101 protein-coding genes (1 of these 101 running past the window's edge) are annotated in these 115,343 nt (G+C 35.2%); 50 read left to right on the top strand and 51 right to left on the bottom strand.

What is annotated here, in order from left to right:
• From KO527_RS19980 to KO527_RS19950, 7 genes are all read right to left on the bottom strand, one after another.
• On the bottom strand, window positions 1–666 hold the 5' portion of the coding sequence (locus KO527_RS19980) for a hypothetical protein (protein WP_216042022.1). The gene continues 516 nt to the left of window position 1, outside the view; 666 of the gene's 1,182 nt are visible here — the first part of the coding sequence; its start codon is at window positions 664–666; its stop codon lies off the left edge, out of view.
• 257 nt (window positions 667–923) lie between these two features.
• Window positions 924–1,580: a phosphatase PAP2 family protein gene (locus KO527_RS19975; protein ID WP_216042021.1), complete on the bottom strand. Its 657-nt coding sequence runs from the start codon at window positions 1,578–1,580 to the stop codon at window positions 924–926.
• A gap of 71 nt (window positions 1,581–1,651) precedes the next feature.
• Window positions 1,652–2,350, bottom strand: coding sequence for a CatA-like O-acetyltransferase (locus tag KO527_RS19970; protein ID WP_216042020.1), 699 nt, complete (start codon window positions 2,348–2,350; stop codon window positions 1,652–1,654).
• Window positions 2,351–2,370: 20 nt separating this feature from the next.
• Complete coding sequence (locus KO527_RS19965; protein ID WP_216042019.1) at window positions 2,371–3,489, bottom strand: FAD-dependent monooxygenase; 1,119 nt, start codon at window positions 3,487–3,489, stop codon at window positions 2,371–2,373.
• A 70-nt stretch (window positions 3,490–3,559) separates the two neighbouring features.
• On the bottom strand, window positions 3,560–3,763 hold the full coding sequence (locus KO527_RS19960; RefSeq protein WP_216042018.1) for a hypothetical protein: 204 nt from the start codon (window positions 3,761–3,763) through the stop codon (window positions 3,560–3,562).
• A gap of 10 nt (window positions 3,764–3,773) precedes the next feature.
• The gene (locus KO527_RS19955; protein ID WP_216042017.1) at window positions 3,774–3,968 is read right to left on the bottom strand and encodes a hypothetical protein; all 195 of its coding nucleotides are present in this window, start codon (window positions 3,966–3,968) and stop codon (window positions 3,774–3,776) included.
• Between the two features lie 11 nt (window positions 3,969–3,979).
• Window positions 3,980–4,273 carry a hypothetical protein gene (locus KO527_RS19950; RefSeq protein WP_216042016.1) on the bottom strand — a complete coding sequence of 98 codons (294 nt, stop codon included), beginning with the start codon at window positions 4,271–4,273 and terminating at the stop codon, window positions 3,980–3,982.
• 1,071 nt (window positions 4,274–5,344) lie between these two features.
• Here KO527_RS19950 and KO527_RS19945 point away from each other — a divergent pair.
• The 6 genes from KO527_RS19945 (at window position 5,345) to vioE (ending at window position 14,604) form a co-directional block, all read left to right on the top strand.
• A complete protein-coding gene (locus KO527_RS19945) occupies window positions 5,345–6,736 on the top strand; it encodes an MATE family efflux transporter (RefSeq protein ID WP_216042015.1) in 1,392 nt (463 codons plus the stop codon).
• 485 nt (window positions 6,737–7,221) lie between these two features.
• Window positions 7,222–8,508: an FAD-dependent oxidoreductase gene (locus KO527_RS19940; protein WP_216042014.1), complete on the top strand. Its 1,287-nt coding sequence runs from the start codon at window positions 7,222–7,224 to the stop codon at window positions 8,506–8,508.
• A gap of 38 nt (window positions 8,509–8,546) precedes the next feature.
• The gene (gene vioB / locus KO527_RS19935; RefSeq protein ID WP_216042013.1) at window positions 8,547–11,579 is read left to right on the top strand and encodes an iminophenyl-pyruvate dimer synthase VioB; all 3,033 of its coding nucleotides are present in this window, start codon (window positions 8,547–8,549) and stop codon (window positions 11,577–11,579) included.
• A 2-nt stretch (window positions 11,580–11,581) separates the two neighbouring features.
• Window positions 11,582–12,871, top strand: a complete 1,290-nt coding sequence (locus KO527_RS19930; protein ID WP_216042012.1) for an NAD(P)/FAD-dependent oxidoreductase — start codon at window positions 11,582–11,584, stop codon at window positions 12,869–12,871.
• Window positions 12,871–14,004, top strand: coding sequence for a tryptophan hydroxylase (locus KO527_RS19925; RefSeq protein WP_216042011.1), 1,134 nt, complete (start codon window positions 12,871–12,873; stop codon window positions 14,002–14,004). The genes KO527_RS19930 and KO527_RS19925 overlap by 1 nt, the downstream gene beginning before the upstream one ends.
• Window positions 14,005–14,604 (top strand): violacein biosynthesis enzyme VioE, encoded by a 600-nt coding sequence (gene vioE / locus KO527_RS19920; protein WP_216042010.1) that lies wholly within the window; start codon window positions 14,005–14,007, stop codon window positions 14,602–14,604.
• A gap of 82 nt (window positions 14,605–14,686) precedes the next feature.
• Here vioE and trpS read toward each other — a convergent pair whose 3' ends face one another.
• Entirely contained in the window at window positions 14,687–15,685 is a 999-nt protein-coding gene (gene trpS, locus KO527_RS19915; RefSeq protein WP_216042009.1) for a tryptophan--tRNA ligase, read from the bottom strand.
• Between the two features lie 244 nt (window positions 15,686–15,929).
• Window positions 15,930–16,829 carry a LysR family transcriptional regulator gene (locus KO527_RS19910; RefSeq protein ID WP_216042008.1) on the bottom strand — a complete coding sequence of 300 codons (900 nt, stop codon included), beginning with the start codon at window positions 16,827–16,829 and terminating at the stop codon, window positions 15,930–15,932.
• Between the two features lie 122 nt (window positions 16,830–16,951).
• On the opposite strand from KO527_RS19910, the gene KO527_RS19905 reads away from it, so the two are divergent.
• The 10 genes from KO527_RS19905 to KO527_RS19860 all read left to right on the top strand — a co-directional run bounded on the left by KO527_RS19905 (window position 16,952) and on the right by KO527_RS19860 (window position 25,754).
• Window positions 16,952–17,437: a VOC family protein gene (locus KO527_RS19905; RefSeq protein WP_042149054.1), complete on the top strand. Its 486-nt coding sequence runs from the start codon at window positions 16,952–16,954 to the stop codon at window positions 17,435–17,437.
• A gap of 899 nt (window positions 17,438–18,336) precedes the next feature.
• Complete coding sequence (locus tag KO527_RS19900; protein ID WP_216042007.1) at window positions 18,337–18,807, top strand: Na+/H+ antiporter subunit E; 471 nt, start codon at window positions 18,337–18,339, stop codon at window positions 18,805–18,807.
• Window positions 18,807–19,100, top strand: a complete 294-nt coding sequence (locus KO527_RS19895) for a monovalent cation/H+ antiporter complex subunit F (RefSeq protein WP_216042006.1) — start codon at window positions 18,807–18,809, stop codon at window positions 19,098–19,100. Before KO527_RS19900 ends, KO527_RS19895 begins: the two co-directional genes overlap by 1 nt.
• The gene (mnhG, locus tag KO527_RS19890) at window positions 19,101–19,451 is read left to right on the top strand and encodes a monovalent cation/H(+) antiporter subunit G (RefSeq protein ID WP_216042005.1); all 351 of its coding nucleotides are present in this window, start codon (window positions 19,101–19,103) and stop codon (window positions 19,449–19,451) included. It abuts the gene before it with no gap.
• The gene (locus tag KO527_RS19885) at window positions 19,448–20,467 is read left to right on the top strand and encodes a DUF4040 domain-containing protein (RefSeq protein WP_252733902.1); all 1,020 of its coding nucleotides are present in this window, start codon (window positions 19,448–19,450) and stop codon (window positions 20,465–20,467) included. The genes mnhG and KO527_RS19885 overlap by 4 nt, the downstream gene beginning before the upstream one ends.
• Window positions 20,461–20,844 carry a cation:proton antiporter subunit C gene (locus KO527_RS19880; protein ID WP_216042004.1) on the top strand — a complete coding sequence of 128 codons (384 nt, stop codon included), beginning with the start codon at window positions 20,461–20,463 and terminating at the stop codon, window positions 20,842–20,844. Before KO527_RS19885 ends, KO527_RS19880 begins: the two co-directional genes overlap by 7 nt.
• On the top strand, window positions 20,841–22,319 hold the full coding sequence (locus tag KO527_RS19875) for a monovalent cation/H+ antiporter subunit D family protein (protein ID WP_216042003.1): 1,479 nt from the start codon (window positions 20,841–20,843) through the stop codon (window positions 22,317–22,319). The genes KO527_RS19880 and KO527_RS19875 overlap by 4 nt, the downstream gene beginning before the upstream one ends.
• On the top strand, window positions 22,316–23,815 hold the full coding sequence (locus tag KO527_RS19870) for a monovalent cation/H+ antiporter subunit D family protein (protein ID WP_216042002.1): 1,500 nt from the start codon (window positions 22,316–22,318) through the stop codon (window positions 23,813–23,815). The genes KO527_RS19875 and KO527_RS19870 overlap by 4 nt, the downstream gene beginning before the upstream one ends.
• 3 nt (window positions 23,816–23,818) lie before the next feature.
• Entirely contained in the window at window positions 23,819–24,079 is a 261-nt protein-coding gene (locus KO527_RS19865) for a hypothetical protein (RefSeq protein WP_216042001.1), read from the top strand.
• Window positions 24,066–25,754, top strand: coding sequence for a Na(+)/H(+) antiporter subunit D (locus KO527_RS19860; protein WP_216042000.1), 1,689 nt, complete (start codon window positions 24,066–24,068; stop codon window positions 25,752–25,754). Before KO527_RS19865 ends, KO527_RS19860 begins: the two co-directional genes overlap by 14 nt.
• Before the next feature lie 151 nt (window positions 25,755–25,905).
• Here the strand turns inward: KO527_RS19860 and glmS are convergent, their stop codons facing one another.
• The 4 genes from glmS to KO527_RS19840 all read right to left on the bottom strand — a co-directional run bounded on the left by glmS (window position 25,906) and on the right by KO527_RS19840 (window position 31,850).
• Window positions 25,906–27,738: a glutamine--fructose-6-phosphate transaminase (isomerizing) gene (gene glmS, locus KO527_RS19855; protein ID WP_216041999.1), complete on the bottom strand. Its 1,833-nt coding sequence runs from the start codon at window positions 27,736–27,738 to the stop codon at window positions 25,906–25,908.
• 63 nt (window positions 27,739–27,801) lie between these two features.
• The gene (locus KO527_RS19850; RefSeq protein WP_216041998.1) at window positions 27,802–28,572 is read right to left on the bottom strand and encodes a DeoR family transcriptional regulator; all 771 of its coding nucleotides are present in this window, start codon (window positions 28,570–28,572) and stop codon (window positions 27,802–27,804) included.
• A gap of 265 nt (window positions 28,573–28,837) precedes the next feature.
• On the bottom strand, window positions 28,838–29,497 hold the full coding sequence (locus tag KO527_RS19845; protein WP_216041997.1) for a helix-turn-helix transcriptional regulator: 660 nt from the start codon (window positions 29,495–29,497) through the stop codon (window positions 28,838–28,840).
• Window positions 29,498–29,783: 286 nt separating this feature from the next.
• Window positions 29,784–31,850: a winged helix-turn-helix domain-containing protein gene (locus tag KO527_RS19840; protein WP_216041996.1), complete on the bottom strand. Its 2,067-nt coding sequence runs from the start codon at window positions 31,848–31,850 to the stop codon at window positions 29,784–29,786.
• A 227-nt stretch (window positions 31,851–32,077) separates the two neighbouring features.
• Here KO527_RS19840 and KO527_RS19835 point away from each other — a divergent pair, with 227 nt between their 5' ends.
• The 11 genes from KO527_RS19835 (at window position 32,078) to KO527_RS19785 (ending at window position 45,490) form a co-directional block, all read left to right on the top strand.
• Window positions 32,078–32,269, top strand: coding sequence for a hypothetical protein (locus KO527_RS19835; protein ID WP_216041995.1), 192 nt, complete (start codon window positions 32,078–32,080; stop codon window positions 32,267–32,269).
• A gap of 102 nt (window positions 32,270–32,371) precedes the next feature.
• On the top strand, window positions 32,372–32,554 hold the full coding sequence (locus KO527_RS19830) for a hypothetical protein (protein ID WP_216041994.1): 183 nt from the start codon (window positions 32,372–32,374) through the stop codon (window positions 32,552–32,554).
• Between the two features lie 57 nt (window positions 32,555–32,611).
• Window positions 32,612–33,640 (top strand): radical SAM protein, encoded by a 1,029-nt coding sequence (locus KO527_RS19825; protein WP_354668642.1) that lies wholly within the window; start codon window positions 32,612–32,614, stop codon window positions 33,638–33,640.
• 5 nt (window positions 33,641–33,645) lie between these two features.
• Complete coding sequence (locus tag KO527_RS19820; RefSeq protein WP_216041993.1) at window positions 33,646–34,341, top strand: hypothetical protein; 696 nt, start codon at window positions 33,646–33,648, stop codon at window positions 34,339–34,341.
• A 12-nt stretch (window positions 34,342–34,353) separates the two neighbouring features.
• Entirely contained in the window at window positions 34,354–36,468 is a 2,115-nt protein-coding gene (locus KO527_RS19815; RefSeq protein ID WP_216041992.1) for a peptidase domain-containing ABC transporter, read from the top strand.
• A 28-nt stretch (window positions 36,469–36,496) separates the two neighbouring features.
• Window positions 36,497–37,723: an HlyD family efflux transporter periplasmic adaptor subunit gene (locus KO527_RS19810; protein WP_216041991.1), complete on the top strand. Its 1,227-nt coding sequence runs from the start codon at window positions 36,497–36,499 to the stop codon at window positions 37,721–37,723.
• A gap of 20 nt (window positions 37,724–37,743) precedes the next feature.
• Window positions 37,744–38,448, top strand: a complete 705-nt coding sequence (locus KO527_RS19805; RefSeq protein ID WP_216041990.1) for an ABC transporter ATP-binding protein — start codon at window positions 37,744–37,746, stop codon at window positions 38,446–38,448.
• Window positions 38,442–40,835 carry an ABC transporter permease gene (locus KO527_RS19800; RefSeq protein WP_216041989.1) on the top strand — a complete coding sequence of 798 codons (2,394 nt, stop codon included), beginning with the start codon at window positions 38,442–38,444 and terminating at the stop codon, window positions 40,833–40,835. The genes KO527_RS19805 and KO527_RS19800 overlap by 7 nt, the downstream gene beginning before the upstream one ends.
• Complete coding sequence (locus KO527_RS19795) at window positions 40,828–43,185, top strand: prolyl oligopeptidase family serine peptidase (RefSeq protein ID WP_216041988.1); 2,358 nt, start codon at window positions 40,828–40,830, stop codon at window positions 43,183–43,185. The genes KO527_RS19800 and KO527_RS19795 overlap by 8 nt, the downstream gene beginning before the upstream one ends.
• Before the next feature lie 224 nt (window positions 43,186–43,409).
• Complete coding sequence (locus tag KO527_RS19790) at window positions 43,410–44,819, top strand: TIGR00366 family protein (RefSeq protein ID WP_216041987.1); 1,410 nt, start codon at window positions 43,410–43,412, stop codon at window positions 44,817–44,819.
• A 458-nt stretch (window positions 44,820–45,277) separates the two neighbouring features.
• Window positions 45,278–45,490, top strand: a complete 213-nt coding sequence (locus KO527_RS19785) for a hypothetical protein (protein ID WP_216041986.1) — start codon at window positions 45,278–45,280, stop codon at window positions 45,488–45,490.
• Between the two features lie 353 nt (window positions 45,491–45,843).
• On the opposite strand, the gene KO527_RS19780 is transcribed toward KO527_RS19785, so the two are convergent.
• Window positions 45,844–46,713, bottom strand: coding sequence for a LysR substrate-binding domain-containing protein (locus tag KO527_RS19780; protein ID WP_216041985.1), 870 nt, complete (start codon window positions 46,711–46,713; stop codon window positions 45,844–45,846).
• A gap of 215 nt (window positions 46,714–46,928) precedes the next feature.
• On the opposite strand from KO527_RS19780, the gene KO527_RS19775 reads away from it, so the two are divergent.
• Both KO527_RS19775 and fghA read left to right on the top strand, forming a co-directional pair.
• Window positions 46,929–48,059: an S-(hydroxymethyl)glutathione dehydrogenase/class III alcohol dehydrogenase gene (locus KO527_RS19775; RefSeq protein WP_216041984.1), complete on the top strand. Its 1,131-nt coding sequence runs from the start codon at window positions 46,929–46,931 to the stop codon at window positions 48,057–48,059.
• Between the two features lie 157 nt (window positions 48,060–48,216).
• Window positions 48,217–49,062 (top strand): S-formylglutathione hydrolase, encoded by an 846-nt coding sequence (fghA, locus tag KO527_RS19770; protein ID WP_216041983.1) that lies wholly within the window; start codon window positions 48,217–48,219, stop codon window positions 49,060–49,062.
• Window positions 49,063–49,136: 74 nt separating this feature from the next.
• On the opposite strand, the gene KO527_RS19765 is transcribed toward fghA, so the two are convergent.
• The 21 genes from KO527_RS19765 to mioC form a co-directional block, all read right to left on the bottom strand.
• The gene (locus KO527_RS19765; protein ID WP_216041982.1) at window positions 49,137–51,236 is read right to left on the bottom strand and encodes a hypothetical protein; all 2,100 of its coding nucleotides are present in this window, start codon (window positions 51,234–51,236) and stop codon (window positions 49,137–49,139) included.
• 149 nt (window positions 51,237–51,385) lie between these two features.
• Complete coding sequence (locus KO527_RS19760) at window positions 51,386–54,442, bottom strand: PilC/PilY family type IV pilus protein (protein WP_216041981.1); 3,057 nt, start codon at window positions 54,440–54,442, stop codon at window positions 51,386–51,388.
• Entirely contained in the window at window positions 54,439–54,927 is a 489-nt protein-coding gene (locus KO527_RS19755) for a pilus assembly PilX N-terminal domain-containing protein (protein ID WP_216041980.1), read from the bottom strand. Before KO527_RS19755 ends, KO527_RS19760 begins: the two co-directional genes overlap by 4 nt.
• The gene (locus KO527_RS19750; protein ID WP_216041979.1) at window positions 54,915–55,910 is read right to left on the bottom strand and encodes a PilW family protein; all 996 of its coding nucleotides are present in this window, start codon (window positions 55,908–55,910) and stop codon (window positions 54,915–54,917) included. The genes KO527_RS19755 and KO527_RS19750 overlap by 13 nt, the downstream gene beginning before the upstream one ends.
• 2 nt (window positions 55,911–55,912) lie before the next feature.
• Complete coding sequence (gene pilV / locus KO527_RS19745; protein ID WP_216041978.1) at window positions 55,913–56,464, bottom strand: type IV pilus modification protein PilV; 552 nt, start codon at window positions 56,462–56,464, stop codon at window positions 55,913–55,915.
• 194 nt (window positions 56,465–56,658) lie between these two features.
• The gene (gene glmU, locus KO527_RS19740) at window positions 56,659–58,017 is read right to left on the bottom strand and encodes a bifunctional UDP-N-acetylglucosamine diphosphorylase/glucosamine-1-phosphate N-acetyltransferase GlmU (RefSeq protein WP_216041977.1); all 1,359 of its coding nucleotides are present in this window, start codon (window positions 58,015–58,017) and stop codon (window positions 56,659–56,661) included.
• Between the two features lie 257 nt (window positions 58,018–58,274).
• A complete protein-coding gene (locus KO527_RS19735; RefSeq protein WP_216041976.1) occupies window positions 58,275–60,593 on the bottom strand; it encodes a methyl-accepting chemotaxis protein in 2,319 nt (772 codons plus the stop codon).
• Between the two features lie 268 nt (window positions 60,594–60,861).
• On the bottom strand, window positions 60,862–61,275 hold the full coding sequence (locus tag KO527_RS19730) for a F0F1 ATP synthase subunit epsilon (protein ID WP_216041975.1): 414 nt from the start codon (window positions 61,273–61,275) through the stop codon (window positions 60,862–60,864).
• Window positions 61,276–61,288: 13 nt separating this feature from the next.
• Window positions 61,289–62,674 carry a F0F1 ATP synthase subunit beta gene (atpD, locus tag KO527_RS19725; RefSeq protein ID WP_216041974.1) on the bottom strand — a complete coding sequence of 462 codons (1,386 nt, stop codon included), beginning with the start codon at window positions 62,672–62,674 and terminating at the stop codon, window positions 61,289–61,291.
• 32 nt (window positions 62,675–62,706) lie between these two features.
• A complete protein-coding gene (atpG, locus tag KO527_RS19720; RefSeq protein ID WP_216041973.1) occupies window positions 62,707–63,567 on the bottom strand; it encodes a F0F1 ATP synthase subunit gamma in 861 nt (286 codons plus the stop codon).
• A gap of 56 nt (window positions 63,568–63,623) precedes the next feature.
• A complete protein-coding gene (gene atpA / locus KO527_RS19715; protein WP_042147747.1) occupies window positions 63,624–65,165 on the bottom strand; it encodes a F0F1 ATP synthase subunit alpha in 1,542 nt (513 codons plus the stop codon).
• A 15-nt stretch (window positions 65,166–65,180) separates the two neighbouring features.
• Window positions 65,181–65,711 carry a F0F1 ATP synthase subunit delta gene (gene atpH, locus KO527_RS19710; RefSeq protein WP_042147744.1) on the bottom strand — a complete coding sequence of 177 codons (531 nt, stop codon included), beginning with the start codon at window positions 65,709–65,711 and terminating at the stop codon, window positions 65,181–65,183.
• A 14-nt stretch (window positions 65,712–65,725) separates the two neighbouring features.
• Entirely contained in the window at window positions 65,726–66,196 is a 471-nt protein-coding gene (atpF, locus tag KO527_RS19705) for a F0F1 ATP synthase subunit B (RefSeq protein WP_042147741.1), read from the bottom strand.
• 41 nt (window positions 66,197–66,237) lie between these two features.
• The gene (atpE, locus tag KO527_RS19700) at window positions 66,238–66,471 is read right to left on the bottom strand and encodes a F0F1 ATP synthase subunit C (RefSeq protein ID WP_042147739.1); all 234 of its coding nucleotides are present in this window, start codon (window positions 66,469–66,471) and stop codon (window positions 66,238–66,240) included.
• Window positions 66,472–66,537: 66 nt separating this feature from the next.
• Window positions 66,538–67,395, bottom strand: coding sequence for a F0F1 ATP synthase subunit A (gene atpB / locus KO527_RS19695; RefSeq protein WP_216041972.1), 858 nt, complete (start codon window positions 67,393–67,395; stop codon window positions 66,538–66,540).
• 15 nt (window positions 67,396–67,410) lie between these two features.
• The gene (locus KO527_RS19690) at window positions 67,411–67,791 is read right to left on the bottom strand and encodes an ATP synthase subunit I (RefSeq protein ID WP_216041971.1); all 381 of its coding nucleotides are present in this window, start codon (window positions 67,789–67,791) and stop codon (window positions 67,411–67,413) included.
• Window positions 67,792–68,060: 269 nt separating this feature from the next.
• Window positions 68,061–68,969 (bottom strand): ParB/RepB/Spo0J family partition protein, encoded by a 909-nt coding sequence (locus KO527_RS19685; RefSeq protein ID WP_216041970.1) that lies wholly within the window; start codon window positions 68,967–68,969, stop codon window positions 68,061–68,063.
• Window positions 68,970–68,991: 22 nt separating this feature from the next.
• The gene (locus KO527_RS19680; protein WP_042147726.1) at window positions 68,992–69,771 is read right to left on the bottom strand and encodes a ParA family protein; all 780 of its coding nucleotides are present in this window, start codon (window positions 69,769–69,771) and stop codon (window positions 68,992–68,994) included.
• Between the two features lie 20 nt (window positions 69,772–69,791).
• Entirely contained in the window at window positions 69,792–70,415 is a 624-nt protein-coding gene (gene rsmG, locus KO527_RS19675) for a 16S rRNA (guanine(527)-N(7))-methyltransferase RsmG (protein ID WP_216041969.1), read from the bottom strand.
• A 129-nt stretch (window positions 70,416–70,544) separates the two neighbouring features.
• The gene (gene mnmG / locus KO527_RS19670; protein WP_216041968.1) at window positions 70,545–72,434 is read right to left on the bottom strand and encodes a tRNA uridine-5-carboxymethylaminomethyl(34) synthesis enzyme MnmG; all 1,890 of its coding nucleotides are present in this window, start codon (window positions 72,432–72,434) and stop codon (window positions 70,545–70,547) included.
• Window positions 72,435–72,845: 411 nt separating this feature from the next.
• A complete protein-coding gene (gene mioC / locus KO527_RS19665; protein ID WP_216041967.1) occupies window positions 72,846–73,307 on the bottom strand; it encodes an FMN-binding protein MioC in 462 nt (153 codons plus the stop codon).
• Between the two features lie 578 nt (window positions 73,308–73,885).
• On the opposite strand from mioC, the gene KO527_RS19660 reads away from it, so the two are divergent.
• The gene (locus KO527_RS19660) at window positions 73,886–74,146 is read left to right on the top strand and encodes a hypothetical protein (RefSeq protein WP_216041966.1); all 261 of its coding nucleotides are present in this window, start codon (window positions 73,886–73,888) and stop codon (window positions 74,144–74,146) included.
• Window positions 74,147–74,365: 219 nt separating this feature from the next.
• On the opposite strand, the gene mnmE is transcribed toward KO527_RS19660, so the two are convergent.
• The 5 genes from mnmE to rpmH all read right to left on the bottom strand — a co-directional run bounded on the left by mnmE (window position 74,366) and on the right by rpmH (window position 78,616).
• Window positions 74,366–75,730 carry a tRNA uridine-5-carboxymethylaminomethyl(34) synthesis GTPase MnmE gene (gene mnmE / locus KO527_RS19655; protein WP_216041965.1) on the bottom strand — a complete coding sequence of 455 codons (1,365 nt, stop codon included), beginning with the start codon at window positions 75,728–75,730 and terminating at the stop codon, window positions 74,366–74,368.
• Between the two features lie 256 nt (window positions 75,731–75,986).
• On the bottom strand, window positions 75,987–77,636 hold the full coding sequence (yidC, locus tag KO527_RS19650) for a membrane protein insertase YidC (RefSeq protein ID WP_216041964.1): 1,650 nt from the start codon (window positions 77,634–77,636) through the stop codon (window positions 75,987–75,989).
• An 8-nt stretch (window positions 77,637–77,644) separates the two neighbouring features.
• On the bottom strand, window positions 77,645–77,905 hold the full coding sequence (yidD, locus tag KO527_RS19645; protein ID WP_042147709.1) for a membrane protein insertion efficiency factor YidD: 261 nt from the start codon (window positions 77,903–77,905) through the stop codon (window positions 77,645–77,647).
• Window positions 77,906–78,051: 146 nt separating this feature from the next.
• Window positions 78,052–78,477, bottom strand: coding sequence for a ribonuclease P protein component (gene rnpA / locus KO527_RS19640; protein WP_216041963.1), 426 nt, complete (start codon window positions 78,475–78,477; stop codon window positions 78,052–78,054).
• A gap of 4 nt (window positions 78,478–78,481) precedes the next feature.
• Entirely contained in the window at window positions 78,482–78,616 is a 135-nt protein-coding gene (gene rpmH, locus KO527_RS19635) for a 50S ribosomal protein L34 (RefSeq protein WP_042147707.1), read from the bottom strand.
• Window positions 78,617–79,314: 698 nt separating this feature from the next.
• Here rpmH and dnaA point away from each other — a divergent pair.
• From dnaA to KO527_RS19600, 7 genes are all read left to right on the top strand, one after another.
• The gene (gene dnaA, locus KO527_RS19630) at window positions 79,315–80,709 is read left to right on the top strand and encodes a chromosomal replication initiator protein DnaA (protein WP_042147703.1); all 1,395 of its coding nucleotides are present in this window, start codon (window positions 79,315–79,317) and stop codon (window positions 80,707–80,709) included.
• 13 nt (window positions 80,710–80,722) lie between these two features.
• Window positions 80,723–81,826, top strand: coding sequence for a DNA polymerase III subunit beta (gene dnaN / locus KO527_RS19625; protein ID WP_216041962.1), 1,104 nt, complete (start codon window positions 80,723–80,725; stop codon window positions 81,824–81,826).
• Between the two features lie 53 nt (window positions 81,827–81,879).
• Window positions 81,880–82,974 carry a DNA replication/repair protein RecF gene (gene recF, locus KO527_RS19620; RefSeq protein ID WP_216041961.1) on the top strand — a complete coding sequence of 365 codons (1,095 nt, stop codon included), beginning with the start codon at window positions 81,880–81,882 and terminating at the stop codon, window positions 82,972–82,974.
• Between the two features lie 13 nt (window positions 82,975–82,987).
• Window positions 82,988–85,414, top strand: coding sequence for a DNA topoisomerase (ATP-hydrolyzing) subunit B (gyrB, locus tag KO527_RS19615; RefSeq protein WP_216041960.1), 2,427 nt, complete (start codon window positions 82,988–82,990; stop codon window positions 85,412–85,414).
• 278 nt (window positions 85,415–85,692) lie between these two features.
• A complete protein-coding gene (glyQ, locus tag KO527_RS19610; protein ID WP_216041959.1) occupies window positions 85,693–86,622 on the top strand; it encodes a glycine--tRNA ligase subunit alpha in 930 nt (309 codons plus the stop codon).
• Between the two features lie 4 nt (window positions 86,623–86,626).
• Window positions 86,627–88,690, top strand: coding sequence for a glycine--tRNA ligase subunit beta (glyS, locus tag KO527_RS19605; RefSeq protein WP_216041958.1), 2,064 nt, complete (start codon window positions 86,627–86,629; stop codon window positions 88,688–88,690).
• Between the two features lie 121 nt (window positions 88,691–88,811).
• Window positions 88,812–89,261, top strand: a complete 450-nt coding sequence (locus tag KO527_RS19600) for a hypothetical protein (RefSeq protein ID WP_216041957.1) — start codon at window positions 88,812–88,814, stop codon at window positions 89,259–89,261.
• Between the two features lie 22 nt (window positions 89,262–89,283).
• Here the strand turns inward: KO527_RS19600 and tusA are convergent, their stop codons facing one another.
• The gene (gene tusA / locus KO527_RS19595; protein WP_216041956.1) at window positions 89,284–89,541 is read right to left on the bottom strand and encodes a sulfurtransferase TusA; all 258 of its coding nucleotides are present in this window, start codon (window positions 89,539–89,541) and stop codon (window positions 89,284–89,286) included.
• 64 nt (window positions 89,542–89,605) lie between these two features.
• Window positions 89,606–90,922 (bottom strand): HD domain-containing phosphohydrolase, encoded by a 1,317-nt coding sequence (locus KO527_RS19590; protein ID WP_216041955.1) that lies wholly within the window; start codon window positions 90,920–90,922, stop codon window positions 89,606–89,608.
• A gap of 118 nt (window positions 90,923–91,040) precedes the next feature.
• On the opposite strand from KO527_RS19590, the gene KO527_RS19585 reads away from it, so the two are divergent.
• Complete coding sequence (locus KO527_RS19585) at window positions 91,041–92,519, top strand: ATP-binding protein (RefSeq protein WP_216041954.1); 1,479 nt, start codon at window positions 91,041–91,043, stop codon at window positions 92,517–92,519.
• Window positions 92,520–92,605: 86 nt separating this feature from the next.
• Here the strand turns inward: KO527_RS19585 and fadA are convergent, their stop codons facing one another.
• Entirely contained in the window at window positions 92,606–93,772 is a 1,167-nt protein-coding gene (gene fadA, locus KO527_RS19580) for an acetyl-CoA C-acyltransferase FadA (protein WP_216041953.1), read from the bottom strand.
• 1 nt (window position 93,773) lies between these two features.
• A complete protein-coding gene (gene fadB / locus KO527_RS19575) occupies window positions 93,774–95,951 on the bottom strand; it encodes a fatty acid oxidation complex subunit alpha FadB (protein ID WP_216041952.1) in 2,178 nt (725 codons plus the stop codon).
• Between the two features lie 302 nt (window positions 95,952–96,253).
• Here fadB and KO527_RS19570 point away from each other — a divergent pair, with 302 nt between their 5' ends.
• The 4 genes from KO527_RS19570 (at window position 96,254) to KO527_RS19555 (ending at window position 101,775) form a co-directional block, all read left to right on the top strand.
• Window positions 96,254–98,107, top strand: a complete 1,854-nt coding sequence (locus KO527_RS19570; RefSeq protein WP_354668645.1) for a transglycosylase SLT domain-containing protein — start codon at window positions 96,254–96,256, stop codon at window positions 98,105–98,107.
• 81 nt (window positions 98,108–98,188) lie between these two features.
• Window positions 98,189–99,511, top strand: a complete 1,323-nt coding sequence (gene pepQ / locus KO527_RS19565; protein WP_216041951.1) for a Xaa-Pro dipeptidase — start codon at window positions 98,189–98,191, stop codon at window positions 99,509–99,511.
• A 104-nt stretch (window positions 99,512–99,615) separates the two neighbouring features.
• Complete coding sequence (locus KO527_RS19560) at window positions 99,616–100,230, top strand: YigZ family protein (RefSeq protein ID WP_216041950.1); 615 nt, start codon at window positions 99,616–99,618, stop codon at window positions 100,228–100,230.
• A 93-nt stretch (window positions 100,231–100,323) separates the two neighbouring features.
• Complete coding sequence (locus tag KO527_RS19555) at window positions 100,324–101,775, top strand: TrkH family potassium uptake protein (RefSeq protein ID WP_042147661.1); 1,452 nt, start codon at window positions 100,324–100,326, stop codon at window positions 101,773–101,775.
• A gap of 55 nt (window positions 101,776–101,830) precedes the next feature.
• Here KO527_RS19555 and trkA read toward each other — a convergent pair whose 3' ends face one another.
• From trkA to def, 4 genes are all read right to left on the bottom strand, one after another.
• A complete protein-coding gene (gene trkA / locus KO527_RS19550) occupies window positions 101,831–103,207 on the bottom strand; it encodes a Trk system potassium transporter TrkA (RefSeq protein ID WP_042147657.1) in 1,377 nt (458 codons plus the stop codon).
• A gap of 26 nt (window positions 103,208–103,233) precedes the next feature.
• Window positions 103,234–104,523: a 16S rRNA (cytosine(967)-C(5))-methyltransferase RsmB gene (gene rsmB / locus KO527_RS19545; protein WP_216041949.1), complete on the bottom strand. Its 1,290-nt coding sequence runs from the start codon at window positions 104,521–104,523 to the stop codon at window positions 103,234–103,236.
• Window positions 104,520–105,479 (bottom strand): methionyl-tRNA formyltransferase, encoded by a 960-nt coding sequence (fmt, locus tag KO527_RS19540; protein ID WP_216041948.1) that lies wholly within the window; start codon window positions 105,477–105,479, stop codon window positions 104,520–104,522. Before fmt ends, rsmB begins: the two co-directional genes overlap by 4 nt.
• 83 nt (window positions 105,480–105,562) lie before the next feature.
• On the bottom strand, window positions 105,563–106,084 hold the full coding sequence (gene def, locus KO527_RS19535; protein ID WP_216041947.1) for a peptide deformylase: 522 nt from the start codon (window positions 106,082–106,084) through the stop codon (window positions 105,563–105,565).
• Window positions 106,085–106,208: 124 nt separating this feature from the next.
• Between def and KO527_RS19530 the strand changes: the two genes are divergently transcribed.
• From KO527_RS19530 to hemF, 6 genes are all read left to right on the top strand, one after another.
• Window positions 106,209–107,330 (top strand): LysM domain-containing protein, encoded by a 1,122-nt coding sequence (locus tag KO527_RS19530; RefSeq protein ID WP_216041946.1) that lies wholly within the window; start codon window positions 106,209–106,211, stop codon window positions 107,328–107,330.
• 25 nt (window positions 107,331–107,355) lie between these two features.
• A complete protein-coding gene (gene dprA / locus KO527_RS19525) occupies window positions 107,356–108,447 on the top strand; it encodes a DNA-processing protein DprA (RefSeq protein ID WP_216041945.1) in 1,092 nt (363 codons plus the stop codon).
• A gap of 1 nt (window position 108,448) precedes the next feature.
• A complete protein-coding gene (locus tag KO527_RS19520; protein ID WP_216041944.1) occupies window positions 108,449–108,922 on the top strand; it encodes a DUF494 family protein in 474 nt (157 codons plus the stop codon).
• A gap of 165 nt (window positions 108,923–109,087) precedes the next feature.
• A complete protein-coding gene (locus KO527_RS19515; protein ID WP_216041943.1) occupies window positions 109,088–109,654 on the top strand; it encodes a topoisomerase DNA-binding C4 zinc finger domain-containing protein in 567 nt (188 codons plus the stop codon).
• Between the two features lie 20 nt (window positions 109,655–109,674).
• Window positions 109,675–110,238, top strand: coding sequence for a Sua5/YciO/YrdC/YwlC family protein (locus KO527_RS19510; protein ID WP_216041942.1), 564 nt, complete (start codon window positions 109,675–109,677; stop codon window positions 110,236–110,238).
• Between the two features lie 11 nt (window positions 110,239–110,249).
• On the top strand, window positions 110,250–111,164 hold the full coding sequence (gene hemF, locus KO527_RS19505) for an oxygen-dependent coproporphyrinogen oxidase (RefSeq protein ID WP_216041941.1): 915 nt from the start codon (window positions 110,250–110,252) through the stop codon (window positions 111,162–111,164).
• Between the two features lie 54 nt (window positions 111,165–111,218).
• Here hemF and KO527_RS19500 read toward each other — a convergent pair whose 3' ends face one another.
• Both KO527_RS19500 and KO527_RS19495 read right to left on the bottom strand, forming a co-directional pair.
• Window positions 111,219–112,829: a methyl-accepting chemotaxis protein gene (locus KO527_RS19500; RefSeq protein ID WP_216041940.1), complete on the bottom strand. Its 1,611-nt coding sequence runs from the start codon at window positions 112,827–112,829 to the stop codon at window positions 111,219–111,221.
• Between the two features lie 71 nt (window positions 112,830–112,900).
• Window positions 112,901–113,347, bottom strand: coding sequence for a group II truncated hemoglobin (locus KO527_RS19495; protein WP_216041939.1), 447 nt, complete (start codon window positions 113,345–113,347; stop codon window positions 112,901–112,903).
• Window positions 113,348–113,387: 40 nt separating this feature from the next.
• Between KO527_RS19495 and aroE the strand changes: the two genes are divergently transcribed.
• Both aroE and KO527_RS19485 read left to right on the top strand, forming a co-directional pair.
• Window positions 113,388–114,221 (top strand): shikimate dehydrogenase, encoded by an 834-nt coding sequence (gene aroE, locus KO527_RS19490; RefSeq protein WP_216041938.1) that lies wholly within the window; start codon window positions 113,388–113,390, stop codon window positions 114,219–114,221.
• 3 nt (window positions 114,222–114,224) lie between these two features.
• Window positions 114,225–114,452, top strand: coding sequence for a DUF1488 domain-containing protein (locus tag KO527_RS19485; RefSeq protein WP_216041937.1), 228 nt, complete (start codon window positions 114,225–114,227; stop codon window positions 114,450–114,452).
• 8 nt (window positions 114,453–114,460) lie between these two features.
• Here KO527_RS19485 and KO527_RS19480 read toward each other — a convergent pair whose 3' ends face one another.
• Window positions 114,461–114,994 (bottom strand): gamma carbonic anhydrase family protein, encoded by a 534-nt coding sequence (locus KO527_RS19480; protein WP_216041936.1) that lies wholly within the window; start codon window positions 114,992–114,994, stop codon window positions 114,461–114,463.
• Window positions 114,995–115,343 lie beyond the last annotated feature (349 nt).

Here is a 115,343-nt window from a genome sequence, read left to right as displayed (position 1 = left end):
GATGCTCTCTTCAGGAAAGCCTTTTAATAACTCCATTAACATAAGCTGTAACGATACTAATTCATCAGTAAGAGGGTAAGTATCGAATTTATCAAAAGCTAACTGTTCGTAATGAGTTGGACTTTTAAAGTTTTTGCCTTGGTATGCATGAAAAACTTCATGCACAGCCAAAGAAAATGCACTCGTAATCATCGGGTTTTTAATGTCGACACTATTTTTAGTGTAAGCTTGAATGTAATATTCTTTGCCATCGATCTTAAAATCATAATCATATAAATCGTTACCGGCCTTTAGTTTATCAACTGCGTTAATCATGCTTTCTTCTAGTTGTACTACATTTAGTCCATGTGATTCATTATCACCAAGTTTTATTGCATGCTCGATATTAGATTGTGGGTTAATTACAAATGCAGTAACTGGGTTATTGTTTTCTCTACGAATAAAATATTGTGGTACTGATTTATAGTCATATCCTTGCCATAACTTATCTGCTTCAACCAAATCCATGGTTTTTTTAATTTGTTTTAGCAGTGTTTCATCTAACTCAGTCGCTAACTCTGTAGGCCCTGGGTTAGTTGGCGTAATCGCTGTAGTGCTCTCATCTTTTTTATCATTACATGCTGTTAAACAAACAATAAAGGAAGTTACTAATAGTTTTTTTTTCATTTTTGTATCCATCAAGAAAGAATCAGCGCCTATTACATTTGACATGAATGAAAAAATTTCAAATATGCTCAGGTAATAATGTTTGTTTTTAATAGGCCTTAATTATCCATAATTAAGCTGTATTTAGGGTAAGCGTTTGTAAGTGCGTGTAAGTACGGGTAAGTAATAAACTGTAGGTTATGCTTGAAATCGTAATAAAAAGAGCCAATACAAAAAACTGCATAAATGCAGCCTATCCAATTTTTAATGTCATCAATTTAAGGTCTTAATTTAAAGTTACTTGGTATGAAACTTAAATAACCAAAAACAATCCCCATAACAGCACCTATTAATATATCTAGCGGCCAATGCATTCCTATTAATAATCTAGAATAAGAAACCAATACAGCCCATGAAAATAAACCAAGAGTTAATATTTTATATCCGTTCTTATAAAGTAATAAGCTAAAGAAAGTGGTGATAAAAAAAGTGAATGCGGCATGACCTGATGGCAATGAAAATCGTGATTCATTCTCCCAGTGTGATTTTTGCCAATTTGCTATATTAATTGGCTTAACGCATTTAACAGCTTCCACTTTACTGCAACTCATACTTTGCTCTGATAATAAAACCTGAAAAGGGCGCTTCACCTCAACTGAACTTTTTAAGCTCAATACACAAACAATCAGTATTAAAATAAAACAGAGGAATCTAGCTAAAGTTTTAAAATAATGTTTTTTATTTTGGGTATATAAACCCGTTAATACTAAAGCCAAACAGGCAATCACCATTAGCGAACCACTGCCTGATGTTAAGTTAATAACCCAACTAAAATCACTTAAATTCGCACCTAGTTCTAACCAAGTAAAATCAAATATGTATGAAGTGAAAGAGACAAAAACGGTCAATAAAGCAATTGATACAACATTATTCATAAATAACCAAAAACATAATAAAAATAGAGTGCTGCTAATAGTTTACAGCACCCTAGGGAGGGGAACTGTATTTAATGGATATTATTACAAAGGTAACTTTGAAAACTAGATATTAATCTATCTAAAACAAAAGGATCAGCATTTGCGTGGTCAATACTAATACTCAAAGGAACAAATAATGAATCAGCTGTTTGCACTCTTTTTCCAAAATAAAATAAAGGGCGCCCAGTTTTAAGTCTATTTCGATGCACTTGAAAAGATGTAAAGTTCATATTAGGTAAGTTGCCAATGAATGGACATAAAGCCCACACTTTTTGAGGCAAAATTTCTAACTGCGCATTTTCATTATTTATTTCATTTCTATATGCCTGAGCAAACTCTTGCCAAGAAAGCTCTGTTGAATTTTCAATAATGACATCTTTAAAACGTAAATCACCACCAACTGCGATAGGTGTAAAAATAGGTAGGTTAGTAAATAAGTACCAAGTGCCATCAATATTTCGCGTACTAAAAGTCCACTCTTTCTGTAAAGCTCTAGAGAGATTCCATACTAAATAAGCTTGAAATGAAGCGCCCTCAACAGCTTTATAACTATTTTCATATACACTTCTCGCTTGAGTTAAATCTAAATTAAGCGTCATTGTAAGATAAGGATCTGTTACGTGATTTTCATCATGAAAATAATCCATAGCCCAATTAACATAATGACTTAGCTCTTCTTCTTTAAGTGTGCGGCCTTTATATTTTGATAATATTTGGGTTAACTCCACCCTAAACTCCTAAGTACATATTAAATAACTTTATTTTTAAGTAGCTTACGCCAGCCAATCACATTCTGTGGGCCGGTAAGTTTGATAATCATATTTCGGATAAATCGGCCAGATACAGACTTACCCATTTCTGCTAAACGAATGATTTTATTTGATGTATCGATGACCCAGCTAATGCGCTCTATTCGGCGTGCTTTAAATTTATTGAGCACATCAAACAGCTGTTTTTCTTTTTCTATTAAATCGCCTAAAATAATGACATCTTCTAATGCGAGCGCGACTCCTTGTTGTAAAGATGGAGGGCAACCATGCATAGCGTCACCGATCAAAACGACATTATTTTTATAAATCTCTCTAGATTTAACTGACTTTAAACGTCCAAAGATGATCTTTTCGGCATCATTTATCGCATTAATCACACTTGGGTGATAATTTAAAAACACATCTTTAAGTGCTGATTTACTATCAATATTCTTATATTTATTTTCTGAATCGGATATTTGCCCATAACAATAAATTTTATTATCTGCGATGGGATAAAACATAAATGCATCTGACTTACCCACCAAATAACTGGGTACTTCAGTATGATCTTTGGCATCAATACAAAACCGCCAATTACTCACGCCTAAATCGAGTAAATCCGTTTGATTAAAAACCATATTCCTAACAGAAGAATTAATGCCATCTGCACCTATAACTAAGTCATATACTTTTTGTGAACCATCACTAAAAGTCACATGCGCTAATTCATAAGCTGATATTATTTTCTCTACGCTGGTATTAAACTGAATTTTTCTTTCAATGCCTGACATTAAAACTTTGCTAAGCGTCACTTTAGGCAGCGCAAAAAAAGATTCACAATCAAAAGGAGGCTGTAATAAACTTGATTTACTTAAAAGCTTACGCTGTGATGTTTCATAACGAATTTGTGTCACTTTATAAGCATGATTAACTATGGCTGATTTCAAACCTAATTTATCAAGTGCCTGTATAGCATTGGCAGGTAAACATATCCCTGCCCCTTCATTTTTTACTGATTCTCTACTTTCCACCAAGTCCACTATATGATCTGTATTTAATAGCTTTCTATACATAGTCAAACCAGCTATTCCAGCACCAACAATCAATATTTTCATAACAACTCCTTGTAAATAAAAAACCTCTTTACAGAGGTTTGGACGGGAAATCTACACAGTAAAAGTTAATTTATTCACTAATTAATTCATAAATATCATCAAAATTACTTGTATTTCGTTGGTTGCTATTAATAGCGTTTACCTTCATCAAACTTATTAATTGATTCATTATTTGCTCTTTAGTGCCCACAAAACGACCATGAGTTGCATGTTGTGCGATGTATTTATCTGCAGCACTATTTACTTGAGCTAACTGCGTTATTAATTTGTCCACTTAATTCCCCTTAAGCTAATAATGAAATAAAGCACTTTAAAATTGAAAATCTATCATTATTAAATGCTTCTACTATTTGTTCACATCGTTCTGTACCATATTTATTTTTTACTTCTTTAAATAACAAACTATAAATAAATTCAGATTGCATATTTGTAAGTTCAAAACTTGAGTCATCTTTGAGTTTTACTTTTATCTTATCCATGAAGCACCCATTCATATATAACTTTGAATAAAGCCTATCGGCTCTATATTTGTTATTTTTCTAGAGGTTTGTTTATTAATACATGAACAGTTTTGATTGATAGTTAATAAAAAATTACTATCAATTAATTCTAATTTTGAAATATATTTATTAAGATTTAATTCACTAACTTCATTAATATAACTAAAAGTAATCGCATCCAGCTCTACTTCGGTTTTGGCAATTAAACTGCCACTTTTAAATACGTTAATCATACAGCTAGGTTGATACTGCGATGACATGACAACCTTAATATTATTATCCAAAAAACATTCCTGGCTTAAGTTAAAAACTTTTAAACCTAGTGCTTTAACTGAATAACTAGCCATATAGACCTTATTCACTTTCTAACTCCAATCCCATAAAAAACAATTTAGAAATCAACTTGGTAAAAATTACATTTCGTTAGTGGCTCAGTATAAAAACAGGTTGAACATTCATAACCTAATCAATTACTTTTCTGGTTAAATAATTCGTTTTTAATTTTAGATTCACATTTTATAAGCTCGCTTTTACTTTAGTTACTGCAAGCTTTCCATATGAAGTTACTTCAATTATTGGAAATTAATTCACCTCCAATTTCTAAGGCTGAGGATTTTGTAACAAAAAATTACACAATACAAATTTGGGCACAAGAAGACTGCAACCATATTTATTACAGACTATTTACAATACAAAAAAAGACCATAAATAAAACAATATCCCGATTACACTTTTGAAAATAGGCCTTTAATACACTTCATATCCTTGCAGCTATATGAATATAAAATCGATTAAACATCATTAAAATTCACGGTATATTATATAAAAAATCACTTTTACAGATTAAACATAAAAATATAAGCCTATAAAAAACAATTACGAGTGTTAAATAAATGTAGTGCGATGAATAATTTTAAAAGGTAGGTATTTATTTCAAATAACAGGTTTACTGTATAAAAAAAGAATAAGGTATCTCTAAAAATTACTTAAAAGTAATAAAAAATAATGAGAACAAGTAAATAAATGATTAATAAAACAACTTGTTTACAAAAAAAACATGAAAAGAACATATATCCCTCACCATGCTTTGTAAATAAATGTAAACAAGAGTCCAAAGTAGAATAAAAAATGCGGTGGTTGGAAATATTTACACTAAATTAAAGATGTAAAAATTAATAGATACCCAATTCTTAAGTTTTTATCAGTCTCCCGCTCAAGTTTAACAAACATTTTTGCATGTTTATTTTTATGTAGTGAAAGCAACAAATATAAAACCTCATAAAAAAGGGTGATACAAAACCATAACCATTTATTAGTAAACTAGCGCACATTGAATTAACCATTTTAGGTACAGAATGACCACTAACACCTTAGAGCTTGAAGATCAGCCAGAACAATTGCAGTCTCCTTTATTAACAGACACTGTTTTTAAACAATTCAGTTTTCTAGCTATTCCAGCTATTTTGGGAATGCTAATCAATGGTATGTATAGTTTTGTAGATGCTTTATTTATTTCTCAAGGGATTGGAGCTAATGCCATGGGAGCTGTTTCTGCTGTATTTCCAATTCAAATGTTTTTAATCTCAATTAGCACTATGATAGGTAGTGGAATGGCCTCTGTTGTTGCGCGTTATTTAGGTGCAAAAAGACAGCAAGATGCTGATACTGTTTTTTCAACTTCATTTTTATTGGCTGTCATAAGCGCGCTTATTTTTTGCCTATTAATTTATATAACGCGAGATGCTATTTATGAATTATTGGCAGTTCCTGTTGCATTACGCTTTGAAGCTAATAGCTACATTACCCCTATCATTATATTTTGGGTGATTGGTTTCATTAGCAACCAAATAACCGAGGGATTTCGCGCTTCAGGAAATCCAAAAGCGATGATGCAGGTACTATCAACAGCTTCAATTCTCAACATCATTTTAGATGCTTTGTTTATATTTATATTTGAATGGGGTATAGCTGGTGCTGCTTGGGCAACGATAATTGCAATTACTCTAGGTTTATTAATGGCTATGCAATTACAGAAAAAAGGGGAAAGCGCGGTAAGATTTAGCTGGAGTAAGCTTATTAGCCCAATAAAGTTTCACCTAAAAATATTAGGTTTAGGATTGCCTGTATTATTATCCCACGGTGGTTTTTCAGTGACGCTTGCAGTAACCGTTTATTCTATTTCAACTGTATTTATAGGTGTATCAGAGCCGTTAATCGCTGCACATGGCATATTAATAAGGTGCTTTATGTTCTTGTTTTTACCAATAATAGGCATGATGGTTGCCCTGCAAACCTTATCTGGATATAACTATGGCGCAGGTAAATACCATAGGGTAAAACAGGCTTACTTAGTCGCTATTGCAACGAGTACTATTTGGGGCGCAATTGTAACATTCATCTTATGCTTCAATTCAGACTGGTTACTTACCATGTTTACAGGTGATATAGAGGTTATTGAACTTGGTAGTGAGCTAGCACCAATTTGTTTTGCTGGATTCATTACAGCGAGTTTTTGTATGATGTCTAGTGGACTATTTCAAGGTTTAGGTCGAGCTTTACCGGCAACATTATTAGATGCAGCTAGAACCTATGTATTACTTTTACCATTGATGTACTTTTTACCAAGTCTGATTGGCGAACAAGGCGTTTGGTTTGCATTTCCTATCGCCGATTTAGCAGGAGGGCTATTTGCAGTTTCTTTTTCTTTATTTCATTTAAATAAACTAACAAAAGTAACGAAATACTAGATCGTCATAAAAGATTCATATTCCCACATTTATAAAAATACTCCTTTTCTCGATTGTCTTTTGTTTAAGGCAATCGAGATCTTTTAATGAAATAACACCTTCACTTCTTATACAACCTTCATTGTTAAACGCCGCAATATCAACTCATAACAATAAAAAGCACAATAAAAAACACAATAAAAAACAATGCAATAAATATTTAAAATCCGATGTAACATTAATATTAATTCAGGATAGATATATTTAAATAACTTTAAAGTTCAGGCTAATAAACTTATTTATATAGTCAAAAAAGTACCTTAGTTTTAATACTCAATAATCTCTTTTATATAAAGATACAAAAATAGTACTAATTACACCTCTCTATTCCCTATTATAGGAACATGTGTTAATTTACATTCGTTTACACGAGTACCTCTTTTGGGGTCTTGTATTTTACAGGGGTAAACAACAAGCCATTTAAAATTTTTCAGGGAACATGACATATGTCGAATCAAGAAAATACTATATCCATTGTAGGGGCTGGAGTTTCAGGGATTATGTGCGCGCTTACGCTCGCTAATTTCCATTTAGGTAGCAAAAAAGTAATTAAAGTTTTTGAACATAAAAAACGTGTCGGCGGCAGAGCGCATGCAATTAAAGTTCAAGAACAGTTTATTGATCTTGGGGCAGGTCGATTTTCACCACAACTTCATAAAAATATTAATGAATTGATAGCACATTTTAATATTGAACATGAAAGTTTTCCTTTTACACAATTAACACGACCACAAGAGCTTCATAGTGAATTAAAGGAGATTTTAAACAAATTAAAGCCTTTGTGTGCTGAACACAAAGATGAATCCTTTTTGGATTTTTTAACCTCTTATTTAGGTGAAGAACAAAGTAAAGATATTATTAATGCGCTTGGATATGATTCTTTATCCTTGCCATTTATCACCCCCAATATTGCTTACGATATTATTGAAAAGCACCCTGAGATCCAAGGGTTCTCTGATAACGCGGGATATACATGGCGAAACCTTAAGGCCGGATTTTGCACTTTACCTCAAATCTTATATAAAAAAGCAGTTGAATTAGGTGTTGAGTTTCATTTTGATTATGAGCTTATTACAATTGATACCCATACAAAAAAACCGGCTTTAACTTTAAAAAATAGTAATGATGAGATCATTAGAGTAACCCAAGGGGATATGATCGTCACATTGCCACCAACAGCAATGAGCAGGCTCAATTGTAACTTTCCGCAAGATTGGACCCATTATACTTATGGTTCTATTCCTCTCTTCAAAGGTTTTCTTTTCTACGATACACCATGGTGGCAAGAATTATCATTAACTGATCATGTCATCATCACCAATAACCCAATACGAAAGCTGTACTTTAAAGATAATAGATACATCTTTTTTTACACTGATAGTGAATACGCTAATTTCTGGCAAGAAACCAGTCAACATGGCGAAGAGCATTACTTAAAAACAGTAAAAGAATTAATGGCTGAAGCAATTCAGTGCCACATAGATCAAATTCCAGATCCAATTGAACAGACTCATAAATATTGGATACATGGTGTTGAATTTTCCAAAGAGTGTAGTCCAACCCACCCTCTGAGTTTTGTACACAAAAAAAGTAAAATAATTTCCGCTTCTGATGCTTATACACCCCACTGTGGCTGGATGGAAGGAGGCATTATGGCTGGTAAAAGTGCGGCCTTAAAACTTCTAAAACGGATTGAAGCTGAAGAAGAAAGCATGACCGATAATCATGAATAAAAGTTAAAGAAAATGATAAAAATAGGAAATTACATAAAATGAGTATTCTCGATTTTCCACGAGTTCATTTTAAAGGTGTGGCGCGTGTTAACGTGCCAACAGCAAACAGAAATATCAATAATACACTCGATATAGCAACAAATACTGTTTTACAAAATGGTGCAGCTTTTGATTTAAAACAACATCCAAGTAAATGTCATGAATATTTAAAATCTTTTGAACCTAAATTCAATGCACAAGGTCAAGAAGATAAAGCAGGACAATTTAATCATGTAACTGGTTATAACATGATAGGTAATAACCATTTTTCTTGGGAGAATACTTTTGTCACGTCGGTTCAATTAAAACATGGCTGTTACCAAACAGATGATCCACTGGTAGGTAGTAAATTGACATTATGGGGTCATTATAATGAGTATTTAAGGACATCTTTTAATCGTGCTCGGTGGGTTGATAACGATCCAACTCGGCGAGATTCGGCATTAATATATGCTGGGCAATTAACGATTAGTGATGGAGATGCGAGTGCGAATACCGCGCATATATTATCTTCAGATATAGATTGCACTCACGGTGTGCGCTGGCTAAACCCAGGGTACATTGTTAATAAGCCAAAACATTTCATGCAAGACGAAATGGCTGAAGCAAGGTTATTTCAATTTTCAGTGAGTAAAGACAATGAAAACTTTATATTTAATCAGCTTAATATTGATTCAGCATTCTTAGAGCAGTTAAAGATTACACTTGAAGATCCTGAGGTACTAGGCTTAACAGTTCAGTACTGTATTTCTAATTTATCTCCCCCCAGCCAACCAGATACCCCCGTATTTTGTGATTTACAGGGCACTATCAGTGTGTGGCGTAAACAAGATATGGCAACCAGCCCTACTGGCAGGATCCTACAACCAGATGATGCCTCTCAATTTTCACCAATAGCGGTAAAAATAAAGGGTAATTGGGTCAGTTTTAATATGCCCATTAGCATTCCATATCAAAGTTATGCTGAGGCGTTGCCAGTTCAAAGTGGTATGCCGCCAAAACTAACCCATAAAGCCGCTCTTGGTGATTTAATATTAAAATCAGATTCAGGAAAAACGCTCGCTGTTTTACCTGAATCAGTATACCAACAAGGCAATAACAGTACTGGTGTATTTGATGTGCCTTTACTCGTTAATGATGTGCAACTAGAAACGCAATCACTCAGTTTACAGTCAAATCAGCACAACTGGCATGAAACTGATTGGCACATACAAGCTGAACAGCACATCATCGCAATTGAATCGGCAAATCCTAAATCTGATTATAAAAGTACACAAGCTATCGATGTATTTAGTTATTTCAGAGGTAAACCCCACCCTATTAATAAATTAATTCCTAATATAACAACGCCTAAAAATTTACGGTGTGATGTTTATATCGAAACTGATAAAAGTGGTAGAGGTCAACTCAATATTGAAAGCTTAGCGCCTGGTAGCGGTGAATTGTTCTTAGGTGAGCACCATAGCCCAGTACAAGTTCGCATACTCAGTGATGATTGGGCTTTACTCGATGTCGCAGATGAAAATGTAGATTATGATTTCCTTTACCATAATGTAATGGGCTATTACGAACTACTTTATCCTTTTATGGCTGACAAAGTATTCAGTATGGCCGATAAGTGTAAATGTGAGACTTATGCCCGTTTAATGTGGCAAATGTGTGATCCTAAAAACCGCGACAAAAGTTATTACATGCCTAGTACTAGAGAAATGTCCTCGGTTAAGTCACATTTATTTCTGAAATATTTAAGTAATGTTGAGCAATCAGCAATGCCTAAAGAGCTACCGCCATTAGAGCCCCAGTTTTATGCACAAGGTAGTATTAAAAATAAAGAACAGTTAATAACTAAGCTACGTGATGCGGTAGATTTAGAGTTATCGATTATGTTGCAATACCTTTATAGCGCCTATTCGTTACCTACCTATGCTGCTGGAGAGCAATACGTAAAATCAAAACGTTGGACACAAGCTCAGTTAGAGTTAGTTAACGGTTCAAAGGAAAGGCGAAAAAACAGTGGTTGGCGAGGTGCTATTTTAGAGATCGCCCATGAAGAAATGATACATTATTTGGTCATCAATAATATCTTGATGTCTCTAGGTGAGTCTTTCTACCCTGGCGAACCTGTTTTTGCACAAGCCGCCAAAGAGAAGTTTGGCTTAGATACTGAATTTTCTTTTGAGCCTTTTTCAGAGCATATTATTGCTAAGTTTGTCCGCTTTGAATGGCCTCATTTCTTTCCTTCTGTTGGTAAGTCGATAGCCGATTTTTATAACGAAATTCGTATTGCTATCACCGAAATACCTGACTTATATACTCAAGACATGAATAAGCAAGGTGGTGAACATCACTTATTTTTAAACGAAATAATAAACCGTGCTTATCCTAATTATCAGTTTGAAGTTTATGATAAAGAGACTGCATTATTTGCGATCGACTTTGTTACCGAGCAAGGTGAAGGCGCTAGTGCTGATTCTCCACAATTTGAACATAGCCATTTTAATCGCTTAAGATCTATATCTAAAAACCTCACTCTTAGCGATATCCCTTTTGAACCTGCTTACCCCGTTTTAAAAAACCCTGTGATAAGTCAGCGAGCAGGATGCAATGTTGTTACAAACCCGAATGCCAGAGCTTTAATGACGCTTTATCAAGGTTGTCATGAACTGATGTTTAAAATGATGATGCAACATTTTGCACAAACTTCAAAAGGAAGCATGCGTCGATCACGATTAATGAATGCCGCTATAGATTTAATGACAGGTATTTTAAGACCTTTATCAGTGCATATTATGACTTTACCGTCTGGAACAGCGGGCCGTAATGCAGGTCCACCACTGCCTCAAGCTATTCAATTTAAAGCGACATCAAATTACGAAAAAGGCTGCCTTGCATTAGCGCAAGCGTGTAAAGAACTTGCGGAAACAGCCAAAGATATAAAAGTAACCCCACCAGAAACACAAATAGAATTACTTGAGTTTTATCAAAAACAAATGACAGAACTCGCAACAAATAAATTATCAAGGGAAGGTTAATAATGAAAAAAATAATCCTTGTTGGCGGCGGTCTAGCTGGCAGTCTTACAGCAATATTTTTAGCGAGAAAAGGACTCGAAATTCATGTTATTGAAAAGCGAGGAAATCCTTTACTCGATCAAAGTGATTACATAGACCAAGTTAGCTCCAGAGCAATTGGTGTGAGTATGACTGTTCGTGGCATAGAGGCAGTTGTAGAAGCTGGCATTCCACTTAAAGAGCTTCAAGCCTGTGGTATAGAAGTATCAGGTATGTCTTTATTTGTTGCCGGTAAAAATAAAATAAGAGAACTCCCTCCATTAGATAAATTAAAACCGCTATCACTCAGTCGCAGTGCTTTTCAGTTATTACTCAACAAATATGCAGAAAAAGCAGGCGTTAATTACCATTACAACCAGCGCTGCATTGAAGTTAATTTAGATAAATGTCACCTGTTAACTAAAGATTTAAATGATAATTTTATTGAGCACTCAGGTGACTTATTAATTGGTGCGGATGGCGCACGCTCTTGTGTAAGAGATGCCATGCAAACTCACTGTCGACGATTTGAATTTGAGCAAACATTTTTTAAACATGGGTATAAAACCTTAGTTATTCCAGATGCTAAAAAAGTCGGCTTAAGGCCTGACCTTTTACACTTTTTTGGCATGGACTCTCATGGTCAATTTGCAGGTAGGGCAGCAACGATCCCTGATGGCAGTATCAGCTTCGCGGTTTGCCTACCCTTTAAAGGAAAAGTAAGTCTACATACAGATAATAAAGTCGCCATGCGAGAATTTTTTGATCGATATTACTCTATGGTACCTAAACATATTCGCCAAGAGTTACTAGAACAATTTATGGTTAAGCCGAGTAATGATCTTATTAATGTGCGCTCATCTACTTTTCACTATAAAGATAAAGCCTTACTGATTGGCGACTCAGCACATGCAACAGCGCCATTTTTAGGTCAAGGCATGAATATGGCCCTTGAAGACGCTCATGTTTTATCATGCTTATTTGATAAATATGATGCTAATTTAAGTAAAATTTTACCTGACTTTACTACCTTACGAAAAGTAGAAGCCGATGCGATGCAAGACATGGCAAGAGCAAATTATGAAGTATTAAGTTGTTCAAACCCTATTTTCTTCTTAAGAGCCAGATATTTACGTTATATGGGTCAAAAACTTCCAAAACTTTACCCGCCAGATATGGCAGAGAAATTATATTTCACTTCAATGAAATACAGCAAAATTAGACACTTTCAACAAAAACAAAATGTTTGGTACAAAATAGGGAGATTAAATTAATGAATATTCTTGTGATCGGTGCAGGTCCAGCAGGTCTTATGTTTTCTAGTCAAATCAAAAAACTAAATCCAGATTGGAATATCAATATAATAGAAAAAAATAATCAAGATGAAAGTGTTGGCTGGGGTGTTGTTTTGCCAGGAAGAGCACCACATCATCCTGCTAATCCGCTGTCATATTTGTCTAATCATGAAACATTAGATGCGCAATACATAGAAGAGTTTAAGCTTACACATCATAATGACTCAGCCTTAACTAAAACGGGCGTCACTTTATGTGGTGCCGAGCGTAAATCTATGGTGCATGAACTTCGTCAATTATGTATTGGTTTAGGTATTTCGATTGAATATGAAAAACCGGCATCAGAACTCGTTGACCTACAATGTAACAAATATGATTTAGTTGTTGTTTCAAATGGTATTAATCATACATCAACGTACTATAAAGAAGCATTAAAGCCTAAAGTTGAATTCGGTAAAAATCGTTATATGTGGTACGGGACGACTAAAAAGTTTGATGAAATGAATTTAATTTTCAAAGCAAAAGCTAAAGGTATTTTTGTTGCTCACTGTTATAAATATTCCAGTAATATGAGTACTTTTGTTGTTGAATGTAGTGAAGAAACGTATATAAATTCAGGTCTTGATGAAATGTCGACTCAAGATGCCGAAGCCTTTATTGCTTCAGTATTTAAAGAAGAGTTAGACGGTCAAACTGTCATATCACCAAAAGGGCTCAAATGGCGTAACTTCATGACATTGAGTCATGAACAAGCCTATAGCGATAATATTGTTTTACTAGGTGATGCACTGCAATCAGGTCACTTTTCTATTGGCCATGGTACGACTATGGCGGTAGTTGGTGCACAAATATTAGTTAAATCAGTTTACGATCATAGTGATAATATTGCCACGGCGTTAGAAGATTTTAACCAAAATGTGATGCCTGTCATGCAATTGTTTGATCAACATGCAAGTACTAGTCGATTATGGTTTGAAAGCGTAGAAGACCGCATGCATTTATCAACTCCTGAGCTAGCACAAAGCTTTGCGACGCGCAGAAATCAATTACCTCCTCTACCGCCAGCGTTAGGACAAGCACTTGAAAAAGCTTTAGCACGAGGAGAAAAGTAAATGCAGTTTAATAAAATAACAAAAGTCGCTCCTTTACTACCTGAACAATGGAGTAGCAGTTACATTTCATATTGGATTCCTATGCAGCCTGACGATGATATTACTTCAGGATACTGTTGGTTCGATTATAAAAAAAATGTTTGTCGCATTGATGGTTTATTTAACCCTTGGTCTGAGAAAAAAACGGGTCACAGATTATGGATGTCTGAAATCATGTACCCCTGTACTGATGAATCATTTAAATCTAAAGTGTCATATACGCGGGACGATATGACAAAGACTTCTGAATTTGAAGCAGCAGTATTAAATGATGAAATAGATCCTTGTCATGAACTGATACTCTCGCAAGATGTATTAATAACATGCAATGCACAATATATTGGTACATCTAATATTCTAGGTCATGAAGTTGATGAATGGTTTTTTCAACGTCCTAATGGCAAAGGACCTGCTACTTATTACTTTATAAGTGATACCAATCACTTAGTACGTATGATAACCGGAGATCCAAAAGTACAGGCGTCTGTACGAGATTTTCCTAACTTCAATACCTATAAAATTGGTCAGAAAATATTTCAGCCTGAACCCTTAAATAAATAAGGTTCAATTTGGGAGTGAGGAAAGCCATTATAAAAGCAAATTTTATAATGGCTATTTTAAAACTAAAAAGCGCAGCTTGCTTTCAAAATAAGCTTAATCCAAAAGCTGATTTAACACGCTGAGAAACAGCCTGTGTTTGTTGGTTTGCCAGCTCAGTGCCAGATTTAAGAATAGAAATGAGTTCTGCTTTATCAGCCAAGTAACGCTCTCTCTTAGCTCTGATCGGTGTGATTAAATTAATTAAACAATCACTTAAAATACCTTTTAATTTACTGTCCCCTAACCCACCAGATGCATAATGATTTTTGAGCTGTGCGATATAGGTTTTATCTTCATGAAAAGCATCTAAATAAGTAAATACAACATTACCTTCTACTTGCCCAGGATCGTCTACTCTTAAGTGATTTGGATCGGTATACATAGCACGAACAGCTTTTACTATCATGTCATCACTACTACCAAAAGTAATCACATTACCCAGTGATTTAGACATTTTAGCTTTACCATCTACACCCGGTAATCTAGGTGTATCACTCAATAATGGTTTCGCTTCAATTAAAACAGGCTGCTGTGCAATATTGTTTAATTTTCTTACTATTTCATTGGTAATTTCTATCATAGGTAACTGGTCGTCGCCAACAGGCACTAAAGTCGCATCAAAAGCTGTAATATCGGCAGCTTGGCTAATTGGGTAACTAAAAAAACCAGCAGGAATAGAGCTACCAAATTGCTTACTGGCAATTTCAGCTTTAACGGTTGGATTTCTTTCTAAACGTGAAACAGATACCAAGTTTGCATAAAACATGGCAAGTTCAGATAATGCAGGTAAAGCTGATTGCAAACAAATAGTAGTTTTTGTAGGACAAATACCAACAGCAAGATAATCAGCCAAAACATTTAAAATATTACCCGACACTTTTTGTGGGTTATGACCGTTATCAGTAAGGCCTTGTAAATCAGCGATTAAGATTGTTTGTGAATACTGGTTTTGTAATTCAATTCTATTTTTTAACGAACCAACATAATGGCCTAAATGAAGTGGTCCTGTAGGTCTGTCACCTGTTAAAATTTTATGAGTCATGTGTATTTCCTTCAATTTAAAATAAGCGACCGAAAGAAATAGTATGATATTCAACTGTTACCTTTCGGCAGCCGTTGAACAAATAGATTCAAGTGCCGCTCTAAAAAGAGCGCCACCAGCAAATTTGTGAGATATAACAAAGTATTTTCATAGGATTAAACTAACACTTGATACAATTATAAACAACCACTTTGTACCCAATTTAAGTTAAATCTATATATTCGAGCAAAGAGTCTTTATCTCATTACCTTTTGACTACATCCAAATGCTTTTTCAATATCGACTTCACAACTTCAAAGCGCGCAGGTAGTGCTCTATTTCTCTTTTTGACCATATATAGGGTTTGCATTACGGGCTGCTTTAGAGAAAGTATCTGTAACCTTTCTGGTGTTTGAAAAGTATCTATGGCACTTTTTGGCAAAACAGTAAAACCTAACCCTTTTGCTACAGGCTCTAGTATTTGGCTGATTTGATTGACATAGCCACTAACAGGTATTTCTTCAATGTTTAAATGTGTAAGAACTGACTCCTGACTTTGTGCAAAATAAAGAGATAAATAAAGCTCTGCATCTGGATGATCAATAAGACCAAGTTGAGTAAGTAAATTATCACTATTATTATTGGCTTCAATATTGGACGGCAGCACTAAACACAGTTGTTCCAAGCCGATTTCAGTCACATCAAATAAACCCTGATTTGGCATATCAGTGATAATACCTAAATCTATTATTCCCGTTTGTATTTCATTTAATATCTGATGATTAGGGGCTGCTTTTAGCTTAAGAACGAGCCTAGGGTGTAGAACTTGTAAGTCCAATAAATTAGGATAAAGCATTAAGGCAAGTGCACCAGAACAAGCTAAAGTACAACAACCAGAAAACGGATTATCAAAAGCTAACCGCGCTAATAACGCTTGTTCATTTTCTACTAGATCTAATGCGTATTGGTAAACTAAACGCCCTTGCTCTGTTAATTCAAAGCTTTTTTTATCTCGCGCTATAAGTGAGTACCCACTTTCAATTTCAAGCTTTCTAATATGTTGACTCACACCTGGTTGAGTCATAAAAAGCTTTTCTGCCGTTTGTGTAAAATGCCCAGTATCAACTAAGATCACAAAAGTCTTTAACCAAATAGGATTTAACATGCCAAACATCATAATAAAAAATTATTATTATGATTATAATTGATAATTTTAAATAATAAAGATAACGCCATACACTTGCTTCATCAAATGAGAAATGGATAAAAAAGTATTAGGAGCAAGTTATGAAAATGAATCACATAGGCATTATGGTTGGTGAAATGGACAAAGCTGTTGAGTTTTATACTCAAGTGCTTGGTCTTAAAATAGTTATGAACAATACTAAAGTACAAGAAGAACGTGAAACTGCAATTGGCCGAATGTGCATTGCCGTTTTTGGCGAAGGATTTAAAGGTTTTAACATTGCGCATTTAGTAACAACAGACGGAATCGGTGTTGAATTATTTGAAATGAAAGAACGTGCCCAACGACATGATCTTGATTTTTCGCGACTGGGTATTTTTCATTTTTGTCTGCAAACAGATGATTTTGAAACTGTAATGCAAAAAACTGAAGAATATGGCGGTAAAGTAAGAATGGACGTAATGCGCTATCACCCAGAAGATGATTCAAAACCCGCTAAAATGGTTTATTTAGAAGACCCTTTTGGTAATTTATTTGAACTCTACTCACATACATATGAAGAAACCTACGCTGCTGATTATGAGTAATATTTAAGAAAATTTTTATTGTATTAACTCTTAGGTTAATACAATAAAAAAGGGATTTAGATATGACTATAAATTAAAAAAAACCTAAACAACTCATTAAACTGAACCACTGATAGTAAACTTAGCCCTCCTTCTTGGCATATCAATCGAATACGCTTACTCCTTTTTAACACTCGCGATAATAATTAAAATTTATTCCTTTTTAATCAAATAATTTAATCCCTATTTTCTCTTCGAAATTCGCAAGCTCATCACTTATGGTTTTTGGTGTTAAATTGCGCCTTCACTGGCTTTAGCGATGTTATCTAAGGTAATGACAACATATAAATAAAAAATATGGTTGTAATTTAGTCAACCCATATAATTAAAAAACGTCACTTTTTTGATGAAAAAAAATACGATTTGAATTTACCATTAACAAAAAATGAGCTATAAGTAATGAATATTTATAAATAATATTTTTATATAAGCAATATTTTTAAACAGTATTTATACATCTTTTCCTGTTATTTTTCGCGATATTTATGATATCGAATTTTGCTAATCGGACAAGACCTATACTGATAATACCAAGAAAGTAAGTCTAAAAATGTAGGTAAGTATTCAATCCTTCGGGGTTAATATTAACGGTGGTTTAAAAACGAAAATTAAAGGCTACTGCTCGCATTTTCGAGCGTTGACGCGTATATCACCAAATTTTCCATAAAACTCACTAATGTTCTCAATGCAAAGTTTAATAACACGCATTGTCGACTAACGTTAGAAATTGTTAACTAAGGAGAGATTGTTATCGAAAACATGCAAATGGATCTTGAATATGTAATAAATAGTGTATTGCAAAGAGCAAGTCGCATGATTAAACAATCAACTTTCCCTCATGAACAGCCCAGGGTTTATCAATGAAACATACCATTAGTTTATTTCTGACTTTAGTCGCATTTTGGCTACTTAATTCAGGCCATTACAGTCTGTTAATCTCATCTCTTGGTTTCGTGTCTATCGCGTTAGTTTTAGTCATTACTCATAAAATGGATGTCGTTGATAATGAGTCACAACCAGTCTATTTATCAACCAAAATATTTGGCTACTATATGTGGTTAATCAAAGAGATTATTAAAGCCAATATCACTGTCGTAAAACATATTTGGCTAGGTGTAAATAGTATTTCACCAACACTGAAAACAATTAAAATCAGCCAGAAAACAGACATGGGAAAAGTTATCTATGCTAATTCAATTACCTTAACGCCAGGTACAGTCGCAATCGATTTAGTAGATAACGAAATTACCGTACACGCCTTAGTTTATAAGGATATTGAGGCTTTAGAAACCGGTGAAATGGATCGCCGAGTAACTTTATTGGAACGCTAATGTTAATTGCAGCCACACTTGCTATTTTTGTCGCCATGATTTTAGCAATTATTAGAGGAATTGCTGGGCCGACACTGTATGACCGTATTTTAGCGGTTAATATGTTTGGCACTAAAACAGTGCTACTTATCGCTTTATTGGGATTTGTAATGGGCAGGCCTGAATTTTTAGATATTGCCATAGTGTATGCACTGATCAACTTTATTAGTGTCATTGGGGTATTGCGTTACTCGGATACACATCAATTTAAACATACACCTAACGATAACGAATCTATAAAGAAGGATGTTTAAATGGAGATTGTAATAACGATTAGTAGTGGTTTTTTTATACTCCTTGGTAGCTTTCTTTGTATTTCAGGTGGTGTTGGATTGTTGCGTTTCCCTGATTTTTATACCCGTATGCATGCCGTTGGTGTGACAGATACATTAGGCGCTGGCATGATTTTGGTCGGGCTTATGATACTGAGTACTGATCTTTTAGTCTTTGCCAAATTAGTGATGGTATTGCTTTTAACCTTGTTAGTTGGCCCTACTGCCAGTCATGTCTTAGCCAAATCCGCTTTTCATAATGGTGTCATACCTAAAGGTTCAAGCAACCTTAGCCAAGATAAAGAAAAGGAGAATAACTCATCGATTATTTGATTGATATCGTATTATTAACCTTCTTGATTATTATCGCCGTTGCGATAATTCGCACGAAAGATTCCTTTGCCGTTGTTATGCTCGCTGGTATTTATGGACTTTTATCTGCAAGCTTTTTTGTTGCTATGGATGCAGTTGATGTTGCTTTTACTGAAGCTGCTGTGGGGGCTGGTATATCAACCTTACTCATGTTGGTTGTTATCTCGATGACAGGGCGTAAAGAAAAGCCAACTCGACACAAACCACTACCAGCACTTTTTATTGTAATTATAACAGGTGGACTACTCATCTACGGCACATTAGATATGCCTCATTTTGGCTCCGAAGACGCTCCGATTCATAACCACACATCACCTCGTTATATCAATGATTCGATGCAGGAAATCGGAATACCTAATATTGTCACATCAGTGCTTGCCAGTTATAGAGCATTTGACACTTTTGGTGAGGTGGTTGTTATTTTTACTGCAGGTATCGGCGTGCTAACACTGCTATCTATTGGTCGCGCTAAAGAGAATGATGATGAAATTGAGTCAATCAATGATTCTATGCATCGACAGCACCTTGTTATTCGTATTGTTGCTAAGATGCTCATTCCTTTTATTTTCTTGTTTGCTCTTTATGTTCAATTCCATGGTGATTTTGGTCCTGGTGGTGGTTTTCAAGCAGGTGTTATCTTTGCTTCCGCTATTATTTTATATGCGATGCTTTTTGGGTTGGTTACTGCACGTAAAGTCATTAATCAAACCTTTATTCAATTCATTGCGGCACTGGGAGTATTGATCTATGGCAGTGTGGGTATTGTATCTTTGATGAATGGAGGGAACTTCCTTGATTACAATGTGTTATCAAGCAACCCCATTACAGGCCAACACTTAGGTATTTTAATAATTGAATGGGGAGTGGGATGTACTGTTGCCTCGGTAATGGTCGTTATCTTTTTCAACTTCGCAGGTCGCAGAGAGCGCAAACAACATAAAAAGCCACCTCAAGATAAGGAATCATCCATATGTTAATAGGTCTTTTTAATCATTGGATTGTGATAATTTTGATGATGATTGGGCTCTACATTGTGATTGCTCACGGTAACTTAATAAAAAAAATAATAGGCTTAACTATTTTTCAAACTTCGGTATTTATTTTTTATATTAGTATCGCTAAAGTTGACGGCGGAACCGCTCCGATTTTAGCTGATGGCATAACGCAATACTCAAACCCTTTACCTCATGTTCTTATTCTGACAGCCATTGTTGTTGGCATTGCGACCACGGCGTTAGGTTTATCATTAGTTGTTCGCATTAAAGAAAGCTATCACTCAATTGAAGAAGAAGAAATTCAACAGCAGGACAATGAAGAACAGCAGTCTAGGAGTAAAGCGGAGGAAAGCGCGTGATTACACACCTTCCTATTTTACAAGTTATCGTACCGTTAATGTCAGCACCTATTTGTTTACTGTTAAATCGCGCTAAATTGGTATGGCTGTTTTCTCTCCTAGCTAGTGGTTTAGCATTTATAATAAGCATTTTGTTATTACAACAAGTAATGATATCTGGTGTGATTAGCTACGAATTAGGTGGCTGGCAAGCGCCATGGGGAATAGAGTATCGCATTGATAAACTTAATGCTTTTTTACTGTTAATTATTTCAGGTATCAGTACGGTCGTTTTAGTTGCAGCCCAAACCAGCATTGAAAAAGAAATCCCCAAAGATAAACACTCTTATTTTTATGTTTTATATCTACTCTCTCTCACTGGCATGTTGGGTATTGTTGCCACTGGCGATGCCTTTAATGTTTTTGTGTTTTTAGAAATATCATCGCTATCTGCTTATGCCTTAATCGCTATGGGTCAAAAGAGACAAGCGCTTTGGGCTTCGTATCAATATTTGATCATGGGAACCATAGGCGCCACCTTTATTTTAATTGCGATTGGTTTGATGTATCAAATGACAGGTACGCTAAATATGGCAGACTTGTCACAACGTTTACCTGAAGTCGCACAAACGCGTACCGTATTTGTTTCCTTTACTTTTTTGATTGTGGGTGTATGTTTGAAATTAGCAATGTTTCCACTGCATTTGTGGTTACCTAATGCTTATGCCTATGCCCCTTCTATCGTAACGGCTTTTTTTGCTGCCACCGCAACCAAAGTAGCAGTCTATTTATTGATTCGATTTACTTTTTCAGTATTTGGCTTCTCATTTTCTTTCACAACGATTCCATTACAAACATTATTTATGGCACTTGGGTTGATTGGTATTTTTATCGCTTCGACTACGGCTATTTATCAAAACAATGTTAAACATATTTTTGCCTATTCAAGCATCGCTCAAATTGGTTATATGATTGTAGGTTTTAGTTTAAGTACAGCAGCAGGATTAACTGCAACCTTATTGCACATGTTCAATCACGCGTTAATGAAAGGTGCGATATTTTTAGCTTTAGCCGCGGTTATTTATAGAGTAGGCAATGTAGAACTCAATAATTTACGCGGTTTAGGACGTCAGATGCCGTTGACGATGGCGGCAATTGTTCTTGGTGGCTTAAGTTTAATTGGCGTGCCTTTAACAGTTGGCTTTGTGAGTAAATGGTATTTACTTACTGCATTAGTTGAACAAGGATGGTGGCCTGTTGCCGTGCTCATTCTTCTAGGGTCAATGCTAGCGGTTGTGTATGTTTGGAGAGTAGTAGAAATTGCTTATTTCAAAGCGCCTTTAGATGAAAATATAAAAGTAAAAGAAGCACCGATGAGTTTTCTTATCCCGATATGGACACTTGTCATCGCCAATATTTATTTTGGCATTGATACTCGACTGAGTGTGCAGGTAGCCCAAGGCGCCGCTCAAAGCTTGTTTGGAGTATCACCATGAATCTTTCTTTAGAGCTGATGCTGCAACTGTGTATTATCATTCCTTTCTTAGCAACATTCGCGATTGTTGCATCAAGACGTTATCCAAACCTGCGAGAAAGTGTCACGCTTTCAACCAGCCTAGTGTTAATTTTTTTAGTCGTGACTTTATATCAAGGTTTATCTTCAGGAAAATCTATCAGCGTTTATTGGTGGGAGCTTTTACCCGGTTTAACGATTAGTTTTGATATTGAACCGCTGGGTATGTTGTTCGCATTAGTTGCAAGTTTCCTCTGGTTGGTGACTACGTGTTACTCCATTGGCTATATGCGCAGCCATCAAGAAAAAAATCAAACACGTTTTTATGTGTGTTTCGCCGTTGCGATTGGTGCGGTGATGGGACTTGCATTTTCAGCAAACCTTTTTACTTTGTTTATATTTTATGAAGTACTGACTCTATCGACTTACCCCTTAGTAACACACGCAGGTACTGAAAAAGCAAAAAAAGGTGGCCGAATCTATCTAGGGATTTTACTGACGACATCAATCGTTTTCTTCCTGCTGGCGATTGTCAGTACTTGGCTTGTAGCTGGTACTTTAGACTTTAAGCCCGGTGGTATATTTGCTGATGATGTTGATAAAATAACTGCTAGCATCATATTGGTATTGTTCATTTTTGGCATTGGTAAAGCCGCCATCATGCCTTTTCATCGCTGGCTACCTGCCGCGATGGTTGCACCAACGCCAGTGAGTTCGCTTTTGCATGCGGTGGCCGTTGTAAAGGCGGGTGTATTTACGGTATTAAAAGTCTGTACCTTTATTTTTGGCTTAGATTTATTGGCCCAATTACCCTCCACACAATTTTTACTATATCTAGCAGGGTTTTCTGTATTGATTGCCTCCCTCATTGCCATGAGACAAGACAATTTGAAAGCAAGGTTAGCTTACTCAACTGTTAGTCAATTAGGTTATATAACTATAGGTGCACTATTAGCAACCTCTTCGGGTGTCATTGGTAGCGCTATGCATATTGCTATGCATGCTTTTGGCAAAATAACCTTGTTCTTTTGTGCTGGGGCCATTTTAGTGGCAGCACATAAGTCAAAAATTAGTGAAATGCATGGTCTTGGTAGGCAAATGCCATTTACCATGGCTGCGTTTTTTATCGCCACGCTCAGTATTATTGGCTTACCACCTACAGGCGGAGTATGGAGTAAGTGGTATTTATTGATGGGCACCCTTGAAACAGAACAATTTATAATGATGACTGTTTTAATGATTAGTTCCCTGCTCAACATTGCCTATTTATTACCGATACCTTTTCACGCTTTTTTCCCTAAGAATTCAAACAATAATGATCAATTTCCAGATAGCGCTTTAACTCAGGTTAAGATAAAAGAAGCACCTATACCTTCATTAATTGCGATAGGTATTGCCACCTTAGGCTGCTTGATCCTCTTTATCTACCCACAAGCGCTTTATGAGTTAGCTGCGGCCGTACTCGAACAAGAGAAATAAATTATGAAAAATAATAATGAAAGTGAGAAACACTGGCTGGTTAGAAAGAAAACGATAGTGTTACTTTGGCGCGTCGGTCTGATGATTTTGTTTTTATTAGTTATGGCTGATTTTTTTGTTCATGCTCACCCATACTTCGGGATTGACGGCAGCTTTGGTTTTTATTCATGGTTCGGACTTATAACCTGTATCGCTATGGTGCTTGTTGCCAAGGCGCTTGCCATTTTTTTAAAGCGTAAGGATACTTATTATGATGATGAGTGATTTCCCGCCTGGGCTTGTATTAATTCTTGGTGCTTTTTTATTGCCAATTATAAGCCAAAAGTTTAGACCTATCCTTACGTTAGGCTTGCCAGTTGTGGCACTCTATTTAATTTGGAATTTACCAAATGGTGTGTTCGCTACAATACCACTTTTCGATTATCAACTGTCCTTAGTTCGTAGTGACGCTCTAAGTCGCATATTCGCGACGGTTTTTTCCATTATGACATTTGGAGGCAGTTTATATGCGCTTAAGCAGAAGAGTGTTTTGGAGCTATCTGCGGTATTTGTATACGCGGGAAGTGCTATTGGCGCTGTATTCGCCGGAGATCTGATCAGCCTATTTGTATTTTGGGAGCTTATGGCAGTGGCTTCTACTCTTATCGTGCTTTCTGTACGTAGTAAACTCTCATTACAAGTTTCAATCCGTTACTTTTTAGTCCACGTATTCGGCGGTACCTTGTTATTAGTGGGCATATTAGCGCATATCTTGGACACAGGTTCGACAGCATTCAGTGCAATGGAGCCAAATACCTTTGGCACAATACTTATCATGGCTGGTTTTCTTATTAACGCTGCTGCACCGCCACTTTCTGCATGGTTATCTGATGCCTATCCAGAAGCATCATTCAGTGGCGCCGTTTTCCTCTCTGCTTTTACAACAAAAACAGCCGTGTATGTTTTATTACGTGGTTTTCCAGGTGCAGATATTCTCATTTATATCGGAATCTTTATGATTTTTTACGGGATTATCTACGCGTTATTAGAAAACGATATGCGTCGGATCCTTGCTTACAGTATTGTAAATCAAGTGGGGTTTATGGTGACGGGTATCGGGATTGGTACCGATATGGCGCTAAATGGTGTTGCTGCGCATGCCTTTACTCACATTATCTACAAAGCACTACTACTGATGTCTGCAGGCTCTGTGCTTTACATGACAGGAAAACGCAAATGTACCGACCTCGGCGGCTTATTTCAAAGCATGCCTCTCACCGCCATTTGCGGCATTATTGGCGCACTTTCAATCTCATCATTTCCTTTGACTTCTGGTTTCATAAGTAAATCAATGATCAGTCAGGCGGCTGCAGATCAAAGCTTAACAACCGTTTGGTTTTTCTTGATGGCAGCCTCTGCAGGTGTATTTCTTCATGCGGGTATTAAATTCCCTTGGTTTGTTTTTTTCCAAAAAGATTCGGGCATGCGCCCATCAGATCCTCCTTGGAGCATGAGATTAGCAATGCTTCTTTTTTCAGGAATTTGCATCGGTTTAGGCGTATTTCCAGAATATTTATACGCTATGCTGCCCTATGAGGTCACTTACAAACCTTATACTGTCACGCATGTGATCCATATGTTGCAGCTGTTATTATTCTCTGGTTTTGCTTTTTTCCTCATGTTGCCTTGGATGAAACGCACATTAACCATAACCCTAGATGCTGATTGGATTTATCGCCGCGCAATGCCAAATGTATTGCAAAAAATGTTTAGTATTATTTGGCAAATAGATCGTTCATTAAGGGATGTATTGAAATTAAAGCTTAATCTATATTTAAGTTATTTTTCTGGTAAGAGTGGCCGACTGAGTATTCTACTCTCACAGAACCACCCTTCGGGTAGTATGGTTATGTGGGTCGCTGTTGTACTCGCTACTTATTTATTGCTTAGCTTTATTTAATAAAATATCGACTCACTATTTTTATAAATTATTAAGTGGTTTATCTGCATCAAACATAAAAAACCTCCTGTTAAGTTAAACTTATCAGGAGGTTAAAATGACAATCAGACCTTACAGTCTTTCGACAACCTCTAAAACCACAAAGTATTGATTATTCAACAGTTACAGATTTTGCCAAGTTGCGTGGTTGGTCAACATCAGTACCTTTGATCACAGCTACATAATAAGATAATAACTGTAGAGGTATGGTATAAACAATTGGCGCTAAAATATCTTCAACTTGGTTCACGTTTACTACACGCATAGTGTCATCTGATTTAAACTCTGACGCTTTATCAGCAAATACATAGATGATACCGCCGCGTGCACGTACTTCTTCTACGTTAGATTTAAGTTTTTCTAATAATTCATTGTTTGGTGCAACAACTATGATTGGCATATCAGCATCAATCAGTGCTAATGGACCATGCTTTAACTCACCAGCAGCATAAGCTTCAGCATGAATATAAGAAATTTCTTTAAGCTTTAAAGCACCTTCCATCGCGATTGGATATTGATCACCACGACCTAAGAACAATGCATTTTGTTTATCAGCAAATTCTTCTGCTAAATCTTCGATACCAGACGCTAGGCTTAATGCTTCTTCTAATTTATTTGGTAACGTTTTAAGAGACTTAATAATATGCGATTGGTCTAAGCCTTTTTCTTGTGCGATACCCGCCACTAACATTAATAAACCAACAAGTTGTGTGGTAAATGCTTTAGTTGAAGCAACACCAATCTCAGTACCGGCTTTAGTCATAAATGCTAAATCAGATTCACGTACTAAAGATGATCCCGCTACATTACAAATCGTCATCGACGCCATGTAACCTTGCTCTTTCGCAAGACGTAAAGCAGCTAAGGTATCAGCTGTTTCACCAGATTGTGAAATGGTGACTAATAAGCTATTTTCATGAACAAAAGATTTACGGTATCTAAATTCTGATGCAATTTCGATATTACAGCTCACACCGGCATGTTGCTCTAACCAGTAGCGCGCAACCATACCTGAGTGATATGACGTACCACATGCAATAATTTGTACATGTTTTACATCTTTTAATATTTCGATGGCATTTTTACCATTAAAAGTACCAAAAGCATCATCAACAACACGGTCATTAGTTAAACGACCTTCAAGTGTATTACGTACAGCAACTGGCTGCTCGTAAGTTTCTTTAAGCATGTAATGACGGAATTCACCTTTACCAGACGCATCTTGCGTAATGTTAGACTCATGTACTTCACGTTCAACTAGCTCACCGTTTAAGTCGTAAATTTCAACTGACTCACGAGTAACACGTGCAACATCACCTTCTTCAAGGAACATAAAGCTGCGCGTAACAGGTAATAGTGCTAATTGATCAGAGGCGATAAAGTTTTCACCTAACCCTAAACCAATTACAAGTGGGCTACCTGAACGAGATACGATCATTTCATTGTCGTTATCTTTATCAAATACAACTGTACCGTAAGCACCTTCAAATAATTTAACGGCACTTTGTACTGCAGATAACAGGCTATCAGTCGTTTTACGTAAGTCATGAATGGTATGTACCATAACTTCAGTATCTGTATCTGATAAAAATTCGTAACCTTTTGATTTTAGATCGTTACGTAATTTGTCATGATTTTCAATAATACCATTATGTACTAATGCAATTTGGTTATTTGATAAATGCGGATGCGCATTTGCTTCAGTAACACCACCGTGAGTTGCCCAACGAGTATGTGCGATACCAGTAGTACCTTTACAACCCGATTCATTAAGCGCTTTTTCTAAGTTCACCACTTTACCAACTGCTTTCACACTTGATAGATCAGAACCATTTAATAAAGCAACGCCAGCTGAGTCATAACCACGGTATTCAAGGCGCTTTAAACCTTCAACTAAAATTTTATTTACTGGGCGTTCTGCAACAGCCCCAACTATTCCACACATATCTTTCTCCTGCACGGGTGTATGGTTAATATCTCAATATCCTTATGGATATATATGTATTTATTACTCTACTTCAGCACAAATAAGTTGTACGCCACAACCTTTAATCGCTTGGCAAATATCTTCAGCCAAGTTGTTGTCGGTTATTAAGGTTGTCACTGAGTGCCAAGGTAATTCTAAATTTGGTATTTTTCGGCCAATCTTGTCAGATTCGACCATTACGATTACTTCTCTCGCAGATTCAGCCATCACTTGGCTTAATCCCATTAATTCATTAAACGTTGTAGTACCACGTTCAATATCAATGCCATCTGCACCGATAAAAAGCTGATCAAAATCGTAAGAACGTAAAACTTGTTCTGCAACTTGACCCTGAAAAGACTCAGAATGCGGATCCCAAGTTCCTCCGGTCATCAATAATGTAGGTTCATTTTCTAGAGATAACAATTGATTAGCGATATTCATGGCATTTGTCATTACCAATAAACCACGCTTACTAGTAAGTTGCGATATTAAAGCTGCCGTTGTTCGGCCACTATCAATAATAATACGGTTATGATCTTTAATGAGGTTAGCAGCTGCTTTGGCGATTGCCATTTTGCGACGCGAAACGAGTTCTTCATTGCTTTGTGCAACAATTTCTTGAGGCAATGCAATAGCACCACCATAACGACGTAATAACAGGCCGCTTTTTTCTAATGCGGTTAAATCCTTTCGAATCGTAACTTCTGAAGTTTCAAATTGTTCAGCCAAAGCATCAACCGTTACTTCACCAAGATCATTAACTTGGCTAAGTATCGTATGTCGTCTTTGTTGAGTGTTTCGTTTTGTCATTTGGCTGCAATTAAGTTTCGATTCGAAAGATAATACTATTTAAACAAAACTTAACTGAAATAACAATGATCGAGCATCAACAATCGTAGATTTTTATATTAGAGTATCTAGTATTGATATTTGAATAAATGAACAGCTAATTGGCAGGATTAATCCCATAAAGTAAAGTTATAGGTTTATTGAAACAAGCTTAAAATACTAATGCATAGTTATCATAAAATAATAAAGCTAAAACAATTACTTGATTTAGCTTAATGCATTCTAGCTATACTAATAAATGACCATTTAAAGCACATTTAACAATTGCTTGCTGTCGGTTAATACTATCTGTTTTTACTATGCAGTTAGCTAAATGAAAATCAACAGTTCTTTGACTGATAGACAATAACTGACTAATTTCCCATGAAGTTTTGCCATCTGAGGCCCATTTAATACATTCCAATTCTCTTTTAGTCATTTTATGACTATCATCTGCTATTTCTTTTTTGTATTTATTATAGATAAATGAAGATAACATTAGCCAAAACCAGCCTATTTTTTCAACTACCAATCCTCTTTGTTTTTCTGAGTTTAATAAAAAAGTTAAACAAGCAAATTCAGATCCCACACCGTTAATAGGTATAACCAAAATTTCAAGATTATTACTTTCAATTGATGCTTTATCTTTAATAACTAAAGATTTTGGTTCTATCTCATTTAAACAATAATCACTTATATCTATGCTTTTTTTTATTCTTTCTTGCATGTTTATAGGTATATTACCAAGAACACTCACTTCATATTTATTATTCAATTTTGGTTTAAAAATGACTAAACCAGACCATTTATAATTAAATAAATCAGTTACTTTTTCAAAGAATAAAACTAACTGCTCTTTAGAATCAATACAGTTAATTTCTTTAATTAAGCTTTCGATATACTGCATGTTAACCCCAACTCACAAATTTTAAGAATTACCCTTCCTTTTTGCAAGTATCTAATATCTTACAAACACTAAAAGGAGAAATAGAATCTGTTTCAGAGATTAAAACAGTATCTTGTAAAACTAAGTTCATTGTAAAAACTGTAATTAAAATTATTAATAAATTTAACGGTTTCATTATTTGTTGCATCCTATAAATATTTAATAAAAACAGGAATAACTTTAAATAAATAAAAGCATAAAACAATAATAACGATATGACTTTTATGAAAATCACATAAAAGTCACATTATCTGATGGATAGTTTTAAGATTTGAGAACCTTTTATATCTTTTTGAGAAAATAACAATTTATTTTTCTCTTTATTAATAACAAAGGCCGGTGGTACTTTTTCATAGTCGTAAGATTTGCTGTATTCTTTAACTTTATTTAAATCACTGAGATCTATTTGATGAAATGTTGTTTCTACTAAATCATGACTACTCCAATAAATAGAGCTTTTATGAGTGTCCCAATAAGTATCTGGCTCAATTGATATTTGATATTTTAAATCTAAAATATTTTTAGTTTTTACTGTATATAAATATAATTCACCATACGCATCTGTCAGTACAAGGTCTTTTTTTAGATATCGAATTGAACGATACCCATCTAGAAATAGTTTTTTTTCTGATGATTCAATATCATATTGTAAAATCACCCAACCACTAAACCTTTTAACCGAATAAAATACATATCTACCATCATCAGAAAATATTGCATCTCCAATAAATTCATCTCCGCCAGTGATATATGTTAATTGACTTGTTTTTATATTTATCAGCGCAAATCTATCATTAATTTTTATTAATTCCACAGGCTGATTTTTGTGTGAATTTATTAATTCAATGGGATACTGAGTCTCTAAGTAAGAAACTCTATTTTTTGTTAATGGATCAAATTTAAATAATTCGGTATGACTTGGCTTAACATCCAAAGCTAAATAGTTGTCAAGTTGATAAGTAAGATGTTTAATTGTTGTTGGCATATCAAAAACTTTTTGCGTTCTCCAATTATCCATAGGCAGTTGTAATTCAACATATATTTTTTTGGGAGGTTGTTTTTCTATTAATAATAAATCATTTTTATTAATGACAGATACTGCGGTCGTATCAACTATATTAGTAGCTATATTTGTACTAAGTACACTTTTCAAATTAAGTTGATATAAACTGTCTTGATCTAGCAACAGTAAATCGTCATCACTTAGCCAATTAATATCTTTTATTTTCTTCGTTTGGGTATGCCGATAAGTAATATCATCACTCAATAAATCAACGACTCTAACTTCATAACTTTTATCATATTTTGACTTCCTGAGTACAGCCATAAACTGGCTATTAGGAGAGATACTTCCACGAATATCTGAATGTGATTCATCTACACTTGATGTTACTCTAGAAATATTTGAACTTATTAAATTATACTTAAAAATATTAACGGGCTCATTTATATTTTTTTGCCCAGAGAAGTAAATTATTGAGTAATCTTCCGAGGTGAATACATCACCAATTAAATAAAATCCATCAATCAGTTTTTTTGGAATATAGTCATTTCCAGTATTATTTAAGGTAACTTGATAAATAGATGAATTGCTTTCTATTAGATCTGAAAAAAATAATAACTCATTATTTCTTGAAAATGCAAGAGAGAAAGGGAAGTGGACATCACCTTGAATTGCAGTAAAATCATGCTGATTTTTTTGCTTAATAAAGACTTTAAACCCAGTGTTTTCACTAACTCTCCCTGAGAAAGCAAAAAATTCATTATTTAATGATTGCTCCACCGCAATTTTACTACCTGGTATTGTAGGCAGTACTTTATGTGATGTTTTTACTTCAAGACTACTCCCTAATAAAAAGTACTGAATACTTAACCCACTAAATAAAATCAAAGATAATATTATAATGAAATATATCTTTTTTAACTTTAGAAACCTTTTAGCAGGTAATGACTTATTTTCAACTGCCATTAAAGCCTCTTGTTGAAAGACTTCATTTTTTTTTGGAACATCAAATTCGACTGAGCAAATTAATTTATAGCCGCGTTTAGGTAATGATTGAATATATTTGGGAGATTTATGATCATCATTAAATAACAATCTTATTTTACTAATTATTCTTCTAACTGCAGCATCCGATACACAACGGCCTTTCCAAACGTTTTCGTGTAATTCCGTCATTGAAATATAACGGTCTTTATTTTCACAAAAATACAACAATACAGACAACACTTTAGGTTCTAGTATTACATCAACTCCATCACGAGTGAGTACTATATCCTCTACATTTAATGTGAAACATCCTATTTTAATCACTATACCGCCCTAATTTACCCGAAAAAGATACTCCCCAGTATCAAGCTTGATAATAACTGAATCGAATTTCATTTACTACAAAACACATAAATCAATGATAAATAAAGAAGTTACAGCATAGTCACACATAAATCACAGGTAGATTATTGCTCGTTATTTGTCTTAATTTACATTCGTATGCAATGTAAAAAGCCAAAATAAGACTTGAACAATAAAAGAGAATAACGATGAACAATTCAAACTTGAGCAAAAATACAACAGTAGAAGCAATAAGAACTAATGAAGGATTCATCGAAATTACCAGTTTAGAATTACTCGATGAAATGGTTGGTGGCTTAATAAGCCCAGAAGCAGCTTTATGCCAGCTTAAAGAAGATGAAATCAATACTACAAAATATTCCGTAACTGAAGCTATTTAAAATAACCTGATATATTTACCAGTTTTGTAAAATTTTAGATTCTGCATAATTATCCCATCCTTTATTTGGATCTAAAACATAACTAATAAATAGGAATATAAAATGACTAATAAATTTGAAAATATTGAAAGCGAAGAAATTAAATTAAATAAAAATGGTGAAATAGAGCTAAGTCCTGAATTAGCTGATGCTGTTTCAGGTGGGTTTAATCCAGAGCAAGAAGATGAAGAAGCTGCTGCAAAAAATAAAATATGTGGTTTAGGTTGTGCAGAACATCAAGCATAACAGTTATGGCGTGTACAAAAAGTATACGCTTTATTTTTTAAAGTATAGGGGCTAATTGTGACAGAGTCGATTAAAGGGTTTTCAAAACACGCTCTCGCTAGCGCGTTAAATAGTAGTGAATTTCAATTAATTCTTTTCCCAACTGAGCAATGCAACTTTAGGTGTGTATATTGCTATGAAGATTTTGAAAAAGGAAAAATGCAGGAATGGTTAGTTAAAGCCATAAAAGAGTTTATAGCAAATAAAATACCTACTTTAGACAAATTAACTTTATCCTGGTTTGGCGGTGAACCTTTATTAGCTGATGATGTAGTTTTTGAAATTTCAGAGTATGCGCTAGATTTAGCAAAAAAATATAATTGCAAAGTTGTTGGTGACATAACAACAAATGGCTCTTTACTTAGCATAAAAACACTTGAACGCCTTGTTAAATCTAATCAAAATTATTTTCAAATATCAATAGATGGGGATGAGAGTTTTCATAACAAAACTAGAGTAATGAGAACGGGTAGAGGTAGCTTTGATAAAATTTGGACTCGCATAATAGCAGCTTCTAAAACTCAATTAGATTTTAAAATATTATTACGTATTCACGTAACAGATGATAACCAACAAAGCATCTTAGATTTTTGCGAACGATTTAATCAACATTTAAGTCACGATAGTCGCTTCACTCTATATTTTAAAGCAATTGAGAATTTAGGTGGAAATAGTCAAAAAATAAAGCAATTAATAAAAAAACAAAGCGCTAAAGATTTTGCAACCGAACTGACGGCTCGTTATGAAAAAAGTTTAGACATATCTAAAAATGGAAATTATATCTGCTATGCATCAAAAGCAAACTCTTTAGCAATCAGATCAGATGGAATACTAAATAAATGTACAGTGGCATTAAATGATGATTTAAACGCGGTTGGCAAAATAAATCAAGATGGAACCTTAGAGATAAATAATCATAGATACTCAACTTGGTTAAAAGGCTTTACAACTTTGAATAGTTGGCAACTAGGCTGTCCAATGTCCTACATTAATAATAATAAATCTGAGTTTGATTTTGGTGATATACAAATTAAACAGGTCGGGTAATTGCTATGTCTGTAATAAATATGTTTCGTAAAGAAGCATTAAGACATCAATATAAATCTCAGGAGTTTGGTCATTCAGTGATCAAACAACCTAATATTATTAATAAGTCAATTTGGGCTTTATGCTTTACCATGCTTATTTCTGTAATTATGATGCAATATATCACTTTAACTAGCACTCAAGATTTTAATATCGAAATAGCAGTTGATAACTTTCAACCATTAGTTTTGCCAGCACCAAGTATCATAACCAAGCAGTTAGTTAAAGAAGGCGAGCAAGTAGATAAAAATCAATCAATTTATTTATTATCCAATATAAATGAAATCAAACCTAAACAATATTACCTTAGATCCCCATCTTCTGGATTATTTTTTCATTTAAACACAGATAGTAATATCAGCTCCCCCTACAAACCTATCGGCTTTATTTTAAAAAACAATTCTAATAATGAGTTTTCTTTTTGGTTAAAAGACAAACCGAAAAAAAATATTTTAGTTGGTGATAAAGTAATAATCTCTATTGATGAAAAAAAGTTGGAGGGCAAGGTTTCCATGTTATTAGGAAACTTTACAAATAAAAATGGTAAAAAAATCTATATAAAGCTTAATAACATACGTGAAATTTCTGCATTATCACCTAAGGCAAATATGTACTTATCTTTAACACAGCAACCCAAATCTATTGCTCAACTATTAAACTAGCTGAGGTATCATATGCAGTTAACCGACTATATTAATTTTAAAACAGCAAAGCTCCCTATATTTCTTCAAAGCGAAGTAGCCGAATGCGGTATTACATGTTTAGCAATGATTGCCTATTATCATGGCTATAAAATTAACATGCTCGCTATGCGTCAAAAATACCCTGTTGGTATTCAAGGGATCACAGTAAAACAAATTATCAAAGTAGCAGATGATATAGGTCTATCTGGTAGAGTACTCAAATTAGAAATAGGTCAGTTAGCCAAAGTAAAAGGCCCTGCTATCTTACATTGGAACTTTAATCATTTTGTAACATTATGCTCTGTTAATAGAAGTGGTGTCGTGCTTCATGATCCGGCAAAAGGTAAAATAAAATTAGACTGGAATCAGCTATCGGAGTCATTTACAGGTATTGTTATTGAATTAACACCTACTTCAAATTTTGAAAAAAAAGATGATCGCGTAAAAATGCCTTTAACAGCATTTATAGGTAAGGTCGAAGGTCTTGGTATATCTTTATTAAAAATTTTTGTAATCGCAATTCTTTTACAATGCTTATTTCTAGTAGCACCTTATTATATCCGTTTAGTCATAGATCAAGGTATCCCTTTATCTGATAAAAGCCTACTAATATGGCTATTAGGCGGATTTATTGTTATCACTTTATTAACATCTGCAAGTAATGTTCTGCGCTCGGCAGCGATTTTATATTTAGATAAAAATCTTGGCTTTCAAGTCAAAGCCAATATCCAACGTCACTTATTACATTTACCTATGTCTTTTTTTGAAACTCGCCATATAGGTGACATTAAATCTCGATTTGAAGCATTTAACGAAGTACAAAGAATGATCAGCAGAGGGTTCATTTCAGCAGTAGTTGAAGGGTTATTGGGGATCACGACTTTAATAATAATGTATAGTTATGAACCATCACTTGCAATCATATCTCTTTCTTTTTTATTACTAACTTTAATGGTTCGTTTATTCTTAACTAGCAAAGAAAATAAACATTTAGAGCAAGCATTAGCTAAACAAGCAAAAGAAAATAGTCATTTTATAGAAACCATTCGCGCAATCATGCCAATTAAATGCTATGTCAAAGAAAGTGCTAGACTTTCTTCTTGGCTCAACTTGTTTGCCGATACGACCAATGAAAATATACAAAGAGAAAAAGTTATAATTTCGGCTGAAATAAGCCAAGAGTTTATCAGTAAGTTAGATTATCTCATTATTATTTTTTTAGGCGCATTATTAATTATTGATAATGTTTTTACTGTTGGTATGTTTATCGCTTTTTTAGCTTATAGGCAGCAATTTAGTAACAGTGCACAAACTTTAGTTGACCAATTATTTCGCTTTAAACTTGCATCCACTTATTTGCGACGTATGTCAGATATTGTTCTTCAGGAACAAGAAACTGACAATAGCACTCAACCCTTAATAAAAGACAATATCAAAGGCCATATAGAAATACGTAATTTACACTTTAGATATAGCTCATCTTCAGTTTGGTTATTTCAGGGGTTAAGTTTTGAGATACAAGCGGGTGAGTCTGTCGTAATTACAGGAAGATCAGGTTTAGGTAAATCGTCTCTATTAAAACTAATGACAGGACTTATCAATGCCGAACAAGGCGATTATTTTCTCGATGGTCAATCAATTAAAAGTATCGGTATTCGTAACTTCCGCTCAATGTGTGCAACTGTTATGCAAAACGATCAACTTTTAAATGGATCTTTAATCGAAAACATCACTTTCTTCGAGCCTACACCCAATTTAGACAAAGTAATTGAAGCTGCAAAAGGTGCCTATATCTGGCAAGAAATTCAAGCTATGCCTATGGGTTTACACTCTCAAGCAGGAGATTTAGGAAGTGCCTTATCTGGAGGGCAAAAACAAAGACTGCTATTAGCGAGAGCTTTATACAGCCAACCTAAAGTTTTATTTTTAGATGAGGCAACCAGTCATTTGGATAACAAAACAGAAATGCATGTAAATCAATACCTAAAAGAAAAATGTATCACACGCATAAGTGTTGCTCACCGTCAAGAAACAATCGAAAGTGCAGATAGAATTATCGATTTAGAAAGCTTAATCAAAAATAATAAAATTGAACTAGTTAGCTAATAAAACTAGTAATAAGAGTCTATAAATAATGAAAATAAATTCAAAAAATATATACAAAGGATTAATCGGTTTATCAGTACTCATGATAATTTCTGGCTGGCAACTCGGCTATGCTGATAATGCACATGTTATTTCTCGTGATGCCATTAGTATTGATAAAGTTCAAAATGGTGATTTTTCGATAAAAATTGAAGGGTATGGTTTATTACAGTCAATCAATAAACGCTTACTCACAGCAACCAGTAATGCAGTTGTTGATGAAATAAAATTAAAAGCAGGGGCAGTTGTTAACCATGATACGGTTATTTTAACACTTAAAAATCCAGAGCTTGAAGGAAAGTTACGCCAAGCACTTGCGAAACTAAAAAACACAAAAACTCAAAAACGACAGATCGTACTAAAACAACAAAGAGAAATGCTTAATAGCGAATCTCACCTATCTGAATTACAAGCTCAAGTTGAAATAGCGATGTTACAAGTTGAAGCCGAAAGAACTTTAGCAAAATCGGGTATTGTTTCTGGTATTAACGCAAAGAAAAATGAATTAAAAGCCAAACAATTAGTTAACCGAGTTCAATTAGAAAAATCGAAAATAGCCAAATTGGTTACGATGCAAAATGAAGCTATATCAATTCAAGAAGACTTAATAGCTCAATCGAGTGAAGAATTTGAAGTAGCAAAACTGATGGTTGAGCAACTATCGGTAACAGCTGGTATAAACGGCGTTATTCAGCGCTTCCCATTAAATTTAGGCCAAAGTGTCACCATAGGAACAGAATTAGCGTTAATTGGTAGCTTATCCCCATTAATTGCAGAAATTAAAGTACCTCAAATTCAAGCCCATTTAGTCAGAGCTGGTATGCAATCAGAAATTCAAACCTTAAACAATCAAATAAATGGACAAGTAGTTCGTATAGACCCTGTTATTAACGAAGGCGCAGTACAAATAGATATTAAACTGGTAACTGATAAGCTTGATGGGATTAAACCAATGCAACAAGTCGATGCCACTATTTTTTCTCAAGTACAAACAAATACAAACTATATAAAAACACCAACTGGGGTGAATGAAAATAGTACTGTGATGTTATATAAATTAACTGATGATAATAAAGCCAGCCAAGTAGAAGTTCAATTTGGTAAAACATCAGGACAATTGATTCAAATAATTTCAGGTCTTAAAGCTGGCGATAAAGTTATTACCTCTCGACTCGATTTAGAAACCAACATAAAACAAATAAAAATTGGTAGTTAATACTAAGAAAAGGCATTGCAATGAATACTGAAATATTAAAAATTAACAAAATGACAAAATCCTTTTCTTCTTGTGATCAAGTAACTCAGGTATTAAAAGGTATTAGCTTTACAATTTACGATGGCGAGTTTGTATCTATATCTGGCCCTTCTGGTTGTGGTAAATCAACCTTACTTAATATTATGGGATTACTCGATACCCCACAAACTGGTGAATACTATATAGATGGTTTACTTGTCTCAGAGATGAATGCAACTCAAAGAGCGCAAATAAGAGGTAATAGAATAGGTTTTGTTTTTCAATCATTTAATTTAATTGATGAGATATCCATTTTAGATAATGTAGCGCTGCCATTAAAGTATAGAGGTGTATCTTTACAGGTCCGTCGCATCCGCGCATTAGAATGTTTAGATAAAGTTGGCCTATCTGATAAAGCTAATTTACTTCCTAACCAGATCTCTGGAGGCCAACAACAGCGAGTATCAATTGCCAGGGCTTTAGCGGGTGACTCTGGCATTATGTTAGTAGATGAACCAACTGGTAATCTAGACTCAAAAAATGGTGATGCGATTATGTCACTACTTCAAGATTTAAATCAACAAGGTACAACCATTGTTTTAGTGACTCATGATCCAAGGTATGCCGATATGGCTTCTCGTAGCATAAAACTAAAAGACGGCTTAATTGTACCTGATGAAAAGATTGAGGTTGCTACAGCATGTTAATGAAAACAGCCTTACAAACATTTAAGCGTGCAAAACAATATTATTTAACAACAGTAATAACCTTAGCCCTTACATTATCTATGGTATTAAGTGCGTTTACTTTAGTAGATTTAGTGTTTTTTTCTCCTTTACCCTATAAAAATAGTGATAATATTTTTTTATTAGAAGGCACGTTAGAGTCTAAAAGTTACTCTGGACCTGGTACAAACTCACAAATAATAGAATATATCAAAAGTAATAATACTGTATTTTCTGATGTAGCGACTTACCACCAATGGTCTAACTATAAATTATTTGATAATCAAAAAAGGCCTGAAGTAAATGTAATTTTAGCATCAAGTAATTTATTTGAAATACTCGGTGTTCAACCTCAATTAGGCCGTTTATTTAGCAATAAAGAAAGTTTAGGTAATAAACAAACATCTATCATTCTAGGGTATCGCATTTGGCAACAAGAATATAATGCCGACAAAAATATTATAGGTAAAAAAATCCAATTAAATCAAAGACGATTTACAGTTATTGGTGTAGCACCAGATAATTTAGTTTTACCGCAATTAAATAATATAAACTCAGCTTTTTGGATCCCGATAGATATGGATGAAACTTTCGATCCTAAAACGGCTAATGATTTTATGGGTGCCTTTAAAGGTATCGCTAGAGCAGAACTAAATCAATTAGGCAATGCCAAAGAACAAATTAAAACGTTGTCTGGTACTGCTGCACAATTATATGCTCCAAATGTATTAAAAGACTTTAAGATAAGTGCACAATTGACAGATTTTAATACTGCCTTAAAAGGTGATAGCGGTAATATAGTATTAATGTTACTACTCGGTGTATCCCTGTTAATGATCATTGCTTTAATTAATTTATCAAGTATGCAATTAGCTAAAGCAGTAACAAAAATAAAATCTATTGCTATTAGCTTTGCCTTTGGTGCCACTAACAAGCAATTGATTATTGAATCGTTTAAACATAATACGATTGTTATCAGTATTTCAGTAATATTTGCGCTGATTCTTACGCAAACAAGTTTTGAAATCATCCAGCAACTTGCCTCAAACTCTATTCAAAGATTAGATACTTTAGCTATTAGTTTTAATACCATTTTAGTTTCAGCTTTATTAACTATATTAATTGCCTTGTTATACTCCTATATTGAATTGAGTGTGGTTAAAGAGAAAAACTTAACTGATAGCTTACAAAGTAGTGGTAAAGGTACTGGTAAACAAATAAGTTCAGGCGTAAGCCATAGTCTAATTGGTCTGCAAATTTTATTTTCTTTTTTAGTTTTAGTTTCTGCTAGTCATGTTGTTTTAGATACTTTGGCAGAAGCTTTAAGGGATTCTGGAATCGATACTGAAAACAAATGGTCATTAACTATAAATTACGCCAATATCAAAAACTCAGAAGAGCGTATCAATTTACATAAATCAATAATAAATCAGCTTTCGAATTTAGATTCTATAGATAGTGTTACTGTAACATCGGAATCTAGATTGCCAGAGTCACTTAATGTAAACCAAGTTTATGATGAAAATAACCAATATATTGCACAAGCTAGAAAAATTTTAATTGGTCATGATTATTTACACCAACTCGGTATTACGGTTGATGGTAAGAATTTTAGCAAAGGTGACAGAGAACTAAATAACTACCCTATATTAGTAAATCAACGATTAGCTGATATTTTAGCGACTAACAATCAAGAAGTAAGAGCACAAAAAATCAGTTTAGATGGAAAAACGCAACACAAAATTATTGGTGTAACGAGTAATATAAATGTACCTGGGGGCCAAGAAGACGAAACTTATGAGATTTATATTCCCAAAAACTATTCAGGTTGGCGTCAATATTCTTACTTAATTACAACACATTCACCATTATTAGTTGAACAACAAATAATAAATAACATAACTGAAATAGATAGTAGGCTAGATATCAATCGTTTAGCATCTTTAACACAGCTTTTTGATGAAAAAAGAAAACATCACCTTACCGCTGCTTGGATTTCAATTGTTTTAGCAAGTGTTTCTCTACTGATGGTGTGCATTGGTATCAATGGTATTGTAAATTACCTCGTACAAGTTCGCCGTTATACATTAGGCGTAAAACTAGCTATGGGAGCAGATAACCGCCGTTTACTTAAAGACAGTATCATTGAATTAATGCAACCTATATCAATGAGCTTGATACTCGCCTTTTCAATCTGCTTTTTAGTGGTTGGTTATAGTGTTTCTAATCCTAACTTTTCGCTACCAGTGAATTGGGGACTTATTCTTAGTATATGGGTTGGATTGTTCATTATTTCTTTGATAGTTAGTTACTTTCCCATTCAAAAAACTTTAAAACAAGATCCTATTAAGGCATTAAGAAATGAATAATCTATCCGTTCTAATTTTATGTTTTTATATTTCAATATTCTCGGTAAATTTAAGTGCTATTGAGCCTAATAACTGGAATAAATTAATGGATAGTTCTAACGAACAATATTTAGTTTTATCACCAGATGATGAACAAACTTTATTATTACATCAAATTAATTACCCTTCGATTGAAACACTTTCAGAAGGGAGAGAAGCCTTAGGTGGTCTTGAGTTTTATTCTCAAAATACAAATTCACCTAAAAATGATATATATAGCCACCTTACTTTAGTTAATGCTAATAATGTGCAATCAATTATCAAACCTAAATCAGGGGTTATTTTAGATTTTAACTGGTCACCAAACTCAAAATTAATTGCTTTATTAGTTCATTACAATCATAAAACAACATTATGGTTGTACGATATTCAATTCCAAAAATTACAACAATTAAGCAATAAAAACCTATCAACCAGAATTGGTGGTCGACATTTACGCTGGTTGCCAGATAATAAGACTATATTAGTAAAACAAGCAAAAAATCAATTTTTACCACCTATTAAAAATTCATTAAAGCCAAAAATAGAATCTACCAAACTTCAAAAAATACAAGGGAGAACCTACTCTCACTTATTAAATGATGAAATCAAACAACAAAGATTTAAGTCATTTACAGATTCAAAACTAATAAGCATTAACATAAAAGGAGAACTTAATACTTTAAATCATACGAGTATGGTTGATGACTTTTATGTTTCACCCAACGGACAATATCTTTTAATTTCAAGTTTACCTGCCAAGCTGTCATCTTTAGTTCCTTATAAAAAGTGGGGGCGCAAATATTACATTCTCAATTTAGAAACAAATAAATCAAAATCTCCATTACCTCGATTAAAAGATAAATATAAGCTTAAAAAAGATAGTGTTCCGATAGGATCTCGAAGTGTTCAATGGCTACCATTTGAGCCTGCGACTATCTCATGGGTTGAAGCTGTGGATGGAGGTGATATGACTAAAGATTTATCTATTCATGATCATATATACAAAATGTCTTTTCCATTTAATGAAAAAAAAGATTTAATACTATCAACCAAATGGCGCTATTATGATATCTACTGGAGTAAATCTGGAACTGGAGTTTTACAACAATGGCGATACAAAGATAAACAAGCTTTAACCCAATTAATTCATTATTCAGACTTAAACAGTGTTAAAACATTATCACAAAGAGATTATCGTGATAAATATCAAGATATTGGAGATCCATATAGTGATAGAACCTCTATGGGTAATAGAGTTTTAGTTGAAGACGCACACAGTAATATATTTTTTATGTCACTAGGTCAAAGTAAAACAGGTGTAACACCTTATGTAGATTCATATAATAAAACCGAACGAAATCGCGTTTTTACTAGCAAAGGCAGTTCTTTAGAAGTTCCTATAAAAATCACACCAACCACATTGATTATAAAAAAAGAAGCAGCTGATAACCCACCACAATATATACGTTTAACAGGTAAACAAAAAAAGCATGCTACGACCATTTATACTGATAACAGCCGGATGCAATTTAAACACAAGCCTGAGTTAATTAATTATCAAAGAGATGATGGGTTAAACTTACAAGGTACATTACATTTACCAAATAGTTATAGTTCAAAACAAGGTAAAAAATACCCAGCTGTTTTATGGATCTACCCTAAGGCTTTTAAAAATAAGAAATTAAGCGAACAAAACACGATAGCAGCGAATCAGTTTAGAAAATTTAACCCTAATGGTCCTTTAGTTTTTTTACATGATAATATTGCTGTTTTTGAATCACCTTCTATGCCAATAGTGGCTGAAAATAATGGGCAACCAAATGATCAATTTATAGAACAATTAATCTTGAATGCTCAAGCAGCTGTAATAGCACTAGAAAAAACGGGAAAGATTGATGTTCAGAACCTTGCTATTATGGGACATTCCTATGGTGCTTTTGCTGTCACTAACTTACTCGCTCATACTGACTTATTTAAAGCTGGAATAGCTAAAAGCGGAGCATATAACCGCACTTTAACCCCTTTTGGATTTCAAGGTGAAAAACGTAATTTATGGCAGGCAAAAAAAAGCTATTTAGATATGTCTCCATTTTTATTTGCTGACAAAATAAATGAGCCTTTATTATTGGTTCATGGTGAAAATGATTTAAATTCTGGTACTTACCCAATTCAATCTAAACGAATGTACCAAGCTTTAGTGGCTAACAATAAAACCGCGAAATTAATCATGCTCCCATTTGAAGGTCATAATTACAAAGCTAAAGAAAATTTAAATCAAGTGCTCATTCAACAATCTTCTTGGTTAAAAAAATGGTTAATCGTCAATTAGTACATTCTAAATTTTTATAAATAAAGTTAGGTGTTAATGTTTAATTAAATATATAGCACCCTAACTTAAGCCCCAAAGCTAAAATAATGATCTGATATTTTAAATAAATTACCTGAAATTCAGATTGAACCTTTATTAATATAAATGTAATCCAAAAATAAAACAGGTATTATGTCGCCATTTAGGGACCGCATGGTGCGGTTTTAATAACGATAGGAGTACACATGTTTAGTAAGTTAAAAGTGCCTCATACTTTAATTCTCTTACTGGGAATGATGGTAATAGCACTATTTGCCACTTGGGTAGTACCACAGGGCTTTTTTGAAACTAGTTTATCTGAATCGGGTAGACAAATGGTGGTAGCTGGCACTTATCAAGTTCTTGAAGAAAAAACCTACTTAACTCCTTGGGATTTATTAACCGCCATTCCACGTGCATTTGCAGCTGCACAAGATGTGATCTTTTTTGTATTGATTGTTGGTGGTGTATTAGCAATTGCCAGAGCCACAGGAACAGTTGATGCGTTAATCGGTCGTTTATTAGAAAAATATGGTACTCGCCCACAAAAACTTATTTTTATGGTGGTTTTTTGTTTTGCTATGGCTTCAAGTAGCATAGGAACAGCTGGTGAATACATTCCATTTGTACTCATTTTAGTGGCGTTATGTAAAGCCATGAAGCTAGATGCGATGACAGCTGTAGGCATGATAGTCGCAGGTTACGGTATCGGTTATGGTGTATCAGCCTTTAATCCTTTCACTGTTCTAATTGCACAGCAAATTGCTGAAATTCCTGTTTATTCTGGCATTTGGCTTAGATTGGCTATCTTCATTCCGTTTGTATTAATTGGCTTTCACCATGTTTGGCAATATGCACAAAAAGTAAAAGCAGATCCAAAAAGCTCTATGATGATAGGTGTTGCATGTCCATTATCGGGTCAAGCACAACCAAGTTACCCTAAGTTAGAAACGAGACACAAAGTTATTTTAGGTAGCTTTTTAATTACGTTAACTTTAGCGGTTTGGGGCATTGCAACTAAAGGCTGGTACCTTTACGAATTAGGCGGTGTTTTCATTGCTTGGGGCGCTTTAATTGCCATACTAGGAAAACTATCAGCTGATGAAACAGCTGAACGTTTTATTGAAGGTGTATCAGACTTAGTTACTACGGCTATTTTAATTGGTGTAGCACGTGGTATCGCTTTAATCTTAGAAGATGGTCAAATTCTGCATACTTTAGTGCATAGTATGTCAGTGCCTTTATCATATATGAGTGCGGAAATATCAGCTGTTGGTATGTTAGTAATTCAAACCTTTTTGAATACCTTTATTCCATCAGGTTCAGGACAAGCTTATGTCACTATGCCACTTATGGTACCTGTAGGTGACTTAGTGGGTGTACCAAGACAAGTAGCCGTATTAGCTTATCAATTTGGTGATGGTTTCTCTAACATGATCATACCAACTAATGCCGTATTAATGGGTATTTTAGGTATGGCAGGTGTGCCTTATGGTCACTGGTTTAGATTCTGTTTACCATTATTGTTGAAACTAATGGCTGCCGCTTCGCTTGTTTTAGTACTAGCAGTGATGTTTGGTTATGGGCTAGATGTGCAACCTGTAGTCGCATCTTAGGTTTTTACTAAACAAGCTCTACTTTTTAAAAACCACATGTTGTTAATGCTGCATGTGGTTTTTTATTTTGATCTAAACTTTTCCAATAAAATAATCATGCACAATTATTAAAATTGACACCACTCCCCCTTTAATCGCATCCGAAATAAAATATCAGTTTAGTAATGTCGAGTGCAGGACGCACTCGCAAGCTATGATTACTACAGGGAAGTAGCTTCATAGCGGTTACATAAATAACTGATAATTTAATTGAGGAAACGGTGTGATTATTGGGGCGGCTTTTTCTTGGTTCGTTCTTTTTGGCCGTTTAAAAAGAATGAACAAAAACTAAAATTAAATTCAGACTAACATTTATGTCCATATAGTTAGCCGCTATTTTAAATATATAAGTTTTATTTTCATCATGCTGGCTTCTTATTAATACTCAACTATAAATAATAGCTAAAAGGAGATAGTGTATGAAAAAAGTAATTTACGCCTTAATACTGCTTTTAGCATCACTGAATGTAAGTGCTAAGTTGATGGCGGATAAATTTGATGTAATGGTATTAAACAGTCAAATAATAGTTGAAGCAACTCCTATACATTTTGAAAATAATAAAACCACTTTTGAGATAAATTCGTTTTACAAGGGAGAAATAACTAGTAATAAAGTCACTATAACCCGATAAAATGAAGAACATGACCAGTCAATATCATATATTGGAAAGCATATCCTTTTTCTAAACAGCGACTCTAAATCAGGGTGGATTTCAACATTATATGGTCGAGGATATTGGCCTTTACTGCCTGTAACCGATATAAGAGGAAACCAAAATAAAGAATGTTCTTCAGGAGTGCCTAATATAAGTCCATTTAATATGGTCCATCCTGGAAAGCATTTAAAATCGAAAGTCATGAAGATTTACTACAATTATCTTGGATATGAAAATAACCTTATTGAACATGTAGTTTATTGCCATCAACAAATAAAGAATGCGGTAAATCATCTTATAAAAAATGCAGAAGCGACCCAAAAAGGAAATTAACCCAACATTTCAGCCAAATAATCCACCAGCAGTCGTACTTTGGGTGATAAATGTCTATTCTGTGGATAGAGTGCCCAAATACCTTCTTCTGGTTCTTGGTAGTTTTCTAAAATTGAAACCAGATCACCAGATTTTAAGTCTTCACCTATATAATAATCAGGTAGTTTTATAAGCCCTATACCTTTAATTGCTGCATCTCTTAAACCATAACCACTATTACACGTCAAAGAACCTGATACTCGTATGGATTTTTCTTTTCCTGATTCAATAAAACGCCAATGGTCTGTATTACCTACTAAACAGTTATGTTGCTTAAGTTCTGATAATGAGTGTGGAATACCAAATTGCTCCAGATATTTAGGAGATGCGCATACATATTGCGTTCTGCTAGTGAGGCGTTTAGCCATCATGCTTGAATCACCCAACTTACCTAAGCGTATTGCTAAGTCGTATCCGCCTTCGACTAAATCTACCGTTTGATTACTGAGTACTACGTTAACTTCGACTTCAGGATATTGCGTCATAAAGTCTATGACTAATGGCATGATATATTTTTCGCCATAGGTAACAGGCGCAGTGAGCTTAACCAACCCTTGTGGTGCATTGCGTAAATTACTAATTGCCCGCTCTGCGTCTTCAAGCCCAGCCATGACTTGCCGACAATGGCGATAATAAACTGAACCCTCTTCAGTTAAAGATACTTTTCGAGTTGTACGATAAAAAAGCTTGGTATTAAGGCGGTTTTCTAATGCACTTACCTGACGACTCACTTGAGCTGTTGATATGCCTAATATTTTAGACGCACCAGTAAAGCTAGATGTTTGTGCCACAGATACAAACTCTGATACACCTTCCCATAAAAACATAACTCACCCAAATTTGATTCTTTATCTATTATTACTATACGGTAAAAGTAATTTGCATTTAAAGTTAATTATCATTCAATAAGAAACAAAGTAGAATTCACGCCATCGAAATAAGCGATGCAAATAATTCGTCGTTATTTAAGTTAACTTCTATAGTATTAAGCAATAAGTCGCACACATAAAATATAGGCCTTGTGCCACATTGGAGATAAACAATGACTGATAAATTTATTAAATCAAAAGCTGCTGTAGCTTGGGGCCCAAACCAACCTCTTAAAATTGAAGAAGTAGATGTAATGCTGCCGCGTAAAGGCGAAGTATTAGTAAAAATAGTAGCTACTGGCGTATGTCATACTGATGCATTTACTTTATCAGGTGATGATCCAGAAGGTATTTTCCCTTCAATTTTAGGTCATGAAGGTGGCGGTATTGTTGAACAAATTGGTGAAGGCGTAACAAGTGTTGCTGTTGGCGACCATGTTATTCCACTTTACACAGCTGAGTGTGGTGTGTGTAAGTTCTGTACATCTGGTAAAACAAATCTATGTCAGGCTGTTCGTGAAACTCAAGGTAAAGGCTTAATGCCAGATGGCACAACACGTTTTTATAAAGACGGCCAACCTATCTACCATTACATGGGCTGTTCTACATTTTCTGAATACACTGTATTACCAGAAATCTCATTAGCAAAAGTAAATAAAGAAGCACCATTAGAAGAAGTCTGTTTATTAGGGTGTGGTGTTACAACAGGTATGGGCGCAGTGCTAAATACAGCTAAAGTAGAAAAAGGCGATACAGTTGCCATATTTGGTTTAGGCGGTATTGGTTTATCAGCTATTATCGGTGCTAAAATGGCTGGTGCAAGCCGTATTATTGGTATTGATATCAATGAATCTAAATATGAGTTAGCTAAAAAGTTAGGTGCTACTGATTGCATTAATCCAAAAGATTTTGATAAGCCAATTCAAGAAGTGATAGTTGAAATGACTGATGGCGGCGTTGATTACTCTTTTGAGTGTATCGGTAATGTTGATGTAATGCGCTCAGCTCTTGAATGTTGTCATAAAGGTTGGGGCGAATCTGTAATTATAGGTGTTGCTGGTGCAGGCCAAGAGATCTCTACACGTCCATTCCAACTTGTAACTGGTCGTGTATGGCGTGGTAGTGCATTTGGTGGTGTTAAAGGTCGCTCTGAGTTACCAGAAATCGTAAACCGCTATATGGCTGGCGAGTTTGCTCTTGATGACTTTATTACACATACAATGTCACTTGATAACATTAACGAAGCATTTGATCTGATGCATGCAGGTAAAAGTATTCGTACTGTAATTCATTTAGATAAGTAAGGTTTTTACTTAAACCTATTAAGCCTTTTATTATAGTTATGTAATTTAAGGCTTAATTAATCTAAAACCGAGATTTCCGATAAAACACTTCGGAGATAACTTTAAAATTACTTATAAATTCCACTGCTCAGTTTCAATCATTCAGAGGTTACAATCCATGTCTTTAAATAATACCAGTTCCAATAAAATCTTTGGTGGTTGGAATAAGCAATATACGCATGCTTCTACTAGTTTAAATTGTGAAATGCGTTTTGCTATTTATTTACCTCCGCAAATAGCACAAGGTAAAAAAGTACCTGTTTTATATTGGTTATCAGGTTTAACCTGTACTGACGAAAACTTCATGCATAAAGCCGGTGCACAACGTATTGCTGCAGAGCTAGGTATGGCGATTGTTGCACCAGATACAAGCCCTAGAGGCGAAGGTGTTGCAGACGATGAAAGTTATGACTTTGGCCAAGGCGCTGGTTTTTATGTGAACGCCACACAAGCGCCGTGGAATCGTCATTATCATATGTATGATTATGTAGTGAATGAGCTACCTAAATTAATAGAAGCGCATTTTCCAGTAACACAACAACGTGCGATAAGCGGTCATTCTATGGGTGGCCACGGTGCATTAACGATTGCTTTAAAAAATCCTGAAAACTTTAGCTCTGTTTCAGCATTTAGCCCAATCGTTAATCCAATTAACTGTCCTTGGGGTCAAAAAGCATTTACAGGTTATTTAGGTAAAGATAAAAAAACTTGGCAAGAATACGATGCCACTGTTTTAATGCAACAATCTGAAACTAAGCTGGATAAATTACCTATGCTGGTGGATCAAGGTTCTGAAGATAACTTTTTAGTCGAGCAATTAAAGCCTGAAGCATTAACTGAAGCTGCAAGCAAAGTTGATTACCCGCTAGAGTTAAGAATGCAGCCTGGTTTTGATCATAGCTACTTTTTTATCGCCAGCTTTATTGAAGATCACTTACGTTTTCATGCTAAGCATTTTTCTTAGATATAAATATCTTCTTAGCTTTAAGTAAATCAATAAAAAAACCTCGATTATTCGAGGTTTTTTATTTTTGAATTTTAATATCTATTTAGTCTAAAGCGATTAATTTTAGTGCCTTCTTTAGGTATCATACCTGAATTTAATGCAATGATTTTTTTATATTCATCTGGCAAATACTGTTTTATTCTCTCTACCCTAGCATAATGACTAGGTTCAATTTTTTTATTCTCTTGTATGATAAGATCAAAACTTGGGTTGAGTTTGCCAGTTTGATAACTGTCTTCTAATAATAGATCTAAAGCGTCTAATCCTAAGCTGTCAAATTCTGGTGAGTATCCTTTATCTAATAATAATTTTACGACTTCAGCTGAATGTAATACTGCAGGTAAAAAAATGTCATTGCCAAGTTGATCCTTGATAGTAAAGTCAAAACCGGCATCCATTAACGCCTGCCAGTGGTCAAATTTAGCCTTTTTAAAGAAAAGTAAATTAGAAGGTGGAGTTGGTGAAACCCTAGATCTCCAAATAGGTAAAACATTATCTACATTATTAAATATAGATTGTAATAACCAATCTGTTTCTTTAATTGTCAGTGGTTTTGTCATGCTATATTCAAGCGCGCGTTGATACTTATCTTGTGTTATCAAACCAAGAAACTCACTATCATTAGATGCTGTATATGGCTGATTTCGTCTGTGCCATAAATTAACTAAAGAGGGGTCTATTTCATGTAAGTTTGGTGCTATATCCACATTCAATTTTTTTATGTCATTTATAATATCGTAAGCTTCTTGGTTTTTTGCAAAACCTTCTGCAGCTAATAAATCTTCCTTGATTGATGTACAGCGATCAGATTTATCATTTTTAGCTTGTACTTTTATGTTTACATTTTTAATAACTTTTGAAAGTAATGATCCATCTATTGGTTTTTGTTTTATTCCCCAAGGGTTTATATGTTTTTTTTCAATTAATTCGATTTTATTTAACTGTGCTTTCAATTTTGGTTCTAATACTGATGTAGTTTGAAAATTCCGCCTAATTGGTGCTTGAAAAAAAACCTCAGTACCATTATTATTTTGAAACGATTCTCCATGTGCAGCATAACCTTTATTGTGTAGGTAAGTAATTGTATTTAAATATTTTTGTGGGAAGTTATCTAAATCTTGATAAGCCTTAGCATCTGAAGGTAAATGCATAATAGCGATATCCATAGCTGTTATGATACTTTCTTCATTTGTGCCTTTAACACCATGCTTTTCAAGTAACTTTAATAACTCTAGGTTATGTTTAGAAGCGGCTAAATCTGCCAAGTTATCAAATGAATCTGAATTCCCTAGTGCTATAATTGGCATATCATTAATTGCTTCTGTTTTAGCCATTAACGCCGATATATATTCAATCGGCATATCATTCAAAATAGCGATAGCAACATCATTCACATTAAAACTATTAAATGCGATTGCTTGTTTAAATTCATCCAATTCAAGGTGATTCGCGGTTAAAGCAAACAAGATAGAAGGTGAAATCACAGGGCTATGCTCAATACCAATGGCTGACTCTAAATATGTATTAAATTGATCATTATCTAATAGTGCATAAACATCAGATTTATTAATATTTTTTGCTAGAGGCAAAGTCATAACAAAACCAGAAAGAGTTCCTTCAACTTCTTTTAGCTGTTCTACAATAGTAGGTATGCTTTCTGGTGAGAACCCATTAATTACCGATAAACCATCCCATTTAAGTAAAATTTCTGATGACTTAGTGTAATTGTATTTAGGTTTTTCAATATTTATTTTTGCTAAAAGGATCAAGTCATTATAATTTTTATAAAAAGTCTTGTATTGATTTGAATATGCCAATAATTCTCTAACTGTTTTGCCTTGTTTTAACTCGTTTTCTAAAGCTTGAATGAGTTCTTGATGAATATCACTTACATCAGCTAAAAAATTAGCTTTTTTATGTTTACATTGCGCTTTAGCTATTTTCAGCTCTTTTACTTTCTGAATTACAGGTATGTTATATTGAGCTGGTGCATCTGTATTATCAATTACAGTTTGAGGGCTAGCTTTAAGTTGATCGGGCTTAGTTATTTTTGAGTTATCTGAACTTTTTTGTAAATAAAAACCGATTAGTAAAATACCACCAATACCTAAAATTCCAATTGTTTTTTTCATACTAGCTTACTTAATCCCTGTAGTTGTAATCTAATGTAATGCAAATAGCATCATACACTTATTTGATATCAAATAAAAAAGAGTTAGCATCATAAGATGCTAACTCTTAATAAATTTTATATTCGATCCGATTCAAATTATGCTTTCAATTAATACTCTTCATATCTATAAATATACGAACGTATGGTTTTTAAACCTAAAGGATCTGGCTCTACGATATCTATAATGCCATCACCGTCTTTATCAACTGGTACTAAGCTATCAACAACTGATTTAGCTTTAATTACGCCAGTACCATTTTCAACATCGCCCACACCGATTAATAATAACTGGCTATTGCCATCTTTATCTTGGTCAAAAACGATTTGTGCTGTGTCTGGTATGGTATCGCCTACATCCATCGCAAGTGTATCGTAAACCTTAGTGCCGTAATGCAGGTGGAATGCATATAACAACCCACCACCGCCAGATAATGAACATTGATTAGTATTAGAATCATCAGCAGGCGTAAAGGTAGAGTAATATGCCACGCCACCAGCAACGGTTGCTTCTGATAATGCTTTTTCACCTAATGCTAATGTGTAATGCCAACCTTTAAATTTTGAAAACTCGATTTCTACATCTTCAAATGCATCTTTATCATCTAATACACTGCCAAATGGATCATCATTAACTGATTCCAAATCTGTCACTTTTATAGGAGAAGGAATATTCCTGATAAATGACTTAGTAATGGTGTTTTCATCTCTGATCATATAAAGGTGGTTTGAAGTAGTGGTATAAGTAGGATGTGAACGATTACCACTGCCTATTACTATGGCTTCAAATGGCGTTTCTTCTCTATTTACTGTTTTAGTGATCACACCGTTATTATCTTCGCTCGCTTCAGTCACTTTACTAAAGTAAGTGCGTGCAACTGTACTTTGATAAAAGAAACGTCGATCGTCTATGGTATTTTTTGAACCTAACTCAGCTAACTTAAACACTGTCCAAGGTGTATCTGAACTTTTAGGTTCACTACCAGGTAAATCAAAGCGCCAAATGTTTCCACCAGTATCAGAGGCGTATAATCTATCTATATAACCATCGTAATCCGAGTCTAATGTAGTGATGTCTCCAGGAATGCCATCTACACCGGGAAATAAAGTATTACCTAAAGGGGTAAAGCTCCAAACTAACTTCCCAGTATCCGCATCTGCGATAAAAACACCTTGGCCCTTGTTATCTTCTGTTTTAGTTACATTATCTTTATTAATATCGTAACCAGCGCCAAAAATAAGCAACGGCTTATTTTGATATCCGTTTACTTTGATATAGCCAATATAAGGTTTTGACCAAGATTGTCCCATTTCAGCAAAGCCAGAATCTTTATTTGATAATGAAAACTTTAATTTAGGTGAATCAGGTGAGGTGATATCTAAAGCATAATATGCAGAGCCACCTCGACGCATACCAAAATATGCCCATACACGATCATTACCATTGACTATGCCATCGTCATTTTGATCATCAAAGAATATCGCTGGCGTTAAATCCATACCATATACCTTGGTATCTTGTTTATTCGATTTCAGCGCGGATAAGTTGTCAAATAGCTCGTAGGGTATAAAACCCCAGTTCTCTTTAACCGTATCACCACTGTCTTGAAACATATGAACAAAACCGGCATTAGTACCAATTAAAATGCGTATATCGCCATTGCCATAATCAATTGCTACAGGTTTTGAGTGTAATGGGTCGCCCATAATATCTTCACGCTGTTCTGTGACTGAACCATCGTTATTTTCGTCTAATACATCAATGCCCTGTGACCAGCCAAATAAACCTTCTAACTCGGTTTTATCTACCTGCATTAAAGTTGATAAATCGGTATCTGATATGCCTAAATTATTAGCTGCACTTTTACTAAAATCATATAAAGCTGATTTGCTGCCAAAATCTGTATAAAGCTTACGTTTAGATGTTGTTTCTAAAGCCAGGTTGACGCCACCAGCTAGTACGATATTGCCATCAGCAGGCTCGTTTGAAGGTAACCAGTAAGTTCTGGCATCTTTAGCGATACTACCGCTTTCATCTATAGCTGGTAATGGTGGGGTTGATGAATCGACTATTGCTTCATCAACTAGTTTTAATTTTTTAAGATTGCCTTTCCAACGCGCACCTTTTTCAGGATAAAACATCGCGTAATACAAGCTATCATGACTTTGCGTTCTGTCTGTATTATTGCTGGCAACCGATGGAGAAGTAAAAGTATCGTTGACTTCTCGGATATCCATAATCGCTTTTTTAAGTGCATCAGATAGCTCTTCAGCAGTATTTGCATGTAAAAAAGTACCACCGCCTTGCAGTGCGGTTTTTTCTAATAAATATTTACCTTTATCACTCATACCAGTACCAAAACCTATGGTATAGGTTCTGCCAACATCTTTGACATCTGGTGTTGCTGTCCATAAATCATTGTTATATAAATGATCAGCCAATGCATGTAAGTAATTACTATCACCACCATCAGTTTTTATAGGTGATGGCTTGCTGCCAGATGGAAATAAGGCTTTTATTTTATCGTTTCTGCCTGTATCACTAGTAGGATCGCCATCGGTCATCAAAATCATATTAATTGAATTATCACAGCGTAATATTACTTCGCCATTTTCTTCTTTAGGAATAAATGGCGATATGTAACGGCTATTACTTTCTACACTTTTATCTCTTTTACTCATTTTGGTTGCTTGGTCTACATTACCACCAATCAAATAACGATAAGCTTCATATAAAGTCTCAGATAGCGGTGTTGCACCATCAGCAGGTAAATTATCAACTGAAGCCAGCATAGCCGCAGAATCAACGCCAAGGCCGTTTACAACATATCCGCCTTTACCGCTTTCACTACTAAAACGCATTAAACCAAAATCTACATCTGGGTTAGTTATAACTAAATCTGAAATAGCGGCTTTTGCGACATTTAAACGGCTATTTTCACAGGGAACTTCTCCTCCCCACCAAGTTGAACATTTTTTACCTGTTGTTACATCCCACGCCATGCTGCCTGAGGTATCAAATACCACAACAACACGGGGCTTTTCTGTTATTTCAATATCGTAATTAACATATAGTTCTATATCTTCTGCTTGCAGTGGTTGTGAAACAGCAAATAAACTGGCAACTAAGGCACTTGATAATAGATTTTTATTTAAATTAATTTTCATTGTGATTGCCCTATTACTGCTAATTCTTGCACTATGCCATTTCTTACTGCAACTAAATGTTTGTCGTTTTTACCATAATTAAGCTCTGTATTTACTCTTAATATATTGCACTTTATACCGCTGGTGGCGGCGAATTTAGGTGGGCAATCAATGATTGCAGGCCCTTTATTCATATTAAACAAAGAGACTCTTGAGTTAACATCTGATGGCGTGATATCTATACTCTCTTGCTCACCAAATTGGCCCGATAAATATAAAAAACGATTTAAGTCCGCTTTTTTATTCATTTCTGAAATAAGCGCTTTATCTGCATCACCTTTCACTTGTGTTTCAGATTGCTCACGCTCTTGTGCTGTTTGTGTGATTTTTAAATCAATACTGCTAGAGCCCATTAAACTAACAGCAATGCCAGTAACAGCTAATAACATTAATAGAGCAGTCACTAATACAAAACCTTGGTTTTGTTTAGGGTTTACATACGCCATTGATCATCTCCTGCATTGGCTATTTTGATAGTTGATACAAACAAAGTACGGCGGTATTTGTCGTTAAAAGTGAGTTTTCTTTGTGTAGCAGCATCTGTACCGCCTAAAATATAGGTTTTTTCTATCGCTTTATTGTTCATATCTTCTTTAAAAGAGCGAACCAATAAAAATACCTGAACAGTTAAAATAGAAGCATTATTCCAATCTACTTGACCCATTTGTGCTTGCGTATTGTATAGATCAACTCGGTTATCTCCTGTGGTATCTAAGCCAAATATAAAGCGCATATTTTCTACACCTTCCATTATGGTTTCAGATACCATACCTTTATCTGCACTTAAGCGTTTGCGTACTAAAGTAGGCACCTCAAGTGCTTGATTACCCATTTTGTAACTCTGGTTTTCAATAAAATAAACATGATGTTTATAAGCCCAAGCAGTGGCATTATCGTGAGGGAGCACAATAGGAGTGCCAGTTGCTGGTGGCATCATAATTTGTGCTTGTGTTGACTGGCTAACAAAGTGATAAAGGTCTGAGTGCTCAGTTTGTTCTGTAATATCCTTTCCTGATACTCGCTTGATTTGTAAAATATCACTGGATTCTACAGCTGTATTTATACAATTTAGCGCTGAATTTGATTGTGCTTCTAATGCATAAATAAATCGAAAGCTTTGATTTGATTCAATAGGAAAACTACCATTATTATCGCCTTCACTACAGTCATTTGATATCACACCTGGTGAAGTTACAAGTTTATGGCTTAAAGTATCGTTATCAAAAGTGCCCCAAAAACCTGTTAGCTCAATGTCTTTTCGCAATATATCCATTGCTAACCGACCAGACTCCTGAAGCTCACCAATTTCTAACGTATCATTTGTTGATACTTTCATACTCAAATAGGTGAACATCACACCCGCTAATATAAAACCACTGACAATCAGTGAAATCATCATTTCAATAAGCGTAAAGCCGCGCTGATTCATCATTAGCTCCTAAGTAGAATAAAGCTATTTAACGTGATTAACCGTCTATTTTTGGTATTAATGCCACATGATATTTTTTGATTATCACTTGATTGCTTAATACTTTGACGCCCTTGCCAACTGACAACTATCTCTACGTTTATTTCACTATCAGCAATTGAGCTCGGTGTAATGCATAAACGTGCATCTGCTAAAGTGCCTGTAAATTCTTTTGCTTTAATTTGTTTTTTCCACTCTTCAACATCAAATGCAGCCATTTCTGTAGAACTGCATGAGCTATCCAAGCAAGACTTCACATTGTTAGCTTGATCAGTACTGGCGATCTCTATGTTATAGGCGCTTAATAAGTCAGAGGTATCATTTGCTCTAAGTCGATGCATTACATCGTTTGCTAAAGTTAAAGCTGCTGCTCTTTGCAAAGAATCATAGCTCGCTTGTTTTGCTTTAGCTTGTAAGCCGATAGCCCCTAATAAGCCTATCGTTAGAATTACAAACGCGATCAAAGATTCTAAAAGCGTAAAACCTTTGTTGTTAAAATGTTGCGTATAAGACATGGGTATTAAAAGGTAATATTAAGTTAGGTAAATAGTACCAATTAAGGGTGAATTTTAACCGATGTAAAGGGTGTTAGTTTGTGATCAAAGGTGACTAAGTGTTACTGGATTTTGGTGGGATTTATAGGTATCGGATTTATAATAAAAAAGCAGGTTAAGCTTTCACTAAACCTGCTCTAAAGTAATATTAACACTTACTTTTTAACTGGACGTTTCCAGCCATCTAAATTACGTTGCTTACCACGCGCGATTGCTAATTGATTATCGCCAACTGTACCTGTGACAACAGAACCAGCACCCACAGTGGCTAAGTTACCAATTTCAACTGGCGCCACTAAAGATGAGTTAGAGCCTATAAATGCCCCATCTTTAATAATTGTTTTAGATTTATTTACGCCATCGTAGTTACAAGTGATGGTACCTGCACCCACATTAACTTTTTTACCGATTTGGGCGTCGCCTAAATAGCTAAAGTGATTGGCTTTTGAGCCTTCGCCTAAAACAGACTTTTTCATTTCAACAAAGTTGCCAATGTGAGAGTTTGTTTCCATCACAGCTCCTGGACGTAATCTTGCAAATGGACCTAAAGTACATGCAGCGCCTACAGTTGCATCTTCAATTAATGTATTTGCTTTAATTACTGCACCATCACCGATTTCACAGTTTTTAAGTACACAATTAGGGCCAATTTGAACATTGTTACCTAAAGTGACTTTACCTTCAAAAACCACGTTGATATCAATCACAACATCTTGGCCTGTTGTGATCTCTCCACGTACATCAATACGTGAAGGATCAGCTAAACTTGCGCCATTTAGCATTAACTCTTCAGCTAACCAAGCTTGATAAGCGCGCTCTAAACCAGCTAATTGTACGCGGTTATTAGCGCCTTCTACTTCCATTGGATGTTCAGGCTGAGCAGATGTAATTTCGATGCCATCTTCTTTAGCCATAGCAACGATATCTGTTAGATAGTATTCGCCTTGTGCGTTTTTATTAGATAAACGGCCTAACCAAGATTTTAATAAACCACCGTTAACCGCCATAATACCAGTATTAACTTCTGTAATTTTAAGCTGCTCTGCTGATGCGTCTTTTTGCTCAACGATACTAACTAATTTACCATTTTCACGTATCATGCGACCGTAACCCATAGGGTTGACTAAATCCACGGTCAAAACAGCTAATCCACGCTCAGGTAAAGCAGTTAATAGTTTTTCAAGTGTTTCTTGCTTAGTTAAAGGCACATCACCATATAAGATAAGAACGGTATCTTCATCTGAAATGAATTCTTTAGCTACTGCAACTGCATGGCCAGTTCCTAATTGCTCATCTTGTAATACCCAATTTAGATCTGATGTTTTGATAGCATCTTGCAATAACTCACCGCCATGGCCATAAACTAAATTGGTTTTTGTAGCGCCAAGTGCTTGGGCTTTATCAATAACATGCTGAACCATAGGTTTACCAGCAATAGGGTGAAGTACTTTAGGTAAAGCTGAACGCATACGCGTGCCTTTACCCGCAGCTAAAATAACAGTAGTCAGAGACATTAAAACAATTTCCTTCTTTCTTTGTTTTACTAATTTGTTTTACATAATTAGATCTAGATTACTATTTATAACTATGATGTATTATTTTTATCCTAATCCGTAGGCATAAAAATTAAATAGTTTAAATATTAACGTTGAAATAAAAAGTAATAATATTGGCGAGTATTTTAGCGGTTATTTGAGCAATATATAAGTAAAAATCAAATATAAAAAGCCACTTAAGCTATTTAGTGGCTTTTCAATAGTTTAGTTATAATTTAAGCGATTTTAAAGCGTCCGACTAACGAAGATAAATTAGTCGCATAATTATTTAACTCTTCAGAAGAAGCCTTTACTTGCTCTGTTATGGCTGCATTTGATTGTGCATATTCATCTATCGAACAAATGCTTTCACTTACAGAATCAGCTGCAAATTTTTGCTGATTCGCAGCTGTTGCTATGGTTGCATTCATTTGTGATAGCGTTTCAATTACATCAGAAACATCTGTGAGTTTATTTCTCACTTGAGAAACTAAATCTATTCCAGATTGCGCCATAGTTGCGGCGCTGCCCATAGAGCTAACCGCTTTGCCCGCAGCAGACTCTAATGCATTAATGCGATTTTGTACTTCAACAGTACTTTGCTGAGTTCTAGCAGCAAGACTTCTCACTTCATCAGCTACAACAGAAAAACCTCGTCCATGCTCTCCTGCCCTAGCAGCCTCTATTGCAGCATTTAATGCTAATAAGTTGGTCTGCTCTGCTATTTCATCTATCACTCTGAGGATCACTTTTATTTCATCTACTTCGCTACTCAGCAATGAAATTACACCTGATGCCGATTCCACACCATGTACTAATTTGTCTATTTGCAATCTCGCTTCTTCTGCAAAGTCTGCACTTTGTTTAGAAATGGTATCAGCATCTTCAGAAGTGCGAGACGATTGCTCTGTATTATTAGCAACCTCTTTAATAGACATATGAAATTCTTCAACTGCAGCTGCAACCATTTCTGTTTGCATTTTTTGCTGTGATGCCGCATCCATAGCAACCACTGTACTGCCTTTTAATTGCGTAGATGAAGAAGCCATACACTCTGAAGTTTGTTTAAGCTCAATTACCAAATCTTTTATAAACTCATTAAACAAGTTAAAAGCTTTTCCTAATTCTCCAATTTCATCATCACGGTTTGCCTCTTCTAATTGCTGTGTTAAATCTGCACCACCCGTTGCTATTTCTTTTAAATTTGAGATTAAATGATTGAGAGGTTTAGTTAAACTGCGAGCAAAATACAGCCCAATAATTAAAGCAATTACCACAATGGCTATAGTGATATATAGAGAGATATTTAACATTTTTGTTTCTAATAAATACGCTTGCTCAAGTGCTTCAGCTTTATCAATCTCGCTCAAAATAGCCCAATTATTACCACCTACTTTTATCGGTGCATAAGCCGAAAATACCCGTTCACCTCGATAATCTAGATACTCTTCAAAACCAGCATTTCCTTTTAATGCACTATCAACCCCATTGCTGGCAACTTTTTGTAAACCAATAGAGGTGCCTTTTGCATCTATTATATTAGCTTCAACTCCCTGACCACTTTGCTTTAAAGCTTGTACATAAGCCGCTTTATTTTCAATTAAAAAGCGACTTTGGTTTCTCATTGTTTTATCACTTCCTACAAGATAAGTTTCGCCCGATAAACCAAATCCTACATCAGCCCACTTTTCATTACTGGTCATAATTGCATTGATATTATCTATAGGCATTTGGAAAATAAGCACTGCAATTTTTTGTCCATTTTCAAATATAGGCGATGCAATAAAAGCGGCAGGATCTTGATACGAAGGCAAGTAAGAAGCAAAGTCAGTTTGAAAAACTTGTTGAGCATTATTAAAGCTATTTGCAATTTTAAAGGCATCAGCTATTGATGTATTTGCATAAGGCCCCGTTAATAGAGAGGTCGCAAAATCTGACTCTTTAAAAACTGAATAAACAATATGTCCCGTATTTGGCTCAACAATGAAAATATCATAGAAACCAAATTTTATAAGATAATCTCTAAATGCACTATGGTATTTTTCATGAGATTTAGAATAAAGAGAATCATCTTCAGCTGTCATTAATACATCTTTTGAACCTAAAGGATTAGCGTTTTTTGCAATATATAAGTCTTGCCAATACAATGCATCTTGCGACATGGCATTTATAATTTGCGATATATTGGCAGCTTCGTTTTGATTTCTTTTTTTGAATTCGTTGTTAAAGTCCTCTCTGTAAAAGGTACTCAAATCATCGTTTTTTATTTGATTCGCAGACTCATATTCAAAAAAGTTTTGATTAAATTCTTTTGCAGCTTCAATTACCATAAGGTTATTTGAAAAAGCACTCACTTGGTTTTCTATACTTTTGAAGTACCCTTCTATTTGTTGTTTCTTTTGTTCTCTTGATGCTGTTAGAGCGCGCTTTTTCTCTTGTTCTAATGAAGTAAATAAACTATCTATCGAGGTTTTACTTAAAATACTGGCTAGTAATATCAGCGGTAATATCGCCATTAGTGACATCATTAATAATAACTTAGTCCTAATTTTCATAACATTCTTCCCTGTCCATGTTTACTTTTAAATTAAAGTTACGCCGAAAGTATGGTTCTAAAAGGGGGAATGTCAAAAGTAAAAAAGTGAATGTTTTTCATTAGAATAATAGGGACAATCTATCTTATTGATTATGAAACTTTTAATAAATAGTTCTCATTTATAATTAACATAATTAGAATATTGGCTCTTGTAACTAAATATGAATTAATAAATTTTAGACAAAAAAAAACCACCTAAAGGTGGTTTTTTCTATTAACTAGAAAGGTTATTTACGCATTTGCAATACTTTAAGTTGTGCGATTGCTTGTGACAATTCTGCCGCAGCTTCTGCATAACTCATATCTGTTGCTGCTGAGCTAGCTAAATGCTCTTCAGCTTTGCGCTTTGCATCAAGGGCTGTTTTCTCATCTAAGTCTTCAGCTCTTGTTGCTACGTCAGCTAGTACAGTCACACTTGAAGGTTGAACTTCAAGTGTACCGCCGGCAATATAAATCACTTCTTCGTGACCATGTTGCTTAACTACACGTACCATTCCAGGTTTAAGGGCTGTAAGTAATGGAGCATGACCAGGAAGTATCCCTAGCTCACCTTCACTACCTGTTACTTGGATAGTTTCAACTAGACCAGAAAAAATAATATCTTCTGCGCTAACAACGTCCAAATGTACAGTCATAGCCATTACAACCTCCTAATTACATGTTTTTAGCTTTTTCAATCGCTTCTTCGATAGAACCAACCATGTAGAAAGCTTGCTCTGGAAGATCATCAAACTCACCGTTTAAGATGCCGTTGAAGCCAGCAATAGTATCTTTAAGAGATACATATTTACCAGAAGCACCAGTAAATACTTCAGCTACGAAGAAAGGCTGAGAAAGGAATTTCTCAATCTTACGCGCGCGCATTACTGTGTTCTTATCTTCATCAGACAATTCATCCATACCTAAGATAGCGATGATGTCTTTAAGCTCTTTGTAACGTTGAAGTACTGTTTGAACGCCACGTGCAGCATCGTAATGCTCTTGACCGATTACTAATGGATCAAGTTGACGTGAAGACGAATCAAGTGGATCAACCGCTGGGTAGATACCTAGTGATGCGATATCACGAGATAGTACTACTGTTGCATCTAAGTGAGCAAACGTCGTTGCTGGAGATGGATCAGTTAAATCATCCGCAGGTACGTATACCGCTTGGATTGAAGTGATTGAACCAGTTTTAGTAGAAGCGATACGCTCCTGTAAAACACCCATTTCTTCAGCTAGTGTAGGCTGGTAACCTACTGCTGATGGCATACGACCTAGTAGTGCTGATACTTCAGTACCCGCTAGAGTGTAACGGTAGATGTTATCTACGAAGAAAAGAACGTCACGACCTTCGTCACGGAACTTCTCAGCCATAGTAAGACCAGTTAGTGCTACACGTAAACGGTTTCCTGGAGGCTCGTTCATTTGACCGTAAACTAGCGATACTTTATCAAGTACGTTAGATTCGTTCATTTCGTGATAGAAATCGTTACCTTCACGAGTACGCTCACCAACACCAGCGAATACAGAGAAACCACTGTGCTCGATAGCGATGTTACGGATAAGTTCCATCATGTTTACAGTTTTACCAACACCGGCACCACCGAACAGACCAACTTTACCACCTTTAGCAAATGGACATACAAGGTCAATTACCTTGATACCAGTTTCTAAAAGTTCAACTGAGCTTGATTGCTCTTCATAGCTTGGAGCAGCGCGGTGTATAGCCATACGCTCTTCTTCGCCGATAGGACCAGCTTCATCAATTGGCTCACCTAGAACGTTCATGATACGACCTAGTGTTGCTTTACCAACTGGAACTTGAATGCCTTTACCTGTATTTTCTACTTCAGCACCACGGCGTAAACCATCTGTAGTACCTAATGCAATTGCACGAACTAAACCGCCACCTAACTGTTGTTGAACTTCTAGAGTCAAACCAGCTAAATCGCCGTTGCTAATTCTTAGTGCGTCATAAACTGCTGGTACGTTATCTTGTGAATATTCGATATCCACAACAGCACCAATTATTTGGACGACCTTACCTAAACTCATGTCTATTCCTCTCTTAACTTTGCCTAAGCAGCTTAAACAGCCGCTGAACCGCCTACAATCTCACTGATTTCTTGTGTGATAGCAGCTTGACGAGCTTTGTTATAAATAAGTTGAAGCTCATCGATCAAGTCGCCTGCGTTATCTGTTGCGCCTTTCATGGCGATCATACGCGCGGCTTGTTCTGAAGCTACATTTTCAACCACACCTTGGTAAACCTGAGACTCAATGAAACGCGTTAACAGAGTTTCTAAAATAGCCTCTGGACTTGGTTCATATAAGTAATCCCAAGCGTAGGCTGATACTTCTTCTTCAGCTTTAGGCAAAGGTAATAACTGATCGATCTTTGGCTCTTGTTTCATAGTATTAACAAACTTGTTATATACCACGAATAAACGGTCTATTTTACCTTCACTGTATGCATCTAGCATAACTTTTACAGGACCTATAATGTCTTGTAGTGTAGGCTTATCTCCAAAACCAGAAGTTTGTGCTTGTACAGTATCTTCAAAGCGATATAAGAAGTTAGTAGCTTTTGTGCCAATGGCAGCAAATTCTACATCTACTTTATCCGCTTTAAATTTTTGAATATCTTGTACTAATGTTTTGAACATATTAGTGTTCAAACCACCACACAGACCACGATCTGTAGAGATAACAATATAACCAACTTTCTTCACATCACGTTCTTCTAAGAACGGGTGATGAAAATCTAGATTAGCTTGAGCAACACGACCGATCACTTTACGTAAATTATCAGCGTATGGACGGCTTAAAGCCATGCGTTCTTGCGCCCTTTTCATTTTGGACGCAGCAACTTTTTCCATTGCGCTAGTGATCTTTTGAGTATTTTTAATACTACCGATCTTGCTTTTTATCTCTTTTCCGCTAGCCATGACTCAATCTCCGAATCAAGGTGACCTAAAAGGTCACCTTATTAAATAACTCATTATTACCAAGTTTGCGTAGCTTTAAACTTCTTAAGAAGTTCTTTAAGCTGTGCTTCGATCTCGGCGTTATAGTTACCTGTTTCGTTAATTTGAGCCACTAACTGTGCGTATTCGCTATTAGCAAATGCGATTAGGCTTGCTTCAAAATCTAAAATCTTTTCGATTTCGATATCTTGTAAGTAACCTTTTTCAGCAGCAAATAGTGATAGAGACATATCAGCAACAGACATTGGAGCATACTGGTTTTGCTTCATAAGCTCTGTAACACGCTCACCATGCTCTAATTGAGCACGAGTTGCATCATCAAGATCAGATGCAAACTGAGAGAATGCCGCTAACTCACGGTACTGAGCTAACGCTAGACGGATACCACCACCTAGTTTCTTAACGATCTTAGTTTGCGCTGCACCACCAACACGAGATACCGAGATACCAGCATTTACAGCTGGACGGATACCTGAGTTAAATAAATCAGTTTCTAAGAAGATCTGACCATCAGTGATAGAGATAACGTTAGTAGGTACGAACGCAGAAACGTCACCACCTTGAGTTTCAATGATAGGCAATGCTGTCAATGAACCTGTTTTACCTTTCACTGCGCCGTTAGTGAATTTTTCAACGTAATCTGCGTTTACACGAGATGCACGTTCAAGAAGACGACTGTGAAGGTAGAAAACGTCACCTGGGTACGCTTCACGACCTGGTGGACGCTTAAGTAGTAATGAGATTTGACGGTAAGCAACTGCTTGCTTAGACAGATCATCATATACGATTAATGCATCTTCACCGCGGTCACGGAAGTATTCACCCATAGTACAACCAGAGAATGGTGCTAGGAACTGAAGTGCAGCTGATTCAGAAGCTGAAGCAACAACAACAATCGTGTTCTCTAGAGCGCCATGCTCTTCTAGCTTGCGTACTACGTTAGCAATTGTAGAAGCCTTTTGGCCTACTGCTACGTATACACATTTAACGCCAGTATTTTTTTGTGCAATGATTGCATCGATTGCTAAAGCAGTTTTACCTGTTTGGCGGTCACCGATTACAAGTTCACGTTGACCACGACCTACTGGGATCATCGCATCGATAGATTTGTAACCAGTTTGAACTGGCTCATCTACTGATTGACGTTCGATAACGCCTGGTGCGATTTTCTCAACTGGTTCGAAACCATCGTTGTCTACTGCGCCTTTACCATCGATCGGAGCACCTAGTGTGTTTACAACACGACCAAGTAAACCTGGACCTACAGGTACTTCAAGGATACGGCCAGTAGATAATACTTTTACGCCTTCTTTCAAATCAGCATAAGCGCCCATTACTACGGCGCCTACTGAATTGCGTTCAAGGTTTAGTGCGATAGCGTAACGGCTACCTGGAAGCTCAATCATCTCACCTTGCATACAGTCTGCAAGGCCGTGAATACGGATAATACCGTCAGTAACAGATACGATAGTACCTTCGTTACGAGCTTCACTAACAACTTCGAACTTCTCAATACGTTGTTTGATTAGTTCTGAAATTTCAGTGGAATTAAGTTGCATGCTCTTTCTTCCTAATTACGATTGTAGTGTTGTGGCTAAACGGTTTAATTTACCGCGTAGTGAGCCATCAATTACATTATCACCAGCCTTAACAATAAGACCACCAACAAGTGTTTCATCAACACTACAATTCAGCTTAATTTTACGTGAAAAACGTTTTTCTAACGCGCTAACCAATGTTGCTAGTTGAGCTTCTGCAAGCTCAGCTGCAGAAATGATGTCAACATCAATTTCTTTATCATATTCAGCTTTAAATTCAGTGAATAATTCAGCAACTTCTGGTAGCGCAGCTAAACGCCCGTTTTCGGCTAAAACTTTTACTAAGTTTTGCCCGTATTCGTTGATTTGCTCAGCACAAACAGAAATAAAAATATTTGCTTGTTCCTCTGCCGCTTTGTTTGCGATAAAAGAACTAACCTGTTGGTTATTTGCAACTTGCGCAGCAAATACCAACATGTCATTCCAATCAGAAACAGTTTGTTTCTCAACGGCAAATTCAAAAGCTGCTTTAGCGTAAGGACGAGCGATAGTAGTCAATTCAGACATACTCAGACCTCCAATTACAGCTCAGCAACAAGTTTTTCAACAATGTCACTGTGTGCAGCTTCGTTTATTTCGCGCTCAATGATCTTTTCAGCACCGAGTACCGCTAAAGAAGCAACTTGCTTGCGCAGGTCTTCTTTTACACGATTTCTTTCGGCTTCAATTTCTGAATGACCTTGAGCAATAATATTTTCACGTTCTTCATGACCGCGCTGAGTTTCCTCATCAACGATTTGCGTAGCACGTTTTTTAGCTTGCTCGATGATATCTGCAGCTTGAGATTTAGCTTCTTTAAGTTGAGAAGTTGCTTTGTTACGAGCAAGTTCTAAATCTTTTTCAGCTTTATCTGTAGCGGCTAAACCATCTTCAATTTTTTTCTGACGAGCTTCAATTGCACCATTTAGTGGTGGCCACACAAACTTCATGCAGAACCATACAAACACTACGAATGCAATTAATTCACCTAATAGAGTGGCGTTTAAGTTCACGTCCGCTCCTCCTTAAATAGTATGCTGTTCAAAAAATGAAATTAAAGTACGAACAACAATACCATTGCGATACCAACACCGATCATTGCAACAGCATCGATCAGACCAGCAAGAATAAACATTTTAACTTGCAGTGAAGGTGCAAGATCAGGTTGACGAGCACATGCTTCTAGGAATTTACCACCCATGTTACCGAAGCCAATCGCAGTACCGATTGCGCCGAAGCCGATAAGTAAAGCTACAGCGATATACTTAAGACCTAATACTAGTTCCATTTTTTTTCTCCAGAGTTTTAATTGTAAATTAAAGTTAAAGTTAAAGTTAAATTGTAAAACAAAAAATTAGTGGTTATCTGAGCTTGCCATACTTAGGTAAACAATCGTCAACATCATGAATACAAATGCTTGAAGCACGATTACTAAGATGTGGAATATTGCCCAAATAAAGTGCAATGGTAATTGCATTAAGCCAACCGCGCCGATCAAGATGAATATCAACTCACCAGCGTATAAGTTACCGAACAAACGAAGCGCTAACGAGAATGGCTTCGCAACTAAAGCAATTGTTTCAAGTAACAGATTAAAAGGTATCAATAAAACTTGCACCAGCTTATTATCTGAGCTGAAAGGGTGCAAAGTTAATTCAGCGATAAAGCCTTTAATGCCTTTTATTTTGATTGAATAACCAATCATTAATAAGAAAACACCAATAGCTAAAGCAGCTGTTAAGTTGATATCAGTTGTAGGTACAATTTTCATGTAAACATCATGAGAATCCATACCAAATGCGCTAGAACCAATGAAACCGGCTAAAGCAGGTAAAAAGTCTACAGGAATTAAATCCATCAGATTCATTAAGAACACCCAAACAAAAATAGTTAGAGCTAGAGGTGCTATTAATTTACTTTTTCCGTGAAAAGTGTCTTTCACGTTTAAGTCAACAAATTCGACGACCATTTCGATAAAGCATTGCCATTTTCCAGGTACACCCAACGTTGCTTTACTAGCAGCGCTTTTAAATACCCATAAAAATAGCAAGCCAAGACCGATTGACCATGCTAAGGTGTCTACGTGCCATGTCCAGAACCCACTGTCACTACATGCTTTATTAAATGCTAAACCGGTATCGGTCGAACACATTTTTGCATTAGTTAAGTGATGCTGAATATGGCCTGATAGAGAAACTTCTTCTGCAGCCATGTTTTATCCCAAAAGTTAATGATTAAAAAAAATCGCTGAAGACCATTGTGCATAATTAACAAGTATAAAACAGCCAAATAATGCCAAAGGCACTATGGTTATAGTTTTAAATATCAATACAAACAACACAATGGTTAACATAAATTTTAAACTGGTGCCTCGTTTAAACGATTTATACACCTGATCCATCTTACTAGCTCCGACAAAACGAAAGGCATATAAGACAAATACAAAATTAGGAAGTACAGCTACCATGCCACCTGCAAATGCAGATAAAGCCGCCGAAGACCCCCAAATTATAGAAATTATTAATGTAGCAAAAACAGCTACTGTAAATTGAAATCCAATAAGCTTTAATCCAGCGAGCTGATAAGGTTTGGATAATTTATTATTCATTTAATTCAAACCTTTGCTTTATTATTAAACATCAATATACAAAAACTGGCGAAATTATACTGATTTCTGCCGATTTTGCAATGGAAGAATGACATAGATAGTGGGGTTTTATCTTAGATTTTATGAGGTGTTATAGATATTTATACATTATGAATAAAAATAAAATGGAAACTAAATTTAACTTAAAAAAAACATTCCATTTTCTTATCAAACTTTAAAGATAGACTTAAGTTATTTTTAAGCCTATCTTCAGCTATTTACAATAAAAATTAACTATTTTGAGTGTTAATTTTTTCTAAAATACCATCAAGCTCAGCTAAATCTGTATATGAAATAACCAACTTACCTTTTCCTTTTTTATTGTAGCTAATATCTACTTTAGCACCCAAATTTTCAGCTAGTTGCTGCTCAAGCTGTTTAACATCAGGGTCTTTTTCAGTAGTTTCTTTCTTAGGAGCGGGGTCTAATACTGATTTAACTAACTTTTCAGTTTCACGAACCGTTAACACTTTAGCTACAACAGTGCGAGCAGTGTCAGATTGTAAACTGCCTTCAAGTGCTAAAAGACAACGGGCATGACCCATTTCCAAGTCACCATGTTCCAACAATTTTTTAACATCTTGATTTAAATTATTCAGACGCATTAAATTTGTAACAGTTGTACGAGATTTACCAACTGCATCGGCAACTTGTTGATGTGTTAATTCAAATTCATTTTGTAACCTATCTAATGCAACGGCTTCTTCCATTGCATTAAGATCTTCACGTTGAATATTTTCAATTAAAGCAATAGCAACAGCAGCTTCATCAGGAACATTTTTAATTAAACAAGGAACCACTTCTAAACTTGCAAGCTGTGCTGCACGCCAACGGCGTTCACCAGCAATAATTTCATAGCTGTCAGTAGATAATTCACGTACCACAATTGGCTGGATCACACCTTGTGAGCGAATTGAACACGCTAAATCTTCAAGCGCTTGTTCCGACATATCCTTACGCGGTTGGTATTTACCAGGTTTGATAAACTCAATTGGTAACTTTTGCAATTCGCTTTTTTCTAAATTTTGTGTGATTTCAACCGGATCGATTGATGTCTGTGCTGTTTTAGCTACAGCAGGTTTGCTTGATGTTAATAAGGCATCTAAGCCTCGACCAAGACCACGTTTTTTTGCAGACATTGTGATTTACTACCTTAAAATATTATGCAACTTCGACCTGTTCTTTACGTCTAAGTATTTCACCTGCCAATGCTAAATATGCTTTAGCGCCCGTAGAAGTGCGATCATAATACATAGCGGGCGCACCAAAACTAGGGGCCTCTGCTAACCTTACATTTCTAGGAATGACAGTTCGGTAAACTTTTTCGCCAAAATGTTGTTTTAGTTGTTCAGATACATCATTGGCTAAACGATTTCGTGGATCATACATGGTTCGTAAAATACCTTCAATTTTCAAATCAGGATTAACCAGTTTTGATAATTGGGTGATCGTGTCCATTAATGCAGTTAGTCCCTCTAATGCATAATATTCACACTGCATCGGTACAAGTACTGAATCGGCTGCAGTCATTGCATTGACTGTTAACATATTTAGAGATGGCGGACAGTCTATAAAAATAAATTCGTATCGATCTTTTATTAACTCTAATGCATTTCTTAATCTAACTTCGCGGGCAAACAATTCCATCAACTTAACTTCAGCAGCAGTGACATCACCATTAGCTGGAATTAAGTGGTATTCACCAGACGTTTCTTTCTCTACGATTTCATCAAATGGTTTTTCATCAACCAGTAAATCATACACGGTTGAAACATCCGCATACTTATCAACACCACTACCCATAGTGGCATTACCTTGAGGATCTAAATCTATTAATAATACTTTTCGCTTTGTTGCTGCCATCGAAGCAGCTAAATTAACCGCAGTGGTCGTTTTACCAACACCACCTTTTTGGTTAGCAATGACGATAACTTTTGCCACAGTATCCCCTGATTAAGTTTTTATTGTGCTTTATTTAAAATAATTAAATGCCTTTGCGCATCTAATCCAGGAACTTCAAGTATTATATTTTCTTCAAATTTAATATTTTCAGGCAAAGATGCAAGTTCTTCATCAGGATATTGACCTTTAAGGGCAATAAATTTACCTGAATCGTCAATTAAGTGTTCACACCATTGAACCATATCTTGTATTGAAGCAAAAGCACGACTTAAAACGCCGTCTAATTTTACCGGAGCTTGATATTCTTCAACCCTTGATTGTACAGGCGTCACATTAGATAAACCAAGTTCGTGTTTTACTTGAGTTAAGAATCTAACACGTTTACCTAAACTGTCTAACAAAATAAATTGTGTATTTGGTAATGCGATTGCTAAAACAATTCCCGGGAGCCCAGGTCCAGTTCCAACATCAATATAATTTTTACCATTTATATGAGGTGCAACAACTAGCGCATCTAAAATATGTTTCACCATCATTTGAGAAGGCTCTCTCACTGAAGTTAAGTTATAAGCTTTATTCCACTTATCTAACAGTTCAACATATTTTACTAATTTTAATTTTTGCTCATCTGTTAATTCAATAGATGTTTGCGCGAGCAATTTATTTAATTGTTCTAATAACACACGATACCTTTAATTGCATATTTTGTATTCAATACTGATATTACTATCAAATAATGAATTTTAAGTTACGTTTTATATATAACATAAAAAATATCCCCAATGAGTGCCATTAGGGATAACAAATTTTTACTAAGCCATCTTTTTAATCAGGCCCTGTTTTTTCAAGTATACCAGTAATAGTGATATAGCAGCAGGTGTGATACCAGAAATTCGCGATGCTTGGCCAATTGTTTGTGGTCTTGCATCTGTTAATTTAGAAACAACTTCATTAGATAAACCAGAAACAATTGAATAATCATAATCAGCAGGTAATAAAGTTTCTTCGTGACGAAGTTGTTTATTTATCTCTTCTTGCTGACGTGCGATATATCCCGCGTATTTTATTTGGATTTCAACTTGCTCTAATGCTTGCTGGTTTTCAACTTCAGATCCTAAACCTGGGATCTGAGTTAAAGTTTTATAATTAACTTCAGGACGGCGGATCAGATCTTCTAAACTCGCTTCTCTTGATAAAGATGATTTAAGCAGATCATTTACAGCATCAATTTGCTCATGCTCTTTATGGATCCAAGTACTTTTTAGTCTTTGGCTTTCAACTTCAATCGCTTGCATCTTCTCATTGAATGCCTGCCAGCGAGCATCATCAACTAAACCTAGTTCACGGCCTTTTTCAGTTAGTCGAATATCAGCATTATCTTCTCGTAATAATAAACGGTATTCAGCACGACTTGTAAACATACGATATGGTTCTTTTGTACCCATAGTAGCTAAGTCATCAATTAATACACCCATATATGCTTCATCGCGACGCGGTGTCCAAGATTCTTTACCTTGTTCTTTTAGTGCAGCATTTAATCCAGCGATTAAACCTTGTGCACCTGCTTCTTCATAACCAGTAGTACCGTTTATTTGACCAGCAAAAAATAAACCTTCAATAAATTTAGTTTCTAAGGATTTCTTTAAATCTCTTGGATCAAAGAAATCATATTCGATTGCATAACCAGGTCGGCATATATGTGCATTCTCAAAACCTTTCATTGATCTAACAATTTGAACTTGAACGTCAAATGGTAAGCTTGTTGAGATCCCATTAGGATAAAGTTCGTTTGTTGTTAAACCTTCAGGTTCAACAAAGATCTGATGTTGATCTTTATCTGCAAAACGCATCACTTTATCTTCAATCGAAGGACAGTAACGTGGGCCAACACCTTCAATCACGCCTGCATACATAGGTGAGCGATCTAAGTTATCGCGGATCACATCATGCGTTTTTTCATTTGTATAAGTGATATAACACGGAATCTGTCTAGGATGGTCTGATTGTTTACCCATAAATGAAAACACTGGAGTCGGTGTATCACCAGGTTGTTCTTGCATAACAGAGAAATCAACAGTACGTGCATCTATACGAGGTGGTGTACCTGTTTTTAAACGATCAACTCGAAATGGTAATTCACGTAAACGATTAGCAAGTGCTATTGAAGGGGGATCACCCGCACGACCACCACTAAAGTTTTCAAGGCCGATATGTAGACGGCCACCAAGGAAAGTACCTACAGTTAAAACAACTGATCCAGCAGAGAATCTTAAGCCCATCTGTGTAACAACACCTGTTACGCGATCATTTTCAACAACAAGGTCATCACATGATTGTTGGAATATTTTTAAATTTTCTTGGCTTTCTAAAATATCTTGGATTGCAGCTTTATAAAGAGCGCGATCAGCTTGAGCTCTTGTCGCTCTAACTGCTGGGCCTTTAGATGAGTTAAGCGTTCTAAATTGAATACCTGCTTTGTCAATCGCTTTCGCCATTGCTCCGCCTAAAGCATCAATCTCTTTTACCAAATGTCCTTTACCAATACCACCTATAGCGGGATTACATGACATCTGACCTAAGGTATCTATATTTTGAGTTAACAGTAATGTGTTCATACCCATTCTTGCAGATGCTAGCGCAGCTTCTGTACCTGCATGTCCACCACCTACAACAATTACATCAAAATGTTCATGAAAAATCATCTAACGATCCTACTCCAATAAGCCATCAATTTTCAAAAGGGAGCGTATTCTACCTAGAATTTTAAAGAAGTGAAATGGTTATTTTTTATTCAGGATCCTTTTAAAGATCTTATATAAATAAAGGATCTTTTAAAGAGATCTTTATTAGATCTTACTACTATAGAGCCACTTTTCTGTATATAAGTCACTTTTCTTATATTAGTTCAGTTACTTGGAGCAGATCTTATTTGTTAGTATGATCGGATCTTCCTATGTAAAAGCTCTGATCAAAAGGCTTGTTTATCCACAGAGATGATTGTCTTTAATTTTATCCAGTGGATAATACCCCCTATATACGCAGGTTGATCAAAGGTTATCAACATAACGATCTGAAATAGTCATATATTGTGTATAACCTATTGATATGAGATCTTATTGCTCATTTATAGAAATAGCGCTTAACCAACTAGGCAACCATGCAATCGCAATGTCTTCTGGTAGATTTTCATCCATAGCATCGATCTCTAAAACCTGACTTATTTGTTTTGCATTTTTGGTTTTCAATAGAGAATCTACATCATTTGCTGCTTTATTGTAGTTGTCATAACTTGTATCGCCTAAGCCAATTACGCTATAGCTTAAGTCATCTAAGTTATTTTTTTCGTTTAAAGAATTCATAAACTCTTGTAAATTATCAGGAAACTCTCCTGCTCCATGAGTTGATGTGCAAAGTAACCATATTACATTGCTTGAAGGAATATGTTCTAAGTTGGGTTGCTCGTGAACTTGGCATGTATAACCTTTATTAACTAATACTTCACTTAGTTGATCAGCTACATATTCAGATGATCCCATCTGACTGCCTACTATGATATGAATTTCTTTATTTATCATGATCTGTTTATCATTCGATTTTACTGTCTTTATACGATCATAATTTATTTTTAATTAATCTGATAGATCGACTGTGCATATAATTTTATTCGTTTTGGTTGTTTTTTGACATGTTTAAGAGTTTAGTTTATTAAGCTGTTGTTTTAAATGGGTATATTTTTGGTTTTAAGTTGTTCATTATGAGATCATCTTGTTGATAAACTTGGGGAAACTCGTTATTAATTTGTCATTAAAGTGATCTTTTTTATACATATGGAGTTATTTTATATTAAAACTTATCCGAACAACCGATTTAAGAGGTTTTTTGCATTCGATCTATGTGAATTTGCAACGCTGATCTCTTTTGTGGATAGATCTACAATAAAATTTTGATAGATCGCTTTTTAAGATCTAGTTTTTAGATCTTAAAAATATTTTATTAGATCTAATTGATATAAAAAAAATTGAAAAAAATCCAATTTATGATCTGTTCACAGGTAAAAAATATATTTATTTCATTATTGAACCAAGAATTAGCTAGTTTATAGATCAATTAGATTACATAATGACAAAATGTAATGTGTATTATGGTGTTTTGTATGAGTGTTATTTTTCATCAAATCAAGGAAGGGGAGTTTATACGCTTGGTTGAGGCGGGTGGGATCAATGAAGTTTTTGCTCAAGAGTCTCAACAGCAGCCCGATAAGTATCATCTATTAGGGATCAATAAGCAATCAAAAATTGGCTATGCAGTACGTCATGGGCGTATAAATGAGATGAGAACTTGGCGATTAGATCGGCTTGTTTTACTTATAAAGCGCCTTGAAATACGTGGTTTTAATGTTATAAATAATTTATAGCTTTGCGATTAATGGCATTTGTTGGTAAATATATAGGCTATAAATAGCTTATAAGGATTCAATATTATCTTCAGAATAGTGTTTAATGGGCATATTATTAGAAGATTATTGTTGATTAGACTATTGATGATCGTGAATTGATATATGAAACAGAGCAGCTACGCTTTATTATTTGATTAATAAAGCGTAGCTATTACTAGTATATTTGCAGAATTAGCTTTATTTACCGATACAAAATGAGCTAAATATTTGGCCTAGTAAATCATCAGATGTAAACTCACCTGTAATTTCGTTTAAATATTGTTGTGTTAATCTCAGTTCTTCAGCTAATAACTCACCTGCAATGTGCATTTCTAATTGAGTTTGTCCTATCTCTAAATGCTCAGCTGCATGACTTAATGCTTCTAAATGGCGTCTACGAGCCATAAATCCACCTTCAGTAGAGCCTTTGTAACCCATTATTTGCTTTAAATGATCTTTTACTATATCAATACCAGCATTATTTTTAGCACTGAGATTGATAACAGTTTGCTTGTTTATTTCTTGTATACCAACTTGTTCTTTTGATAAATCGACCTTATTACGGATCACTGTTATTTCCATATTTTTAGGTAATTTATCTATAAACTCAGGCCAAATTTCGTGTGGATCAGTTTCATCTGTATCTGTTGCATCAAGCATAAATAATACACGATCTGCTTGGTTTATTTCATCCCACGCACGTTGTATTCCTATTTGCTCTACAATGTCAGGGCTCTCTCTTAAACCTGCAGTATCAATAATATGTAATGGCATACCATCAATATGTATATGCTCTCTGAGTACATCACGTGTGGTACCTGCAATATCTGTTACGATTGCTGCATCTCTACCTGCTAGAGCATTTAATAAGCTTGATTTACCTGCATTTGGTCTACCTGCTATTACTACGCGCATACCTTCGCGCATAATAGAACCTTGTTTTGCTTGCGAGGTGACTTCATTTAATTGTTTAATAATCGCATTTAAATCACCAGAGACTTTACCATCCGATAAAAAATCAATTTCTTCTTCTGGAAAATCTATCGCTGCTTCAACATACATTCTCAGATGTATAACTTGCTCTACAAGTTTATTAATATGCTTTGAAAACTGGCCTTGTAAGGAGTGTAGGGCGCTTTGTGCTGCTTGCTCTGAATTTGCATTTATTAAGTCAGCGATAGCTTCAGCTTGCGTTAAATCCATTTTATCATTTAAGAAGGCACGTTCTGAAAATTCACCTGGTTTAGCAATACGTACTTTATCTATTTGGCAAATCTCTTTGAGTATCATATCGAGCAATACAGGGCCGCCATGACCTTGTAGTTCTAGTACATCTTCACCCGTAAATGAATTAGGGCCTTCAAAAAATAGTACGATGCCTTGGTCTAGCTCATCACCTTTTAGATTCTTAAAAGGTAAATATTCAGCAAAACGTGTTTTTGGGCACTTACCTAATATTTTATTTGCCACTTCACGGGCGAGTGAACCTGATACGCGAATAATGCCAACACCGCCACGGCCTGGGGCTGTTGCTTGAGCTGCGATTGTTTCTTGATTTTCCATTATTTGATATGAATTCTATTGATTAGGTAAGAATAGGCTAATTGTATAACAGATATATCTGCTACGCATATCTATTAGCCCAACTTCGTTGGTTAAAATAAAAGCGTATTGATAAATGATATATTTATGAAAGAGATTTGAGTATTCAAAGAGGTTTAAATTGATGTATAAAATTGACAATAGATGTTATTGAAATAATTATTTAGGGCATAAAAAAAAGGCGACCTAAGTCACCTTTTTACATATAAAAGCTAATTTAGCTTTTAACTTTAATGCCTTTCTTTTCCATGCCTTTATAAATAATCAGCATTTGAATAATCGAAATAACATTTGATACTAACCAGTAAAGTACTAAACCTGATGGGAACCATAGGAAGAATACTGAGAAGATAACAGGCATCCACATCATCATCTTTTGCTGCATTGGATCTGTTGCAGTCATAGGTTGTAATTTCTGAGTTACAAACATACTTACACCAAATAATACTGGCAAAATAAAGTATGGGTCCATTGCTGATAAATCAGTTAGCCATAAACCAAATTCAGCATGACGTAGTTCTACAGACTCTAAGAAAACATAAAACAATGCTAAGAAAATTGGCATTTGTAGTAAAAGAGGGAAACAACCACCTGCTGGGTTAACTTTCTCTTTTTTGTACATTTCCATCATAGCTTGGCCAAACTTTTGTTTGTCTTCGCCGTACTTCTCTTTCATAGCTGCAATCTTAGGTTGAAGATTACGCATTTTAGCCATTGAAGTATATTGCGCTTTTGTAAGAGGGTATAGCAATGTTTTAACTATGATTGTAATAGCGATAATTGCAAAACCCCAGTTACCTAATATGCTAAATAACCATTTTAACAATGTGAATAAAGGCTGAGAAATAAAGAATAATATACCGTAATCAACTGTTAGATCTAAGTCTTCATGCAAAGCTTCTAACGCTTCAGAATCTTTAGGGCCCATATAAAAAGTTGATGTAATAGCATGGTTGGTATTTGCAGGTACATTTACTTGCGGGCCTTTAATACCCATAATTGCCGCATTACCAGAAAGCATACGCGTATATATATTATTTTGCTCGTCTTGGTTTGGTACCCAAGCACTTACAAAGTAATGTTGGATAAATGAAATATAACCACCCGTTTCATTTATATTGATATTATTTTCTTCAATATCTGAAAAGTCATATTTGTTATATTTATCTTCAGCTGTTCCGTATGCAAAACCTAAGTAATTTTGATCTGTTAAACTGCCTTTTTCTGCAACTGTATGCTTAACTTGTGTATATAGCTGTACAGATACATTCTCGCTCGTATTGTTATTTACTTTATATTCTAAACCAACATCATATTGGCCTTTTTTGAATATATAAGTTTTAACAAATTTCACACCATTTTCATCAGTGAAAGATAGTGGCACTCTCAGTTCATCACCATTTAATACATAAGCAGTTTGCTCACTTGTATAAACGGGACGTCCTTTAGGATTTGCATCTGGACCGCTGTTACCTATTAAACCACTTTGAGAGAAATACTGACCGTCGATTTCACCTAATAATTTATAAGCTGTATCGCCATGTTGCACAGTAGGATAAGCCAAAAGGTTCGCTTCAATAATATCACCACCTTTTGAATCTATTTTCACTGTAAAAACATCAGTTTCAATAGAGATCACAGAGCGGCTTACTTGTGCGATTTGGCTTGGTATGGAATCGTCAGATGATGAAGGTACAAAATTACCATCATTACTTTGATTTGTTCCATTCGATTGGTTATTTACTTGATTTTTATTGGCACTTTGCTCGATTTGTTGACTTGGATTGTAATCATTATTCCATTCTTGAAATAATAAAAATGATACAAGTATCAAACCGATAAATAAAAACGTGCGTTGAGATTCCATAACAGCTCTTATTTCTCGTCTTTTAGATTAATGGGATTGCCAGGCACAGGATCATCTCCGCCTGAGTGTAAGGGATGACATTTTATTATGCGTTTTAGCGTAAGCCAACTTCCTTTAACTGAACCATGTAATTCAATTGCATTAATTGCATAACTGGAGCAGGTTGGATTAAAGCGACAATTAGATCCTAAAAATGGACTTATAAATTTTTGATAACCTTTAATAAGTAGCATTAATATTTTTTTAGGTAATAGCAGAATTATATTCATAACTTATTGTTAATTATATAAATTTACATTACAGATAGCATCAGGTTTGTTCACTAAGATTTATTCACTAAATGGCATGGATAAAAGGTAGGCTAAAGATACCCTAAAACGGCTTTTAATACCAATTCTATCTAGTTTGAGCTAGCTTATTTAGTTTTTGATTTAGGCTTTTTTTGATTTCGAGGGCGTTTCTTAAATGGTGCTGGTTTTGGTGCGCCGGGTTTACATCTTTCGTTAAGTTTTAACCACATCTTATTTAATTGTTTGGTTAGTTCCGCGTTATCTTGTAACTCACAACCATTTTTAACCATTAATACAATATCAATATTATCTAGTTTATGTTGACTAAGACGAAAGCTTTCACGTGCAAGGCGTTTAATTCGATTTCTATCACAGGCTTTCTTTACGCGTTTTTTGGCTACAGTTAAGCCTAAGCGAGGAGTAGATAAATCATTAGGTTTTGCTAAAAGAGTGAAACAGTTAGTTGCAGCCCGAACAGGCTCATTGAAGATTCTTGAGTAATGCGAGGGAGTTAACAGACGTAACTCCCTACCAAAGCCAAAGCTTTCCACTATATTAAGCAGAAAGTACTTTACGGCCTTTCGCACGACGGCGATTAATTAGCTTACGGCCATTTGTAGTTGCCATGCGAGCACGGAATCCGTGGCTACGTTTACGTTTTAGTACACTTGGTTGAAAAGTTCTTTTCATTTTATTACTTCCGATCGGTTTAAGTTAAAAACATCCTATGCAGGTCGCGATCCTGGCACAGGTGCCATTGCGAGCGCGAGATGTTATAGAGGGTCGCACTCAAAGTCAATATAAAAGCGCTATTTAAGCCGCCAATTTGTAATTTATCTTAATATTGCATATTAATTGAATGATAAAGGTCAAAGTTTTAATTTTACTATCTATATAAGGTAGGTATTAAATAGCTTGGGGCATACCTTTATATCGTACTTATTATATGTATAAAAAATTAAAGATCATTGCGAGATCTTTTTGTGTGATCTGGCTTGGTATTTTCAATTTGTAAAATTTTAAAGATCAGGATCTGGATTTTTTATCATTTCCAAATGAAGTGATCTTTACTACATATAGCAGTTAAAAAATAGTTTTCCACAGTTGTTATTGATAGTTTGCTTATAAGCTTTGGAAAAAGTGATTAGATCGGTTGATGATCAAAAGATCATAATAAAAATTATAAAAATATACACAACATATTATAAAAATTATAAATAATAAAAACATATAGTTAGATGTTATTGTTGTGGTTTGTTTAAAATATTTATAAATCATTCTTGAACTTGTGGATAAGTCGATTCATAATGGCGTGTTTTTTATATATTTAGCATAATATTTCCTCTCTTATGATGACCGGGAATATTTGCCGCCTTTAGGAGTTAGCCGTGTATCTGTCTGTTTGGCAAAGTTGTTTATATGTGCTTCAAGATGAGTTACCTTCACAGCAATTTAGTATGTGGGTACGTCCATTACAAGCCGAGAGTACAGAAGATACTTTAACTATTTTTGCACCTAATCGTTTTGTTTTGGATTGGGTTCGTGATAAATACTTAAATAGGATCAATGAATTATTAATAGAGATTTGTGGCGATGAGGCACCTAAATTACATTTTGGTGTTGGCAGTGGCACTAAGCCAGCTGTACCAAGTCCTGCTCAAGAAGGGCAAACAGCGGTAGAAGCAAAAGAACCTGCTGCTAGTAAATCTCGTAAAGTAGAAAAGAAACCTGAAGTTGTAGAACCGGCACCTAAATCGTTTCCAAAAGCGAATATAAAAGATACCTATACTTTTGACAGCTTTGTTGAAGGTAAATCAAATCAATTGGCAAAAGCGGCTGCAGTTCAGGTAGCAGATAATCCTGGCACGGCTTTTAACCCTGTATTTATATATGGTGGCACAGGTCTAGGTAAAACGCATTTATTGCATGCTGTAGGTAATGGTATCGTTGCTAATAAGCCTGATGCTAAAATTGTTTATATGCACTCTGAGCGCTTTGTTCAAGATATGGTGCGTGCATTACAAAACAACGCAATTGAAGAGTTTAAGCGTTATTACCGTAGTGTAGATGCATTATTAATAGATGATATTCAATTCTTTGCTAATAAAGAACGTTCTCAGGAAGAGTTCTTTCATACCTTTAATGCGTTATTAGAAGGTAATCAACAAATTATATTGACATCTGATCGCTATCCTAAAGAAATTGATGGCGTTGAAGACAGATTAAAATCTCGTTTTGGGTGGGGTTTAACAATTGCGATTGAGCCACCTGAGCTAGAAACGCGTGTTGCTATTTTAATGAAAAAAGCACAGCAAAGTCAGATTAAGCTACCTGAAGAAGTTGCATTCTTTATTGCTAAAAGATTAAGGTCTAATGTCCGAGAGCTTGAAGGCGCATTAAATAGGGTAATAGCCAATGCTAATTTTACTGGTCGCCCAATTACAATCGACTTTGTTAAAGAAGCACTAAGAGATTTATTAGCACTGCAAGATAAATTAGTAACAATAGATAATATCCAGCGTACTGTTGCTGAATACTATCGTATACGTGTATCTGATTTATTATCAAAGAGACGTACGCGTTCAATCGCAAGACCACGACAAGTGGCAATGGCACTATCTAAAGAGTTAACTAATCACAGCTTACCTGAAATAGGGGATGCTTTTGGTGGTAGAGATCATACAACTGTATTACATGCATGTCGTAAAATAAAATCTCTTAGAGAAGAAAGCCATGAAATAAAAGAAGATTACCAAAACTTGATCAGAACACTTTCATCGTAGGGTTAGATTTAAAATGCAAATAACAATTTCAAGAGATCAATTTCTTAAACCTTTGGTGCAAGTATCTGGTGCAATAGAGCGCAAACATACATTGCCAATATTATCTAATGTTTTGCTAGAAGTTCAAGATGGCAAACTATCTATGACTGGTACTGATTTAGAAATAGAATTAGTTGCCAGTGTGATGTTAGATCAAACTGTTGAAGATAATAAACTGACTTTGCCCGCTAAAAAACTTTTAGATATTTGTAAGAGTTTACCTGACGGTTCTGATATTTCTTTATCTCTAAAAGAAAGTCAAATAATTCTTAAGTCTGGAAAAAGCCGTTTTTCATTAGCATTTTTATCAGCGGATGATTTTCCTAATTTAGAAGAGTGGGATGGTGAAGTTGAATTTCAATTAACACGTCTAGAGCTTAGAAAGCTACTGGAAAGTACGCATTTTTCTATGGCTAACCAAGATGTGAGGTATTATTTAAATGGTATGTCTTTTGAAGTTGATAATACTGAAATAAAAACCGTAGCAACAGATGGTCACAGATTGGCGTTAGCACAAAAAACTTTAGCACAATCTTTAAATACGCAAAGACAATTAATCATCCCAAGAAAAGGGGTGCAAGAAATTATGCGTTTAATGAATAGTGATGATGCATTAGTAACGATTCAATTTGGTGCAAATCATGTTCGTATTTTAGATCAAGAATTTGTATTTACCAGTAAGTTAGTTGATGGCCGTTTTCCTGATTATCGTCGTGTTATTCCCAGAGGCGGAGATAAAATAGTAACAGCTAATAGAGAGTGGTTACGCTCGGCATTTGCACGCGTGTCTATTTTATCTAATGAGAAGTTTAGAGGGGTAAGACTAAACTTTTCAGCTGGCCAATTAAAAATAAGCGCTAATAACCCAGAACAAGAGCAAGCTGAAGAAGTTGTTGAGGTGTCTTATGATGGTCCAGATTTAGAAATTGGTTTTAATGTATCGTATGTTTTAGATGTTTTAAATACACTTAAAACTGACGATGTGAGCTTCACATTATTGGATTCAAATAGTAGTGCATTAGTTGAAGGTTGTGGTGATTCAGAAGCGATGTATGTTGTTATGCCAATGCGATTATAATAATCAATAATGAATTTATTCAGAATTAATTATTTTTTTATTTATAAGTTAATATGTCTTTAGAATTATTAACGGTTAAAAACTTTAGAAATATTGAAGATTTATCCCTTTCACCTGTGGATGGGGTAAATCTAATTTATGGTGCCAATGGTAGCGGTAAAACCAGTTTACTAGAATCAATTTATTATTTGTCTCATGGTAAATCTTTTCGTACTGGTAAACACAAAAACATCATTAAAAAACAGCAAAATGAATTTGTTATTCATGGCAAGAAATCTGTAAATAACTTATCTATTCCTGTTGGTCTGAGTAAAAGTCAGGCTGGTGAAACAAACCTTAAGATACAAGGGAAGTCTTCTCGAAAAGTATCTGAACTAGCACAACTGATACCAGTCCAAGTTATCACTCCTGAAAGTTATTCTTTATTTTTTGGTGGCCCAAAAGAACGTCGCAAATTCTTAGATTTTGGATTGTTTCACGTGGAACATCAGTTTTTTTCTTTATGGCAATCCTTTAATAAAATACTAAAACAAAGAAATGCTTTATTAAAGCAAAAACCTAAAAACTATTTTGATGAAATTAGGTTTTGGGATAAAGAATTTGTTAGACTGTCAGTCAGCATAAATAATCTACGTTTATCGTATATAAATAGGTTTAAGACGCAGTTTTTTGATAAAATATGTGTTGATTTAGATTTAGTGGAAAACATCAGCTTAGACTTTAATCCAGGCTGGAAATCGACTAATGAATTAACTGATATTTTATCTGAAAATTTTGAAAGAGATTTAAAACAAGGTTTTACTAGTAGAGGACCGCATAAAGCTGATTTTAGCTTCTCTGTGGATGGTACTAGTGTCGAGAACTATTTTTCTCGCGGACAATTAAAGCTTTTGTTGTATGCATTAAAAGTAACACAGAATAGCCTTATAGAGACTGAAACAAATAAACAGTCAATATTACTTATAGATGATTTACCTTCAGAGCTAGGCGAAGATACGCGAGGAAAGGTGGGCAAACTACTTGCTCAATGCGATTCTCAAATATTTATAACGGCTATTGAATCTGACAGTATTTCAGCTGTGGTGGAACCAATGAAGCGAAAACTAGAAATGTTCCACGTGAAACATGGCAAACTAATAACAAATTGAGTGGAATTAAAGCATGTCTGAAAATTATGACTCGTCGAGTATAAAAGTACTAAAAGGATTGGATGCTGTTCGTAAGCGTCCTGGAATGTACATTGGTGATACGGATGATGGTTCTGGCCTACACCATATGGTATTTGAAGTTGTTGATAACTCTATTGATGAAGCCTTAGCTGGTCACTGTGATGATATTTTTGTAAAAATACACCCAGATAACTCAGTATCAGTAAGCGATAACGGCCGTGGCATACCAACCGAAATACATGAAGATGAAGGTGTTTCTGCTATTGAAGTTATTATGACGGTACTTCATGCCGGTGGTAAATTTGATGATAATTCATATAAAGTATCAGGTGGTTTACACGGTGTAGGTGTATCAGTAGTAAATGCTTTATCTGTTAAATTAAAAGTGACAGTACATCGTGGCGGTCATATTCATGAACAAACTTATACTCATGGTGTGCCAGATGCACCATTAGCTATTGTTGGTGATACAGAAAAAACAGGCACCGAGTTACGTTTTTGGCCAAGTGAAGAGACATTCACTAATATAGATTTTCATTTTGATATATTAGCTAAACGCCTTCGTGAATTATCATTCCTGAATTCTGGTGTGAGCATTATCTTAATTGATGAACGAGAAGAAGATAAGCGAGAGCATTTTAAATATGCCGGTGGTATCCAGTCTTTTGTAGAATATCTAAATACTAATAAAACAGCTGTTCATAAAGAAGTATTCCACTTTGATGCTCACCGTGAAGAAGATGGTATAACAGTTGAAGTTGCTATGCAGTGGAATGATGGCTTCCAAGAAAATATATACTGTTTTACAAATAACATTCCTCAAAGAGATGGTGGAACTCACTTAGCTGGTTTCCGTGGTGCTTTAACTCGTACGTTAAATAACTATATGGAAAAAGAAGGCTTTAATAAAAAAGCTAAAACCACCAGCAATGCAACAGGTGATGATGCTCGTGAAGGTTTAACAGCTGTTGTTTCAGTTAAAGTGCCTGATCCTAAATTCTCATCACAGACTAAAGATAAATTGGTTTCTTCGGAAGTTAAGTCTGCTGTTGAGCAAGCTATGGGTGAAAAACTAGCTGAATATTTATTAGAGCACCCTAATGAAGCTAAAACAATCGTAATGAAAATTATCGATGCAGCTCGTGCTCGTGAAGCTGCTCGTAAAGCACGTGAAATGACACGCCGTAAAGGTGCTATGGATTTAGCTGGCTTACCAGGTAAACTTGCTGATTGTCAGGAAAAAGATCCTGCACTATCTGAACTATATATAGTGGAAGGAGACTCTGCTGGCGGTTCAGCTAAGCAGGGTAGAAATCGTAAAAACCAAGCTATTTTACCATTGAAAGGTAAAATACTGAATGTTGAAAAAGCACGTTTTGACAAAATGCTTTCTTCACAAGAAGTTGCTACGCTTATTACTGCACTAGGTTGTGGTATTGGTAGAGATGAATATAATCCAGAAAAACTTCGTTATCAAAATATCATTATCATGACTGATGCCGATGTGGATGGTTCTCATATTCGTACATTACTGTTAACTTTTTTCTATCGTCAAATGCCAGAAATAGTTGAGCGTGGATTTATCTATATTGCACAACCGCCTTTATATAAAGTTAAAAAAGGCAAGCAAGAAAGATATATTAAAGATGATCCAGCATTAACTGAGTATTTAACAACGTTAGCACTTGATGGTTCTTCATTATATGTAAATGATAGTGCACCAGCTATAAATGGTGTAGGACTAGAGAATCTAGTTTTAGACTATCAAAAAACAACTTCAATTATTCAGCGTTTATCACGTAAATACCCGCTTAAAGTTGTTGAAAGACTAATGTATCAATCAGAAATCTCAACTGAAGATTTAAAAGACTCTGCTGTTGTAACTAAATGGGTTGAGACATTTGTTGCTGATTTAATCGCAAATGATACTGATGCAACAATATTTACAGCTAATACATTTGAAGATACTGAACGTCATTTAACTTTACCTGTTATTACAATTCGCCAACATGGTATCGATAAAGACTATGTATTTAATTATGACTTCATCACTTCAGCTGACTACGCAAAAATTAAAGTGACAGGCGAGCAAGTTGCAAACTTAGTTGAAGAAGGTGGTTATATTCAACGTGGTGAGAAGACAAAAGAAGTTATTAATTTTGTTGAAGCACTAGATTGGCTAATGTCAGAATCTAAGCGTGGTTTATATATACAACGTTATAAAGGACTAGGTGAAATGAACCCAAGTCAATTATGGGAAACTACAATGGATCCTGAGTCGCGTCGTATGCTACAAGTAACAATTGAAGATGCGATTGCAGCTGATCAATTGTTCTCTACATTAATGGGTGATCATGTTGAACCAAGACGTGAATTCATTGAGAAGAATGCACTACGCGTTGTTAATTTAGACGTATAATTCTGATATATCATTTTGCCACTAGTGACATAATATGAATTATAAAAAAGAGACTAAACAGTCTCTTTTTTTATGCCTTAAATATAATAAATTAATTCATAGGACTTGCACCAAAATGATTTAGTTGAGTCAGTCATAAAAAACAAATTAAATATTATCATAAGCATCAATATAAATTGGTATGAGTGGCTTCAATAAAGGTGCGTAGCAGATTTAATACGGGTATACTTGTAGGAATTATCGACATATGACCGCTAAAAGAAACGAATAAATCCACTATGCAAAATACAAAACATGATACTAAAACCTTTCAAGGTTTAATCCTGGCTTTACAGGAATATTGGGCACAACAAGGTTGTGTAATCGCTCAACCATTAGATATGCAAGTTGGTGCTGGAACATTTCATCCATTCACATTCTTGAAATCAATTGGCCCAGAGCCAATGGCAAGTGCATATGTCCAACCATGTCGCAGACCAACTGATGGTCGATATGGTGATAATCCAAATAGATTACAACATTACTACCAATTTCAGGTAGTGATAAAACCATCACCTGAAAACATTCAGCAATTATATTTAGACTCATTAGCTGTTATCGGTATTGATACATTAACTGATGAAGTGCGTTTTGTTGAAGACAACTGGGAATCACCAACGTTAGGCGCTTGGGGTCTTGGTTGGGAGCTGTGGTTAAACGGTATGGAAATATCACAGTTTACTTACTTCCAACAAGTAGGTGGCTTAGAGTGTACACCAGTAACTGGTGAAATCACTTATGGATTAGAGCGTCTAGCTATGTATATTCAAGGCGTAGATAGTATTTATGATCTGATCTGGACTGATGGTCCATTAGGCACAGTAACATACGGTGATATTTTTCATCAAAATGAAGTGGAACAATCAACATATAATTTTGAGCATGCTGATGTACCAGCTTTATTTGCTGAATTTGATCATTGTGAAGCAGAAAGCCAAAAACTAATTGAAGCAAATTTACCATTACCAGCCTATGAGCAAGTAATGAAAGCATCTCATGCATTTAACTTATTAGACGCACGTCATGCGATCTCAGTAACTGAACGTCAACGTTATATCTTACGTGTAAGAGCATTATCTAAAGCCTGTGCAGAAAGCTATTATGCTGCACGAGAAGCGTTAGGCTTCCCACTTTGTAAAGATAAGACAAATGCTAAGAAAGGAGCGTAATGATATGACAACTGAAAATTTATTAATTGAAATTGGTACTGAAGAATTACCTCCAAAATCATTACGTGCATTAGCTGAGGCTTTTGCAGCTAATATAAAATCAGAATTAACGGCATTAGAGTTAGATAATTCTGAAGTTACTTGGTATGCATCTCCACGCCGTTTAGGTATTAAAGTTACTGAATTAGTTGCAACACAAGCAGACAAAATTGTTGAAAAACGTGGACCAGCAGTAAAAGCAGCATTTGATGCTGATGGTAATGCGACAAAAGCGGCTCAAGGTTGGGCACGTGGTTGTGGTATTGATGTTGCCGATGCTGAACGCTATGAAACAGAAAAGGGCGCTTGGTTATTACATAAGGCTAAAGTTACTGGTAAAGCAGTAGATGCACTATTACCAGATGCTATCAGCAAAGCATTAGCTAAATTACCTATTTCAAAACCTATGCGTTGGGGTGCTTCTAAGATTCAATTTATACGCCCAGTTCATACGGTTACTGTCATGTTTGGCGATAAGCTAATTCAAGGTAATATTCTTGGTAAAGACATTAACAATGAATTACAGGGCCACAGATTCCACCACCCTGAACGCATTGCAATTAATCATGCTGATGAAGCGCAAGATGCACTAAAATCAGCATACGTAATTGCTGATTTTGAAGCGCGTAAAGCTCTTGTTCGCAAACAAATAGAAACTGTCGCTGCAGAAAATAATGCAGTTGTGGCTATGGATGAAGATTTACTTGAAGAAGTAACTGCATTGGTTGAATGGCCAGTGACTTTAGTTGCAACATTTGAAGAGTCATTCTTACAAGTGCCAGCTGAAGCCTTGATCTATACAATGAAAGACGATCAAAAATACTTTCCATTATTAGACCAAAATGGAAAATTACTTAATAAGTTCTTATTTGTTTCTAATATTGAAAGTAAAAATCCAGAACAAGTTATCAAAGGTAATGAAAAAGTTGTTCGTCCTCGTTTAGCTGATGCTCAGTTCTTTTTTGAAACGGATAAAAAGAAAACGTTAGAAAGTCGTTTAGAGTCACTTGATAGCGTATTGTTTCAAAAGCAATTAGGTACATTAAAAGATAAGTCAGAACGTATCTCTAAACTCGCTGCATTTATTGCAACTAAATTAGGTGCTGACGAAGTAAAAGCTGCACGCGCTGGTTTATTAAGTAAAACAGATTTAATGACTGATATGGTCATGGAGTTTACTGATATACAAGGCGTAATGGGTATGCATTATGCGCGTTTTGATGGTGAAGATGAGTTAGTTGCTGTTGCGCAAAATGAGCAGTATATGCCGCGTTTTTCGGGTGACAATTTACCTTCAAATGAAATCAGTCAAGCAGTTGCATTAGCTGATAAATTTGACTCATTAGTCGGTATCTTTGGCATCGGCCAAGCACCTAAAGGTGATAAAGACCCATTTGCTTTACGTCGTGCCGCTATTGGTGCATTACGTATTATGGTTGAAAAAGAATTAGAATTAGACATTCTTGAAATCGTAGCTAAAGCACAAGAGTTATTTGCTGATAAGTTAACCAACGATAATGTAGCAACGGATGTATTTGACTTTATGTTAGGTAGATTCAGATCTTGGTATCAAGATCAGGGCATTCAAGTTGATGTTATACAAGCTGTATTAGCGCGTCGTCCATCTTACCCTATCGACTTTGATCGTCGTGTGAAAGCGGTAAGTCATTTCCGTAGCTTAGATTCTTCAGAAGCACTTGCAGCAGCTAATAAACGTGTTGGCAATATCTTAGCTAAAAATAAGATTGAAGTAGCTGAGGATGTTAATGCATCGCTGTTATCTGAAAATGCAGAAAAAGCTTTAGCTGAGACTGTATCATCTTTTAAAGCTAAGTTTGAACAACTAGGTCAAGGAAGCTATACAGAGAAATTAACTCAATTAGCTGATATCAGAGAAACGGTTGATACTTTCTTTGATAATGTAATGGTGATGGCTGATGATGAAGCTGTTAAACTAAATCGATTAGCACTGCTTAATCAACTAAGAAACTTATTCTTAGATATTGCTGATATCTCTGTACTTCAGTAAAGCTAAATAATTATGCGTGAGCTTAATAGTGCGTATAAATAAAATTGATAAAAAGCCGGTTTTTAAACCGGCTTTTTTGTGCGACTATAACAGTATTAGAGTGTGGGGAATAAGAATAAAAATGAAAAAAATATTACCGATCATATTTATAGCTTCAGTATTAACTGCTTGTTCAAGTACTGAATCTTTCAAAAAAAATGAAGTTGAAAATGCAGGAATTGAAACACCTATTTATTTAAGAGGTAACTTTAATACTTGGGAAGCACAGCCTGAATATCAACTAAAAAAAATAAGCACCGATGTGCTGCAAACTAAAATTAAACTTTCAACTGCAGGTCAAACATACGAATTTAAAATAGCAGATGAAAATTGGAGCCAAGGTTTAAATTGTGGTTATTTAAGTGAAGATTTAGATCAGTTCTTAGAGTCAGGTATTCCGGTGCAAGCTAACTGTAACAGTATTTATAACTACTTTAGCTTTACACCGTATGAATCAGGTTGGTATCAGGTAAGCATTAACTTTAGACAAAAAGCAAAACCTTTAGTAACAATCAATCAAGTGTTTGAATAACAAATTTTCTGCGTAACTTTGTTTATAGACCTTTTTTGATTAAATAGCGAAAAGGTTCATTTTCAACCTCTTGTGCTAATAATGTATGATCCATAAAACGACAAAAGCTGGGAATATCTCTCGTTGTTGATGGATCATCAGCAACGATTAATAAGGTTTCACCTTCCTGCATTTTTCTTACTGTGCCTCGGATCATCATAACAGGTTCAGGACAGCGTAAACCCATAGCGTCTAAAGTATGATCTGCTTGTGTTGTAGAGTTTATAGTTAAATCAGTCATGGAGTACACTCTAAAAAAAGAAGCTGTATTTTAGGCTTAATTTTCAGTGAATAAAAGCTGATTTTTAATTAACTTCACTTGAGGTTTTTTCAGGTATTAAAATGAATATAAAGAAAGTGAAGTCGTGTTCAAGTTCATATTGCTCCATACGATCTATGGTGGCTTCAGTCAGCTCAGTATCTTTGGTAATAAGTACATTGCCATTGTTATATTTCACATCTTGAGCGATAACCATACCAGGTTCTAACATATCTAAAGTAAAGCAAAACTCAGCATCACTACCAGCTGGTATATTATTTAATAGATGTTCAAAAGCGTCTACAATTTCACTATCGTATTTACGATTTGATTGGTTTTTTAATTGCCTTAACGCATCTTTAGGTTGAAGTTTTTGTGAGGTTGCATAACCAGAAACAAACTTATCATAATCACGTACAACAGCGAGAATACGAGAAGCGAGTGGTATTTCTTTATTGGCTTTTACTCCTGGATAACCATGACCATTAAATTTTTCGTATTGGTAACGTAAGGTATCAGAAATATGTTTAAGCGATGGCATCACATCTAAAATATCAGCGCCTTTAGTTGCTTGAGAGTGCAACTGTAATAACTCACTATTATTCATTTGAGAATCGGGCTTATTTAATAAAGACTCAGGTAAAGATATTTCACCTATTGCATGTAATTGTGCAGCTAAATATAAATATGTAAGCTCTACTTTCTCTAGCCCTAACTGATGGCCAAGTAAACGACATTGTTTTGCAATGCGTATATCATGTTGGTGGTGATCTTGTCTGTGCTCTGCAGAAATTAGCGATACCATGTCTATGACTTGTTGAAGCTGTTTTCGTTGTTTTTTTATTGAAAGTTTAAGTTGAGAAACCGTTTGCTTTAAAGAGCGGGTACGTTCTTCTACTTTTTTATCTAGCTGTACATTTAAACTCTCTAGGTTTTCGTTATTTACTTTTAGTTGCTTAGTGAGTTTTTGATTCTCAACTTCTAATTTTATTACCTGTAGGGAATCACTGACAATTTCTTTAAGTTGTTTATTATCCCAAGGCTTGGCAACGTATGCATGAATGCCACCATCATTAATCGCAGCTATGGTACTTTGTATATCTGAATAACCCGATAGTAAAATTCTTCTTGCTTTTGGTTGGTGCTGTTTTACTTGCGCTAGCACTTTATCGCCTGATATTTCTGGCATTCGCATATCACAAATAATGATATGAATAGGGGTCATTTTTATAAACTCGATTGCTTTAGCTGGATCATTAAAAGCGATTGTTTCATATTCTCGTCTGAAAATTCTTTCTAGAGATTGTAAAACTTCAACCTCATCATCAACCAATATAATTCTGGGTTTAAAAACATCTTCCATACTGTGCTTTATCCTAAAATAGTTTTGATTAGCCCTAACAATATATAAAAAATATACCTATTCTTTATGTCAGTATAGGCATTTTTTTTATCAGTTGAAAACAAAAATTGAGACACAAATGGAAAAAGAAATATCTAATGGAATATTACCTAATAATCTGAAATTAAATAAAAATTTAGAAAAGTTAACTTATAAGAAATTAGAGAAAGAAAATAAACTGTTATTAGATGAAAATAATGAACTTAAAAAGCAATTACAAGCTCAAGCCGAATATGAACAATCTAAACAGCAGCAACTCGAATTTTTAACATTTCTAGCAACGGTAACTTTTAGTAAAAATAAAGTAGAAACAATAATACAAAGCTTATTAGAGCGCTGTGTGAGTTTTTTATCTACTAGTTGCAGTTATATTTATTGCCATGAAAAGGCTAATGCACCATTAACTAAAGGTATAGAATATGAGCTCACTGAAAAAGTTAAGCAAGCTGAAAATGATATTAATGTATCTCAGGTAGTAGATAATATTAAGCAAGCACAAAATGAAACGATATTATTAACCGCGGATGAGTTCTTTTATCCTGAATCTTTGATGAAGACTCAAGTTGAATATGTCGTTGTATTGCCTTTGTTTTCAATTTTAAACCAGTCACACATGATAGTTGTTTTTTTTCAGGATGATAGCAATTTAGATAGTCTTAAATTACAAACATTAGAGTCAGGTCGTCAACTTGTTAGCATTGCAATCAGAAGAAAGCTCGCTGAAATTAAGTTAGATAAAAAATATTCTGAATTATCTAAAGTAAATTCCTCTTTAAAGAATACGCAAAAGCAACTTACTCAATCTGAAAAAATGGCTTCTATAGGTCAGCTTGCCGCAGGTATCGCCCATGAAATTAATAATCCTGTAGGTTATGTAATGAGTAATATCGAATCATTAAAAGATTATATGTCTCAATTTGATAATTTTTTCAGTTTATTAATTCAAGAAAATAAAGATGCTAATTTTACATCTGATCCAGATAATGAATTAGAATTTTTACTGGAAGATAGTAAAGAAATTATCTCAACCTGTGTTGGTGGTTTAACTCGAGTTAAGGCGATAGTACAAGACTTAAAAACATTCTCTCACTCTGGCAGTGAAGGATTTATTTCATTTAGTTTAAATGAGGCTATAGAAACTGTTTTAAATTTAATTGCTTCAGAATTTAAATATGATGAATGTGATATAAAAACGAAATTAACAGCTAATATACCTGAGGTTTTTGGTACCAAAAATCAAATTGAACAGGTTTTAATGAATATATTAATTAATGCTAAACATGCTATTAATAAAGATAAAGGGACTATTACTATAGAAACTTTTGCCAATTCTGAATTTGTATTTTTACATATTACAGATACGGGGTGCGGAATGAATGATAAAACGAAACAAAGGTTGTTCGACCCTTTTTTCACTACAAAAGAAGTTGGCGTAGGAACCGGGTTAGGTTTGTCAATTAGTTATAAAATTATTGAAGCCCATAGAGGTTTAATTGAAGTTGAAAGTGAAATTAATAAAGGTACATGTTTTAAAATTAGTTTACCAATACCAGAGTAGCTGTACGAGCTAAACAAATAAAAAGGCAAGGGCGCTTATTAATAAACGAACCCTTGCCTGGAACACCAAAATTTTAAAGTCTAAAATTATTCAACACGTTCAAATACAGTTGCTATGCCTTGGCCTAAACCAATACACATAGTTGCTAAACCATATTTAGCGTTGTTATCTTCCATTAAATGGATAAGCGAAGTACTGATACGAGTACCCGAACATCCTAATGGATGGCCGAGAGAAATAGCACCGCCATTTAAGTTAACTTTTTCATCAACAACATCAGTTAAACCTAAATCTTTAATAACAGGTAAAGACTGTGCAGCAAAAGCTTCATTTAGTTCTACTATACCCATATCTTCAATCGTTAAGCCTGCATCTTTTAATGCTTTTTTACTTGCTGGCACTGGTCCATAACCCATAATTGATGGATCACACCCTGCAACAGCCATCGATTTAACGCGTGCGCGAATTGGTAAACCTAATGCTTTCGCTTTTTCTTCAGACATCATTAACATAGCTGATGCGCCATCTGATAATGCAGAAGAAGAACCTGCTGTTACAGTACCATTGGCAGGATCAAATGCTGGACGTAATTGTGATAACCCTTCAACAGTTGTTTCAGGACGAATTACTTCATCGGTATCAATAGACACTAACGTGCCGTCAGCATCGTGACCTAATGTAGGTAAAATTTCACGTTTAAAACGGCCTTCAACTGTTGCTGCGTGAGCACGTTTATGTGAGCGTGCTGCAAATTCGTCTTGTTGTTGACGTGAAATACCGTGTAATTTACCTAAGTATTCAGCTGTTAATCCCATCATACCTGCTGCTTGTGCAACTGATTTAGATAGTTTTAAGTTAAAGTCTACACCGTGGTTCATTGGCACATGGCCCATATGCTCTACACCACCTACAATGTAAACATCACCAGCACCAGTCATGATGGCACGAGCGGCATCATGAATTGCTTGCATCGAAGAACCGCATAAACGGTTTACAGTTACTGCTGGTACCGAGTGAGGAATACCTGCAAGTAATGATGCATTACGAGCAATATTAAAACCTTGTTCTAATGTTTGTTGAACACAACCCCAATAGATATCATCTATTTCAGTTGGATCTAGTTGTGGATTTCTATCAACTAAACCTTTCATTAAATGTGCACTTAAGTCTTCAGCGCGGGTATGTTTAAAAATACCGTTTTTAGAACGACCCATAGGAGAGCGAATACAATCGACTATTACTGGAGTTTGCATGTTATACGCCCTCTACTTGATAAAATTTACGGCCTTGTTCAGCCCATTGACGTGTTAAATCTGATACTTGGTAAATTGCACCTAAATCAGCATATTTATCGGCAGTTGCTACAAAATTAGCTAAACCAACTTGATCTAAGTAACGGAATGCGCCGCCTCTGAATGGAGGGAAGCCGATACCGTAAATAAGTGCCATATCTGCTTCTTGCGGAGATGCAATAATATCTTCTTGTAAACAAAGTAAAACTTCATTTAGCATAGGGATCATACATCGGTCTATAATTTCTTGTTTAGAAAACTCTTTTTCTGAATCACAAATTGAGTTTAATAATTCAATTGCTGCTGGATCGTTTTTCTTTTGTGGACGGCCTTTTCTATCTGGTACATATTGATAGAAACCAGCTGAATTCTTTTGACCAAAACGATTATTGTTAGCAAATAATGCAACAGGGTCTTTTTCTTGAATTGCCATACGTTCAGGGAAACCAGCAGCCATAACACCCGTACAATGGTTTGCTGTATCTAGTCCAACAACATCTAGTAAATAACCAGGACCCATGGGCCAGCCAAATATATTTTCCATTACTTTATCAACTTTAGCGAAGTTAGCACCTTCAACAACAAGTTGGTTAAAACCAGCAAAGTAAGGAAATAAAACACGGTTTACGAAAAATCCTGGGCAGTCATTTACAACGATTGGCGACTTACCAAGTTTTAAAGCGTAATCAACAACGGCACCAATCGTTTCATCTGAAGTATCTTTACCACGAATGATTTCAACTAAAGGCATACGATGAACTGGGTTAAAGAAATGCATACCACAGAAGTTTTCAGGTTTTGTTAACGCGCTTGCTAATTCATCTATTTGAATCGTAGATGTATTTGACGTTAAAACAGTGCCTTCTGGCATATCTTGTTCTAGCTTAGCTAAAACAGCTTGTTTTACTTTAGGGTTTTCAACAACAGCTTCAACAACAATATTAGCTGTATTGAGGTCTGAATCGTTTAGCGTCGGTTTGATAGAAGATAGAGTTTTTACCATTTTATCTAATTTCATACGACCACGTTCTACTTGTTTACCAAGTAGTTTTGACGCTTCGCCCATGCCTAAATCTAATGCACTTTGTGCAATATCTTTCATGATAATTGGCGTGCCTTTATAGGCAGATTGATATGCAATACCACCACCCATAATACCTGCACCAACAACAGCTGCTTGTTTAATATCAGTTGTACTTGTTTTTGCTTGTTTGCGTGCTTTGTTCTTTAAGTATTGATCTGCTAAGAAAATACCTACTTGAGCGGCTGCTTCATCTGTTTTAGCCAGTGCTGCAAAATTAGCATTTTCAATTGCCATCGCTTCAGTACGTTCACTATTAGCAGCTGCTTTTAATGTTTTAATCGCCATTAATGGTGAAGGGTAATGGCCTTTCGTTTTACCAAAAACCATACCTTGGGCTGTCGCAAAACTCATACCCTGTTCTAGTTTATTCATAGCAAGTGGTGCTAGCTTTTGTGCACGCTTTGTTTGCCAATCTAACTTACCATCAATTGCTTGTTCTAGTACTTTAATGCTTGAGCTATATAATTTATCTTTTGCTACTACGCTATCAAGTGCACCAACAGCTAAAGCTGGTTTTGCTTTATGCTCTTTACCTGTGGTGATCCAAGTCATTGCGTTATCAGCGCCTATAATACGTGGTAAACGTACTGTGCCACCAAAGCCAGGCATAATGCCTAAACGTACTTCAGGTAAACCAATTTTTACATCATCACTGGCTACACGGTAATCTGTTGCTAAAACCCACTCACAACCTCCGCCTAGTGCCATACCATTTACTGCGCTTACTGTTGGAAAAGGTAAGTCTTCAAGTGCATCAAATACGTCAGTCGCATTTTTAATCCACTGAGTTAATTGTTCTTGTGGTAAATCAAAAGTAGGTAAAAATTCAAAAATATCAGCACCGATAATAAAGTGATCTTTATCACTGGTAAAAACCATGCCCTGAATATCATCACGTTTAGAAAGTTCAGCAAATGCAACACCACATTCTTGAAGTGTTTGTTGTGATAATTTATTGACAGAGCCTGGTACACAAAATTTAAATTCGGCAATTGATTTTTTTGTAATCGCGTCTTCGATGAAGGTAACTTCAAAGCTATCGCTTTTATATAACATTTTTATCTCCCTGGTTATTCTTCTAACTCAAACTGTAGTTAAGAAGTAAAATTAACTGGTACGATGAGTGTGGTTTTTATGCAGTTTCGCCTCTTTAAATAAAAATAGCAATAAATTTTCTCTGTTTCTTAACATTTGGTTAAAAACTACATGTTAAGGTCAGTTATTCAGCGCATTTTAAATTCTTTATTAAGATCGTTTGATAAAGTGCTAATTTAGTAGGGTTAGAGAATATTCATAAGGATTATTTTTTAGTGACGATTATTAAAAAACTTTTTATTTCAGCTGCGCTATTTTCTAGTATTTCACTTGCTAGTTTTTCAGCTGATGCAATTCCTGTAGAACATAAAGCTTTTATTTCAGCAGAAAAAGCGGCTTTATCGGGCAATAAAAAAAGATACCAAAAAGCTTTAGCTAATTTAGATCACCCATTAAAGCCTTATGTGAAAATGGCATATTTAAAAAAGTATCCTTATTTATCTAATGAAGCCGATATAGAATCTTTTTTAAATATTTATCAAGGGTCACCATTAGAGTGGCCTGTACGTAGAGCTTGGTTAAATAATTTAAAAAAGAGAAATAAAAAAGCGCTTTTTATTAAGTATTTTAAGCCAACAAGAAGTGCGGCTTTAACTTGTACAAATCTAAATTATCAATTGCAATTAGGTGCGCCTCAAAGCGCCATATTGCAACAAGTGACAGATTTATGGGTTGTTGGAAAATCTCAACCAAAAGAGTGTGATGCTTTATTTAAAAAGTGGCGTAAACAAGGTTATATGACGCAAGAGCGTATATGGCAAAGGCTGACGTTAGCTGCACAAAAAGGAAAGCATACTTTAATTCCTTATCTTAAATTACAACTTCCTAAAAATGAGCAATACCTAGCTGACTTGTATCATAAAATGCGAAAAGACCCATCAGCATCTGCGGGTTTATATCGGTTTAAAAATGCCAATCTAAAAGAAGCTGAAATTGCTATTTATGGTATTAAGCGCTTAATTTGGCGCGATGATGATTTAGCTTTGCGTGCTTGGCGAAAACTAGATGTGAAATTTAAATTCACTGAACAACAAAAGCAGGGGGTTTATTATACTTTTGCTTTGGCATTGGCATCTTCTAAGCATAAAGAAGCTAAGTTTTGGTTAAACAAAGTCGCCGTTGAAAAACACGATAAAAAGCTGATGCAATGGCAGTTGACTAATATGCTACAAAATAGTGATTGGCCTGGTATTATTGCGTACTTTACCGGTAAAGAAAATTTATCTAATGGTCAATACTATTGGTTAGCTTATTCGTACCAGCAGCAAGGCAAAAAGCAAAAAGCAGAATCTCTTTGGTCTGAAATTGCAAAGAAACGTAATTATTATGGTTTTATGGCAGCTGCAAGATTAAGTTTACCTGCGCAAATGCAATATCAAGAAACTGTAATCGCACCATTATTAATTGAAAAAGTATCTCAAGCGCCTGGTTTTATACGAGCAAAGGCGTTAGCTGAATTAAAACGTACCACTTCTTCTAGACGTGAATGGAATTATTTAATTAATACTTCCTCAAAAGAAGAAAAGTTAGCAGCTGCACAATTAGGCAGTCAATTAGACTGGCATGACCGTGTGATTTATACAATGGCGCAACTTAAAAAATTTCACCATTTAGATTTGCGCTTTCCTGAGGCTTTTGAAAGTTTATTTAAAAGGTATAGTCATAAAAGTAAAATAGATATCACATGGAGTTATGCTATTTCTCGAAGAGAAAGCTCTTTTGCGCCAGATGCAAATTCCCATGCGGGTGCTTTAGGTTTAATGCAAATATTACCAAGTACCGCTAAATATATTTCTAAGTCAAGTATTTCACGTAGAAAACTTTATGATCCAAAAACAAATATTAAGTTGGGGTCGCAATATTTAAGTTATTTAAAACGTAAGAATAATGGCAATGAGATTTTGGCAACGGCTTCTTATAATGCGGGTTATCATCGCGTGAAAAGATGGCTACCTAAAGATCCTATCGCCGTTGATTTATGGATAGAGTCTATTCCATATCGTGAAACCCGTGATTACGTGAAAAATGTATTTGCTTATAGGCAGGTTTACCACACAAGAATGGGTAAAACTGACAATTTATTTGATGATTTACTCACGATGAAAATTCAAAAATGATGCATGGTTTATCAATAATTATCATGTGTTAAACTGACAAAAATCGTTATTATTTTAATTTCACACATTTAGGAAAAAATAATGGATAAACTCGCTTCTTTATATGCTGAACATATTTCAACTTTACAGCAACGAACTAAAACGCTTTTAGAGCGAGAAGGACTTGAAGGTTTAGTTATTCATTCGGGTCAAGCAAAACGTCAATTTTTAGATGATATGAGCTATCCGTTTAAAGTTAACCCGCATTTTAAAGCTTGGTTACCGGTTGTAGATAATCCACATTGTTGGTTAGTACTAAATGGTACTGATAAACCAAAATTAATTTTTTATCGTCCAGTAGATTTTTGGCATAAAGTGCCAGATGAACCAAGTGATTACTGGGCTGAATATTTTGATATTCAATTATTGCAGGTACCAGATCAAGTCGAACAGTTATTACCTTATGATAAAGAAAAATATGCTTACTTAGGTGAATATGTAGAAGTTGCTAAAGCGTTAGGATTTAAAGAATTAAACCCTGAACCAGTACTAAATTATATTCACTATCATAGGGCATATAAAACAGCTTATGAACATGTATGTTTACGTGAAGCTAACCGTTTAGGTGTTAATGGTCATCAAGCAGCTAAAGATGCTTTTTTTGCTGGCGGTTCTGAGTTTGATATTCAAAATGCGTATTTATTAGCGACACGCCAAGGTGCGAATGAAGTACCTTACGATAATATCGTGGCATTAAATGAAAACTGTGCAATTTTACATTACACACATTTTGATCAGCTAGCTCCTAAAACGATACGTTCATTTTTAATTGATGCTGGAGCAAGTTTTAATGGTTATGCATCAGATATTACACGTACATATGATTTTAATAAATCAGGTCAATTTGCAGAACTGATCAGTGAATTAAATGCACAGCAATTACAAATGTGTGAGGGGTTAAAGCCGGGTGTTAAATATGGTGATTTGCATGTTGATTGTCATATGCGTATCGCAAAATTATTATCACAATTTAATATTGTCAATTTATCTGCTGAAGCCATCATTGAAAAAGGCATCACTAAAACTTTCTTCCCACATGGCTTAGGGCATCACTTAGGTTTACAAGTACATGATATGGGCGGTTTTATGGCTGATGAACGCGGTACACATCAAGCTGCTCCTGAAGGTCATCCTTTCTTACGTTGTACACGTACAATAGAAGTGAACCAAGTATTTACCATTGAACCAGGTTTATACTTTATTGACTCATTACTAGGAGACTTATCTAAAACAGATAATAACCAGTACATTAATTGGGATAAAGTAGCTGAGTTTAAGCCTTATGGCGGCATTAGAATTGAAGATAATATTATTGTTCATCGTGATCATAATGAAAATATGACTCGAGACTTAAAGTTAGTCTAGTTATTTTTGTAGGCGGTAATTTTTTATATGAGAAATTACCGCTTACTGCCTATTTACCAGAGTCGGCGCGGCTTTAGCCACGCTATAAATTATAGATTAAAGCCATGTCACAAGAATATAAAATCCCTTCTACATCTGTTTTTTATCAAGAAGATATCAAAAAAAGTAAATTTATTGTACATATCGCACACACGCCAGATTTAGAGTCAGCGAAAGCATTTATTAAGAGTATTGGTATTAAATATCCTGATGCAAGGCACAACTGTTGGGCACATGTTGCTGGTGAACCGAGTGGTAGTCATGTTTTTGGTTTTTCTGATGATGGTGAACCTAACGGTACCGCAGGCAAGCCTATGCTAAATGTGTTAATGGGGTCTGGATTAGGTGAAATTACAGCGGTGGTAACACGTTATTTTGGTGGCATTAAACTTGGTACGGGTGGTCTTGTTCGTGCATATGGTGGCAGCTTAAATAATGCCATGCTGGAATTGACAACCGAGACTAAAATTCCTGAAGCAATAATTTATGGTATTTCAGAGTATAGTCATCAAGGATTGATTGAAAATATATTAACGGCTTATACAGTTTTAGATATTGAAAAAACATTTACAGCTCAAATTGCTTGGCAAATAAAAATTGATAGCAGGGAAGTCGCGCGTGCTTTAGCTGAAGTATTTGAGAAAACAAATGCAAGAGTTGAATTTAAGTTAAAAGAATAATTTGTTAACTGTTATTTTTTAAGTCAATTTAAAGTAATCTATATGCATTAATTACTTCCGAATAAAATCGGTATGTAGGATAAATATTATCTAATGCAGTTTCGTACTATTATCAGAATCCTCGGGTTATTGGTTGCGCTTTTCAGTGTCACTATGATCCCTCCTGCACTTGTCTCTTTGATTTATAAAGATGGTGGTGGTTTTCCTTTTGTTCTTGCCTTTGTATTTAGTGTCATCATAGGTTTATTGACTTGGTATCCTAATAGAAGTGAAAAAGCAGATTTAAAAGCCCGAGAAGGGTTTTTGATTGTTGTTTTATTCTGGTTGGTATTAGGTGCGTTTGGTTCTCTACCTTTGATATTTCTTGAAGAGCCAAATTTATCTTTAGCTGATGCGGTATTTGAATCTTTTTCGGGTTTAACTACTACAGGCGCAACTGTTTTAACTGGCATAGAGTTCCTTCCTAAATCAGTATTGTTTTATCGTCAGCAATTACAGTGGTTAGGTGGTATGGGGATCATTGTATTAGCTGTTGCTGTTTTACCTATGTTAGGAGTTGGTGGCATGCAGCTTTATAGGGCTGAAACACCGGGTCCGGTGAAAGACTCTAAAATGACGCCGCGTATCGCTGATACGGCAAAACACCTTTGGTATATATATGTATCACTTACTTTAGCTTGTACTTTAGCTTATTGGAGTGCGGGAATGGGATGGTTTGATGCGATTTGTCATGCTTTTTCTACTATCGCAATTGGTGGTTTTTCTACTTATGATGCATCTATGGGTCACTTTAATAGCCCACTCATAAATATGATATGTGTGTTCTTTTTATTGATAGCCGCAGTGAACTTTTCATTACATTATGCGGTAGTCGCAAATCGAAACTTAAGAAGTTACATTAGAGATCCAGAATTGAAAGCATTCTTGTTTATTCAAGCTGCATTAGTTTTGGTTTGTTTTGCGGTGTTGTCTTCGCATAATATGTTTGAAAGTGGTGATGAAACATTAAATCAAGCGATATTTCAGGCTGTTTCAATTAGTACCACTGCGGGTTTTGCTACAGATAACTTTTCGGCCTGGCCTATATTTTTACCTATGTTATTAATATTTTCGAGCTTTATTGGTGGCTGTGCAGGTTCAACAGGGGGCGGTATGAAGGTTGTTCGCGTATTCCTATTATATTTACAAGGCATACGAGAATTAAACCGTCTGGTGCATCCTAGAGCGATATATTCAATAAAGCTTGGACGTAAAGCACTACCAGATAAAGTAGTTGAAGCGGTTTGGGGCTTCTTCTCAGCTTATGCTTTGGTATTTGTCATTATCATGTTGATGTTAATGGGCACGGGCATGGATAATATCACTGCGTTTTCAGCGACTGCAGCCTGTTTAAATAACTTAGGCCCAGGATTAGGTGATGTTGCTTCCCACTTTGGTGATATTACAGATACCGCAAAGTGGATTTTAACCATAGCGATGGTATTTGGTCGTTTAGAGATATTTACCCTATTGGTACTGTTTACCCCTACATTTTGGCGGGGATAAAAACAAAAAAGCGCGATTAAATTGCGCTTTTTTATTATGTGCTACATATAAATAGTTACATAAATATAGCGCTTACTTGGAATAGTTTTTCTACCACATAGATATGCTTTTTATCGATCAAGAACATGATCACGTGATCACCTGATTCAATCACAGTACTATCATGGGCAATGAGTACATCATCATTTCTGACAATTGCACCTATGGTTGTACCTGCAGGTAACTTGATATCTCTAATTGCTTTACCTACTACTTTAGAAGTGTTTTTATCACCATGGGCAACTGCTTCTATAGCTTCAGCTGCACCTTTACGCAATGAATAAACATTGACGATATCGCCACGGCGTACATGAGTAAGCAGCGCTGATATAGTGGCTTGTTGCGGAGAAATGGCAATATCAATTTCGCCACTTTGTACTAAATCAACATAGGCACTACGTTGAATTAGTACCATAGTTTTTTGTGCGCCCATACGTTTTGCTAGCATAGCAGCCATGATGTTAGCTTCATCATCATTGGTTACCGCAATAAATACATCAACCTGCTCTATATGTTCTTCAGATAGTAATTCCTGATCGGATGCATCACCACAAAATACAATTGTTTTATCCAATTGCTCAGACAATTGTGCAGCACGTGCTGGATTACGTTCAATCAATTTAACTGTGTGGTTTTTCTCTAAAGAACGGGCTAAACCCGCACCTATATTACCACCACCAACAATCATTATTTTTTTATAAGATTGTTCAAGTTTTTGCAGTTCACTCATTACTGCGCGTATATGTTTAGTTGCAGCAATAAAAAATATTTCATCATCGGCTTCAATGACTGTGGTACCTAAAGGTTTTATTGGTCTGCCTTGACGGTAAATAGCTGCTACACGGGTTTCAACATTTGGAATGTGCTCTTTTAATGTCGAAAGCGCATAACCAACTAATAAGCCACCGTAGTAAGCTTTTACTGCGACTAAAGATAACTTACCTTCAGCAAACTGTAAAACTTGTAAAGCGCCTGGATAATCAATTAAACGACGTATGTATTTAGTAACTAGCTGCTCAGGTGCGATATAGTGATCTACAGGTAAATCATGGTTATGAAATAACTTTTCTTTATAACGTAAATATTGCTCTGAACGAATACGGGCAATTTTTGTTGGCGTATTAAAGATACTATAGGCTATTTGACAGGCGATCATGTTTACTTCATCGGAACTGGTTACCGCAATGATCATATCTGCGTCTTCAGCTCCGGCTTGGCGTAAAATATCAGGGTGGGCGCTATGTCCAGTTACAACTTGTAAGTCGTATTTATCTTGAAGTTGGTGAAGTTTATCACCGTTAATATCTATAACTGTGATTTCGTTTTTTTCACCAACCAGATTTTCAGCTAAAGTGCCGCCAACCTGACCCGCGCCTAAAATGATAATTTTCATGATCTACCAAATATTTATTATTTTTATTAAGAGTGCTTTTTAGTTAACTTTGCATAATAAAAACCATCAGTAAGATCTGGCAGTAACTGCCATCCTGGAGTGGTTAAAGTATCATCAGAGTTTATTGCAATATGTTCTGCATCAGTTTGTTGTTCAAGGAAATTCAAAATTTGATTTTTGTTTTCTTGAGGTAAAACTGAACAGGTAGCGTACAGCAAAGTACCACCTGGTTTTAATAAAGGCCATATTTCTTGCAAAATTTGCCCTTGTAATTTAGCTAGCTTTTCAATGTCATCTGATCTGCGTAACCATTTGATATCTGGGTGGCGACGTATTACACCTGTCGCTGAACATGGCACATCTAATAAAATGCGGTCAAATTGTTTACCATCAAACCAATCATCTGGTTTTGATGCATCTGCACAGGTTAATTTTGCTTCTAAACCAATGCGGGTTAAGTTTTCTTGTACACGTTCTAATCTTTTAGCGTCAGCATCTAAAGCTAATACTTCTACTTTTGCAAGCTCTAATAAATGACATGTTTTACCGCCTGGTGCTGCACATGCATCAAGTATATAGTCACCATCTTGTGGATCTAATAATCTTGCTGCGATTTGCGCTGCACCATCTTGTACTGAGCTGCCGCCAGTTTCAAACTCAGGCAAGCTAAATACATCACATGGTTTATCTAATAAAATAGCATCATCAAAACCATCTTGTAATTTATGCGCTATATTTTCTTGATTTAGCTTTTCACTGTACTGCGCAGTACCATGTTGTGCTTGATTTACACGTAACCACATTGGAGCTTGTAGTTGGTTCGCTTCTAAAATTTGCTGCCATTTTTCAGGGTAAGCAGCTTTAACTTGATTGATAAACCAGCCTGGGTGGTTATAACGACATGCGTTAATCTCATCAGCTTGGGCTTCTAATTCTGATTGTTTTCGTTGAAAATTACGTAAAACGGCATTGATTAAACCTTTTAAGCCAGTTGCATTTAAAGTTGTTAATGCATTTACGGTTTCAGCAACTGCTGCATGTGGTGGTGTACGCATATGTTGTAATTGATATATGCCAACATAAAGTAAAAATTCAAATACTTTTTGTTTACCTTTTAATGGCTTGCTTAATAATTTAGAGCAGTAAAACTCTAAGCTTGAATAGTGACGCAATACGCCATAACAAAGTTGCTGTAATAAAGCTTTGTCTTTAACGGCAACTTTGGTGCTAGCAGCAGGTAAAGCTTGATTAAGAGATTGCTTTTCTATGATAACTTGATAAATAACTTCAGCTGCTAAAGCTCTTACATCGCTCATTCGTTTTCACCTTTGTTACCAATAACACTATTAATTTCGACCCAATCAGCCCGACCATTTAAAAAATCTTGTGCAGACATAGGTTTTTTACCTTGAGGTTGTAGTTGTTCTATTTTAATCGCATTTTTACCAGTTGCTATGGTGATGCCTGTTTTATCACTTGCTAAAACTGTGCCTGGCTCACCTGTTAACTCGACAACTTTCGCTTGATAAATTTTAACGGTATTACCTGACATTTGGGTGAAACATACCGGCCAAGGATTAAATGAGCGAATATTTCGCTCTATTTGTTCTGCATCCATAGACCAGTCTATATCAGCTTCTTGTTTAGATAGCTTGTGAGCGTAATTAGCTTTTGCTTCATCTTGAACAACAGCTTTAGCCGTGCCGCTTGCAATTTCTGCTAGTGTTTCTATTAACGCTTTAGGGCCTAATTGGGCTAATTTTGTATAAAGAGAGGCACTCGTTTCATCTTGGTTGATATCGCAAGTGGTAATATTGAGCATATCTCCAGTATCTAAACCTAAATCCATTTGCATTATCGTGACGCCAGATTCTTTATCGCCTGCCCATATTGCTCTTTGAATAGGCGCAGCACCGCGCCAGCGAGGCAATATAGAGCCATGAACATTGATACAGCCTAAGCGAGGTGTATCTAAAATGGTTTGCGGTAAAATTAACCCATAAGCAACAACAACCATAATATCAGCGTTTAAATCGGCTAATATTTGCTGTTCACTTTCAACTTTTAATGATTCAGGTTGATAAACATCAATATTATTTTCAACAGCAAGTTGCTTAACTTCACTTGCTTTTAGTTTTTTACCACGTCCAGCAGGGCGATCTGGTTGGCTATATACAGCAATAACTTGATGCTGAGAATCTATAAGAGCTTGAAGGTGGCGAGCTGCAAAATCAGGCGTGCCCGCAAAAACAATGCGTAAAGGTTGTGTCACTAAAATTTCCTTTGGTTATAAAAATGCAAAGCATCATTATATAAGGCCACTGTGTGGCCGTTAAAATAGAGTCGCTATTTTTTCTAGCTTTGAGCTGCTTCTTTAGCGGCTAGCTTAGCTTCTTTTTCTAATTTTTTACGAATGCGTTGACGCTTGAGTGGTGATAAATAATCAATAAACAGTTTACCAACTAAATGATCTAATTCGTGTTGAATGCATATCGCTAATAGCTCATCTGCATCCATTTCAAATTCTGCACCTTGTGCATCTAATGCTTTAACAGTCACAAATTCAGCTCTGTCTACTTTTGCATGAGCTTCGGGTACTGATAAACAGCCTTCTTCGCTGATTGTGCTACCTGATTGTTTAATTATTTCAGGATTAATCAAAACGATTCTTTCATCTCGCTCTTCAGAAACATCCATTACAACTATGCGCTGGTGGATATTAACTTGAGTAGCAGCTAAACCAACACCGTTTTCTTCGTACATAGTGTCAAACATGTCATCAACAATCTTTCTTATTGAATCATCGACTTGTGTTACTTTTTTTGCGATAGTGCGTAGACGTTCATCAGGGAAACGTAATACTTCTAAAATTGCCATATTTACCTTTTAAAGCTGTGCTTAAAACTCTAGATTATGCTAATGTTTGTATTTTAGCCATTCGTGTTCATTTTTTACAGGTTTAGGTCAATAATAATAAAAGAAAAGACCAAAGGAAGCTTTTATGATTAAAAAAATTGCCGCTATAGCGCTTTCATTGTCGATGGCTTTTCCAGCTATCGCAGATATTTTGAAAGTTAAAAATAATGCGCCTGAGCAGTATGTAGTTAAAAAAGGCGATACGCTTTGGGATATTTCTGCCATTTATTTAGAGCAACCTTGGTTGTGGCCTAAACTATGGCGATTTAATCCTCAAATTGATAATCCGCATTTAATTTATCCAGGCGATACACTTTCATTGGTTTATGATGCTGATGGTCAGCCTATGCTTGTAATGAATCAAAAATATAAAAAATTATCTCCTCATGGCCGTAAAACCATGAAAAAAGATGGTGCTATTCCTACTTTACCTCTTGAGCTTATTCGACCTTATTTAACCTATGAACAAGCTATGGATGAAGAAACCATGGCAACAAAACCCTATGTTTTAGGTGGAAATACCAGTGCTAAAAATTTAGTTTCTGGCCATATTTTATATGTAAAAGGTAATTTAGAACGTAGTAAGTATTATGGTATTTATCGTAAAGGTGAAGCTTATATCGATCCAGAGACGGGTGAGCCTTTAGCACACGAAGCTATTTTAGTGGGCACTGCTCGCGCGTTTAGAAATGGCGATATTGATAATGGTGTGCCGGCATCTGTTCGTGTGAAAAATTCTAAGCGTGAAATTCATGCGGGTGACTTTTTAATGCCTGCAATGGAAGGTCAATCGTTACCTGCTTTCTTTAATTTAACTAAACCAGAGAAAGAAGTGGATGGTTCTATTATCGCTTCAACAACTAAATTAAGAGAGTTTAGTAAGTTAGATGTCGTTGTTATTGACATTGGCACTGATGATGAAATAAAACCGGGGCATATTTTTGATATTCGTCGTCAATCACCTACAGTTGTAGATGGCAGTGATGGTCCTAAGTATTTGGAAGATTCATCTCGATTTTCAAAAATAGCAGCTTCTGCGGCTGAATTATTTGGTAGCGAAGCGAATGCCGATAGCACTGTTTGGAAAATGCCAAAAGAAAAAGTTGGTGAGTTAATGGTATTTAAGGTTTATAACAATTTAAGTTACGCCTTAGTCACTGGTACGTTACAGCCTATCAGAGTAGGAGATGCTGTTAGCGTAGAGTAATAGTGACAGGCTCTAGGGAGAGAGCATGGAAAATATTAAAAAAAGCGAGCTTGGGAATTGGCTCGCTTTTTATTTATGTAAAGGGCTGGGAGTTGGGACTTTAATTCGTTTACAAGACAAGTTACAATTATCTCAGCTAACCTCAAAATCATATAACCAACTATTAGAGCTTGGTTTAACCGCAAAAATATCAACAAACCTCATAAATACTGATTGGTCTTATATCAATCAAATAATCAATTCTATTGTAGTGCAAAAAATTGAAGTGCTTTGTTATTTTGATGCTCACTATCCTGAATCATTAAAGCAAATATCCAGTCCACCGTTATTATTATTTTGTAAAGGTCAACTCGACCTATTATCGAGCCCACAAATAGCTATGGTAGGAAGTCGCAGTGCCACACCTAACGGATTAACAATTGCATCGCAACTAGCTTATGATTTAGTTGAAACTGGTTTTACTGTTACTTCTGGTTTGGCTTTAGGAATTGATGGTGCAGCACATAAAGGCGCTTTAGCATCAAAAGGACGTACTATAGCGGTGTTAGGTACAGGTATTGATGTGGTTTATCCCAAAAGGCATGGTTTTTTATTTGAGCAAATACAAAATTCAGGATTATTAGTAAGCGAATTTTTACCTGGAAGCAAACCACAAGCAAGTAACTTTCCAAGAAGAAATCGCATTATTTCAGGATTATCTTTAGGTGTTGTGGTGGTTGAAGCTGAAATAAAAAGTGGTTCATTGATCACAACTAAATATGCTTTGGAGCAAAATAGGGAAGTATTTGCTGTGCCAGGCTCCATACACAGCTCATTATCTCAAGGGTGCCATTTTTTGATTAAGCAGGGGGCTAAATTAATTGAAAATGTGGACGATATATTAGAAGAGGTGAGCATTTTTCCAAAAAGTTGTCTATATACTAATAGAGAGCAAGAAAAAATTAAGGAAGATGATCCAATTTTAGAGCAGCTTGGATTTGAGGTGACTCCGGTTGATGTTATTGCACAGAGGGTTCAGTTACCAATAGAACAAATATTACCTCGTTTATTAGATCTTGAATTAGAAGATAAAATAGCGCGTGTTATAGACGGCTACATTAAACTAAGGAGATGTTAAAATGTTCGATATCCTTATGTATTTATTTGAAAATTATATTCATAGTGAATCAGCCATATTTGTTGAAGAGAATGAATTGACTGAAGAGCTTAAACGAGCTGGGTTTCATAGTTCAGAAATATATAAAGCGCTTGATTGGTTGGAGCAGTTGGCTGACTTGCAAAATAGCGATGAATTTCCATATTTAAATCGCTCACCATCACATTCAACACGAATTTTTACAGATTCAGAATGTGATAAATTAGATATTACTTGTAGAAGTTTTTTAATGTTTCTAGAGCAAGTTTCACTTATTAACCCCATTACACGAGAAATGGTGATAGATCGCATTTTTGACTTAGATAAAGAAGTTATTAGTTTAGATGATTTAAAGTGGGTTGTATTAATGGTGTTATTTAATGTACCAGGTCAAGAAGGGGCATATGCTCAGATGGAAGATTTGATTTTTGATGAGCGAAGAGGGCAAGTACATTAAGAGTACTTGGTTTGCTATTTTTAAACTTTAAATAACGATTTATGTTTTTTAATATAAACAAAAGATGAAATAGACTGTTTTATAAATAATACCCTGATAGTTTCAGGGTATTTTTTTGCCTTGTTAGGTATAATCCTTATATTAATTATCTTTGCAGGCATTGTTATGACAAAAATAGACAATGATCTTTTTAGCGCACATGAACATGCTCTAGAAAAAGAGTTTGGTGTATGCCCTGAGTGTGGATCTGAACTTGTTATTCGTCATAGTAAAAGTGGGCCATTTGTTGGCTGTGCTAGTTATCCTAATTGTGAATATACTAAGTCTTTGATTGAACATGATGTTGAGCAAGTCAAAGTACTAGATGGTTCTCATTGTCCTTTATGTAGTGAAGTGCTAGCAGTTAAAAATGGTCGTTATGGTATGTTTATAGGGTGTACAGGTTTTCCTGATTGTCACTATATAGCGCATGATAACGATGATTCCGTTGAAGATAAATTACCTCAATGTCCAAAATGTAGTGCAGGACAATTAGTAAAGCGCAGTAATAAATCAGGACGCACTTTTTATTCTTGTAATGCTTACCCTGATTGTAACTATATATTAAATCAATTACCTATAGATCAAGCTTGTCCGCAATGTGGATGGTCGGTTTTAATTGAAAAATCGACGGCGTCAGGTAAAAAATTACAGTGTCCACAAAAATCATGTGGTTATAAACAAAAAGATTAATTTTAAGAGTTAAGAAAATAGTGACTGAATTAAATAATGAATTGAATGTAATAACAGCTTTAAAACAAGGTTCTGTTATTTTTTATCCAACAGAAGCTGTATTTGGTTTAGGTTGTGATCCAGATAATGAACAAGCTGTTATGGATTTATTGGCGATTAAACAACGCTCAGTTGAGAAAGGTCTTATTTTAATTGCGGATAATTATAGCCAGTTACTACCATATATTGATGATAGTAAAATTCCAATGGATAAAAGACCTGAAATATTTTCGTCTTGGCCTGGTGCCGTTACTTGGATTTTACCTGCTTCAGATAAAGCACCAAAATGGATTACCGGAAAATTTGATAGCATAGCAGTTAGAGTAACAAACCATGCAGATGTAAAAGCTGTATGTTCAGAGTTTGGTAAACCTTTAGTTTCAACAAGTGCAAATCTAGCCGGTTGCGATCCAGTAAAAGGTATCGAAGAAGCTAAACAGGTTTTTAACGATAGAAACCTATTTTATGTACAAGGTGAATTAGGTCGAGGTAATAAACCTAGTCAAATAAAAGATGCTATAACTGGTGCGGTCATCAGAAGTTAATCGAGGAAGATATGCAGAACGTTAGTTTAGAAAAAGTTAAAGAGTATTTCTTAGGTTTACAAGATCGTATATGCCAAGGTTTAGAGCAAGCTGATGGCGAAGCCGCATTTGTTGAAGATGCTTGGCAAAGAGAGCAAGGCGGTGGTGGCAGAACGCGTGTCGTTACAAATGGTGCTGTTATTGAACAGGGAGGGGTTAATTACTCTTATGTTTATGGTGATTCTATGCCAGCATCTGCGACAGCACATAGACCTGAACTTGCTGGACGTAGTTTTCATGCTTGTGGTGTATCTCTTGTTATACATCCGAAAAATCCACATATTCCAACCAGTCACGCGAATGTGAGATTTTTCATCGCTGAAAAAGAAGGCGAAGCACCTATTTGGTGGTTTGGTGGTGGGTTTGACTTAACACCTTTTTACCCTCAAATGGAAGATGTAGTGCATTGGCATACGGTCGCTAAAAATGCCTGTGATCCATTTGGTGAATCAGTTTATCCTGAATATAAAAAATGGTGTGACGAATACTTTTATTTAAAACATAGAGATGAAACGCGCGGTGTGGGTGGTTTATTTTTTGATGATTTAAATAAAATGGGATTTGAGAAAAGTTTTGAATTTATGCAATCTGTAGGTGATTCATTCTTAGATGCCTATGTGCCAATTATTGAAAAAAGAAAAGATACACCTTTCACTGAGCAACAAAGAGACTTCCAGCTATACCGCCGTGGTCGCTATGTAGAATTTAACTTAGTTTGGGACCGTGGTACTTTGTTTGGTTTGCAAACTGGTGGGCGTACTGAGTCTATTTTGATGTCTATGCCGCCATTAGCACGTTGGGAATATAACTATTCCCCTGAGGCTGATTCTTTAGAAGCAAAACTTTATAGTGATTACTTAAAACCAAGAGATTGGCTAGCCGAGTAATCTAAAATAGTGATTCATATTAAAGCCAGTTAATAAACTGGCTTTAATAAAATATTATTTCGTTAACTTAAAAGCTTTTACCTGTTCATCTAAGTTTTTAGCTAAACAAAGTAGTTCTTCACTGGTTTGTTTGCTGTCATTGGCATCAATTAAAGATGTATCCGCGTTATCGCTTATTGCAACAACACTTTGATTGATTTCTTCAGCGGCTAAATTTTGTTGTTCTGTGGCATCTGCTATTTGTACATTGAGCTGATTAATTTCTTGCATCTGTTCTGATATATCTTTTAAAGAAAGCGCCACTTTTTGTACTTGTAACGCACGTTGATCTGCTTCTTCACAAGATTCGCTCATTGCATCAACTGTTCGTTTCGCTTCTTGCTGTAATTTATCTATAGTGCGTTTTATTTCATCGGTTGAATCATGAGTTCTATTTGCTAAGGTTCTTACTTCATCAGCTACAACTGCGAATCCTCTGCCAGCTTCGCCTGCTCGAGCAGCTTCAATCGCTGCATTTAAAGCAAGTAAGTTAGTTTGCTCAGCAATGCTGCTTATGACTTCTAATACCTTACCTACTTCTAGTGTTTGATTTTGTAATTGTCCGACTTGTCCTGCTGCAGATCTTACATCTGTAGCCAGTTGATTTATGCTGGTTTCTGTTTGTGTTGCAATTGCCATGCTTGCCTCAGCCATTTTGTTGCTATTATCTGACTTATCAGACGCAAAATGAGAGGTGTTTTTAACTTCAGCTGATGAAGCTTCTAGTTCATTGATAGCTGCTGCGACAGATTCAGTGCCTTGCTTTTGTTTTAAAATAGCTTGTTCAGTGGTATCAGCAGAAGAATATATTTGCTCCGCTGAATCGATCAATATTTTAGATGTTTTGGATACTTGCGTGATATTTTTCTTAAAACTAGTTAGCATTATATTAAAGTTTTTGGCTAAACGACCTAGTTCATCATTGGTATCATCTTTAATGATAAGTGTTAAGTCATTATTTTGTGCCGCTAAACGCATGGTTTTGCCTAAGGTTTTAAGTCTTTTTATAAATAGCTTTCTAAATAAGTAACCTAGTACTACAAATGCGACAATAAAAATACAGCTTAGCATTGCAACACTAAACCAAGTGTTTTTATTAATTGCTTGATCTATTTTATTTAATGAATAGCTTATTTTGACTGCACCTAATACATCTCCATTTTGTGCCTGATGGCAGCCTAAGCAATCAGTTCCTTTATAATCATTACTAGCTACGATAGGTTTTAGGTAAGTGATAATACGTTGCTTACCATTTTCTTTGATAAATAAGCTTTCATTACCTTGTAAACTCGCTAATTCAGCTGGGGATTGAGCGCTTTCGTGGTCATTGCCTTTGCCATATAATTTATTCACTTTCTCAGAACGAATGATTTTAGCTTCGGTAATGTTTTTTTGACTTAATATTTTATTGGCTAAAATATCTCTATTTGCCATAGTGCCAGTAAGCATTAGGGTATTAATTGAATCAAAATAATTATCAGCTAGTAGTTTGATATTTGATTCTATGGTTTGCTCGGCTAGTTTTTGCTGTTGGTTAGTGCCATTTATAATACTAGCGAATAAAACAAAAATACCTGTTAGAGCAAGGAGAATATAAATTTTGTTTTGAATAGAGAGTGAACGCATAAATTTTATCCTGAGCATAAGGAAAAATATAATGCGCTAATACTGGCTGATTGATATTGATCTAGATTAAATTATTCATGGTTAATCATGTGAGTTGCTAATTGTAAAAAAGACTTTTTTAAATTTTGACGAAGTAAAGGGTTATCTATTTCAATATCGAGCGCTTTATTCATACAGTAAATCCACTGATTTCTTAACTCTTCATCTATTAAAAAAGGTAAGTGCCTTTTTCGTAACATAGGGTGGCCATATTTTTCTGTAAATAAATCAGGACCTCCTAGCCAGCCAGATAAAAACTCAAAAAATACAAAGCGAATGCGATCTAAAGGTTGCGGGTGCAACTCTAATAAAGGGCGTGCGTATTCATCTTGCTCCATTATATCGTAAAAGCGTTTTGATAAGTTATGCGCACCAGCTTCACCACCAATAATCTCATAAGGTGTTTTTTCAACTGAAGGTTTTTCAGGGGGCTTGTTTTGTTTCTGTTCTTTAGTGAAAATACGTTTTATAAGGTTCATCTGTTAAGTTAACTCCAAAACTACGATAAAAAGGATTGAAATGGATTCATATGCTGTATTTGGTAACCCAATAAAACATTCAAAGTCGCCGACAATTCATCAAATGTTTGCATTATCTGTCGGACATCAGCTTGATTACCGCGCGATTCTAGCACCTAGAGATAGCTTTATCGATTCATTGGATGAGTTTTTTAAAGGTGAGGGCCTTGGTGCAAATATCACCTTACCTTTTAAAGAAGAAGCTTTTCAATATGCAGATAGCCTGACTTTAAGAGCTAAGCTTGCTGGTGCTGTAAATACTTTAAAGAAATGTGATGATGGCAGTATTTTAGGTGATAATACAGATGGTGCAGGTTTAGTTGCTGATTTATTGAGAAATAAGGTCGCTATAAAAAATAAAAACATACTATTAATTGGTGCTGGTGGTGCTGCAAGAGGTGTTATTTTACCTTTGTTAGAACAAGAACCTAGATCACTTGTTATCGTTAATAGAACAGTTGAGAAAGCACAGTTATTAGTAAAAACATTTCAAGAATATGCATTAGAAAAAAACATTACTATTTCTGCATCAAGTTTTGATTCCTTACCAAAAGATGAATATCAGTTAATTATTAACTCAACTTCTACTAGCGTAACAGGTGATTTACCGGCTTTAGATGTAATGCATACCCAGTTTTGTGAATCCGCATATGATATGTTTTATGAAAAAAATGTAACCTCATTCTTAAGTTGGGTTAAAGCCAACAACAAAAAAGTGAAAATCATTGATGGTATTGGTATGTTAGTTGGTCAAGCAGCTGAAAGTTTTAATTTATGGCGCAATGCTAAACCGAATGTAGAAGATGTTTTAATTAAATTGAAAAGTGACTTATAAACTATGAATCAAGCGATACAATTTGTCGATCGATATACTTATATAGCAGATCGAAAAGCGATACAGTTTGAAGCGATTGTCTCAGGGCTAATTGTTTATTGTTTTATTAAACATGATGGTGAACATGTAGAAGAGTATTTAAATCACAATAGGTTTGATTTAGAAGATCAAGCAACCGAGCTCATAGAGAATGAAGAATATAATGAACTCGGTGAAATTTGGTTAAAATAATTGATGTATTATAAATCTGCTAAATATTCATCTTTCAATAATACATAATTATCTGCAGAGATCTTTAAAAAAGCACGCTCTTGTTCAGTTAAAGGGCGAGCTTGCTTAATAGGGCTACCAACATATAAATAACCAGATTCTAATTTTTTGTTTGGGGGCACTAAAGAGCCTCCACCTATTATCACATCATCTTCAACAATAGCGTTATCCATTATAATAGCGCCCATGCCAACTAAGATTCTGTTTCCCAACTTGCAGCCATGTAGCATAGCTTTATGACCAACAGTGACATCATCACCAATAATAAGCGGGTATCCATCGGGCACTAATTCAGATTTTCTAGTAACATGTAAAACAGAACCATCTTGAATATTGGTTCTTTCACCAATTTGAATGTAATTAACATCACCTCGGGCTGCCACTAAAGGCCAAATGCTAGAATCTTTACCTAGATATAATTGACCCACAATAACGGCTGAATCATCTACGTATGTATTAATACCAATTTTTGGTTGAATACCTTTATAAGCACGAATTGTCATTTTTATTCCTAATTCAAAAATACATATTACTTAAGACTAATACCTATTATATGATTTATAAAAATTTGTGAAACAATAAGTTTAAGCCTAGATTTTGATAGCTGCAGCCTGTTTATTGAGCTATTAGGTTGGGGTTTATACAAATATAAATTTAAACCGTTTTATTTTAATAAAACACTTGCGCAATTTTGTGATTTGCCTATACTGCGCCTCCACCAACACAGACGGCAAGCAACATACTTTAAGGTAAGAGTTTAAAGGAATGTAGCGATAACGAATAGGTTGGTCAGTCAAATTAAAACTTGAATTTAAACTTCTTATAAAGAAACTTAAAATTAAGTGTTGACTC

Source organism: Pseudoalteromonas sp. C2R02, from assembly GCF_018860845.1.
Lineage (GTDB): Bacteria > Pseudomonadota > Gammaproteobacteria > Enterobacterales > Alteromonadaceae > Pseudoalteromonas.
The sequence above is the reverse complement of the archived record's forward strand: the minus strand, read 5'-3'. Positions and strand labels throughout refer to the sequence as shown.

Bases quoted from the DNA above. Each gene is read 5' to 3' on its own strand.
- KO527_RS19975 (WP_216042021.1), bottom strand. From the start codon at position 1,580: ATGAATAATGTTGTATCAATTGCTTTATTGACCGTTTTTGTCTCTTTC.
- KO527_RS19965 (WP_216042019.1), bottom strand. From the start codon at position 3,489: ATGAAAATATTGATTGTTGGTGCTGGAATAGCTGGTTTGACTATGTAT.
- KO527_RS19955 (WP_216042017.1), bottom strand. From the start codon at position 3,968: ATGGATAAGATAAAAGTAAAACTCAAAGATGACTCAAGTTTTGAACTT.
- KO527_RS19945 (WP_216042015.1), top strand. From the start codon at position 5,345: ATGACCACTAACACCTTAGAGCTTGAAGATCAGCCAGAACAATTGCAG.
- KO527_RS19940 (WP_216042014.1), top strand. From the start codon at position 7,222: ATGTCGAATCAAGAAAATACTATATCCATTGTAGGGGCTGGAGTTTCA.
- vioB (WP_216042013.1), top strand. From the start codon at position 8,547: ATGAGTATTCTCGATTTTCCACGAGTTCATTTTAAAGGTGTGGCGCGT.
- KO527_RS19930 (WP_216042012.1), top strand. From the start codon at position 11,582: ATGAAAAAAATAATCCTTGTTGGCGGCGGTCTAGCTGGCAGTCTTACA.
- KO527_RS19925 (WP_216042011.1), top strand. From the start codon at position 12,871: ATGAATATTCTTGTGATCGGTGCAGGTCCAGCAGGTCTTATGTTTTCT.
- vioE (WP_216042010.1), top strand. From the start codon at position 14,005: ATGCAGTTTAATAAAATAACAAAAGTCGCTCCTTTACTACCTGAACAA.
- trpS (WP_216042009.1), bottom strand. From the start codon at position 15,685: ATGACTCATAAAATTTTAACAGGTGACAGACCTACAGGACCACTTCAT.
- KO527_RS19910 (WP_216042008.1), bottom strand. From the start codon at position 16,829: ATGTTAAATCCTATTTGGTTAAAGACTTTTGTGATCTTAGTTGATACT.
- KO527_RS19905 (WP_042149054.1), top strand. From the start codon at position 16,952: ATGAAAATGAATCACATAGGCATTATGGTTGGTGAAATGGACAAAGCT.
- KO527_RS19900 (WP_216042007.1), top strand. From the start codon at position 18,337: ATGAAACATACCATTAGTTTATTTCTGACTTTAGTCGCATTTTGGCTA.
- KO527_RS19895 (WP_216042006.1), top strand. From the start codon at position 18,807: ATGTTAATTGCAGCCACACTTGCTATTTTTGTCGCCATGATTTTAGCA.
- mnhG (WP_216042005.1), top strand. From the start codon at position 19,101: ATGGAGATTGTAATAACGATTAGTAGTGGTTTTTTTATACTCCTTGGT.
- KO527_RS19880 (WP_216042004.1), top strand. From the start codon at position 20,461: ATGTTAATAGGTCTTTTTAATCATTGGATTGTGATAATTTTGATGATG.
- KO527_RS19870 (WP_216042002.1), top strand. From the start codon at position 22,316: ATGAATCTTTCTTTAGAGCTGATGCTGCAACTGTGTATTATCATTCCT.
- KO527_RS19865 (WP_216042001.1), top strand. From the start codon at position 23,819: ATGAAAAATAATAATGAAAGTGAGAAACACTGGCTGGTTAGAAAGAAA.
- KO527_RS19860 (WP_216042000.1), top strand. From the start codon at position 24,066: ATGATGATGAGTGATTTCCCGCCTGGGCTTGTATTAATTCTTGGTGCT.
- glmS (WP_216041999.1), bottom strand. From the start codon at position 27,738: ATGTGTGGAATAGTTGGGGCTGTTGCAGAACGCCCAGTAAATAAAATT.
- KO527_RS19850 (WP_216041998.1), bottom strand. From the start codon at position 28,572: ATGACAAAACGAAACACTCAACAAAGACGACATACGATACTTAGCCAA.
- KO527_RS19845 (WP_216041997.1), bottom strand. From the start codon at position 29,497: ATGCAGTATATCGAAAGCTTAATTAAAGAAATTAACTGTATTGATTCT.
- KO527_RS19835 (WP_216041995.1), top strand. From the start codon at position 32,078: ATGAACAATTCAAACTTGAGCAAAAATACAACAGTAGAAGCAATAAGA.
- KO527_RS19830 (WP_216041994.1), top strand. From the start codon at position 32,372: ATGACTAATAAATTTGAAAATATTGAAAGCGAAGAAATTAAATTAAAT.
- KO527_RS19820 (WP_216041993.1), top strand. From the start codon at position 33,646: ATGTCTGTAATAAATATGTTTCGTAAAGAAGCATTAAGACATCAATAT.
- KO527_RS19815 (WP_216041992.1), top strand. From the start codon at position 34,354: ATGCAGTTAACCGACTATATTAATTTTAAAACAGCAAAGCTCCCTATA.
- KO527_RS19810 (WP_216041991.1), top strand. From the start codon at position 36,497: ATGAAAATAAATTCAAAAAATATATACAAAGGATTAATCGGTTTATCA.
- KO527_RS19805 (WP_216041990.1), top strand. From the start codon at position 37,744: ATGAATACTGAAATATTAAAAATTAACAAAATGACAAAATCCTTTTCT.
- KO527_RS19800 (WP_216041989.1), top strand. From the start codon at position 38,442: ATGTTAATGAAAACAGCCTTACAAACATTTAAGCGTGCAAAACAATAT.
- KO527_RS19795 (WP_216041988.1), top strand. From the start codon at position 40,828: ATGAATAATCTATCCGTTCTAATTTTATGTTTTTATATTTCAATATTC.
- KO527_RS19790 (WP_216041987.1), top strand. From the start codon at position 43,410: ATGTTTAGTAAGTTAAAAGTGCCTCATACTTTAATTCTCTTACTGGGA.
- KO527_RS19785 (WP_216041986.1), top strand. From the start codon at position 45,278: ATGAAAAAAGTAATTTACGCCTTAATACTGCTTTTAGCATCACTGAAT.
- KO527_RS19780 (WP_216041985.1), bottom strand. From the start codon at position 46,713: ATGTTTTTATGGGAAGGTGTATCAGAGTTTGTATCTGTGGCACAAACA.
- KO527_RS19775 (WP_216041984.1), top strand. From the start codon at position 46,929: ATGACTGATAAATTTATTAAATCAAAAGCTGCTGTAGCTTGGGGCCCA.
- fghA (WP_216041983.1), top strand. From the start codon at position 48,217: ATGTCTTTAAATAATACCAGTTCCAATAAAATCTTTGGTGGTTGGAAT.
- KO527_RS19765 (WP_216041982.1), bottom strand. From the start codon at position 51,236: ATGAAAAAAACAATTGGAATTTTAGGTATTGGTGGTATTTTACTAATC.
- KO527_RS19760 (WP_216041981.1), bottom strand. From the start codon at position 54,442: ATGAAAATTAATTTAAATAAAAATCTATTATCAAGTGCCTTAGTTGCC.
- KO527_RS19755 (WP_216041980.1), bottom strand. From the start codon at position 54,927: ATGGCGTATGTAAACCCTAAACAAAACCAAGGTTTTGTATTAGTGACT.
- KO527_RS19750 (WP_216041979.1), bottom strand. From the start codon at position 55,910: ATGAATCAGCGCGGCTTTACGCTTATTGAAATGATGATTTCACTGATT.
- pilV (WP_216041978.1), bottom strand. From the start codon at position 56,464: ATGTCTTATACGCAACATTTTAACAACAAAGGTTTTACGCTTTTAGAA.
- glmU (WP_216041977.1), bottom strand. From the start codon at position 58,017: ATGTCTCTGACTACTGTTATTTTAGCTGCGGGTAAAGGCACGCGTATG.
- KO527_RS19735 (WP_216041976.1), bottom strand. From the start codon at position 60,593: ATGAAAATTAGGACTAAGTTATTATTAATGATGTCACTAATGGCGATA.
- KO527_RS19730 (WP_216041975.1), bottom strand. From the start codon at position 61,275: ATGGCTATGACTGTACATTTGGACGTTGTTAGCGCAGAAGATATTATT.
- atpD (WP_216041974.1), bottom strand. From the start codon at position 62,674: ATGAGTTTAGGTAAGGTCGTCCAAATAATTGGTGCTGTTGTGGATATC.
- atpG (WP_216041973.1), bottom strand. From the start codon at position 63,567: ATGGCTAGCGGAAAAGAGATAAAAAGCAAGATCGGTAGTATTAAAAAT.
- atpA (WP_042147747.1), bottom strand. From the start codon at position 65,165: ATGCAACTTAATTCCACTGAAATTTCAGAACTAATCAAACAACGTATT.
- atpH (WP_042147744.1), bottom strand. From the start codon at position 65,711: ATGTCTGAATTGACTACTATCGCTCGTCCTTACGCTAAAGCAGCTTTT.
- atpE (WP_042147739.1), bottom strand. From the start codon at position 66,471: ATGGAACTAGTATTAGGTCTTAAGTATATCGCTGTAGCTTTACTTATC.
- atpB (WP_216041972.1), bottom strand. From the start codon at position 67,395: ATGGCTGCAGAAGAAGTTTCTCTATCAGGCCATATTCAGCATCACTTA.
- KO527_RS19690 (WP_216041971.1), bottom strand. From the start codon at position 67,791: ATGAATAATAAATTATCCAAACCTTATCAGCTCGCTGGATTAAAGCTT.
- KO527_RS19685 (WP_216041970.1), bottom strand. From the start codon at position 68,969: ATGTCTGCAAAAAAACGTGGTCTTGGTCGAGGCTTAGATGCCTTATTA.
- mnmG (WP_216041968.1), bottom strand. From the start codon at position 72,434: ATGATTTTTCATGAACATTTTGATGTAATTGTTGTAGGTGGTGGACAT.
- mioC (WP_216041967.1), bottom strand. From the start codon at position 73,307: ATGATAAATAAAGAAATTCATATCATAGTAGGCAGTCAGATGGGATCA.
- KO527_RS19660 (WP_216041966.1), top strand. From the start codon at position 73,886: ATGAGTGTTATTTTTCATCAAATCAAGGAAGGGGAGTTTATACGCTTG.
- mnmE (WP_216041965.1), bottom strand. From the start codon at position 75,730: ATGGAAAATCAAGAAACAATCGCAGCTCAAGCAACAGCCCCAGGCCGT.
- yidC (WP_216041964.1), bottom strand. From the start codon at position 77,636: ATGGAATCTCAACGCACGTTTTTATTTATCGGTTTGATACTTGTATCA.
- yidD (WP_042147709.1), bottom strand. From the start codon at position 77,905: ATGAATATAATTCTGCTATTACCTAAAAAAATATTAATGCTACTTATT.
- rpmH (WP_042147707.1), bottom strand. From the start codon at position 78,616: ATGAAAAGAACTTTTCAACCAAGTGTACTAAAACGTAAACGTAGCCAC.
- dnaN (WP_216041962.1), top strand. From the start codon at position 80,723: ATGCAAATAACAATTTCAAGAGATCAATTTCTTAAACCTTTGGTGCAA.
- recF (WP_216041961.1), top strand. From the start codon at position 81,880: ATGTCTTTAGAATTATTAACGGTTAAAAACTTTAGAAATATTGAAGAT.
- gyrB (WP_216041960.1), top strand. From the start codon at position 82,988: ATGTCTGAAAATTATGACTCGTCGAGTATAAAAGTACTAAAAGGATTG.
- glyQ (WP_216041959.1), top strand. From the start codon at position 85,693: ATGCAAAATACAAAACATGATACTAAAACCTTTCAAGGTTTAATCCTG.
- glyS (WP_216041958.1), top strand. From the start codon at position 86,627: ATGACAACTGAAAATTTATTAATTGAAATTGGTACTGAAGAATTACCT.
- KO527_RS19600 (WP_216041957.1), top strand. From the start codon at position 88,812: ATGAAAAAAATATTACCGATCATATTTATAGCTTCAGTATTAACTGCT.
- tusA (WP_216041956.1), bottom strand. From the start codon at position 89,541: ATGACTGATTTAACTATAAACTCTACAACACAAGCAGATCATACTTTA.
- KO527_RS19590 (WP_216041955.1), bottom strand. From the start codon at position 90,922: ATGGAAGATGTTTTTAAACCCAGAATTATATTGGTTGATGATGAGGTT.
- KO527_RS19585 (WP_216041954.1), top strand. From the start codon at position 91,041: ATGGAAAAAGAAATATCTAATGGAATATTACCTAATAATCTGAAATTA.
- fadA (WP_216041953.1), bottom strand. From the start codon at position 93,772: ATGCAAACTCCAGTAATAGTCGATTGTATTCGCTCTCCTATGGGTCGT.
- fadB (WP_216041952.1), bottom strand. From the start codon at position 95,951: ATGTTATATAAAAGCGATAGCTTTGAAGTTACCTTCATCGAAGACGCG.
- pepQ (WP_216041951.1), top strand. From the start codon at position 98,189: ATGGATAAACTCGCTTCTTTATATGCTGAACATATTTCAACTTTACAG.
- KO527_RS19560 (WP_216041950.1), top strand. From the start codon at position 99,616: ATGTCACAAGAATATAAAATCCCTTCTACATCTGTTTTTTATCAAGAA.
- KO527_RS19555 (WP_042147661.1), top strand. From the start codon at position 100,324: ATGCAGTTTCGTACTATTATCAGAATCCTCGGGTTATTGGTTGCGCTT.
- trkA (WP_042147657.1), bottom strand. From the start codon at position 103,207: ATGAAAATTATCATTTTAGGCGCGGGTCAGGTTGGCGGCACTTTAGCT.
- rsmB (WP_216041949.1), bottom strand. From the start codon at position 104,523: ATGAGCGATGTAAGAGCTTTAGCAGCTGAAGTTATTTATCAAGTTATC.
- def (WP_216041947.1), bottom strand. From the start codon at position 106,084: ATGGCAATTTTAGAAGTATTACGTTTCCCTGATGAACGTCTACGCACT.
- KO527_RS19530 (WP_216041946.1), top strand. From the start codon at position 106,209: ATGATTAAAAAAATTGCCGCTATAGCGCTTTCATTGTCGATGGCTTTT.
- dprA (WP_216041945.1), top strand. From the start codon at position 107,356: ATGGAAAATATTAAAAAAAGCGAGCTTGGGAATTGGCTCGCTTTTTAT.
- KO527_RS19520 (WP_216041944.1), top strand. From the start codon at position 108,449: ATGTTCGATATCCTTATGTATTTATTTGAAAATTATATTCATAGTGAA.
- KO527_RS19515 (WP_216041943.1), top strand. From the start codon at position 109,088: ATGACAAAAATAGACAATGATCTTTTTAGCGCACATGAACATGCTCTA.
- hemF (WP_216041941.1), top strand. From the start codon at position 110,250: ATGCAGAACGTTAGTTTAGAAAAAGTTAAAGAGTATTTCTTAGGTTTA.
- KO527_RS19500 (WP_216041940.1), bottom strand. From the start codon at position 112,829: ATGCGTTCACTCTCTATTCAAAACAAAATTTATATTCTCCTTGCTCTA.
- KO527_RS19495 (WP_216041939.1), bottom strand. From the start codon at position 113,347: ATGAACCTTATAAAACGTATTTTCACTAAAGAACAGAAACAAAACAAG.
- aroE (WP_216041938.1), top strand. From the start codon at position 113,388: ATGGATTCATATGCTGTATTTGGTAACCCAATAAAACATTCAAAGTCG.
- KO527_RS19485 (WP_216041937.1), top strand. From the start codon at position 114,225: ATGAATCAAGCGATACAATTTGTCGATCGATATACTTATATAGCAGAT.
- KO527_RS19480 (WP_216041936.1), bottom strand. From the start codon at position 114,994: ATGACAATTCGTGCTTATAAAGGTATTCAACCAAAAATTGGTATTAAT.